The sequence below is a fragment of the Pseudoalteromonas sp. Ld20 genome (genome assembly GCF_045064175.1).
GTDB classification, from domain to species: Bacteria; Pseudomonadota; Gammaproteobacteria; order Enterobacterales; family Alteromonadaceae; genus Pseudoalteromonas; species Pseudoalteromonas neustonica.
Genome location: NZ_JBISHB010000026.1, coordinates 288,358 through 403,700 on the forward strand (window position 1 = coordinate 288,358; position 115,343 = coordinate 403,700).

General features: G+C 39.4%; 83 protein-coding genes and 1 pseudogene (2 of these 84 only partly in view). 34 read left to right on the forward strand and 50 right to left on the reverse strand.

What is annotated here, in order from left to right; all coding sequences use genetic code 11:
• The 4 genes in view from ACJJVX_RS03430 to ACJJVX_RS03445 are tightly spaced (at most 39 nt apart) and all read right to left on the reverse strand, a layout consistent with a single transcriptional unit that may run on beyond the window.
• A protein-coding gene (locus ACJJVX_RS03430; RefSeq protein WP_405630145.1) for an NAD(P)H-dependent oxidoreductase crosses the window boundary here: on the reverse strand, positions 1 to 453 show its 5' portion. The gene continues 114 nt to the left of window position 1, outside the view; the window shows 453 of its 567 coding nt (coding positions 1-453); it begins with the start codon at positions 451 to 453; its stop codon lies beyond the left edge, outside the window.
• 39 nt (positions 454 to 492) lie between these two features.
• On the reverse strand, positions 493 to 855 hold the full coding sequence (locus ACJJVX_RS03435) for a MerR family DNA-binding transcriptional regulator (RefSeq protein ID WP_054452502.1): 363 nt from the start codon (positions 853 to 855) through the stop codon (positions 493 to 495).
• A 3-nt stretch (positions 856 to 858) separates the two neighbouring features.
• Positions 859 to 1,611 (reverse strand): polysaccharide deacetylase family protein, encoded by a 753-nt coding sequence (locus ACJJVX_RS03440; RefSeq protein ID WP_405630147.1) that lies wholly within the window; start codon positions 1,609 to 1,611, stop codon positions 859 to 861.
• 23 nt (positions 1,612 to 1,634) lie between these two features.
• Positions 1,635 to 2,015, reverse strand: a complete 381-nt coding sequence (locus ACJJVX_RS03445; RefSeq protein ID WP_054203974.1) for a VOC family protein — start codon at positions 2,013 to 2,015, stop codon at positions 1,635 to 1,637.
• A gap of 179 nt (positions 2,016 to 2,194) precedes the next feature.
• Here ACJJVX_RS03445 and ACJJVX_RS03450 point away from each other — a divergent pair, with 179 nt between their 5' ends.
• From ACJJVX_RS03450 to ACJJVX_RS03460, 3 genes are all read left to right on the forward strand, one after another.
• Complete coding sequence (locus ACJJVX_RS03450) at positions 2,195 to 2,884, forward strand: 4'-phosphopantetheinyl transferase (RefSeq protein ID WP_054203973.1); 690 nt, start codon at positions 2,195 to 2,197, stop codon at positions 2,882 to 2,884.
• A 232-nt stretch (positions 2,885 to 3,116) separates the two neighbouring features.
• Positions 3,117 to 5,183, forward strand: coding sequence for a TonB-dependent receptor (locus tag ACJJVX_RS03455; RefSeq protein ID WP_405630150.1), 2,067 nt, complete (start codon positions 3,117 to 3,119; stop codon positions 5,181 to 5,183).
• 327 nt (positions 5,184 to 5,510) lie between these two features.
• Positions 5,511 to 5,963, forward strand: a complete 453-nt coding sequence (locus ACJJVX_RS03460) for a hypothetical protein (RefSeq protein ID WP_054203971.1) — start codon at positions 5,511 to 5,513, stop codon at positions 5,961 to 5,963.
• A 15-nt stretch (positions 5,964 to 5,978) separates the two neighbouring features.
• Here the strand turns inward: ACJJVX_RS03460 and ACJJVX_RS03465 are convergent, their stop codons facing one another.
• From ACJJVX_RS03465 to ACJJVX_RS03495, 7 genes are all read right to left on the reverse strand, one after another.
• Complete coding sequence (locus ACJJVX_RS03465; protein WP_405630152.1) at positions 5,979 to 6,884, reverse strand: hemin ABC transporter substrate-binding protein; 906 nt, start codon at positions 6,882 to 6,884, stop codon at positions 5,979 to 5,981.
• Between the two features lie 128 nt (positions 6,885 to 7,012).
• Entirely contained in the window at positions 7,013 to 8,218 is a 1,206-nt protein-coding gene (gene dapE, locus ACJJVX_RS03470) for a succinyl-diaminopimelate desuccinylase (protein ID WP_054203969.1), read from the reverse strand.
• 196 nt (positions 8,219 to 8,414) lie between these two features.
• On the reverse strand, positions 8,415 to 10,127 hold the full coding sequence (locus ACJJVX_RS03475) for a (2,3-dihydroxybenzoyl)adenylate synthase (protein WP_054203968.1): 1,713 nt from the start codon (positions 10,125 to 10,127) through the stop codon (positions 8,415 to 8,417).
• Positions 10,124 to 12,160 carry a condensation domain-containing protein gene (locus tag ACJJVX_RS03480; RefSeq protein WP_405630155.1) on the reverse strand — a complete coding sequence of 679 codons (2,037 nt, stop codon included), beginning with the start codon at positions 12,158 to 12,160 and terminating at the stop codon, positions 10,124 to 10,126. Before ACJJVX_RS03480 ends, ACJJVX_RS03475 begins: the two co-directional genes overlap by 4 nt.
• 38 nt (positions 12,161 to 12,198) lie before the next feature.
• Positions 12,199 to 13,869 (reverse strand): amino acid adenylation domain-containing protein, encoded by a 1,671-nt coding sequence (locus ACJJVX_RS03485; RefSeq protein WP_405630156.1) that lies wholly within the window; start codon positions 13,867 to 13,869, stop codon positions 12,199 to 12,201.
• Position 13,870: 1 nt separating this feature from the next.
• The gene (locus tag ACJJVX_RS03490) at positions 13,871 to 14,083 is read right to left on the reverse strand and encodes an MbtH family NRPS accessory protein (protein ID WP_054203965.1); all 213 of its coding nucleotides are present in this window, start codon (positions 14,081 to 14,083) and stop codon (positions 13,871 to 13,873) included.
• Complete coding sequence (locus ACJJVX_RS03495) at positions 14,076 to 20,279, reverse strand: amino acid adenylation domain-containing protein (protein ID WP_405630159.1); 6,204 nt, start codon at positions 20,277 to 20,279, stop codon at positions 14,076 to 14,078. Before ACJJVX_RS03495 ends, ACJJVX_RS03490 begins: the two co-directional genes overlap by 8 nt.
• Positions 20,280 to 20,409: 130 nt before the next feature.
• Here ACJJVX_RS03495 and ACJJVX_RS03500 point away from each other — a divergent pair, with 130 nt between their 5' ends.
• The 3 genes from ACJJVX_RS03500 (at position 20,410) to ACJJVX_RS03510 (ending at position 25,524) form a co-directional block, all read left to right on the forward strand.
• Positions 20,410 to 21,747 carry a salicylate synthase gene (locus ACJJVX_RS03500; RefSeq protein WP_405630162.1) on the forward strand — a complete coding sequence of 446 codons (1,338 nt, stop codon included), beginning with the start codon at positions 20,410 to 20,412 and terminating at the stop codon, positions 21,745 to 21,747.
• Positions 21,748 to 21,877: 130 nt separating this feature from the next.
• The gene (locus tag ACJJVX_RS03505; RefSeq protein WP_054203962.1) at positions 21,878 to 23,194 is read left to right on the forward strand and encodes a lysine N(6)-hydroxylase/L-ornithine N(5)-oxygenase family protein; all 1,317 of its coding nucleotides are present in this window, start codon (positions 21,878 to 21,880) and stop codon (positions 23,192 to 23,194) included.
• A 191-nt stretch (positions 23,195 to 23,385) separates the two neighbouring features.
• The gene (locus ACJJVX_RS03510) at positions 23,386 to 25,524 is read left to right on the forward strand and encodes a TonB-dependent siderophore receptor (RefSeq protein ID WP_405630166.1); all 2,139 of its coding nucleotides are present in this window, start codon (positions 23,386 to 23,388) and stop codon (positions 25,522 to 25,524) included.
• 52 nt (positions 25,525 to 25,576) lie between these two features.
• Here the strand turns inward: ACJJVX_RS03510 and ACJJVX_RS03515 are convergent, their stop codons facing one another.
• Entirely contained in the window at positions 25,577 to 27,673 is a 2,097-nt protein-coding gene (locus tag ACJJVX_RS03515; protein WP_405630167.1) for a TonB-dependent siderophore receptor, read from the reverse strand.
• Between the two features lie 831 nt (positions 27,674 to 28,504).
• On the opposite strand from ACJJVX_RS03515, the gene ACJJVX_RS03520 reads away from it, so the two are divergent.
• The gene (locus tag ACJJVX_RS03520) at positions 28,505 to 29,014 is read left to right on the forward strand and encodes an RNA polymerase sigma factor (RefSeq protein WP_054203960.1); all 510 of its coding nucleotides are present in this window, start codon (positions 28,505 to 28,507) and stop codon (positions 29,012 to 29,014) included.
• Between the two features lie 75 nt (positions 29,015 to 29,089).
• Here the strand turns inward: ACJJVX_RS03520 and ACJJVX_RS03525 are convergent, their stop codons facing one another.
• From ACJJVX_RS03525 to ACJJVX_RS03535, 3 genes are all read right to left on the reverse strand, one after another.
• Positions 29,090 to 30,286 (reverse strand): MFS transporter, encoded by a 1,197-nt coding sequence (locus tag ACJJVX_RS03525; protein ID WP_405630171.1) that lies wholly within the window; start codon positions 30,284 to 30,286, stop codon positions 29,090 to 29,092.
• 382 nt (positions 30,287 to 30,668) lie between these two features.
• Positions 30,669 to 30,992: an ATP-binding cassette domain-containing protein gene (locus tag ACJJVX_RS03530; protein WP_405630173.1), complete on the reverse strand. Its 324-nt coding sequence runs from the start codon at positions 30,990 to 30,992 to the stop codon at positions 30,669 to 30,671.
• Positions 30,993 to 31,078: 86 nt separating this feature from the next.
• On the reverse strand, positions 31,079 to 31,984 hold the full coding sequence (locus ACJJVX_RS03535; RefSeq protein WP_054452525.1) for a helix-turn-helix transcriptional regulator: 906 nt from the start codon (positions 31,982 to 31,984) through the stop codon (positions 31,079 to 31,081).
• 271 nt (positions 31,985 to 32,255) lie between these two features.
• Here ACJJVX_RS03535 and ACJJVX_RS03540 point away from each other — a divergent pair, with 271 nt between their 5' ends.
• Positions 32,256 to 34,280: a S9 family peptidase gene (locus ACJJVX_RS03540; RefSeq protein ID WP_405630176.1), complete on the forward strand. Its 2,025-nt coding sequence runs from the start codon at positions 32,256 to 32,258 to the stop codon at positions 34,278 to 34,280.
• An 880-nt stretch (positions 34,281 to 35,160) separates the two neighbouring features.
• On the opposite strand, the gene ACJJVX_RS03545 is transcribed toward ACJJVX_RS03540, so the two are convergent.
• Positions 35,161 to 36,762: an isocitrate lyase gene (locus tag ACJJVX_RS03545; protein ID WP_405630178.1), complete on the reverse strand. Its 1,602-nt coding sequence runs from the start codon at positions 36,760 to 36,762 to the stop codon at positions 35,161 to 35,163.
• Positions 36,763 to 37,000: 238 nt separating this feature from the next.
• Here ACJJVX_RS03545 and ACJJVX_RS03550 point away from each other — a divergent pair, with 238 nt between their 5' ends.
• The gene (locus ACJJVX_RS03550) at positions 37,001 to 39,184 is read left to right on the forward strand and encodes a malate synthase G (protein ID WP_405630180.1); all 2,184 of its coding nucleotides are present in this window, start codon (positions 37,001 to 37,003) and stop codon (positions 39,182 to 39,184) included.
• A gap of 726 nt (positions 39,185 to 39,910) precedes the next feature.
• On the opposite strand, the gene ACJJVX_RS03555 is transcribed toward ACJJVX_RS03550, so the two are convergent.
• The 4 genes from ACJJVX_RS03555 to ACJJVX_RS03570 all read right to left on the reverse strand — a co-directional run bounded on the left by ACJJVX_RS03555 (position 39,911) and on the right by ACJJVX_RS03570 (position 44,569).
• Positions 39,911 to 40,636, reverse strand: coding sequence for a YebC/PmpR family DNA-binding transcriptional regulator (locus ACJJVX_RS03555; protein WP_054203953.1), 726 nt, complete (start codon positions 40,634 to 40,636; stop codon positions 39,911 to 39,913).
• A gap of 162 nt (positions 40,637 to 40,798) precedes the next feature.
• The gene (locus ACJJVX_RS03560) at positions 40,799 to 41,443 is read right to left on the reverse strand and encodes an HAD family hydrolase (protein WP_054203952.1); all 645 of its coding nucleotides are present in this window, start codon (positions 41,441 to 41,443) and stop codon (positions 40,799 to 40,801) included.
• A 166-nt stretch (positions 41,444 to 41,609) separates the two neighbouring features.
• On the reverse strand, positions 41,610 to 42,128 hold the full coding sequence (locus tag ACJJVX_RS03565) for a DUF6702 family protein (protein ID WP_054203951.1): 519 nt from the start codon (positions 42,126 to 42,128) through the stop codon (positions 41,610 to 41,612).
• Positions 42,128 to 44,569, reverse strand: coding sequence for a M1 family metallopeptidase (locus ACJJVX_RS03570; RefSeq protein WP_054452533.1), 2,442 nt, complete (start codon positions 44,567 to 44,569; stop codon positions 42,128 to 42,130). The genes ACJJVX_RS03565 and ACJJVX_RS03570 overlap by 1 nt, the downstream gene beginning before the upstream one ends.
• 246 nt (positions 44,570 to 44,815) lie before the next feature.
• Between ACJJVX_RS03570 and ACJJVX_RS03575 the strand changes: the two genes are divergently transcribed.
• The 6 genes from ACJJVX_RS03575 (at position 44,816) to ACJJVX_RS03600 (ending at position 51,907) form a co-directional block, all read left to right on the forward strand.
• Positions 44,816 to 44,947: a hypothetical protein gene (locus ACJJVX_RS03575; protein ID WP_405630184.1), complete on the forward strand. Its 132-nt coding sequence runs from the start codon at positions 44,816 to 44,818 to the stop codon at positions 44,945 to 44,947.
• 236 nt (positions 44,948 to 45,183) lie between these two features.
• Positions 45,184 to 45,423 carry a hypothetical protein gene (locus tag ACJJVX_RS03580; protein WP_054203949.1) on the forward strand — a complete coding sequence of 80 codons (240 nt, stop codon included), beginning with the start codon at positions 45,184 to 45,186 and terminating at the stop codon, positions 45,421 to 45,423.
• A 76-nt stretch (positions 45,424 to 45,499) separates the two neighbouring features.
• Positions 45,500 to 46,744 (forward strand): exonuclease SbcCD subunit D C-terminal domain-containing protein, encoded by a 1,245-nt coding sequence (locus tag ACJJVX_RS03585; RefSeq protein WP_170172903.1) that lies wholly within the window; start codon positions 45,500 to 45,502, stop codon positions 46,742 to 46,744.
• Positions 46,741 to 50,394, forward strand: coding sequence for an AAA family ATPase (locus ACJJVX_RS03590; protein ID WP_405630188.1), 3,654 nt, complete (start codon positions 46,741 to 46,743; stop codon positions 50,392 to 50,394). The genes ACJJVX_RS03585 and ACJJVX_RS03590 overlap by 4 nt, the downstream gene beginning before the upstream one ends.
• 12 nt (positions 50,395 to 50,406) lie before the next feature.
• Positions 50,407 to 51,072, forward strand: a complete 666-nt coding sequence (locus ACJJVX_RS03595; protein WP_054203946.1) for a class I SAM-dependent methyltransferase — start codon at positions 50,407 to 50,409, stop codon at positions 51,070 to 51,072.
• A gap of 202 nt (positions 51,073 to 51,274) precedes the next feature.
• Positions 51,275 to 51,907, forward strand: a complete 633-nt coding sequence (locus ACJJVX_RS03600) for a hypothetical protein (RefSeq protein ID WP_405630190.1) — start codon at positions 51,275 to 51,277, stop codon at positions 51,905 to 51,907.
• 85 nt (positions 51,908 to 51,992) lie between these two features.
• Here the strand turns inward: ACJJVX_RS03600 and ACJJVX_RS03605 are convergent, their stop codons facing one another.
• Complete coding sequence (locus ACJJVX_RS03605) at positions 51,993 to 52,622, reverse strand: hypothetical protein (RefSeq protein WP_405630192.1); 630 nt, start codon at positions 52,620 to 52,622, stop codon at positions 51,993 to 51,995.
• A gap of 180 nt (positions 52,623 to 52,802) precedes the next feature.
• On the opposite strand from ACJJVX_RS03605, the gene ACJJVX_RS03610 reads away from it, so the two are divergent.
• Positions 52,803 to 52,955 (forward strand): hypothetical protein, encoded by a 153-nt coding sequence (locus ACJJVX_RS03610; RefSeq protein WP_167349693.1) that lies wholly within the window; start codon positions 52,803 to 52,805, stop codon positions 52,953 to 52,955.
• Positions 52,956 to 53,086: 131 nt separating this feature from the next.
• On the opposite strand, the gene ACJJVX_RS03615 is transcribed toward ACJJVX_RS03610, so the two are convergent.
• Both ACJJVX_RS03615 and dgt read right to left on the reverse strand, forming a co-directional pair.
• A complete protein-coding gene (locus tag ACJJVX_RS03615; protein ID WP_405630195.1) occupies positions 53,087 to 54,499 on the reverse strand; it encodes a hypothetical protein in 1,413 nt (470 codons plus the stop codon).
• A gap of 77 nt (positions 54,500 to 54,576) precedes the next feature.
• Positions 54,577 to 56,040 carry a dGTPase gene (dgt, locus tag ACJJVX_RS03620; RefSeq protein WP_405630197.1) on the reverse strand — a complete coding sequence of 488 codons (1,464 nt, stop codon included), beginning with the start codon at positions 56,038 to 56,040 and terminating at the stop codon, positions 54,577 to 54,579.
• Between the two features lie 130 nt (positions 56,041 to 56,170).
• On the opposite strand from dgt, the gene ACJJVX_RS03625 reads away from it, so the two are divergent.
• Complete coding sequence (locus tag ACJJVX_RS03625) at positions 56,171 to 57,370, forward strand: ectonucleotide pyrophosphatase/phosphodiesterase (protein ID WP_054452563.1); 1,200 nt, start codon at positions 56,171 to 56,173, stop codon at positions 57,368 to 57,370.
• Between the two features lie 364 nt (positions 57,371 to 57,734).
• The gene (locus tag ACJJVX_RS03630; protein WP_054203940.1) at positions 57,735 to 59,264 is read left to right on the forward strand and encodes a glycoside hydrolase family 19 protein; all 1,530 of its coding nucleotides are present in this window, start codon (positions 57,735 to 57,737) and stop codon (positions 59,262 to 59,264) included.
• A gap of 75 nt (positions 59,265 to 59,339) precedes the next feature.
• On the opposite strand, the gene ACJJVX_RS03635 is transcribed toward ACJJVX_RS03630, so the two are convergent.
• From ACJJVX_RS03635 to ACJJVX_RS03665, 7 genes are all read right to left on the reverse strand, one after another.
• Positions 59,340 to 59,714, reverse strand: a complete 375-nt coding sequence (locus tag ACJJVX_RS03635; protein WP_405630201.1) for a DoxX-like family protein — start codon at positions 59,712 to 59,714, stop codon at positions 59,340 to 59,342.
• A 328-nt stretch (positions 59,715 to 60,042) separates the two neighbouring features.
• The gene (locus ACJJVX_RS03640; protein WP_405630203.1) at positions 60,043 to 61,410 is read right to left on the reverse strand and encodes a DUF3526 domain-containing protein; all 1,368 of its coding nucleotides are present in this window, start codon (positions 61,408 to 61,410) and stop codon (positions 60,043 to 60,045) included.
• A complete protein-coding gene (locus ACJJVX_RS03645; protein ID WP_054203937.1) occupies positions 61,403 to 62,842 on the reverse strand; it encodes a DUF3526 domain-containing protein in 1,440 nt (479 codons plus the stop codon). Before ACJJVX_RS03645 ends, ACJJVX_RS03640 begins: the two co-directional genes overlap by 8 nt.
• An 11-nt stretch (positions 62,843 to 62,853) precedes the next feature.
• Entirely contained in the window at positions 62,854 to 64,854 is a 2,001-nt protein-coding gene (locus ACJJVX_RS03650; protein ID WP_405630206.1) for a TonB-dependent receptor, read from the reverse strand.
• Positions 64,855 to 64,871: 17 nt separating this feature from the next.
• A complete protein-coding gene (locus ACJJVX_RS03655; protein WP_054203935.1) occupies positions 64,872 to 65,633 on the reverse strand; it encodes an ABC transporter ATP-binding protein in 762 nt (253 codons plus the stop codon).
• A gap of 167 nt (positions 65,634 to 65,800) precedes the next feature.
• The gene (locus ACJJVX_RS03660) at positions 65,801 to 66,700 is read right to left on the reverse strand and encodes a spermidine synthase (RefSeq protein WP_054203934.1); all 900 of its coding nucleotides are present in this window, start codon (positions 66,698 to 66,700) and stop codon (positions 65,801 to 65,803) included.
• Positions 66,693 to 67,313, reverse strand: coding sequence for a fused MFS/spermidine synthase (locus ACJJVX_RS03665; RefSeq protein ID WP_054452572.1), 621 nt, complete (start codon positions 67,311 to 67,313; stop codon positions 66,693 to 66,695). Before ACJJVX_RS03665 ends, ACJJVX_RS03660 begins: the two co-directional genes overlap by 8 nt.
• Before the next feature lie 202 nt (positions 67,314 to 67,515).
• On the opposite strand from ACJJVX_RS03665, the gene ACJJVX_RS03670 reads away from it, so the two are divergent.
• Together ACJJVX_RS03670 and ACJJVX_RS03675 are read left to right on the forward strand one after the other, a co-directional pair.
• Entirely contained in the window at positions 67,516 to 69,219 is a 1,704-nt protein-coding gene (locus ACJJVX_RS03670; protein ID WP_405630209.1) for a DUF3592 domain-containing protein, read from the forward strand.
• 196 nt (positions 69,220 to 69,415) lie between these two features.
• Complete coding sequence (locus ACJJVX_RS03675; protein WP_170172890.1) at positions 69,416 to 70,204, forward strand: SH3 domain-containing protein; 789 nt, start codon at positions 69,416 to 69,418, stop codon at positions 70,202 to 70,204.
• A gap of 17 nt (positions 70,205 to 70,221) precedes the next feature.
• Here ACJJVX_RS03675 and ACJJVX_RS03680 read toward each other — a convergent pair whose 3' ends face one another.
• The 4 genes from ACJJVX_RS03680 to ACJJVX_RS03695 all read right to left on the reverse strand — a co-directional run bounded on the left by ACJJVX_RS03680 (position 70,222) and on the right by ACJJVX_RS03695 (position 74,717).
• The gene (locus ACJJVX_RS03680) at positions 70,222 to 70,863 is read right to left on the reverse strand and encodes a glutathione S-transferase family protein (RefSeq protein WP_405630212.1); all 642 of its coding nucleotides are present in this window, start codon (positions 70,861 to 70,863) and stop codon (positions 70,222 to 70,224) included.
• A gap of 80 nt (positions 70,864 to 70,943) precedes the next feature.
• The gene (locus ACJJVX_RS03685) at positions 70,944 to 71,582 is read right to left on the reverse strand and encodes a glutathione S-transferase family protein (protein WP_169327763.1); all 639 of its coding nucleotides are present in this window, start codon (positions 71,580 to 71,582) and stop codon (positions 70,944 to 70,946) included.
• 262 nt (positions 71,583 to 71,844) lie between these two features.
• Entirely contained in the window at positions 71,845 to 72,906 is a 1,062-nt protein-coding gene (locus tag ACJJVX_RS03690; RefSeq protein WP_405630215.1) for a hypothetical protein, read from the reverse strand.
• A gap of 299 nt (positions 72,907 to 73,205) precedes the next feature.
• Positions 73,206 to 74,717 (reverse strand): DUF3360 family protein, encoded by a 1,512-nt coding sequence (locus ACJJVX_RS03695; RefSeq protein ID WP_064435562.1) that lies wholly within the window; start codon positions 74,715 to 74,717, stop codon positions 73,206 to 73,208.
• Between the two features lie 471 nt (positions 74,718 to 75,188).
• On the opposite strand from ACJJVX_RS03695, the gene ACJJVX_RS03700 reads away from it, so the two are divergent.
• Positions 75,189 to 76,058: an MYG1 family protein gene (locus ACJJVX_RS03700; RefSeq protein WP_054203926.1), complete on the forward strand. Its 870-nt coding sequence runs from the start codon at positions 75,189 to 75,191 to the stop codon at positions 76,056 to 76,058.
• 109 nt (positions 76,059 to 76,167) lie between these two features.
• On the opposite strand, the gene ACJJVX_RS03705 is transcribed toward ACJJVX_RS03700, so the two are convergent.
• The gene (locus ACJJVX_RS03705; protein WP_405630217.1) at positions 76,168 to 78,246 is read right to left on the reverse strand and encodes an EAL domain-containing protein; all 2,079 of its coding nucleotides are present in this window, start codon (positions 78,244 to 78,246) and stop codon (positions 76,168 to 76,170) included.
• A gap of 773 nt (positions 78,247 to 79,019) precedes the next feature.
• Here ACJJVX_RS03705 and katG point away from each other — a divergent pair.
• Positions 79,020 to 81,197 carry a catalase/peroxidase HPI gene (gene katG / locus ACJJVX_RS03710; RefSeq protein WP_405630220.1) on the forward strand — a complete coding sequence of 726 codons (2,178 nt, stop codon included), beginning with the start codon at positions 79,020 to 79,022 and terminating at the stop codon, positions 81,195 to 81,197.
• Positions 81,198 to 81,401: 204 nt separating this feature from the next.
• On the opposite strand, the gene ACJJVX_RS03715 is transcribed toward katG, so the two are convergent.
• A complete protein-coding gene (locus ACJJVX_RS03715) occupies positions 81,402 to 82,076 on the reverse strand; it encodes an FMN-dependent NADH-azoreductase (RefSeq protein ID WP_054452594.1) in 675 nt (224 codons plus the stop codon).
• 130 nt (positions 82,077 to 82,206) lie between these two features.
• Here ACJJVX_RS03715 and ACJJVX_RS03720 point away from each other — a divergent pair, with 130 nt between their 5' ends.
• From ACJJVX_RS03720 to ACJJVX_RS03740, 5 genes are all read left to right on the forward strand, one after another.
• On the forward strand, positions 82,207 to 83,058 hold the full coding sequence (locus ACJJVX_RS03720) for a LysR family transcriptional regulator (protein WP_405630222.1): 852 nt from the start codon (positions 82,207 to 82,209) through the stop codon (positions 83,056 to 83,058).
• A 208-nt stretch (positions 83,059 to 83,266) separates the two neighbouring features.
• On the forward strand, positions 83,267 to 83,554 hold the full coding sequence (locus tag ACJJVX_RS03725) for a helix-turn-helix domain-containing protein (RefSeq protein ID WP_405630225.1): 288 nt from the start codon (positions 83,267 to 83,269) through the stop codon (positions 83,552 to 83,554).
• A complete protein-coding gene (locus tag ACJJVX_RS03730; protein ID WP_405630227.1) occupies positions 83,547 to 83,702 on the forward strand; it encodes a HipA N-terminal domain-containing protein in 156 nt (51 codons plus the stop codon). The genes ACJJVX_RS03725 and ACJJVX_RS03730 overlap by 8 nt, the downstream gene beginning before the upstream one ends.
• Positions 83,703 to 83,728: 26 nt before the next feature.
• On the forward strand, positions 83,729 to 84,814 hold the full coding sequence (locus ACJJVX_RS03735; RefSeq protein WP_405630230.1) for a HipA domain-containing protein: 1,086 nt from the start codon (positions 83,729 to 83,731) through the stop codon (positions 84,812 to 84,814).
• Positions 84,815 to 84,857: 43 nt separating this feature from the next.
• The gene (locus ACJJVX_RS03740; protein WP_405630232.1) at positions 84,858 to 85,577 is read left to right on the forward strand and encodes a hypothetical protein; all 720 of its coding nucleotides are present in this window, start codon (positions 84,858 to 84,860) and stop codon (positions 85,575 to 85,577) included.
• 130 nt (positions 85,578 to 85,707) lie between these two features.
• On the opposite strand, the gene ACJJVX_RS03745 is transcribed toward ACJJVX_RS03740, so the two are convergent.
• The 3 genes from ACJJVX_RS03745 to ACJJVX_RS03755 form a co-directional block, all read right to left on the reverse strand.
• Positions 85,708 to 88,065, reverse strand: coding sequence for a S9 family peptidase (locus tag ACJJVX_RS03745; protein WP_405630235.1), 2,358 nt, complete (start codon positions 88,063 to 88,065; stop codon positions 85,708 to 85,710).
• 181 nt (positions 88,066 to 88,246) lie between these two features.
• A complete protein-coding gene (gene tmpT, locus ACJJVX_RS03750; RefSeq protein ID WP_054203917.1) occupies positions 88,247 to 88,891 on the reverse strand; it encodes a thiopurine S-methyltransferase in 645 nt (214 codons plus the stop codon).
• A gap of 9 nt (positions 88,892 to 88,900) precedes the next feature.
• The gene (locus ACJJVX_RS03755) at positions 88,901 to 89,392 is read right to left on the reverse strand and encodes a DUF2938 domain-containing protein (RefSeq protein ID WP_405630237.1); all 492 of its coding nucleotides are present in this window, start codon (positions 89,390 to 89,392) and stop codon (positions 88,901 to 88,903) included.
• A 100-nt stretch (positions 89,393 to 89,492) separates the two neighbouring features.
• On the opposite strand from ACJJVX_RS03755, the gene ACJJVX_RS03760 reads away from it, so the two are divergent.
• A complete protein-coding gene (locus ACJJVX_RS03760; protein ID WP_405630239.1) occupies positions 89,493 to 90,383 on the forward strand; it encodes a LysR family transcriptional regulator in 891 nt (296 codons plus the stop codon).
• Here ACJJVX_RS03760 and ACJJVX_RS03765 read toward each other — a convergent pair.
• Genes ACJJVX_RS03765 through rmuC form a run of 3 tightly spaced genes read right to left on the reverse strand, consistent with a single transcriptional unit; the run spans position 90,380 to position 93,360 of the window.
• The gene (locus ACJJVX_RS03765; protein WP_405630242.1) at positions 90,380 to 90,958 is read right to left on the reverse strand and encodes a DJ-1/PfpI family protein; all 579 of its coding nucleotides are present in this window, start codon (positions 90,956 to 90,958) and stop codon (positions 90,380 to 90,382) included. The genes ACJJVX_RS03760 and ACJJVX_RS03765 overlap by 4 nt on opposite strands.
• Before the next feature lie 12 nt (positions 90,959 to 90,970).
• A complete protein-coding gene (locus ACJJVX_RS03770) occupies positions 90,971 to 91,885 on the reverse strand; it encodes a hypothetical protein (protein WP_235575684.1) in 915 nt (304 codons plus the stop codon).
• 8 nt (positions 91,886 to 91,893) lie between these two features.
• Positions 91,894 to 93,360, reverse strand: a complete 1,467-nt coding sequence (gene rmuC / locus ACJJVX_RS03775) for a DNA recombination protein RmuC (RefSeq protein WP_405630243.1) — start codon at positions 93,358 to 93,360, stop codon at positions 91,894 to 91,896.
• A 270-nt stretch (positions 93,361 to 93,630) separates the two neighbouring features.
• Between rmuC and ACJJVX_RS03780 the strand changes: the two genes are divergently transcribed.
• Positions 93,631 to 94,188: a hypothetical protein gene (locus ACJJVX_RS03780; RefSeq protein ID WP_170172876.1), complete on the forward strand. Its 558-nt coding sequence runs from the start codon at positions 93,631 to 93,633 to the stop codon at positions 94,186 to 94,188.
• Here the strand turns inward: ACJJVX_RS03780 and ACJJVX_RS03785 are convergent.
• The 5 genes from ACJJVX_RS03785 to ACJJVX_RS03805 all read right to left on the reverse strand — a co-directional run bounded on the left by ACJJVX_RS03785 (position 94,185) and on the right by ACJJVX_RS03805 (position 104,757).
• Positions 94,185 to 96,782 carry a protein kinase domain-containing protein gene (locus ACJJVX_RS03785; RefSeq protein ID WP_405630246.1) on the reverse strand — a complete coding sequence of 866 codons (2,598 nt, stop codon included), beginning with the start codon at positions 96,780 to 96,782 and terminating at the stop codon, positions 94,185 to 94,187. The genes ACJJVX_RS03780 and ACJJVX_RS03785 overlap by 4 nt on opposite strands.
• Positions 96,766 to 97,749 (reverse strand): FHA domain-containing protein, encoded by a 984-nt coding sequence (locus ACJJVX_RS03790; protein WP_054203910.1) that lies wholly within the window; start codon positions 97,747 to 97,749, stop codon positions 96,766 to 96,768. The genes ACJJVX_RS03785 and ACJJVX_RS03790 overlap by 17 nt, the downstream gene beginning before the upstream one ends.
• A gap of 1,226 nt (positions 97,750 to 98,975) precedes the next feature.
• Complete coding sequence (locus ACJJVX_RS03795; protein ID WP_405630249.1) at positions 98,976 to 102,125, reverse strand: SNF2-related protein; 3,150 nt, start codon at positions 102,123 to 102,125, stop codon at positions 98,976 to 98,978.
• Between the two features lie 416 nt (positions 102,126 to 102,541).
• A complete protein-coding gene (locus ACJJVX_RS03800) occupies positions 102,542 to 103,504 on the reverse strand; it encodes a transcriptional regulator (RefSeq protein ID WP_405630250.1) in 963 nt (320 codons plus the stop codon).
• 14 nt (positions 103,505 to 103,518) lie between these two features.
• Positions 103,519 to 104,757 carry an AAA family ATPase gene (locus ACJJVX_RS03805; protein ID WP_054203907.1) on the reverse strand — a complete coding sequence of 413 codons (1,239 nt, stop codon included), beginning with the start codon at positions 104,755 to 104,757 and terminating at the stop codon, positions 103,519 to 103,521.
• A 774-nt stretch (positions 104,758 to 105,531) separates the two neighbouring features.
• Between ACJJVX_RS03805 and ACJJVX_RS03810 the strand changes: the two genes are divergently transcribed.
• Positions 105,532 to 106,746 (forward strand): hypothetical protein, encoded by a 1,215-nt coding sequence (locus ACJJVX_RS03810; RefSeq protein ID WP_054203906.1) that lies wholly within the window; start codon positions 105,532 to 105,534, stop codon positions 106,744 to 106,746.
• Between the two features lie 63 nt (positions 106,747 to 106,809).
• On the opposite strand, the gene ACJJVX_RS03815 is transcribed toward ACJJVX_RS03810, so the two are convergent.
• On the reverse strand, positions 106,810 to 107,685 hold the full coding sequence (locus ACJJVX_RS03815) for a DNA replication terminus site-binding protein (protein WP_405630251.1): 876 nt from the start codon (positions 107,683 to 107,685) through the stop codon (positions 106,810 to 106,812).
• 381 nt (positions 107,686 to 108,066) lie between these two features.
• Here ACJJVX_RS03815 and tnpA point away from each other — a divergent pair.
• Together tnpA and ACJJVX_RS03825 are read left to right on the forward strand one after the other, a co-directional pair.
• Positions 108,067 to 108,366: pseudogene (tnpA, locus tag ACJJVX_RS03820) on the forward strand (IS200/IS605 family transposase); the annotation flags it as partial.
• A gap of 998 nt (positions 108,367 to 109,364) precedes the next feature.
• Positions 109,365 to 110,714, forward strand: coding sequence for a class II 3-deoxy-7-phosphoheptulonate synthase (locus ACJJVX_RS03825; protein WP_054203904.1), 1,350 nt, complete (start codon positions 109,365 to 109,367; stop codon positions 110,712 to 110,714).
• A gap of 87 nt (positions 110,715 to 110,801) precedes the next feature.
• On the opposite strand, the gene ACJJVX_RS03830 is transcribed toward ACJJVX_RS03825, so the two are convergent.
• Complete coding sequence (locus tag ACJJVX_RS03830; RefSeq protein WP_405630253.1) at positions 110,802 to 111,611, reverse strand: pyruvate, water dikinase regulatory protein; 810 nt, start codon at positions 111,609 to 111,611, stop codon at positions 110,802 to 110,804.
• Positions 111,612 to 111,764: 153 nt separating this feature from the next.
• On the opposite strand from ACJJVX_RS03830, the gene ppsA reads away from it, so the two are divergent.
• Entirely contained in the window at positions 111,765 to 114,140 is a 2,376-nt protein-coding gene (ppsA, locus tag ACJJVX_RS03835; protein ID WP_405630255.1) for a phosphoenolpyruvate synthase, read from the forward strand.
• A gap of 67 nt (positions 114,141 to 114,207) precedes the next feature.
• Here the strand turns inward: ppsA and ACJJVX_RS03840 are convergent, their stop codons facing one another.
• On the reverse strand, positions 114,208 to 114,417 hold the full coding sequence (locus ACJJVX_RS03840) for a hypothetical protein (protein WP_342884632.1): 210 nt from the start codon (positions 114,415 to 114,417) through the stop codon (positions 114,208 to 114,210).
• A gap of 150 nt (positions 114,418 to 114,567) precedes the next feature.
• Here ACJJVX_RS03840 and ACJJVX_RS03845 point away from each other — a divergent pair, with 150 nt between their 5' ends.
• On the forward strand, positions 114,568 to 115,343 hold the beginning of the coding sequence (locus ACJJVX_RS03845; protein WP_405630256.1) for an FAD-binding and (Fe-S)-binding domain-containing protein. It continues 2,296 nt past the right edge of the window; only the first 776 of its 3,072 coding nucleotides appear in the window; its start codon is at positions 114,568 to 114,570; its stop codon lies off the right edge, out of view.

Consider the following 115,343-nt stretch of genomic DNA (forward strand, 5'->3'; position numbering starts at 1 on the left):
TAAAATAGTGTGTTTTAGCTGCTTAGTCACTGGATCACCTTGGACGAAACGATAATACCAAGCGGGAGTGTCAAGGGTTAACACAACTTCAGCTGTGCGGCCTTTTAATAGTTTATCGGGAATGGTTTTATTAGGCTGATATTTAAATGCAAAACCAGGTAGGAAAGTACGGTCAATCAACCCTTTAAATTTTGCAGGTAAACCGCCCCACCAAACAGGGATAAACAATACAATATGCTCAGCCCATTGTAACTTTGCTTGAAATTCGACTAAATCAGGCTCTAATGGCTGTTCGCTGTCATAACCATTGCTTAAGTCAGGGTTAAATTGCATAGTACTGAGAGACAGGTATTGTACTTCACTATGACTTGCCGCTACATATGCTTTTGCCAATGCATCACAAAAACTGCTACTTTTTGGATTTGCATCAATCACTAATATATTTCTTTTCATACTAACTACTCCTTTAAAAGCAGCAGCATACACCCTCCCCTAAAGGGCAGAGTCAAGCTTATCTAAGCATATTTTTATGTCTTGATGATAATAATCTAGCAATTTTTTTTGTTGCTCAAGTGCAGCTATATCATCCAATACTTGCTGCTTTTTTGCTTCGAGTAATTCCACAACAGCTGGCCAATCTAAGTCATGACGAGTGACTTTTAAACTTTTTAGTTGCGCTAAACTTAAACCCAATAACTGCGCGCGCTTAATAAGGGTGACAAACTCGACATCAGCGTTATCATAAATACGGTAGCTGCCTTGGCGTGTTATATCTGTTAGCAGTCCAATGTTTTCATAGTGCCTAATCGCTTTGACCGAAACACCTGAGCGCTTTGCCATTTCACCTATAAACACAGCTTATTCCTTCGCCTGCTTTTGCATAATATTAATGTATGAGTCAACGTCATACTTATTTGTATTAGCTGCTAAATAATCCAGTAACTGTGCATGCGCATCAACCGATACACTTAAATGATCCCCACCAACACCATGAAAAATAATGTTTATAAGTTGCACTTGGCTTGAGACATTGCGTACATAATCAATGAGCTGTTGCCCTGTAACATTCGATGGAGCCCATAAAACTGAGCGGCCATTATCATCAACCCCTTTAATTGCGATAAAATGCGCCTTAAGCGGCCCTATAAAGTCTTCACCTGCTGCTTGTGTATCAAAGCAAGGCGGTGTGAATGTACGCTGCGTTTTACCATCTATTGCATGTAAAAATACATTCGCGCTAAGCACCTCACGTATTGCACGTGCACGGGTGTAGCGATCTAAATCATGTTCATCACTGACCCATTCACGGTAAGGTTTTGAGCCACTGCATGGATGATATAGGCTATGATTACCTAGCTCATGGCCTTGTTTGGCAACAGCTTTCCACTCATTCATGCGTAATTGCATCGTTTGCGCATCGGGCAAGATATAAAACGACGCCTTAAAACCAAGCTTATTAAGCGCAGGTATTGCGTTATCAAGTTGGCTCGCTAAGGCATCATCATACGATAAGCTCACCGCAATCTTATCATCCTTGTTAGAACCGTGTGTTTGCGCGCCAGCAGGCATAGCAAAAACTAATGCTAACCACAGCGCTGCTGATCTTCTCATCTTCAATCCTTGAGTATAAAAATTTAAGCTGTTTGAATAAAACAAAATACATTGAGTTTATTGCCGTCTAAATCACGGAAATAGCCCGCATAAAATCCAGGCATTTCACGCGGACCAGGTGCGCCTTCATCTGTTGCACCTAATGCAATTGCTTTGGCATAAAATGCGTCAACCTGATCTGGGTTCTCTACAGCTAACGCGATCATCGTACCATTGCCCACTGTTGCAGACTGTCCATCATAAGGTTTTGTTATTGAAAAACCAGCCTTATCTGCACCACTGCTCCACGCGACAAAATTATCGGTCTCTAAAAAACGTGTCGCTCCTAATAAAGCGAGTAACTCATCATAAAACACCACCGCTTTGGCAAAATTATTCGTGCCAAACATTGTATAACCAATCATATATATTCCTTTTTCTTTACGATTAAAAATGCATCTCCAAGTTAACGTTAAGAGTGATGCTCGTCTACTGCTAATATGCTAAAAGGTAACAATTAAGTCGTGGCGTTTACTGTATTTATTATATTTTTAACGTATTATCAAGGTGTTAATTTTACTCTAAGAAGAAGTGTAAATCACTCATGGAATTTTCCCTTTATACTCAGCTTCCCCCCCAACTTCCCTACAACGCTTTTTGCTATGAGTTTGATAATAATTTTCTTGTTGAAAATGACTTTTTTCGTTATCAGATTTTTTCACCGCCACAACTACAAAAAGCAGTAGCAAAACGAAAGGCTGAATATTTGGCAGGCCGTTTTTGTGCAAAACAGGTACTTAGTTCACTCAATATTCACCCTTGCGATATTCTTTCAGGTAATGATCGCGCGCCAATATGGCCAGATAATATTATTGGCAGCATTACTCACACGCAAGGAATCGCCATGGCGATGGCATGCCACCGTGCGGATATTGCTGGAATAGGCATTGATATAGAGCAATTGATGAGTGACAAACAAGAACAAGAACTACAAAAGCAAATTTTGCATCCAGAGGAATACTCACAGTTTAAGCAACTGGCTGAGCAAATATCGCACCCACTAACGATTGTTTTTTCAGCTAAAGAAAGTATTTTTAAAGCGTTATATCCAAGCGTAAAGCAGTTTTTTGGTTTTGAAGCCGCCAAGCTTATTGCTTTTAATGAGCAACAGCTACAATTTAAAATAACGAAAACACTCTCAGAGCAAGTGCCTCAAGGCACTTGCGTAACCGTATTTTATCAATGTAATAATACTGTTGTACTCACGGAGTGCGAATTTAAAACGCCCTTGTGAACTCAGCCATCCAGCACTTTTTCTACCTCAACAATTAAAGCTATATAGTGAATATAGTTACACTATTAATACGCACTTAGTGCAAATGCGTATTTAACTTGCCTTTTCAAGTTCAAGCTAGCCAATTTATCACCAACAACCAGCAGAATAAAATGTAACAGTATAGTTGTTGCACAAAACAAGTAACAAAAGTACAATTGATAATAATTACCATTACGACTACGGAGAGAAAGTGAAAATTAAGGACGTTTTAATCCCTGTTGCAGCATTAGTATCAACTACAGCATTAGCAAATACTGAAGAAACTAAGACTGCAAATCAAATGACTGTCATAGAAGTTACCGGTGAATTGTTATCAAGAAGCTTGCTACAAAGTGGCAATAGTGTTGTTGTTTTTGATGCCAAAACACTCGAAAACCGCCCTGAGCTTAGAACCGTAAGAGATGTTTTAAGTGAAATCCCTAATATTACTATGGTCACAGGCACTGGCAAAGCCCCCACAGTTCGAGGGATTGATGGTACTGGCGCCGCTGAAAATGCCAACGCATTTTTTGCTGGCAGCAGAGCACGACTAAACTGGCAAATTGACGGTAGATCAGCTACTTATAACGAAATAGTATTTGGCGATTTAGGTATTTGGGATCTCAATCAGATTGAGGTACTTAGAGGGCCACAAAGTACGCTCGCTGGACGTAATGCTATCGCAGGTACAATCCGCGTTGAAACGCAAGATCCAACGTTCGAACAACAGTTTACAATTCGCGCCGAAGGAGGAAATTTAGACCAAAGACGCCTATCAGCCACTTATAATCAGCCGCTTACAGAGCAATTTTCTTTGCGTATTGCAGCTGACCAATTTGAACGTCGCTCTTCTGTTGATTATGACCCCTATGTTGGCGTTGAAGACCCTGCAGACATGGAAGGTCGTGCTATCAGAGGCAAGTTACTCTATGAAGGCGATGACGAATATAATACACGTATTGTAATCACACTAAACGACAACAAGTACAGTGGCCCAAATGGTGAAATTATTGATTACCCGTTTGGTGAAAGACGCTCTAATTTTCCACAACAGCCTGTGCATGTTACACATACAAAAAGCTTAGGCATTGAATACAGCGCTTCAATAAATGAGCAACTAGAGCTGGAAGTAACGGCATCAGCAACAGACTTTAATTTTGAGCGTAAATCAACACCTGACGGCTCTAAAGCTAATGTTGATACTAAGGAGTTTGTGGTAGAGCCGCGCTTACGTTATCAAGGTGATAATGGCGCACAATGGGTTATTGGTAGTCGTTACTATAGCTCTAAACAAGATGATTGGATTCAGTTTATTGTAAAACAGAGTTTTACTGATGATTCCAATAATTTTGCAATCTACTCAGAGGGCGCATTTCCATTTAGTGAAAACTTTGAGCTAACCGCGGGTTTACGCTACGAAAAAGAAAACCGTAAACGTGAAGGTGGCGATCCAGATAGGGCAATAGCGAAAATTGAATCAGATAATGATTACAGCGCCCTCTTACCAAAGCTTGGCTTTAGTTATCAAGTCAACGATGGACATACAATTGGTTTGCAATTATCTCGTGGCTATAACGCAGGAGGTGGAGGTATTTCTTTTGGTGCACCTATTGTGAACTATGAATACGACGAAGAATACGTAAACTCATTGGAATTATATGGTCGTCAACAATGGGCTGACAATAGCGTTAGTACATCGCAAAATTTATTTTACTCGCAATATAAAGATATGCAATTGCCCTTTGATTTAACACCCGAAAATACGCGTGATGAAGCTTATGTGGTAAGAAACGCAGACGAAGTTACCACTGTTGGTTTTGAATTTAGCGCAGATTGGCGTATTGATGAGCAATTTAACCTCTACGGTAGCTTCGCACTATTAGACTCCGAAATCACTGATTATCCAGGCTCAGGCTTAGAAGGTAACTCATTGTTTATGGTTCCTTCTGCTTCGATGAAGTTTGGCGGTACATGGCAGTCAAATAACTGGATTGTTAATATGAGCGGTCAGTACACTGATGGTTGGTATACCAATATTTCAAACGATGAAGGCAGTAAAACAGGCGCATTTGCCACCTTCAATACCAGCTTAAGTTACTCAATATCAGAGCAAGCTAAATTGTACCTTACAGTACGTAATATTTTTGATGAAGATGCGCCTGTTGCGCTATACCCAGGTACAGCACCTGCTGACAGTAATGAGCCAGACAGCCATTTTGATAAAGCAGTTTTAACTCAACCAAGAACCATTAGCGCAGGTTTACAGTATACATTTTGATCTAGCACGGCAGGCTCGCTTGCTGTATACCCAAACCATCTCAAGATGGGTGTTTCAGTTGGAATTAAAAGCGATTTAGGCAAGGCATTGATTGCAAGTAATAGTGGTTCTATTATTAAAATCAATAACCAAATATAAATCGCTTTTAAACCAACCCTTTGGGCGTTTCACAGGCACTTACTCTCAGCGTTGTTATTTCTTAAAAGGGACTGCCATTGTTGCAAGTAACGCCTTGATATTAAGCCTCTGTGAAACGCTGAATTCTGCATCTTGAGGTGGCTTGGGTATATAAACCCTTTATAAAACAATAACGAGGATTCATACAATATGGCAATTCTAAAGCACGATAATAGCCTCTGGCCATTAGCCGTCACCGTTGCGCAAGGTGAATGCACACTCGAGATGCATTTAAACTCTTTGCAAGCATGGGATGATTGGTTTAATAAAGCTGAACCCTTCGTAGTTATTCGTGTTTACAACGATGAGGCATCTTTACAGCACCCAAAAGGAGCAGGCCCAGCTACGCAAAAATGGTTAAAAGAGGGAGCAGCAGAGCAAATGCAGCAGCATGTTCAAGCAATGCTTATTGTGGTTCCCGAGCAACAATTTGAACGAATGCAAAAAATGAGTGTACAAAAAGCCTTTGGTATACCCGGTGCAGTCGTTGCATCACTTGATGATGCCCATGCTTGGCTAATGAAAACATCAAACCACAATAAGACACTTGAGAAAACAAGGTTTATGCAAATAGAGAGGCTTGTTCACACATTGATTCTTTAACCTGATGAACTCAGGTTATTTAGCGCTATTAGCTGCTGATTTTAAAAATCTATATTGATATCCATCAGGTAATTGCGCTTGAGGATAAAAAGCATGTGCTAATTCAACGAGAGCTTGCGGCGTTCGAGGGCCCATACTTAGCAAATAAGCAACATCAAAATTATGCACGCGTTTATTTTTAACTGCATTGGAAAACTTAAACGCGTTTAAAAGCTCTGAATTTGATTGCTGATCATGCACACCAATACTCATGGTAATAATCACATCGGGGTTTAAGACTAACGCAGCTTCACTAGATATTGTCTGCCAGTTAGTTACGCTAGACGCCATCACATTCTTACCGCCAGCAATACTAACGAGCTCATTTACCGTAGTATCAGCTCCTGCGACCATTAGTTGATTACTGCGAATAACCAAGACTTTAGGTTTAGTCGTTGCTTGTTCTAAAATATGCGTTAAGGCATCACGATCTACTTTTAGCGCTTGCGCTAACTCCGCTCCTTTGCTCTGGACTTGCAACAGGCTGGCTATTTGTTCTATTTTATTTTCAATACGCCAAAAGCTATCATTTTCATGCAAAATAACCAAATTAGCAGCGGTACGTTTTAATTGCTCTACTACTTTTTTAGGGCCTATATCGGCTTCCGCAAGGATAATATCAGGGTTTAATGACAATATCCCTTCAACACTTATTTTACGCACATAGCCAATTTGAGGTTGTGTAGTGGCGACAGCAGGAAAAATACTACTGCTATCAACCCCAACAATGCGCTGTTGTTCACCAAGCGCATAAATAACCTCCGTTATTGAACCCCCTGCAACCACAATTTTTTGTGGGTTAAAAGGTTTCGGGCTTGCATGGACGTAGCTATTAGCAAGTAAAGTAACAAACAAAATAAGGAAAAACACAAAGGGTTTCATTATCATCAAATCCAATTTGAAAACAAAAATAATAACAGTTTCTATTTTCAACTTATAGTTTTTGATTATAATTTTTTAAAGCACCATCAGGTTTGATATATATTTGGAAGCACAAAGTTCATGCTAGATCATTGCTTACAAAGCAACTTTTTAAATAACGCAAAATAAATATTCGTTAAGTTGCTAAGCTCACTAAGATGAATACGTTCATTTTCTTGATGGATGGTCCCATTAGTTAAACCTAACTCAATTACTTGCGGACAAATGTCGCTGAAAAACCGGCCATCGGAAGTTCCCCCTGACGTTGAAGTTTTCGCAAATAATCCTGTGCATCGATTAATTACTGTTTGGCATTCTTTTATTAGCGAAAGTTTATTTTTACTAATCTCTGCAGAGTAATAAGGGTTGCAAGCATGCGATGTCGTTAGTAAGAAATCGTTAGTCGTTCGCGTTACAATATGAGTAACTAAATGAATTAGATCATCCTCACTGTAAGCCGTGGTATAACGAATATTTAAATTAATTATTACACTATCAGGAATGACATTATCGCTGTACAGGCCTGAATCTATATGAGTAACTTGCATTGTTGTACCTAGCTGATTACTATCTCTATTATCCCAATCAAATTTCATTAAATCTTTTACAATGCTACAGGCATGATGGATAGCATTAATACCTTGAGTCGGATAAGCAACATGCGCACTTTTACCATTAATTTGAATGGCAAAACTCAACGCCCCTCTGCGTCCAATCTTTAGCATGTCACCGCACTGCTTTATTGATGTCGGTTCTCCAACAATACAATAATCCAAGTCCTGCTTTACATCTTTAAAGTGTTTTACAATTTCACATGAGCCGAATAAGGCATCGCCCTCTTCATCGCTGGTTATTAAAAACCATAGTCGCCCAACAAAGCTCCCTTCGAGTACTAGCATCTCAGCTGCAACTAAGGCTGCGGCAATACCGCCTTTCATATCTGCGATGCCTCGACCGATCAGGTAATCATTTTTAATTTCACCTGCAAAAGGTGGTGCTTGCCATTTATTAAGATTACCTACGGGCACAACATCCGTGTGCCCACAAAAACCTAAATTGGGTCCGTCACCATTAGATATAACAGCAATTAGGTTACTCACCCCATGACTTTCAAATGTATCGATTTTTGCACCCAGCATTGATAACTTTTTTGCAATCCATGCTTGGCAACCTGCGTCATCCGGTGTTACCGATTCAAATTGCAGTAATTCACGTGCATACTCAATGACTCGACTTTGGTATTCGCTCTTTAACTCAGCCGTTAAAGTAAATTGTTCATCGATGATAAGGCTCACCTCATAATTAAATAAAGGGTATTGAGGGAGTTTGTTGCAAAAAAAAGTTAAACAACAAACTCCCAGTAATAACTAATACTTTAAACGCACTATCAATCCACTGTTAGCCAACAATCAATATCATTACCTTGCCCATATTCAGCAGCCAGACATTGCGGTGCATCCTCTGATGATAATTGCGTATTATTAGTTTGATTCATACTGTTTGTATTTCTTGGCGTTGCTTATTAAGCTCAAGGTGAATTTGTGCAGATAGTTTTTTACGCGCAATTTTACCTATAACAGTTAATGGAATATATTCAACGTACGTCACTGTATCTGGCAGCATATAGCGTGCAACCCCCTGCGCTGCTAAGTATTGCCTTATGTCTTTGAGTGTTAATTTTGGCAAGTTTTGGTCTTGTGAAACAATAACTGCGCATGTTCGCTCCCCGAGTTGTTCGCAAGGTAGTCCCACAACAGCAACATCTTTTATGCCATGATGACAGGCTAAATGAGCTTCTAATGTTTCAACCGAAATTGTCTCTCCACCACGACGAAGAACCTCTTGGATTCGACCTTCAACAATAAGATGACCACTGCTTAGCCGCCTGACCTGATCCCCAGTACGATAATAACCATCTGTAGTAAATGATTTTTGATTGGCCGACTCCTCTTTATAGTAACCACGAATTGTATATGGGCCTCTAGTCAACAGCTCGCCACACTTTCCTTGCGCAACATCCAACCCTTGCTCATCCACCACCCTAACCTCATCCAAGTCAGATAATGGCCGCCCTTGAGTCTTGAACTTTAAAACGTTGGGATCTGAATCTCGAGTAAAATTAAGAAGTCCCTCAGCCATACCAAACACCTGTTGTAAATTACAATTAAGTTCATTACCGATTCTGCGTGCTGTCGCTTCATCAAGTTTAGCACCGCCAACTTGTAATAAATTAAGGCACGCCGCTGGAGGTGTTACTAATGCTGCATAATTAAGCCAAGTTTTCACTAAAGTCGGCACTAACGCCGTCATCGTAACTCCTGCGTTTTCAATATATTCAAATGCAATTTCAGGACTCGGCACTGGACACATAACTACACCAGCTCCCACCTCAATTGCGCCTAAAATACCCGGGCAGGCTAATGGAAAATTATGCGCTGCTGGTAATGCAACAAGATAGCGGTCTTGTGAACTCAACTCACAAAGCTTAGCACTGGCTTTTATATTATAGAGGTAATCTCTATGTGTTCTTGGAATTAACTTCGGTATTCCTGTTGTACCGCCTGAGCATAACAATAAAGCCATTTCAGCAGGATCCGCTGCGAGACCAGGAAACTCAAGTGCTGTAATTTGAGCTTCAGTTGCCTTAGTAAACCCTAATAAAGATAATATCGACGGATGCGGCTTTAAGTCTAGGCCATCCACAACAACATGTTTAAGTGTTGGAACTGTATTAAGTAGCTCATTAGCAAATACATGACAATCGAAACTAGTCGATTGTGCACTAACAAACCAAGCACGTGCTTGTGTTAATTTCACAAAATGCAAAATTTCACGTTGTCCATGTCCAGGTAACGCCATGACAGGAATAACGCCTAGCTGGAGTAAAGCGAAAAAGGTTAATACGAATGCATTATTATTACCCATTTGCATCACTACTTTATCTCCTCGCCCAAGACCAATACTGTGGCAATGCTCTACTATATTATTCACGACAGCGCTTATTTCTTGGCCTGTCATCTGTTGCCATTCACCAGATTGAAGGTCGGGGCCGCTGAGCAAAATAACATCAGCATATTGCTTAAGTTTTGCAGTTAACCAATTTGCAAAGTTTTCATTTCCCCACACCCCCTGCTCTTTGTACTTTCTGCTTATTTCTTCTGGCCAAGCATATAATCCGGCTTCGGTAGGCACAAACTCAGTCATAGTGATCCCTCCATTTCCAATTCAGCACTGAGTGCGTCATCATCTAAATCTAAGATTTCACAATACACTTGAGCAATTTGTAATACTTCTTCAACATCGGTCGAGTCAGTAATTGAAGCGGCAATGCCTGCAATAGAAGGTGAACTAAATAAGCTTTTCATGTCTATCGAATTGGATCCGAAGATTTCCCTAATTTGCGCGATTAACGAACTTGCTAAAACAGAATCCCCACCCGCAGCAAATAAGTTTTGATGAATATTACTACCATCCCCTCCGATCACTTCATGCCAAATAGAAGCTACCACACGAACTACTGGCATACTTAACGAGGTTTCATCATGTTTCACATTTTTAGTAATTACTGGCTCTTGGAGCTCAGCAACTGCTCTATTTTTGGGTAACGTATCACCAATATAGGTATTCCAATAATCCGGCTCAGTGACGAGGTTTACCACGGTATTACTGAAAAAATTAAACATTGCATCGAGCACACCATCAACAAAAGCATCCTCTCGACAATCCCAGTTAATTAAAATACCACCATCAAGTTCAGTTACTTGCGCATCAAGTAATACCTGTGGCCCTTGAGAAATAATCCAAATAGGATCCCCAAATACTCGGCGCACATTTGCATCAAATAACTCACCTAAATTTAATGCGCTTGTAAATACAACAGGCGCTGTTACTTGCTGCCCACGAGCACGCCCTAAATCTCTTAAAACATGAACTCCACCGTAGTCTGCGCGCGCTGCTCCCTCGTGCATACTAGATTGAACATCACGCGCTCGTGTTACAAAAGTTGCAGTCGGGCCAGTATCAACATCGAGGAGTATTGAACTACTAAAGTCGCCTACCACCTCTTTAATATTAGGGCCTGCGAGTGGACGTTGAAATAAAGGAACATTAAGAATAAAACGTGGATCTTTGCTCCATCCAGCCAGGGTTTCTGCCAGCACGGTTGCTAACACCACTGATGGGGTTAATCCATACTGACGACATTGCGCATATAATTGTGCTTTACGCTGCGGATCAATATTAAAATGGCGTCGTGTTGTAATAGGATGCTGCGATGAAGCTGCTTTTAAAGGTAGTAATGGGCCATTGGGTAAAGAAGCTAGCTGTGTTTGCCACCACATTCCCGAGCTTTCTTTTATTGACTCCCAATTATGCTCAATGGCCATTCGGCAATCTTTATAACTTATTGCTAAATCAGCAAGTTCTACATCAGGGTCATCGTATAACAGTGCAAGATCACGCAGTAGCGTGCGATAACTAACGGCGTCTGCGGCTATCATATCAATGTCTAAATGCAGGCGACTGTTACCATTTTCTAATAAGCTTAAAGCAACCGCAAATACTTCTCCTGACTCAATATCTAACATTTGTGATGAATAGGTCGAGCGATACTGCTCCAGTAACTGCTGCGCAACATCTGTAGGTTTATCCCGCAAATCATTAAAGATGACATGCACTGTATTATTACTTGGATTATGTATTTGCTGTCCGCTGGAACACACTTGTAAACGCAACGAGCTATGACGTTGAACAAGTTTCTCTATTGCTAGCGTCAAACGGGCTAAATCTAATGGCTGTGACTTATCATTGATTGCTGACAACTCAAATTCACAATACAGATGCGCTGATACACCGCCAAGCGGTTGATTAACATCACGTCCTAACCAATAAGCGTACTGCATAGGCGCAAGTGAAAAAGGCGCATGAGGAAGTTTCCCGATTTTTATTTTTGGGATCCCAAATATAGTGTCTTGTGTATTATCAGCAAGGCTGGTAGCCGATACCCTAAGATACTCAACCCATGCCCCCACAAATGGTTTTTTAGCTAAACCTGCAAAGTTAATATCATAACCAGCCGCTCGCCAAGTTGACACTAAGTTCATTAATGTGATCGAATCAAGCCCTGCTTCAATTAGGTTACATTCTGCTGATACAGCTTCAGGCTGTAAATTTAACGTATTACTAACGACAGCAAGTACATCTTCTAATAGCGAGGCTGAATTACTATTTTTATTCATTTGGGTAGTTTCCATTCTTAATGTTTGTCTTTACCAAATCATGTCGCTGACTTGGCGAGGATGTCTTGTTGCTTCAAACGCAGCAGCTCTAGCCGCTGTTGATGCAAAGAAGAAGTGCTTTTTTGATTTGCTTGCCACTGCATAAGTAACGCTTTTTCATCCAGTTTTCCGTTTACTGTTAGCGGGAATTTTTTAACAAATAGAAAGTCTGAAGGTAAATAGTGAACAGGGAGATGCTGAGATAGATAGTTTCTCAATGTTGCTATTGGTTGTGCGGTAAATGATTCCTCTGTCGCGATTAAAATAGCAATTAAGCCATCTGATAAACCACTGTCGAGGCATGGTTTTGCTATCACGGCTGCTCTTTGTATCTTTGCATGAGATTCTAAAGCAACTTCTATTTCACTCGGCTCAATACGAAACCCCCTTACTTTCAATTGCCTGTCTGCGCGACCAAAATAAAAGAGTTGACCATCAAGTTGCTTCGCTAAGTCACCCGAACGATACATCCGCTTCCCAGTGTGAAAAGGACTGGCAACAAATCGCATTGCGGTTAGATCAGGACGATTGATGTAACCGAATGCCACTTGATCTCCTGCTACATAAATTTCACCAATTTCACCATCAGCCACTTTTTCTAGATTTTCATCAAGTAAAAGCACCTCCAAACTAGCTAGCCCTTCACCTATTGGACTATTTTCAGTGCCACAAAGTGAATCACTTAGTGTTAGCCATGTTACGTGCACCGTTGTCTCTGTGATCCCGTACATGTTTATCAATTGCAATGTTTCGCAAGGGTAAAGCTGCCACCATTTTTTTACTTTATCCAAATTAAGTGCTTCACCACCAAAGACCACTTTGCGCAAGCATAGTGGTTGCTCACTCATTTTTAGAGCCTTACTTTCTGCGTCAATTAAGGCATAAAATGCTGAAGGCGTTTGATTAAGAATAGTGACCTTTTCTGCTCTCAAATATTGCACTAAGGCGTCTGGTGACCAAATTACACTTTTTGGAATAATCGTTAGCTTGGCTCCTGTGGTCAAGGCTCCCCACACTTCCCACACTGAAAAATCAAAAGCCAGTGAATGAAACAAAGCCCAAACATCAGTATGTGTTGCATCTAATAAAGGCATTGCCGCATTAATTAAAGCCAGAACTTGCTGATGCCCTACAACAACTCCTTTAGGGTTTCCCGTCGACCCTGAAGTAAAAATAATATAAGCGAAAGCACCTGCGGCTCTGTAAATAGGTTTCTCGTGCTCATCTGGAACAAAGTTAAATTGGTCCTCGACAAACAACAAATGACTCATAGCTTTAGTAAGTGAATCGTTCCCCCAAAGCGTCATGCTCAACTCTCGCTGAGTAACAATTACACTAGGCTGACTACAAGCAATTATCCAATCGATCCTTTCTTTGGGGTAGTCGGGATCAATCGGCACATAGCACGCTCCAAGTTGCAATATTGCTAACACGTGAATGATTTGCTCACAGTTTCTAGGCAATATTAAAGCCACGCAGTTTCCTGTACGAACACCACTTGCATAAAGTCGATGTGATGCCAAGTCAGCTTTTTGTTTAAGCACTTTATATGTCAAGGAGCTATGTTCATCACTAACTGCGATGCGATTAGGGTGCATAACGGCTTGTTCAGCAAAGGATTGATACAGGCATGCTGTCCCTGCTGGCATCCCCTTATTAATCTGCTCCATATTAATTCCCATCCATCTCTATGAGTGATTTAGGACGTAAATCTGTCCAATTAGCATTTAGCCAACTCAAACAAGTATCACGTGTTTGAGGGCCAAAAACCTGATCCCAACCAGAGGGAATAGTTAATACTTCAGGCCATAACGAATACTGTTTTTCATGATTGATAAGGACTACAAATGCCATTGATTCATCATCGAAAATATTTTCACTCATGATTTAACTCCAAAGAGACTGTTGATGGGGGGTTTAATTCGCTGTTATTAAGTTGCGCAGAATTTTCGGCTTCATGACTTAATTTGTCACAACTATCGACAAGTGCTTGCAAATAGAACTCAAAATCAGTTAATAGCTGAGCGCTACGTTTTTTGCCCACTGCATGCGGGTCAAAGCTCAAACGGATCTTGGTTGTTGCACCAGGGTAGATAAATAAAGCAGCGGTTTGGCCAACCGAATCTTGCCACTTAACATCCTTCAACCCTGCCAATGCAACTGGTAATGTAAGTCCTTGAGATGAATTAACTTGTTTAATTGGCTCTGCGGTTTGTGTATCCGCATCAAGGGCATTTTCAATAACTAATAAAGTATCAAAAAATTCACCAAAACGATGAGTCGCCTCCAAATTATCCAACCTAACCGGAGCTAACGCTTGCCATTCAAATTGTTCAGTTTGCAACTGCTGCAACAAGTTAATTGGACTACTCAAAGGATCAGTCTTAATCCGTATTGGTACTAACTGAGTAACCAATCCAACAAGTGTTTCAATACCTGCTAACGACGCTGCACGACCAGAATCAAATAAACCAAATACAACATCGTCCTGATTAAGTGCATTACCCACTGTTTTAGCCCATGCCAATTGAAATAGCATGGCCGTAGATACATTAATCTTTGCAGCTAATGCTTTAACGTCTGCATTTACAGCAGCACAAAGCACACTAGATAATTCTTGTGAAGGAAATCGTTGTTGTCTTGTCGGGCATAATAATGAAGGGGCTTTTAAGCCATTTAGCGCTTTATTCCAATATTGACAAGCTATTGTAGGATCTTGTTTTTGTAACCAATCAAGATATTGACCCCAATGTAAATTTGGATAAGCTAAAGTGGCTTCAGCACTCATTCCTCCAAGCCACTCTTGCAAAATTCGAGGGGCTGACCAACCATCTAGCAGTAAGTGATGACAATGAATCAAAATTAGCCATTGAGTATCACTTATACGTATAGATAAAAATCGCATGAGTGGCGGAGCATCAAATTCAAAGCGATATTGGTACCATGCTGTGCGATGCTGCGCTAACAATGCTTCATATTGATCACTTGGTTCACCACGTAAATCTAAAGTTTCCCATACAGGATCGAGTATATCGGCAGTGAAAGTAGAAAATGTTTTCACAAAAAAGCCTGATCTTAGCGCGTCATGACGACGCAGGAGATCCGCGGCCCCAGCTTTTAAAGCACTTTCAGATATGCCTGGGGTGTGTTGATTAGAAAGAGTTATTTCCATTTGTGTTGTCCATGGATCTTCTAGTCCATGACAGTGGCGAAGCATTTCAACTTGTAGTGGCGTAGCTGGTTTAATTGTCAAATTATTACTATCAATAAGACCTTGCGCTTGTAGCCGTTGTTGTTCTTCAATAAAACAGTCGTGTAGTTGATGAAAAAGCTTATTTAACTCAGCTTTAAATCGTAGTAGATCACTATGGTGCAATTCGCTACTAGGTGCTATCGCATTAAAGTGAAGAGTTTTTATCCCTTTTTGTTGACAGTAGTAGGCTGTTAAATCTAAAGAATTTAGTAACGGCCAGTGATCGGAGCAAGCTTCAGTGAGCTGCTCAAGAAGCGGAGTTACTGACCATAAATCTGAATTGGAGGATAAATTTAAATCACCAAGAAAATTAAAACCGACTAACCATCCATTTACACCTTGTTGAGCAGGCGCGACACCTCTTGATGATACAAAAGGAGAGTCTTGCTGAATAATTTGACCACACCATTTGCGCAACACTGTTTCTATCAACTGGCTCGACATTTCATCCGATTTAGTCTTTAAAACATCACTATTGAGAGCCACATAAACTTCACGGGCAAACCAGCCAATAGTCCTGCTTAAATCTTGTGTTGGTTCCTGTACTTCTCGACCATGCCGCTCTAGTACCAAGGTAGGACAGCGATTATCTAGCGCTGGTTTTAATTTTGATGTAATAGCAGCTAAGCAACTTATAGCAGGTAATAGACTAGCCAGTGGAAGCGCTAACCTACGAGCGACAGTTAATGCAGGACATGTTTTATTATACGGTTCCAAGCTCCAAGTTAATGTGTGAGCGCTTGCTAACGTTCCAAAATTAGTTAAATTTGGCGCAGGTATATACTGCTGGCTTAATTTATTTATGTGATTGGACCAACTACGCCATGATGTTGGTACGGGAGGTAATTCAAGTTTTTCATTACTCACTTGCTGATTTCGGACAATCGCAAGGTCTTCAGCCAAAATATGCCATGATGAGGCATCTATGACTAAATGGTTTATGGCAAACCAAGCCCTTTGGTTATTATTTTCATTTTCTTTAACTAACAATACGGCAACCATAACACCGTTTTTAGGACTTAAATTACTACATAGTTGTTTTGCCAACTCTGCTGCTGATAATGCACCTGATTTTTCTAAAGTGGGTAAATCAGCATTTTCAGAATACACTCTATACTTATCATCACACTGTTGATAAGTTTGCTCACAATAAATAGTTTGGGTATTTTCAATCGGAACATTTAGGGATAACCCCCCCGTATCCGATTGCACCAATTGAGCTCGCAACAACCCATGGCGATTAAGTAAAGCATACACAAGCTCTTTTAGTTCACCAGCCGTCATACTTTCAGGCACTACTACACTTGCTAGTTGTGCAAATCGATCAAGCGGCGTCGCTGCATTAAGGTAGCGCTGCATTAATAAAGTTGAAGTAAGCTGGCCTTTATCATTACTATCGTGGCTAACCGCTTTACTATTTTGACTGTCTCCTAGGGGATCAACTTCGTGTAATTCTTTAACCAAATTCGCAATGCATTTTGCATTAAATACTTGACGAGGAGTTAGGTGGATCCCTTCTCGACGAGCGCGGCTGACTAATTTTACAACTGAAATACTATCGCCACCCACTGCAAAAAATCCATCGTCAATGCCTATTGTCTCAATCCCTAAAACGTCACACACTAAACTACATAGCTTTTTTTCCAGTTCATTGCGAGGGGCTCTTTTGGCAATAACACCTAAATCATCAGGTATCGACAGCGCTTTACGATTAATTTTTCCATTAGGTAATTTAGGTAGTTTTTTATTAATTACAAAATACTTGGGGACTAAGTGAGGAGGTAGAGCTTGCTCACATATATAGCGAAAGCGAGCTATTAAGTTTAAATTAGCCTCTTGATTGTCGCTGAGTTGCTCCATTTCATTTTCAATATAACAAATTAACTCCATCGCACTTTGAGTAACCGCTCTGGCAATTACAGCGCAAGGACATTTAATTAACAGCTCAATGGTTGACTCAACTTCGAGCGGCTCAACACGAAAACCTCTAATTTTTACTTGCTCGTCTATACGGCCAATGTATTCAATATTTCCTTGAGTTGTCCATTTTACTCTATCACCACTTAGATAAAGCCTTTCACCTTGTGCAGCAAAAGGATTAGCAATAAACTTGCTTGCTGTTAAATCACTACGATCAAGGTATCCTCTTGCTAATCCAGCACCAGCAATTGCAAGCTCACCAGGCACCCCTAAAGGCGCTAATTGCAAGCAACTATCTAAAACATATACTTGCCCTCCTGCAACCGGCCCACCTATTACCGGCTTTTCAGCTGCATTGGTTTTAGCAATCATTGCATCCACTGTTGCCTCTGTCGGGCCATATAAATTAAAGCCCAACGTACTAGGAAGGCTCTTTATACGTTGCCAAAGCTCTTGTTTTACCGATTCACCACCAAAACCCAATATTGCAGGTATGTGAGGTTCAATAAATTGCCCATTTGTATCTGTAAGTCCTGACTGTAACCACGGTAATACTTCATCTAGCATACTGGGCGTTAACTCGATAAAATCCATTTTTTTAAGCATTATCTCTTTGGCAAGAGTGACCGCGTCTTGCATCGTATTTGCATCAAATAAATAGACTTTATGGCCTTCAAACATCCACAGTGTAGGTTGCCATGAGGCATCAAAAGCCAAAGACCAAGCATGGCCAACTTTTAGCTGATTATGTTCTACAAGCGCAGAAGCTTCGCTATAGAGATCGTGTTTATGACTAGCAATAAGGTTAACCAGAGATGCATGTTTTACAACAACACCTTTTGGCTGCCCTGTTGAGCCTGATGTAAACGTAATACAGGCTGGATGAGATGGGCGCAATGGCCTGCATCTCTCTTCATTTGTAAGATTAAGATCACTATTTTTTAAACTTAATGCCTTATTCTCAATAACTAACAGACTGATTGTTTTAGTTTGTAATTCAGTCGCTTTAGCTGATTCAAATAAATGTGTATCACCGTTATTAATTACTATATTTGGCGCAGCCAATGTAAGTACTCGGTTAATGTAATCCTCTGGATAATTTGGAGCTATAGGTACAATAGCGGCACCCGCCTTGAGTGTACCAAGCATCACAACGAACCATTCCAACTGGCGAGGCATTATTATGGCAACCCGATCTTCTGGCCCAATCCCTTGCGATACTAGCCACCTTGCGACTCTATTTGCTCTTGCATTGAGCGTTAAAAAACTGAGGTCATGCAGCACGTTTTGTTTTTGCAAAACACTTTTTATCGTTTCACTGCCAACTAACTCAACGGCAGTTCGATTTGGATATTTACTCACGGTACTCTCAAACCAAGCAACGAGCGTTGTTACTGGGCTTACAAAAGCATCGCGTTGACCCCATTTTATTAATTGATTTTCATCGGGTAATACAGTGGTAATGTTAGCTAGTGCAACATCTGGTTCTTGAACACAATGTTTAAGTAACTGTAGCAGCCGTTTTAAATGATTTGGTATGGTTTTTGGTCGATATAATGAAGCACGCCAAGTGGCTTGAAACTGAAGGCAGTTATCTTTTAATAATGCGTCAAAAGAGAGATCTGTTTGCGTTGTACCATTAAAATACTTTTCCCAATGTACATCTAAGTCATCGATTACGGGTGGAGCCATCCCATGGCTTAAGAAAGTCACCATAGTGTCTAATAATGGGTTTTGCGATTCCCCTCGTTTTATTTGTAATTTTTCAAGTAATAATTCAAAGGGTAAATCTGCATGTGAAAAAGCAGCACGACATTGTGTCGCACAATCACGGATCAGTTCACGAAAACAAAGTTTATTATCAACCTTAATCCGTAGTGGAATAACATTACCAAAATTACCTATCAGGTCACTCAGCTCAGGTAAATTACGATGCGAGGCCACTGTCCCTATCGTCACTTCTGATGCCCTAGAAAGCCGAGTCATTAATAAAGCAACCACCGCAATAATAGCTTCAAAAGTTGTAACTCGCTCTTCTCGTGCTAACGTAAGTAGCGTTTGTGTTGTTGCTTGATCAAGATTATCACTGTGCCAGCCACCATTTTCATTTTGCCTCACTCCCCGAGGGAAATCAGTTGGAAAATCAATAGGCTCAGGTAGCGGTGTAAGCTGTTTTTGCCAGAACGTAACCTGCTCTTTGCTTTGTTCGGAATCTTGTTGCCATTTTTCACGATGCCATTGAGCAAAATCTAAATACTGGATGGGTAACGGAGCGCGTTGTTTAGGTTGGCCGCTCTTAATTAGCGTATAGTATGTTGATAATTCGTTAGAAAAAATACCAAATGACGCCCCGTCCCAGACAATATGTTGCCCTACCATAACTAAAGTGTGATGACTGTCGGTCATTTTTACGAGAGCAAGTCGAAGTGTACTCTTAGTTGCAAGATCGAAAGGTTCTGTACTTGCATGTTGTGCTATTTCTTTAAGACGTACTTCTCGCGTCTGCTGATCTAAATCTTGTAAATCATATTCACACCACTGCAAAGGAAACTCATCAAGCACTTTTTGTCGAGCACCAACAATAGGGTCTGCATAATAGGAAGTTCGAAAAATACTGTGCCTCTTCACTAATTCAAAACAACTTTGCTGTAAAACACGCGCATCTAAACAACCCTTAAATTGCCACAAGACACAAACATTGTAAGCAGACGAAAGTGGGTCTAGTTGATTAAGTAACCACATCCTTTCTTGCGCATTAGAAAGCACATAACTGGTCTCATTTTTTGCTTTTGAAACTGTAAGACTTTGATTCAATGTCGATAAAGAGCCCGCATTATTATTCGGCATGATTATTTTTCGAGTTGCCGCCAATTTTCTCGCAAGCTTTAGCCTAAGTGCATTATCCATAAAACAGACCCTAAAATATAAACAATAATAATTTGCATTATTATTTACTGTAGTTATTATTGCAACACATTGATTGAAAATTAATCCCGTGTGTATGCAAAATGTATTTTGAAAAGGAGCATAAGATATTATGAAAACTAATTTTTCCAATGAAGGCACAACCCAAAGCGATGAGCAAAATTTAATCTTCGCACGAGCAGCCGCTCTAGCCGACAGTGGTATATTTAAAGAGTATTTAATTTACGAAGATAACGGTGAATGTTGGTTTGCAGGGGGTATTGTTCGTTCTATAACAGTATTTGCAACTCACATTGAATCTAATACCTCTGCAGGAAAGACTCAGCGCCAAGTTAACAGTGAAAACCTCTGCCAAGTCCTACAGCAAGAATTAAATACTTGGGATGGTGAATGGCAAGCATGCGGATGGTCTAGTTTTGAATTCGCATATGCCCTCAAATCACCAGAGCTATTAACCGAAGAAGAAAAAGCAGGCCAAGAAGCGTTATTATTTATTTGTGAGCCAAAAATAACGGTATCCCTAGGGAAAAAACCAACACTCATTAAATCTAAATCCAGTGAACTTGAGCAGCAAGTACGCTTAATACTAGAAAATGCAGTTGTACGAGCACACGTTCCTTACAAAAATGTCGAAATACCAGACAATATTAATTATAAAAATGCAGTTAAAAAGTCTGTCTCCAATATCCAAAATGGTTTACTAGAAAAAGTCATACTCTCGCGTAAGGTTCCCCTACATTTTTCGCCCGACTACACTGCTACATGGCTTCAGGGGCGTTCTATGAATACACCTGCTCGTTCATTTACAATGAATTTAGCTGGTTGGAAAATCACCGGGTTTAGTCCTGAAATTGTACTTTCAGTTAATGAAAACCGTAAAGTTACAACAGAGCCGTTAGCGGGCACTCGACGATTAGAAGGTAATCCAGACACAGATCAAAAAATATTTGATGAGTTACTAAGAGATCCAAAAGAAACCCACGAACACGCAATATCTGTGAGACTTTCAGTTGACGAAATGACTGAAGTTTGTGAACCAGAATCTGTACATGTACCACAGTTCATGGTTCAAAAAAAGCGAGGTTCTGTACAACATTTAGCTTCGAGAGTCTGTGGCACTCTAAAAACAGAATATAACGCTTGGCATGCATTCGAAAGCCTATTCCCTGCTGTTACAGCGTCTGGTATTCAAAAGCTGGCTGCTTTTTCAGAAATACGACGACACGAAGGCAGTAGCAGAGGGCTTTATGCAGGCGCAATTTTAAAACTAGATCACACAGGCGTTATTGACGCAGCATTAGTTTTACGCAGTGTGATGAGTAAAGGCGATCAGCACTGGTTACAGGCTGGAGCCGGAATTGTACTTGATTCAACACCAGAAAGAGAACTCACCGAAACCAGTGAAAAACTAGCAAGCATTTCACCTTGGGTTGTTGAAAAAACAAGCTAAATTAACGTAATTCATTAAATAAGGATACTTAATGAATCCTTATTCAGCTAATACCCACTGCTACACATTTTTATAAACAAAAGTAAATTTATGTAGCTGCTAAAAGTTGTTTTAAACGAGGAGTTCAAGCATGGCACAGCCACTAATACCTACATACGATATCATTGGTGTCGGATTTGGCCCATCAAATATAGCTTTGGCGATTGCCTTAGAGGAAATTAACAATAATTCCACCACACTAAATGCCTTATTTATTGATAAACAGCCAGAATATCAATGGCATGGTGATACTATTACGAGTCAAAGTGGGCTACAAGTCTCATTTTTGAAAGATCTTGTCACATTGAGAAATCCAACCAGCCCTTACTCATTCTTAAATTATTTACATTCTCATAATCGTTTAGTGGACTTTATAAATTTAAGTACTTTCTACCCAAGCAGGTTAGAATTTAATGACTATCTGCGCTGGGTTGCGGGTCATTTTTCAGCCCAATGTCAATACGGCGAAAAGGTCACCTCTATTGAGCCGGTTATGGATAATCAAAAAGTAAAATTGCTCAAAGTGATAACAACAGACATAGGTGGTACAAGTAAAGCTCGTTTTACTAAATCACTTGTTATGGGGACTGGAGGAACCCCTTTAATACCGAAGGTTTTCCAACCACTAAAACAAACCCCACTTGTATTTCATCATACTCACTACCTATCAAAAATGACTAAACTTATTCCAGTAAAAACAAAAGACTTACGCATTGCTATAATTGGTGGCGGGCAAAGTGCTGCGGAAGCTTTTATTGATATTGATGATAATTATCCAAACGCAAAAGTTGATTTAATTATGCGTGGCAATTCGATGAAGCCAGCAGACTCAAGCCCCTATGTGAATGAAATTTTTAACCCATCATCAACAGATTCTATATTCAGTAAAACACTACAAGAAAGAGAAGAACTATTAAAAGAATATAAATACGCTAATTATTCAGCTGTTGATTCAGCGATGATTGAGCAAATATATAATATTTTTTATCAACAAAAAGTAGCTATGGTGGAGCAACATAAGTATTGCCCTAATAATGAAGTAACTCAAGCATCTGAAAAAAGTGGACAAATAACACTATCTATACTTGATAAAAAATCAAATAAGCATGCCACGAATAATTACGATTTAGTGATTTTAGCTACAGGATATGAACGACCTAAAATGGCACCTATGTTAGAACCCATTAAAGACTATTTAGGAAACATTGATATTGACAGAAATTATCAAGTTAAAGCGGATGATCGTTTTCTTCCTTCGTTATTTTTACAAGGGCGCTCAGAATCAACACATGGCTTAAGCGACACATTGCTATCAGTACTTTCTATGAGATCAGCAGAAATTGCATTCTCATTGCAAGCCGAGTTGCGAGAAAAGGTTCAACAAGTTGCCACAACTGCTTTAGCTTGATCTCCAAAATGCACATTACCCTAATAGCGTTGTTATTTAAGTAATGTGCATCCATTACAATCGAGCTTATTTTTCAATGAGCTATAACCTTGAACAGATGGCACTGCTTAATACTAAGGAACTAAAACATAGCTCACCTTGCTCAATTTCAACCATCACCACACACCAATCATTATCATAACGGAGTTTTAATGTTAACCCTTTCACCGATTTCAAAAGCCATTGCAACTACTTTATTATTCAGCAATTATGCCCTCGCTGAACAAGCAGCGTCTGAAATCCCCCACAATAATACTCAACCTATTGAAGTGATTGATGTAGTTGGCTCTTACACGACTAAATCAATGGACTACTCAACGGGGTTAGACCTTTCAATACGTGAAATACCACAATCAATCAGTGTTATCACGCGTCAGCAAATTGACGACAAAGGTATTACTGAAATAGCACAAGCATTGCGCCAAACTACGGGGATTTCTATGAATCAGGCTGAAACAGACCGCGTATTCCCTTCTGCACGCGGTTTTTCGATTGATAATATACAATTTGATGGTTCACCAGTTCGCGGAGCTAATGGCGGGGTTGAAGGAGACTTTTTATCTGATATGGCGATATATCAGCGAGTTGAAATTATACGTGGCGCCGCTGGTTTATTAATGGGTGCTGGTAACCCATCAGCAGCTATAAACCTAATTCGCAAAAAGCCAATGACTGAACAACATGCGAAAGTAACTGTAAAAACAGGGAGTTGGGGATTAACTAGAACTGATGCAGATGCGTCAACTCCACTTGGGTTTGACGATAAGCTAAGTGGTCGTGTAGTTGCTGCATACGAAGACAGTGACTCTTACATTAGCTCATTAGAACGTGATAAAACTGTGCTATACGGCATTGTGCAAGCTGACTTTACTGCATATACCAGGCTAAACATTGGTATTGATTATCAAAAGCATCATGTCAATGGGGTAAGTTTTGGTGAAACTGTTCCTATGTACTACAGCGACGGCACACGTACAGACTTACCAAGATCAAGTAATACAGGAACTGATTGGACCTATCGCAACAGAGATCGCACAGTGACTTTCGCATCTTTAAAACATCAGTTTGCAAATAGCTGGGAGCTTAATATTTACGGCAGTTATATGGATGGTCAATATGACGATGAACGCGTGTATGTGGTCGGCTATTTAGAGCCAGAGACACACTTAGGCTTAACACCATACCCAAGCGCAACGGCGGGTGAATGGCAGCAAGATAGTTTTGATATCCGTACAAGTGGACCTTTTGAGTTATTTGGCCGTGACCACCAAGTTGTTGTGGGTTATAACAGCAGTTTTGAAAAAAACTCACGCAGTCGTAGAGCAACATTAAATACAACGCCCGATTGGTCATTTGATGATTGGCAACATTTACCTTACCCAGTGTTTGCAGATCAAGCAGACCAGTTTTGGGGCTGGGAAACCAAACAAAGCGGCGCATACATTAGCGGCCAGTTTAGCTTAATAGATCCTTTATCTATCATCGTAGGCTTACGCACTAGCACTTGGGAGCATAGCATATGGGGAAACACGATCGTTGATGTTAATGCGTCTGGCAGTGGTATTTTAACGCCTTACCTTGGCCTAGTTTACGATATAAATAGCCAGTTCTCAGGGTATGCTAGCTTAACCGAAATTTATAATTTTCAAACTCAAATAGACCGCACTGGTAACTTACTCGAACCACTTGAAGGCGCGAACTACGAAGCAGGAGTAAAAGCTGAACTTTTTGATAGCAGTCTTAATTTTTCCAGCGCTATTTTTCTTGTCGCGCAAAGCAACCTCGCGACTCCAGATATTAAAGTTATCGTCGACGGTGTACCAGAACAGCGCTACAAAGCAGAGCAAGGTGTTACCACTAAAGGCTTTGAAATTGAACTTTCCGGTGAGTTAATACCTAATTTAGAGGTATATGCTGGGTACACATACCGTAAAGCCCGTAATGCTGATGATGAAGACGTTGTTCGTATTGCACCTGAAAATATGCTCAGGTTAAGTTCTTCCTACGACTTAGAGCAAACAATTAGTGGATTAACTGTCGGCGGTGGTTTACGTTGGCAGAGTGAAATATTCACTAATCGCCCAACAGGACCAAATGGCGAAACACCAGAACAAAAAGCTTACGCCGTTGCTGACTTATTCATGCGTTATAAAATAACAGCGGACGTATCGGCTTCAATAAATATAGATAACTTATTTGATAAACGTTACTTTGAAAGTGTCGGTGTATACTCTTTTGGCGCCTACGGACAACCTCGCAGTTACAGTGCGCAAATAACTTATCAGTTTTGATGTAATACCCTATTACCTAAAAAGCTCAGTTATATAACTGAGCTTATATTTTTTAAAACCGATAATTTAACTGTACTGAGTAATTACGAGGCGTGCCCGGTCTACTACTAAACCATGCCACTTTACCTTCATACTCTTTATCAAACGCATTATTAATATTCGCTTTGACATTTAAGTTATCCGTCACGTCATAGCTCGCCACTAAACCAATGACAGTATAAGCACTTAACTGTGGGTACTCAAAGCCTTTACCTGGGGCAAGAATAAAGCCATGCCTCTCACCCGTCCAATTAATAAAGCCACCGACCGTTAGCCCTGCTAGCGAGCCATCAAACTCATAGTCAGTATTAAACTTAGCCACTTTATCAGGCACAATTTTAGAAATACGGCCTTCATTGTTATCTGCTAGGCTCAGATTGCTATACGCGATTGATGCACGCCATTGGTCATTGATATAGCCACTGATTTCAATTTCATAGCCTTTGGACTCAACACCATCAACCGTTTTATAGATACGGGCTGCCGCTGCACTTGTATCATTAATAGCGTAATTTTCTTGGTTAATCTTAAACAAAGCGAGATCAATATTTAAATTGCCATCGAGCGATGAATAACGTGCCCCTATCTCTTTATTTTTACCGACTGTTGGATCGAGTAAGTTCCCGTTTTTGTCGAATACCATTTGGAGTTCAAAAATGTCGGTGTAACTACTATAAACAGAAACCGCTTCTGTAACATCATAAGTTGCGCCAATGTATAGGCTAGTATCGCTGTTGTTGACCCAATCACTCAATACATGGCCAGCGCCAGCGCGTGAATCAATGTCTTTATAGTTTGCACCTAATAAAATATTAATAGGTTCAGCCACATTTAAATTAGCAGCAATACGGTAGTTCTTAGACTCTTGCTCTGAATTAGTGATTGAAGGTTCAGAAAATACAGGCATTGGAATACTTACGCTACTGCTAGGGTCATTCGCATTAATATCAGGAGAGTTTTTTGGAAATGCACGCTTTTCAAGTTCTGAAAAGCTGGCATCTGCAACACTAAACGTGACATTGTGTTCACGTGCTAACAACGTAAAGTTACCTGTTAGATTAAGTTCAGCACGCTCACTTTCATTCTCGCGATCAGAGTGGTTTATGAAAGAACGATATAACCCAGACTCAACATCTGGTAATGAATCGCCACTAAAAAATATCCCATCTGACTCAACATCTGAGCGATGGTAACGACCCTGAATGGACCAATCATCATTCAAAGTATATTGTAGCTCAACCATTACGTTATCTTGATTGACATCTTCATACACCCAGCTCGGGGTATCATTGTGACTGGCATCACCATTAAATGCAGAGCCATCGCTATAGCTAAATGGTAAACCACTTGAAAACTCGTCTAATTCATCTTCTTGTTGCGACCAGAATAGTGAAGCCGAAAGGTCATCAGTTAGCTCAGCGCTGATTGTCCCATAAATCACTTTACGTGCACTATTAACACGGTCTTGAAAAGAATCTGCGGTTTCATAAACCGCAACCGCACGTGCTTTTACTGAACCATCATTGGTCAGCGCACCTGTCACATCACCTTCTACTCGACGCTTCCCCCAAGAACCTAGCTCAGCATTTACGTAACCTGAAAAGCTCTCTTGTGCACGTTTTTGGATAAGATTAACAGTCCCAGATGGCTGCCCGACTTCTTGTAGCATACCCGTTGAGCCTCGGATCACTTCAACCGTCTCAAACATACTGGCATCAAGCAATGAACTTTGAAAGGTACGACCCGCCGATACCATACCGTCAACTAAATAACGGTTCATAGCAAAACCTCTTGAATACGCAAAACGATCACGTCCAGAAGGTGAAGGATCAGTATGAATTGCCGCACTGTGCTCAAGCGCATCACCCACAGAGTTTAAGTCATACAATGCGATATACTCAGCATCAATTAAAGAAATAGCTTGTGGTGTATCACCAATGGCAAGTGGTAATCCCGTTGCACCAATATTACGGTAGTGTTTGCCCAACACTTCTATTTTTTCAAGTTCCTTCGCATCGATTTTGGTTACATCATCCGCGTATGCAAACCCCGTTGTCCCAACCAAAATACCTAAACCTACCGCCTGTGCAACTTTAGAAAACTGCTTCATTTATTCCTCTCAATATTTATAAAATAATAATTAACACTGCGACAGGACGAATGTAGGCTATAAAAATTTAGTAAAAATATCGTAAAACACTTATTATTGAAGGCATTATACGCATTGCACCAAAAAATATGTTCAGGTTTTGTTCTTCCTATAACTTAGAGCAAGCAGTCAGTGGATTAACTATCGGTGGTGGTTTACGCTGGAGAAAGCTCAGTTATATAACTGAGCTTATATTTTTTAGAAACTATAAGTTAACTGTAACGAATAGTTACGTGGTTCGCCTGTACGTACCGTTGAGAAAGCAATTTTTGACTCATATTCTTTGTCCAGTAAGGAACAAAAATTTAAGTAAAAACTAGGGCGTATTGACCTTTCGTGATTGATTTTGCAGCTGTATGTTTGGTATTTAGGCAAGGCAGCGCCTATGCAGTGTGGTTGTTCCTCATAAATGGGCGATAACGCAGTATAAATGCCAAACATGCGCTGCCCAAAGGGTTCTTCCTAGGGGCGATTGACTCTTTGTTGCTCGGTTTTTACTTAGCCCGCTAGGTTACAAACCTCGCGCCGCGATTAAATCGCCCCTAGATTGAACTAATTTCAATCCACAAAGGTCAACACGCCCTAATAACCTTATTTATCTTCGCTATTACTTAGCCTCTTCGTAGTTGCTAATTAATAACAGTAAAAAGCACGAGTCTTAAACCTTCAGCCAGAATCACAAATGCGTAATAAACAACCATTGACAGTTATAGCCATCTAAATGCATAATGCGCATGAAAATAAATCTCATTAACATCTGAGACCCTAAAATAAAACCAAAAGGAATTGGCAGTGTCGGTATCTGCAGTAAAGTGGTCAGATATTATTTATCAGAATAAGACCAAACTATTAGCATTTTTAAACTCCATTCTACACTGCCCTTATTTAGCTGAAGATGCCTTGCAAGATACCTTTATTCGCTTAGCGGCCATGAGCCAACAACAAAACCATGATGTAAAAAACCCCACAAGTTTTAGCTATCAAGTAGCCAGAAATATTGCTATTGATATGCTCAGAAAAAATAAACGCGATGCGTTAATTGATATGGATGGCATAGTATTAGATGGATTACATGACAGCAGCTCTGATATAGAAGCACATTTTTCACAGCAGCAGTTATCTGAATCCATTAACAAAACAATGAACAAATTATCAACTCGCCATAAAAATATAATCAGCTTTTATCGCCATGGTCGTTTGAAACAAAAAGAGATAGCCTCTGTGTATAAAATCTCACCTACGCTTGTTAACTTTATGATTAAAGAAGTGATCCATTCTTGCAAGGTTGAACTGACTCATTAAGGTGGGAGTGGTTACCCTTACCTGAAACAGCTTTACGCGGCGCAAGCAAGGGCTATACATTTCGAGGAAAGATAACTATTTTAGTGGTCGCCAGCATATCGCTAACAATAACATCACTGCAATTAGCCCATAAGGCAAGCCAATATCGATACTATAAACACCAGTACCAACAATAGGCCCGACTACAACACCCAATCCTTGCGCTGCTGAGATTGTACCAGCAGCTGCGCCTTGTTCATGGGCTTCAACTGAATTAGCAGCCAATGCAGAAACAGATGGAAAAACCCATCCCATGCCAAAACCCGCCACGCCATAGCTAAACCAAAGCACAAGTGGTGTCGAGGCAAAGATCGTACAGCTAAATCCGGCTGCGGCAATGATCCCCCCACATTTAATTAATCGTCGCGGCTGCCAGTCAAGCTTTCGTAATATTATTTGTGCAACTATCAATGTTACACCAACAATAGCCAGTGCAACCCCTGCTGTGCGCGCCGTATTTGCAGGCTCTAGCAATAATCGATCGAGGGCAAAAAAACCAACCGTGATCTGCGCAACCGCAACACTAAATGTAGCAACAAAGGCCACTATTACTGGCCAGCGTAAGCGCATATCGTTTAATTTTAGTGAGTTACCGTCCGGCTTTACGTGATGTTCTCGCTTTGGCAATACACGCCAAATTACAATCAATGCAATGGCGGGTAAAACAGCCGTGATGTATAAAGGAATACTTAAACTATAAGGGCCAATGAGACCTACAAAACTTGGGCCTATAACCATACCTGCGGCACTTGAGGCCCCGATCCCAGCCATCGCTGCTGCTCGCTGTTTAGGTGATATATGATCTGCCACTAATGCAGCACTTGTTGCGGGCACCGCAGCATAGAATACCCCTGCTATACCCCGCCCTATCACAATGCCGACAAATGCGAGTCCCTGCACCATTGCCGTTTGCATAGCAAAATCAATAAACAATGCCAATAACGCATAGCTAATAACAAAGCCAGCAAGCCCAAAAAGCATCACTGGCCGACGGCCGTTACGGTCGCTTAGTTTCCCCCAAAACCGAGCCATAACAACCCAAGCAACACCGGCCACAGTCATTGCAGTACCAAGCTGCCATGCTTCAAGCCCGATAACGCGTGCAATAGGTGCAGCCAAAGCTGCAAATGCCATCAGCGCCATAGTACACACAAAGGTTTCGAACATAAGCGGTTTCAGGCTAAATGGAGCATCCGTTTGTGGCACGGTTTCATTATTTACTAGGTTACTCATTCTCTGTCCTTATGATTGAGGGTATTGCACAGTTTTTATGCCGCTCCCCACCTTCAGGGCATATCGCTTTAAAGTGGTTATCGTCTATTCCTCTGGTGAAATTTTCGGCATGAAGCTGTAAGGATTTTTTATTTTTACCGACAAATACATGCTAAATTCTTAATAAAAGGTTGTTGAACAAAATACTTATGAATAAAACGATAAAAACAAATAATGCTCAACGTTTCCCAAAACACTACCACGAATAAAAACTATTCTCAACAAAGCCAATGCTATCATTATATATAATGAAAATATTACTTGGTGGCTACATTCAAGATTGAATTGTAAAACCCTTGTTTTACAAAGATGACTGTAAAGCCCCTTTACGCAGTTACATAGCCTATGCATTCCAGAGCTGTGTATAGTATCCACCACGTGATAACAAGCAATGATGACCCCCCGACTCCACTACTTTTCCATCTTTAAGTACAATAATTTTATCAGCGTTTACAGTGCTTGAAAGTCGATGGGCTACTGTGATCACGGTCCGGTTTTGTAAAAGATTACTCATTGCTTGGACGATGTCTGTTTGGGTGATGGGATCTAACGAAGCTGTGGCTTCATCTAATAACACAATAGGCGCATCTTTTAAGAGCGCTCTGGCAATTGCAATGCGCTGTCTTTGACCACCCGATGATAATAAGCCACTATCACAACGAACCATTGGTTTAACGGTTGGTACTAATTTCTAAACTATATGCAAAGGTGGCGTTAACTTATTGTTCGCCACTTTTATTTTTAGTAACACGCTTAATTACTCACAAAGGTGGGCGCTAAATTAAGCCGAGCTTCTTTTGGCAGCACGTCAAACTGTTTTCTAAAGGCTACACTAAAATGACTAATATTGCTGTAACCCAATGAAATTGCCGTTTCGGTAACATTATGGTCTTTGAGTAGACTCATAGCTTTGTTCATTCTTGCTTCTTGGAAGCAGCCGTATACTGTGTTATCAAACAATGCTTTAAAACCTTGCTTAAGCTTACATTGATTTAAACCTACCTCTTTAGCCACGTTTGAAATCGTCGGAGGGTTACTCAGATCAGAGAGCAAAAAATCTCTTGCAGCAATAAGTTGCTTCTTTTCTCGAAATGAAACTTGGTTGCCGCTATCAACTGATTTTAGTGCGCTCAGGTGCCAATATAGATAATCTAGCGTCGCAGAATGTAATAACAAAGGACTTGCTTGTGGCTCTTTAATAAGTTGGTGAATACGGTTTGCACATGCATTAACTTTACCATTCGATCCACTTTGTTTTACAAAGAATGAGTGACGATTACTCAACTCTATGCAACAGAGTTCTTCACCAGCAAGCTCAGTAAGTAGTTCTGGCTTTATCATGATATCTAAATTGCAAAAATCATGGCTGTGATATGAACAAAATTTTTCACCTGCTGAAAAGCCAATATTGAAGTCTCCGCAGCTACATTGCAAAAAATGATTGCCTACAGTAGCTTCGAATTTTCCCGCAAGAATGCTGTTTAAATGAATATGTTGCGCATCACTAGGAAACACATGTTTAGTATCAGCAGGACCCATATCATCTGCTGTAGATAAGCTTACTGATAAGCCGGGTAACAACTGGACAAAGTTATGTGCACTTACAATTTGTTGCGATTTATTCGTCATATCTATTTCAATGTCACTGCACAAAGTCATTTTAAACCTTATCAATCCTAACTGGGCTGGCTGCACTCATTGCAAAGAGCTTTGAGAATGCATTTTTAAAACTATATCACAACACCCTGCAGTTGATAATAATTTTCATTTGCAAATAAAGTTAAATTAACTCCTTTATTAATTCATCAAAAAATCGACTTAACTAAAAACATCTAGGGGCTTTAACTCTGCTTTTCATCGCAATCAGCTGTATTTTTAACCTTTGTTACTTTATAACAGTAATAATGCTGTTTAATAACAAGGAATAAAAATGAAATTACTCTCCCCTCTTGCACTGCTGGCTGCGATGAGCTTTTGCGGCATCGCGGCTCAAGCTGACAATACCTTACAACTTGAAAACGTATTCGATCTTGAATACGCCAATCAACTTGAAATGACGCACGACGCTAAAACCGTGTATTTTGTGCGTAATCGTATGGATATAAAGTCAGATCGTAAAGTCAGTAATATTTGGTCTGTCGATAGTAATTCAAAACAATTGCAACCGCTTACTTCTGGCGTGCATATGGATTATTCGCCGGTGTTATCTCCAGATGAAGCGCGGTTAGCATTTATTTCAACGCGTGATGGTAGCAGTCAGATTTATGTGAAATGGTTAAAAACAGGCGCTGTTGCAAAAATAAGTAATTTAACCAAAAGCCCTGGCAGTTTACATTGGGCGCCCGATGGTAAAAAACTTGTATTCAGCCAGTTTGTATCAAGTAAAGTATCATCTCCTGTAAATCTTCCTGGAAAACCTGAGGGAGCTGATTGGGCAAAACCTGCGATGTTTATCGACGATGTTTATTATCGTGCCGATGGCGGTGGCTACACTAAACCGGGCTTTAATCACTTTTTTGCTATTGATGCCAATGGCGGTAATGCACAGCAGTTAACCTCTGGCGACTTCAATCATGGTGGCTCGATAAGCTTTACAGATGATGGTAAAAGTCTATATTTTTCAGCAAATCGTCACAATGAATATAAACTCAAACCAACTAACTCAGAAGTTTATAAGCTCAACTTAACCAACCTAGAAATAACCCAAATAACCGACAGAGTCGGCCCTGATAACCAACCTCTCGTTTCGCCTAATGGCCGTTACCTTGCCTATACTGGGTATGATGATAAACGCACTAATTATGAAAACACTCAGCTGTATATTCGTGATTTAAAATCAGGTGATACCAGCAGTCTAACGGCAGATTTTGACAGAAGTGTTGGGGAAATTAAATGGGCAGATAACTCAAAAGGTGTGTACTTTAGTTACGCCAATGAGGGACAAACCGTGCTCGCTTATCAACCACGAAACGGTAAGCGTAAAATAGTGACTGAAAATATTGGTAGTGTGTCATTTGGTCGTCCATATTCTGGCGGCGATTTTGATATTAGTGATGATGGCGAAGTGGCAATTACTCTTGCCGATACACAGCGCCCGTCTGATGTCGCAATAATTAAACGAGGGAAAACTCAACGTTTAACAAAGCTAAATGACGATGCCCTTGGCAATAAAAAGCTGGCAAAGGTAGAAGAAATTTGGCTTAAATCAAACCACGATAGTTTACCTATTCAAGGTTGGATTGCCTATCCACCGGGTTTTGATAGCAGTAAAAAATACCCGCTTATTCTAGAAATTCACGGCGGACCCGTAGCTAACTATGGCCCTCACTTTAGTGCTGAAGTTCAGCTTTTTGCTGCCAAAGGGAGTGTCGTTTTATACATGAACCCACGTGGTAGTGATTCATACGGAAAAGAGTTTGCACAAACCATCCATCATAATTACCCAAGTAATGACTTTGATGACTTAATGACAGGCGTAGATGCATTAATTGCTAAAGGTTTTATTGATGAATCTAAACTGTTTGTAACTGGTGGTTCAGGTGGCGGTGTATTAACTGCATGGATTGTTGGCCATACTGACCGCTTTGCTGCGGCTGTAGTTGCAAAGCCGGTGATCAACTGGATCAGTTTTGTACTCACTGCTGACTTCTACCCGTTTTTTGCCGATTACTGGTTCCCAGGTAAACCATGGGATCATATTGAACATTACATGAAGCGTTCGCCCATCACTTATGTTGGTAATGTTAAAACTCCAACGATGCTACTAACGGGTGAAGCTGACTACCGCACACCGATTTCAGAGACAGAGCAATTCTATCAGGCACTTAAGCTGCAAGGCGTTGATACCGCAATGGTGCGCATTCCTGATGCCTCACATGGAATTACAAAACGCCCATCAAACTTGATGGCTAAAGTGGCCTATATTCAATGGTGGTTTGATAAGCACAGTAAATAAAAAGCTTCTAAAGACTAGGGCGTGTTGACCTTTCGTGATTGATTTTGCAGCAGTATGTTTGGTATTTAGGCAAGGCAGAGCCTATGTAGTGTGGTTGTTCCCCATAAATAGGCGATAACGCAGTATAAATGCCAAACATGCGCTGCCCAAAGGGTTCTTCCTAGGGGCGATTGACTCTTTGTTGCTCGGTTTTTACTTAGCCCGCTAGGTTACAAACCTCGCGCCGCGATTAAATCGCCCCTAGGTTGAACAAATTTCAATCCACAAAGGTCAACGCGCCCTAGGTTTTAGGGAAAACCTAGCGCCATCATTTAGTAATTACAATTTATCTTTTACTAACTCGCACTCATTACTTTTTGTAAACCCCCTTTACAAAAAGTGAGTGCTCATTTACATATCATCAAGTTTATACAAATATCGGACTTTGTGTATAAATCGAGTTAGTAAAATTTCGGTTTATGACATTTTTTGGTCGTTGAGTTGGTAAAAAATCGGTTTGAGTCACTGTTTATGGCGTTTAAGTTGGTAAAAAAGTGGTTTGTAATCAGTTAGAGTTAGTAAAAAATCGGTTTATATCTTTATTTTTATGCTCAAAAGCGCAGCTAAACATCGCATTTTGTACCTGTGATACTAAAAAACAGCCATATTTTCCTCTTAAATATGCCATCAGCACTCAGCTGATAAAAATCTGATCCATAATCATTATAAAAATAGCAGCTAGTTAAATACTGATCTGTGCTTGGTTAAATACTGATCTGTACTTAGTTACATACTGAACTGTGCTTAGTTAAATACTAAGCGGTGTATAAAGCGCATTAAAAAAGGGCCTAAGGCCCTTTGCAACATTGTTGGATTGGATTTTTATTGGTTATTAAACCTATTAGAATTGATTCATAGTGTTTGCTTCGCCACCGGCTTTAAGCGCATTCTCACCTGAAAAGTATTCTTTATGTGTATCACCCATGTTAGAGCCCGCTAAGTCCTGATGTTTAACGGACGCTTGTTCACGGCGAATTTCTTGGCGTTGAACATCACGTACATAAGCCAGCATACCTAAATCACCAAAATAACCTTCAGATAGAATATCAGTGCTTAGTGCCGCTGTATGGTATGTTGGCAATGTGATTAGGTGATGGAAAATACCTGCTTCACGTGCGCCATCACGTTGGAAGTTCTGTACTAACACATCAGCAGCGACTGCAAGTTCAGTGGCATCCATCTCTGGCGCCATCAGTGCTTTATTATCATCAATATTTGGGTACGCTGATAGGTCACGACCTGCTTCCTGCCATTCTTGGTACACTTGCTCACGGAACTTAAGTGTCCAGTTGAATGATGGTGAATTGTTATAAACTAATTTAGCATCTGGCACTTGCTCCTTAACACGGTTAACAAGTTCAGCAATCTGTTTTACATGCGGTTTTTCAGTTTCAATCCACAGTAAATCAGCGCCTGACTGTAAGCTGGTAATACAATCAAGTACAACACGGTCTTTTTCTGTGCCTTCACGGAACTGGAATAAACCATTATCAAGACGAGTTGGTTTGCACAACTGACCGTTCAGTTTCATGGCGGTATCACCTTCTTTTAAGTCTTCTACACCATTAATTGGCGTTGTTTCTAAAAAGGCATTGTATTGACTCGCCAAATCACCTGGGATTTGTGATACCGGTACTTTTTGGGTAAGGCTTGCACCCAATGAGTCTGTGCGCGCTACGATAATGCCGTTATCAATTCCTAGTTCTAAAAACGCATAACGAACGGCGTTAATTTTTGCTAAAAAGTCTTCGTGCGGCACGGTTACTTTACCTGCTTGATGGCCACATTGTTTAGCATCTGATACTTGGTTTTCAATTTGAATCGCACAAGCGCCTGCTTCAATCATTTTTTTAGCGAGTAAGTAGGTCGCTTCTTCATTACCAAAACCAGCATCAATATCAGCAATAATTGGCACTACGTGGCTTTCAAAATTATCGATTTTATCAAGTACCGTTTGTACATCGCCGCCTGTTGCTTTGGCGTTATCAAGATCTTTAAATAAATGGTCAAGTTCGCGGGCATCAGCTTGCTTTAAGAACGTATAAATCTCTTCGATTAGGGCCGGTACTGAGGTTTTTTCATGCATACTTTGATCAGGCAGTGGACCAAACTCAGAGCGAAGAGCTGCAACCATCCAACCACTTAAGTATACATAACTGCGCTTAGTGGTTTTTTGGTGACGCTTAATTGCCATCATCATTTGTTGGGCAGTAAAACCGTGCCAGCAACCTAGTGATTGTGTGTATTGGCTAGTATCAGCATCATAAGCGGCCATGTCTTCACGCATAATGTCGGCAGTGAATTGTGCAATTTCTAACCCTGTACGAAAGCGATTTTGTAAACGCATACGACTTGCGTATTCAGGGTTAATTGCTTGCCACGTTTTACCTTGTGCTTGGCAAAGTGTTGCTAATGTATCTGTTTCACGTTGATAAGTAGTCATAATAAAAATCCTTTGAACGGGTTAAAACTAAAGTTTATATATGTGAGAGAGGCCCAAGAGCTCATGCTCCGTAGCGCTTACATAAACATTAGGCCGATTTATAAAATTTAGTAAATTTATAGTTATTATGCTGGCTATACATTTTATGAATGGCCAAAAAGCATCCATGGCAATGTTTTTACGTTATGGTTAGCACATAAGAAATTTATGCATCGCGACCGTTTAAAGGATAGCAATTATGACAACCTCCTCTCACAACCAGTTTGGGTTAACTGTAAATAACCAATTAGCCGACTTTATTAATAATCAACTATTACCTGGTACAGGTATTACTGAACAACTTTTTTGGCAAGGGTTTACTGACATTATTAATGACCTTAGCCCTATCAATCGTGCATTATTAGTTAAGCGTGAAGACTTACAACATCAAATTGATTGCTATCATTTAACCAATAAACACTGGGATGCTGCGCAATATCAACAATTTTTGACTGACATTGGCTATTTAGTTCCTGAACCTAATGATTTTTGTATTGAGACTGAAAATGCCGAGCCTGAGATAGCCCTTACCGCAGGCCCTCAGCTCGTTGTGCCAGTAAGCAACGCACGCTTTGCACTTAATGCAGCAAACGCGCGTTGGGGCTCGTTATACGATGCGCTCTATGGCACTGATGTACTAAGTGAAGAAGATGGCGCAGAGAAAGGCAATACCTATAATTCGGTGCGCGGCTTTAAAGTAATGGCCTACGCGAGACAGTTTTTAGACAAAGCCTTACCGCTTGAGAATGGATCTCATATTGAAAGCACTAACTATTCAGTAGTAAACGGCCAACTCATTATCACCTTACGAGATAGCTCTCAAACAGGCCTAAAACAGCCAGAACAACTCACAGGCTTTCAAGGTGAAGCACAAAACCCTAGCGCCATTTTACTAATAAACCATGGTTTACATATAGAGCTGCAAATAGATCATCAACACACTATTGGTCAAGCTGATAAGGCGGGTTTAAAAGACGTTGTACTAGAGGCGGCACTCACCACTATTATGGATTGTGAAGACTCAGTTGCCGCAGTAGATGGTGAAGATAAAGTGCAAGTTTATCAAAACTGGCTCGGCTTAATGAAAGGCACACTGATTGAATCATTTACAAAAGAGGGAAAAACCATTGAGCGTACCCTTGCCACAGATCGTCATTATAATGGTGTAAATGGCAAACCTCTGAGCCTAAAAGGCCGTAGCATGATGTTTGTGCGTAATGTGGGCCATTTGATGACAAACCCAGCAATACAAGATAGCCAAGGCAATGATGTATTTGAAGGTATAATGGATGCAATGATCACGGTAACCGCCGCACTGCATGACTTAAACGGGAATAGCCCTGTAAAAAACTCCACCGCAGCCAGTATTAATATCGTCAAACCCAAAATGCATGGCCCTGAAGAAGTTGCATTTACTAATACTTTATTTAGCCGAATCGAACAGGTTCTACAACTACCAACAAACACTATTAAGATGGGTATAATGGATGAAGAACGCCGTACCTCAGTCAACTTAAAAGCCTGTATAGAAGCTGCAAAACAACGCGTGGTATTTATCAATACCGGATTTTTAGATCGCACAGGTGATGAAATCCATACCTCAATGCAAGCTGGCGTCGTCCTACCAAAAGCAGCCATTAAGCAACAACCTTGGATCAGCGCTTATGAAGACAGAAATGTCGATATTGGCTTACAAACAGGATTAAGTGGCCGCGCTCAAATAGGTAAAGGGATGTGGCCAATGCCTGATAAAATGGCACTGATGATGGAGCAAAAAATTGCTCATCCACAATCAGGTGCCAATACAGCATGGGTGCCCTCCCCTACGGCAGCCACCTTACATGCTATGCATTATCATGATGTGGATGTATTTACCTGTCAAAAATCGATTTCGCAACGCCAACAGGCAAGCTTAAGCCAATTACTAACTCCTCCTTTGATGGTAGATGCAAACACGCTAAGCAAAGAAGATATTCAAGCTGAACTCGATAACAACGCGCAAGGAATATTAGGCTACGTAGTACGTTGGATTGACCAAGGTGTCGGTTGCTCTAAAGTACCTGATATTAACCACATAGGCTTAATGGAAGACCGTGCTACATTACGTATTTCGAGTCAGCATATGGCTAACTGGCTACAGCATGGGGTATGTACGCAAGCACAAATTGAGAATACGATGGCAAAAATGGCAAAAGTCGTTGATGGGCAAAATGAAGGTGATCCGGCTTATATCAATATGGCGGACTCAACCCAAAGCCTAGCAAACAGTATTGCCTATCAAGCAGCCCTAGCCCTTATATTAGAAGGCGTTAAACAACCCAGTGGCTATACTGAACCATTGTTACATTCCTTTCGTATAAAATACAAAGCAATGCAACAATAACTCCCCTTCGAGTTTATACCCAAACCACCTCAAGATGCGAGTTTCAGTTGGAATTTAAAGCGATTTAGGCAAGGCATTGATTGCAAGTAATAGTGGTTCTATTGTTAAAATCAATAACGCAGTATAAATCGCTTTAAAACCAACCCGTTGGGCGTTTCACAGGCACTTACTCTCATCGTTGTTACTTCTTAAAAGGGACTGCCATTGTTGCAAAGTAACGCCTTGATATTAAGCCCCTGTAAAACGCTGAATTCTGCATCTTGAGGTGGCTTGGGTATATTTGTGTCATATAGCCAACCTTCGGGTTGGCTTTTTTTTGCTTATTCATAACTACAATGAATGGCTAACATTCAGCAATGATTACCAACCAACAAAAAGCGCATTAAAAGTACGGCGCTTTATAAATCATCGCGATACTTCAATGAGTAAGCTCGTACTGGCAGTATGATATGAAATACCTTGAGCGCGGTGTTTCCGTTCCCATAGGTACAGGTTTATAAAATTCTTTAAGTGATTTGTCCACCACTGAGAATACACAGTTCACAGAGAGGAAATTAATGACTTTTTACTTAAGCTTTCTCGGTGTAGCGCGCAGTGCACCCTGCCCTCGCTGGTAAAATAGACTTGTCGTGTATAAATGACTACAGGAGCGCGGTGGATATTACTTTTAAGAGAGTATATTGCCACCGCGAATCTCATTGTCGCGAGATAAACTCGCTGCTACCTTTAACTAACAACCGTAGCGTTGTGATAAATGTTTTGTACGTCGTCGCAATCTTCAAGCATGGTAATAAACTTATCAAAATTAGCAATGTCATCTACATCTGTAATATCTATGTGTACTTGTGGTACAAACGTAATTTCGTCAACTTCGAAATTAATGCCTTCAAATGCTTCCTCAAGAGCTGTTTTTGCCTTAAAATATTCTGTATGCGGGGCAAAAACAGATACTTTACCGTCTTCCACTTCTACATCGGTTACATCAACATCAGCCATCATCAGCGCTTCAAGTACGACCTCATCGTCATCACCACTAAAACCTAATACAGCAAAGTGGTCAAACATATGGGCAACACAGCCTGGAGTGCCTATTTTTGAATCGGTTTTAGTAAACGGTAAGCGCACATCTTTAATGGTGCGATTAGGGTTATCTGTTAAGCAGTCAACAATTACCATGCAGTTACCAGGGCCATAACCTTCATAACGGGCTGTTGAATAATCTTCCCCTGCTCCGCCCGCTGCTTTTTCAATTGCTTTTTCGATTACATGTGCAGGAACTTGGTCACGTTTCGCACGCTCAATTAAACGCTTAAGCGATTGGTTTACTTCTGGGTCAGGCTCACCGTTTTTTGCAGCAACGTAAATTTCTTTACCGTATTTAGAATTAACTTTGGTTTTAGCATTGGCTGTTTTAGCCATTGAACTTTTGCGGACTTCAAATGCTCTGCCCATCTTACGCCTCTATTGTAAACTCGATATATTGAAAACATTTTAACAATTCACGCTGTGTTGGGCTAGTAGTTAAATGAGTGTCAAATAACAATTATAATGTTTCATTTCACATGGCTAATATTTAAAAACATTAAACAACACTCTATTTAACATAATAATAAATTATTGAACGCTGGAGTGTAAAAAAAGTAACTCTTGTTGATCTTCTCTCAACTGATTTATTAACTTAGGCAGTTCACTAAAGTGACGAAGAATGTAATCTGCTTGATTGGCATATAAAGGCATTTCATCAGGTGCGTATAAGCACGCTCTCATATTTGCATTATGTGCAGCTTGAATATCATAAAGATAGTCTCCAACATACAAGAGATTTTTCTGGTCTATATTCCACAGCGTGGCAATTGCATTTAACGCACTCGGATCGGGTTTCGGAGGGGCATCACTTCGCGTAAGTACCGTTTGTATTGGCAGCGGATTATTTTTTAATTTAATCGCCACAGCGCGGTCATAATTGCGTGTCACAATTGCCATTGGTATAGCAAGCTCTTTAAGCTGTGTTATAGCTTTCGCAACACCGGGTAGTAAATAGGCATGCTGGGCATCCATAAGCTCATGCTGGTGAACAATGTTCATTGCTTCTTCGCGCATATATGGTGACGGTAAAGTGGCTATATAACTGAGTAAGTCAACCTCCTCAGGGCAGCCTATTTGAGCTCTAATTAATGTAAAATCAAGATCAGATGACACTAAAGTCCCATCTAAATCAAAAATAACCCCTTCAACAGAATGATGATGATATGTGTTCATACATTTCCTTGTATCTGATGTTCAGCGTTGTGTTCGCATCTTAGTAACTTACTTTAAGATAGTGTACGTGCTCAAATATGAAAAGGAACAAATCTAAATAATTTAGGATAAAAAAACGCGCACAGAAGAAATGTGCGCGTTGGTTGGGGGAACAGTCACTAATTAATTAGTCAGAATCTTTCTCTTTCTTTGGAAGTGGCTCAAAGCGCGCTTCTAGCCACGTGTCGTCTTGGGTAAAATGCAAGGTCTTGACCTTACCTTTACCTTCAACATTTACCATATTTACTTGTGCAGGCCATAACTCTCTCAAAGCCCCATGGCTCATGCGTATTCCTTCAATCCCTTGCGGAATAGGTGCTTCTTGATAAACCCAAAAGAATTTACCATCAATTTGTGCACCTACTTTACGTAACTTTAAAGGAACGCCTGCTAAGGTTTTCAAAGCAACATGCGATTCAATATATTCAGCAAAGCGTTGTTGATCTTTTTTGTTACTAATAATGTCTGCATTGCCCGCAAATAAATGCTCTACTGCATGTTCGGTATCATGTAAATAAAAACGATGCATTAATTCAATATTATTAGTGCGTTTATTGAATAAAACAGTTGTTACAGACGCTTTTAATTGATGTGCAAAACTGGGCGCTGCAATTAAAAAACATAAGGCAACAAGCAAGAATCGCATTATTGTTGCTCCTCATTAGCGTCTTTCGGCTCATCTTTTTTTAGCTCAGTTTTAATATCCTGCATGATATCGCGGCTAACTTTGGCTTTACTTTTATCACGCTTATACACTTCGATTCGTGATGGAATAATGCGACGAGGGTAATTGTTGTTCTCAACATCAACGTCCGCAGTTTCCCAGCGAGGGTCAACCGTTACAGATACCAAAGGCTTGTTTTTATCGGTAATAATAAGCTTTTGTACGTGCTTGTGATTACGACGCCAAATTTCCGCCGGGATTGCACGCTCTTCTTTGCTACCATCTTCATACGTTAACTCAAGTAAGATCGGCATAACTAAGCCACCTAAGTTTGAAAATTCAAGTACATAATAGTTTTTATCTTCTGCAACAGCGCGATCTAGAACTTTGCGTTCCCACGGCTTCAAGCCTTTTAAAAATTTGTTGTACGAGTTACGCTCTTTGTTGGTCACTGTAAAACGATCGTTTTCATCATAAAAATCGGTCACATCTGTGTTTTCATCAACCCACAATTTTTTACCTTCCGCTTTATTTCGTTCAATAAATAGTGGTGTAGGCTTAGCCGCTTCAATATCACGCAAGCGATTAAAATCGATATCTGGGTTCTTCGTGTCTAAACGCAGCTGATATACTTTATCTAACGAAATATCAACATGATCAGTCGTAAAGAACCAACCACGCCAAAACCAATCTAAATCAACACCTGACGCTTCTTCCATAGTCCGGAAAAAATCAGCTGGGGTAGGGCGCTTATACTTCCAGCGCTGGGCATATTCTTTAAAGGCAAAATCAAATAACTCGCGGCCTAAAATCACTTCGCGCAGAATGTTCAGTGCAGCAGCAGGTTTGGTATAAGCGTTAGGGCCTAAACGTAATACACTATCTGACTGAGTCATTACAGGAACTTGGTTTTCAGATTTCATATACGCGACGATATCACGCGGTTCAACACCCCATGGAATTGTTGGATCCCACTCACGACCTGCAACACCATCTAAAAAGCTGTTTAACCCTTCATCCATCCACGTCCATTGACGCTCATCTGAGTTAACAATCATTGGGAAATAAATATGACCCACTTCATGGATAACCACGCCGATTAAAAAGCGCTTTTCGGCTTGAGAATAAGTACGCGTACCATCATCTTGTAACTTTGTACGCGGGCCATTAAACGTGATCATTGGGTATTCCATACCGCCAACAGGGCCATTGACTGACTGCGCTACAGGATATGGATAATCAAATGAATAACGGGAGTACACATCCATCGTATGGATCACTGATTCTGTTGAATATTTTTTCCATAAATCGCCCCCTTCTTTAGGGAAGAATGACATCGCCATTACTAATGGCTGCTCTTTGCCTCCTTGTTGGTAACCTTTGGCATCCCACATAAATTTACGCGAAGAAGCCCATGCAAAATCACGCACGTTTTCAGCTTTAAAGTGCCATGTTTTGGTTTTGTCTGAGCCTTCTTTTTCGTTCTCTAGTGCTTCTTCTTCAGTGACGATAAAAACTGGCCGTTTTGCTTTTTCAGCTTCTTTTAAACGGTTACGTTGAGTGCGGGTTAACACACTGCTGGCGTTATCAAGCTTACCCGTTGCCGAGACGATGTGATCAGCAGGAACAGTGATCTCAACATCATAATCACCAAACTCTAAGGTAAACTCACCACTGCCTAAGAAAGCTTTATTAGTCCATGCTTCATAATCAGTGTAAGCAGCTAAACGCGGAAACCACTGCGCAAGTAAAAATATATCATTGCCATCTTTTTCAAAGTGCTCGTAACCAGAGCGTGCACCTACGGCATCTTCTTCCACAATGTTGAAAGCAAAGTTCATACTAAATTCAACATCTTTACCCGGCTTAAGTGGCTCATTTAAGTCAATACGCATAAGGGTATCAACAACCGTTACTTTTAGTGCTTTACCGTTATCGTCTTTTACATCAGCAACGGTAAAACCTAATTCGTTATCACCCATAAATTGTTGACGACGCAATTGGCCTAAGCTCAACTTTGCTGGTTTTTGATCTGGGCGACCTTGTAATTTATTTGTATTAAAAGTTGATGTGCGCTCTGCAATTGAATCGCTTTTAAAAATATTTTGATCCAGTTGTAACCATAAATACTTTAAAGTGTGTGGTGAGTTATTTTTATATTCAATCGTTTGGCTAGCCGTTAAACGGCGCTTTTTTTCATCTAACTTTACATCAATATCGTAGTTAACTTCTTGTTGCCAATAATTTTCAGCAGGAGCACCGGCTGCATTGCGATATACATTTGGCGTAGGCAATGCCTCATCAAGTTGGCGAAACTTATCAACAAACGAACCCTTAGTTTGCTCAACTGACGACGCCATTACAGTACTTGAAAGTGCCAGAGGTACTAAGAGTGCACCCAAGGTCATCACTGCTTTTTTCATAATTGTTCCTGTTAATTTTGTGTAATGTTACTGTGTCAAAATTGCATACACTATTCAATCTATTAGCGATAAACCCACGCATTTATAGGGTAAAAAATAATGTATTCCTAAATCTCTTACTTTTACAATAATATTGGTATCGTAAAGGGGGTTTACAGTCATAGATTCATGCAAATGTTTTACTGTTAGTACAGAAGCAAACTTGAAATCAGAGCAACTTGAACACGTTTTTGTAAAAGGGAAAGTATGAGATTTTACATCGTAACAAATGATCGTATTGCTACAATTCCAGCGCAAAACGCTCAACTGAATAAATACAAAAAACAGGCTTTAAATTCATCGATATTGCCGATGAATACGATGAAAATGATGCATTAAATCGTATACCTAAATATAAGAAAGTAGATACAATGTGGCTTGTTTTATGCAGTATTTTAGTGCTTTTAAGCCTAATTTCGGCTATTTATACGTTAATTACAAAATAGTGAAGTTTTTAGTTGATCTTTATAGTCATTTGTATTTAAAATCGCCCACTTTTTTGATTTGAGGGGTAAAAGAGCACAGCTTTTTCCTTCAAAAGTGTTTCGAAATAATGCAGAAAATGCGGTGGTCATATGGATTTTTATATCCTAAAAAAACAACAAGAACTAATTGCAATACCAGCCGACGAACAAAGCTGTAAACAATACTTAGACTCTGGGTATTTTTATATTGATAAAGTAGCGGCCTGCAACGAAACAAATGCATTAAAAGTGTTGCAGTCAAAACAAACTAAAGCACTCAAGGTGCCATTAATTATGGCTTTATTTGCTTTACCTCTTGTTCTTTTTGCTTGGTACAGCCTAAGTAATTAAAGATTAAGCTTTTCACCCTTGCATCTTAATATAGCTTGGGTATATTGACGCTCTTAACCGTTTTTAAGAGCGTGACATGAAAGTTTTACATACCTCAGATTGGCATTTAGGCCAGCATTTCTATGAACACAGCCGTAGCCAAGAACATCAACAATTTTTTAATTGGCTGATTGATACGCTCGCTAACGAAAACGTCGATTTATTACTCGTTTCAGGTGATATTTATCACACAGCAACGCCTGCAGCGAGTGCTGAGAATCAGCTTTATCAATTTGTAAAAGACGTAAAAAAACGCTGCCCTAATTTACATATTGTTATTATTGCTGGAAATCATGACTCAGCAAACAGAATTATGACCGCACAGCCGTTACTTGCCCAATTTGATACCCATGTAGTAGGGCGCTTTGATGTGAATAACCCAGATGGGGTGGTCATTCGTTTGAACACTGATTTTATCAACACCCATATCGTTGCTATGCCCTTTTTACGCGCAAGTGATGTTAGCCTCCTCAGCAACAATGAAAACGGCCACGATTACGCTCAAGGCATTGCTAAGGCCTATCAGCTTAGCACTGAATGCGCATTACAAGATAAACCCGCTATCACACCTTTAATCGTGATGGGGCACTTACATGCCAAAGGCGGGGATATCTCCAGCGACTCAGAACGCAATTTAGTCATTGGCGGTGAAGACGCTGTCACTGCACAGGTATTTAGTACCAATGCAGACTACGTCGCACTTGGGCATCTACATAAAGCACAGAAAGTGGCTAAATCAGATTTTATTCGTTACAGTGGCACACCAATGCCTATGTCGTTCTCAGAGCGTCACTATCAACATCAAGTCTGTCTTATTGAATTTAAAACCAGCGAAAAAGGGACTATCGAAACCACTGTAAACCCCCTTTACATTCCACGTACAAATGACGTTATTTTACTGCCCGAAGGTGATTGCGTGCCCCTTGCGCAATTATGTGAGCAAATAACCGAGCTGGACTTAAGTAATCATGCTCATGCCCCCTATTTACGAGTGAAACTCAGCGCAGGTGACACCGATACCACCTTTAGAGAGCAAATTGAGAATGCTCTAGAGAATAAAGATATACACTTTTGTGGCATAGAGCGTGTTCGTCAAACAAATAAAGAGCACAACACACCGGTATTTGAAGACTTAACGCAAGTAGAAATGCTCAACCCGCACACACTATTAGAACAAGCCTTTGCAGCAAATAAAGATTTAGCGGGTGAAGAAGTATCAAACGAACTTAAAAGTCTACTAACTAATGTAATTGCTGAGCTTGAGGAGCAAGAACAACAATGAAAATCCTCGCGGTACGAATTAATAATTTAGCATCAATCGTCGATGCACAAATAGACTTTGAAAGCGCGCCTTTGAAAGACGCGGGCTTATTCGCAATCACAGGGGATACCGGCGCAGGTAAAAGTACAATTTTAGATGCTATTTGTTTATCTTTATATGCTAAAACCGCACGTTTAGGTGGCGACCATGGTAATAAAGTCGAGTTTCAAGGTGACAATATTAGACTCAATGACGCCCGTAATTTATTGCGCCGTGGAGCAGGGCAGGGCTTTGTAGAAGTTGACTTTATAGGCCAAGATAAACAACGTTACCGTGCTCGATATGAAATAGCCAGAGCAAGAGGCAAAGCAAACGGTAATTTAAAAAGCGCAGAACACACGCTATTTAGCCTGCCAGATGAGTCTTTACTTGTCAGTAATAAAAGCGCTACCAGTAAAGAAATTGAGCGCATTATAGGTTTAAGTTTTGAGCAGTTTTCGCGTGCGGTATTATTGGCACAACATGAGTTTGCCGCTTTTTTAAAAGCCAGCGCAGATGAACGCGCACAGCTCTTAGAGTGCCTAACGGGTACCGATAAATTTAGTTTAATTGGTAAACGTATTTATGAGCGCCATAAAGAGCAACTCAGTAAATTAGAAATACTAAAAGCAAGCGTAGCTAGTTATACACTATTAACAGATGAAGAATTGGCAACAAAAACAACCGTTCTTGCTGATTTGAAAAAACAAATTGAATTAGCGAAACAAGACTTAGCCAACACCGAACAAGGGCTTAATTGGCATAAACAAGCCAATACATTAGATAAAGCCCTACAGGCTGCATTACAAAACCAACAACAAGCAAACAACGCGCTTGAACTTATTGCTCAAAAAAGTGAGCAAGCAAAACAGGCACAAAGTACACTTGAAATTAAAGATAATCGCCGTCGTTTTAAAGATTTAACAGTTCAAAATACAGAGCTAACAGCTAAAATCAGTGATTTAAAAAAAATTGACCACGCAGCATTAATCACGGATCTTGCTAGTACATTAGAAACACACAGCGATACGCTAAAAACGGCGAAACAACAAAAGCAAAGTGCTGAACCTGTTATAGCTAAAGCACGCGAGCTCGACAACAACATTGCGATACAAGCACAAGCAATTACAACCATCACTCAGCAAACCGAAAAAGAACAAAAACAACTAACTCACTTACAACAGCAACATAAAAAAAACCACACAGATCATAATGAGGCTGTAAAACTCACAGAAAAACACCAGCAATGGCTAGAGCAGCACAACCAACTCAAGCAATTAGCCAGTGATTGGAATTACTATAAACACAGTTTTAATCAGTTTTTAAGTGCTAAGCAGCAATTAAGTATAACAACAGAGCAAAGCCAAAAATTAAAAAACGAGCAAATAGAGCAAACCGAGTTACTCGCCAAACATAATGAAAAAGTTACGTTTAATGAGCAAGCGCTTATACACGAGCAACAAAAACTAAATCAATTAAATACGCAACAAAATGAATTTAATATTGAGCATTACGACGCCCAACTTAAAGCGATTGATTATTTAAAAGAGCAGCGTGAACGTTATAAACAATTTAACCTTGAGCTTAAGCAAAGTACGCAGCAACAAAGTTCGACTGCAGCAAAGCTTGCCCAAAGCCAACAAACACAAACATCGCTTAAACAAAAACTAATTCAATGCGAGCAAGCGCTTAAACACAGTGAATACGCACTGAATCAAGCACGCCTACGTGCCAGCGAAAATGTTGAGCATTTACGCACGCAACTAGCACCCAATGAGCCATGTGTAGTCTGTGGTGCAACCGAACATCCATTTGCCAATAACCAAAACCAGCAATTTGATAATTTAATAACTGATTTTGAAAACAACTTTAACAACGTTAAGCAACACTATGATCATGCTTTAACTGAGCTTCACCAACATCAAACACAGCATGCCGTCTTAGTTGCCGAGCATACTCAGCATAGTCAAGCGATACACACTGCACAAAACAAGCAACTTGAAATTAAAAACACCATGCAAGCGGCCCGCAGTGAGTTGAATGAGCTTACCCCTGAGCAACTTAATACCACATACACACAACTTAGTGAGCAAAAAGCACACTATTTTGAAACTCAAAAAACACAGCGCAGCTTACAAGAGATAGTAAATCAGCTGCAAAGTACATTAAAAACAGAGCAACAAACTCAACAAGTTTTACACACTAAGCATGTTGATTTAACCAACCAACAAAACCAACTTAGCAACAAGTTGGACGAACTAAATACACAAATTAATGAGCTGAGCACAGCGCTTAATTCGCAGTTTGAAAAGGCCGAGTTTTGGCAGCAATTGCAAAATAACACATTAAATCTAACTGACTTAAATCAGCAAGTAGAGCAATTTCAGCACGCCCAAGAACAGCTAGAGCAAAGTCAAAAACGCCGTGATGCTGCGGATCAACAAATACAACAATTAACCCCACTTATAACCGATGCTGAGCTAATACTAAAAACACTCAATGACGACTCAAGCACAGCTCAGCAACTGCAAAGCACAACGCAAAGCGAACGTTTAGCGCTATTTAATGGGGAACACATTAGTGCAGACGACTATCTGGCAAAACTAACAGCTCAACAAGAACAATGCCAAACACAGCTTAATGAGAGTCAAAAAGCCCACGATAACGCAATTAAAAAGCGTGACGAACACGCTATAAGCCTTAAGAACGATGAACAACGCCTACTTGAAAATACTCAAGATCAAGTTTCACTTAGTGATCGTTATAATGAATGGTTTGCTGAATTTAAAACCCTGTACGTTGATGCTAGCCATGCACAGGTCGAAATTTTACTAACTCTAAGCGGTGAGGATATTAAAGCGCAATTAACACAACACGCGCAATTAACCCACGCTTTAGTTGATGCCAACGCCGCATTAAAGCAGCAGCAAAATGCACATGCGCAGCATCAAAATAACGATAAACCAAAGCATGATCATAGCGAGCTTGTTGAGCAATTAAATAGTATAAACGAGCAATTAACAGCGCTACACAAGTCACAACTTGAAACCAATACGGCGCTTGAACAACACAATCAAAATAGTCATCTACTGCAGAGCAAACAAGCTGAATTGATCACATTACAAGCGCAGGCACAGCAGTGGCATTTACTAAACAAAGTACTCGGTGATGCAACAGGTAAAACCATGCGTAATTTAGCGCAAACACAAACACTAAAAATACTGCTTCATTATGCAAATAGCCACTTACGCACTTTGAACAAGCGCTATGAGCTCACTGCAATTGATCAAACTTTAGATATCGCTATTGTTGATAAAGATATGGCAGATGAAAAACGTTCGGTAAATACTTTATCAGGCGGGGAGTCATTTTTAGTTTCCTTGGCATTAGCGCTTGGCCTTGCATCGCTGTCATCAAACAAAGTTAGCATTAACTCTTTGTTTATTGATGAAGGCTTTGGTACGTTAGACAGTGAGACTCTTAGTATTGCCATGGATGCACTCGATTCATTACAAGCACAAGGTCGCAAGGTGGGAGTTATTTCTCATGTAACACAAATGACTGAACGAGTTGCCACACAAGTACACGTCGCTAAAAAGCCTGGTGGTTATTCAACTATTTCGATTATTTAAAGGATTGATACTATGCCAACATTTACCAATGACGAAGCAACTGAGTATGACTCACGCATAACCCGACTCGTCCCAGGTTATGATTTACTCCATAGCACCACCGCGGCACAGCTAAAAGCAACGCTGGGCGATCACGCGCATATTTTAATCGTAGGTTCTGGCACAGGCAAAGAAATCGCACAGCTTGCTACACTTAACCCAACATGGCGTTTTACCGCGCAAGATATCTCAATTGATATGCTTAACATTGGCCAACAGCGCTTCGCAGATATGGGCATTAGTGAACGCGTGACAATTCATGTAGGGGATGTGGCAACGTTAACAGACCCTGTAGATGCAGCGATATGTTTGTTAGTACTGCACTTTTTAGCTGACAATGGCGATAAGAAAACCATGCTAAAAGCAATTTCTAAACTGCTAAAACCACAAGGGCAACTATATCTAGGTGACCTAATGCGCCCAGAGACGACCTTTGAACGTGATGCTCAGTTTATATTATGTCAACAGTTGGGCTTAACTGAAGTGGGTATCGAGCGAATGAAACATAATTTTGAGCATGAGTTTTTTGCTCTAGATAGAATGCGTTTAGCCGATCTACTTAATGAGTCTGGTTTCAACACTGCAAAGCTATACTTTAAAGCGTTAAGCTTTAGCGGTCATGTTATACAAAAACGCTAATAATGGCACTGGGTTAGTCCATGTTTAATAATGTCGGCTAACCCCTGTTATCATATAGGTTACAGTTAACGCATTGTTCAGCAGGAAATAAGAGATTGATTTTTAAGTGTAATTTATTGTTATTAATCTTTGTACCCAATAAACTTGCAACCTAGAAAAATACTGTTACGCTATATATTCATCTTTTACAGGACGTAAACCAATGAATAAATGGATTTTTTTAATCATCCTAGGTTTTAGTAGCCAAGTAAATGCAACAACGCATACTGAATGTAAACTACTAAAAAAAGAACGTACATCCATATATCAGCAGCTAAACCAAAGTGCGTTACTCGTTAACGTCCAGCAATTAAAAAAACGTCACGCGATCCTTACAGCCAGTTTGTCCCAGCATTGTAATAAAACGACACCAAGTAACGCACGCATGACTTTGCCTTTAGTAGATAGCGTTAATACGTATGAAAAAAAACAAACAACCTTACAAGAAGCATTTCATTTATTACCCTCTAGCTGCGATTCTGCCACACTTATAAGGAATGCCCATTGGTGTGATACACAAAAAAAACCTCTATCGACAGCAAAAGTAAGCACAATGATAAAGCAGATTGAAATAGAATCAGATGACCACATTTTTAATATTTCACACTCATTTGAAAGCGCAACAATAACGACTATTTCACCATCTAAAGTTAAGCAACTAAGCCAAAATAACTTATTTCATAACGCAATTATTGTTGTCGCCGGGCTGTTTTTTCTAAGTGTGGCCATATTACTAGGATTGTGTTGGCGACAAACACGTTCAAATAACAATACCTACTTTATATTTAGACCTTAACAGATAATTCTGTAGCGGCAGATAGTTGCCGCACTCATGCTTAATAAAGATTAACCGCTTTGCAAGCAACCTTACTGATACCCTCCTACTGTCCAATACTAAGTAACTTTGCCCACGGACTCGACCTATCCTCTAAGTTTTTTCCCAATTCATCTGGAGCAATGCCTCCTAATAAAGCATTTTTTTGATCTTCCAACTGCGCTGTAAACCCTTTAATTGCATCAATAAAATCTTCTTTATCTGTTGCTAATAATGACTGAGATTCTTTTATATCATTTTCAGCCAGGCTTAGCATTTCTTGGCGAAGCCCCAGTTCTTTATAGGCTAAAAAATCAATCCCTAAGGAATTAAACAAAGCAGCTTCGCGCATTTCATCTCGTTCAATCACCACTTTTATAGGGACTTCCATTATTTCTTGAATCGACAGCTTATAAAAATCTTGCTCGTAAGTCCGTGTATCGGGGTTTTTCTGTAACTGAGCACGAACTTCATATTTAATATCTTGATAAAGCGCCTTGGCTTGTTCAGATACGTTCTCATGGTTATTGGCAACATTAACAGCCATGTCGATTGTAACTGGCTTAGGTGCTTGTGCGTGCTGTAGTTTTTGAGAAAACTCTGTGTGCTTATTGATGCTACTTGTATGAGAGTAATCCGCTGTTGGGTTAATAGTTGCATACCCAGCTATCGCCTTGATCATTGAAATTGAAGACATAATAAATCCTTGTTGTGTGTTCCCCCTCTGATACAGCAATTTCAATACCAGTTTTAAAAAAAGGCTAATATCTTAAACGACCAATCTATTTTAATTCCTACCCAAAGGTGCTAATTCTGCAGTTTACGTATAAAGTGATATTTAGCATTAAATAGATCCGCGTTAATAAAGGGTATTTATATGGAAAACTTAGGTTTTATTTTCGGAATTATAGGGATGTCGATGGGCCTTGCTGGCTTTATATTTAGCATTGTAGCAATGTCAAAAATAGATAAACTTGAAAGTAAACTCAAGCAACTTGATGTCTTGAATCAAGATTTTAAGTTGGACTAGCGCGGGTATTCATGATGTTTAATAAAGATAAACAGGCCTTAATAGTTACAATTAAGGCCTGAATCTAACCAGCATAATGCAGAGAAAATGCTTAATACTTCCTCCGTTGCATTTTTACAAGTAATTAAAAATTAGTCATCCGTTTTTAATTGCTTAGCGCGCTCCTCTGCGGCAATTAATTCAGGTGACTTTGGTACAATTTTTTTAGGCTCAATTGTTGGCTTTTCATTTGAATCAGGTGCCCAAGTAGGATCTAAAGATAAGTTGGCAAATGGGTTCGCTTTTTTAGCTTGTGGATCAGCCGATGTTGAAGCCTTTGTTTCAACTGCTTTTTGTTGCTCTGCTACTAATTCATTGTTTAATGCGGTAAGTGCTTGCGCAACTTCATCATTTTCAGCCATATTTTCGGTCTCAGCATTTAATGCAGTAACAGCTTCAACGGATACCAATGGCTCATTTTTAATCGGCTCAACAACGGTTGTCGCAACAGGCACCTCATGTGAGCTTGAAACTTCAGGGTGAATGTTTTGCGGCTGGGTAGGCTGGGTATCTTCAGGACGCTCACTAGGCGTGTCACTTGGCTTCGCCTCATCGGACTCAATAGGCTCTTTAGTTGGTTCACTCTTTATAGGTTTAGTCCCAGGTAAAGGCGCATTAGGATCAAATATGCGAATTTCTGGCTCTTCAAAATCATGTTCATTTTTAAAAATACGTTGGGTTAGATCAATACGGTTAACTGTAGGTTTTTCTACCGGTTCATTAGGCGTAATTGCAGGCTCACAGTTACTGACTTCTTGTGTGTCTGTAACAGGCTCGACTGATATTGGTTTAATAGTAGATTGAGGCGCTTTTACTGGTGTAGTTAATTCAGGCGCTGGCGTTATTGGCTCAACCGCCGCTTTATTTTTTTCTCGTATACGAAAAACGATAAATGCAGCTAATAACAATACACCTAAAAGCAACATCGTAGGAATTAATAATGATGCTGATTCTGTTTGTTGACTTTCAACAACGGGGGGGACATATTTCACAACAGCTTGTGTCGGTTCAGTTTGAACGGTTAGCGGTTCAACTGTTTCTGCATTGTTTGTTTCTGCATTGTTTGTCTCTTCACTTATGTCAATAATTGCGGGGGTGCTATCTTTTACTTGTTCTAATGTATCATTGCTATTTACTGACTCCGCTTGTGCACTATTAGCTGCACCCGCTTGAGTGTCAAGGGGGTTTACAGTAACTGTTTGTGTTACTTCTTCTGTTAAAACTTCTATTGGTTCAACAGTCGCTGAAGTATCAGCATGAAAAGTCGGTTCATCTATTACAATCGACTTTGCCGATTCTTGTTTTTCAACTTGGATAGGCGGCGCTTTGCTGCAATTTTTTTTGTAGTCTCTGGCAGCATTGCGGTAACTTTGGCTACTTGTATTATCTTTATGTTGCTGCATTTGCTGCTTATACAAAATACATAAAGCTTCACTGTATTTAGCAAAACTATTAAAACTACAAGTGAGTAAAAAAAATAAGCTAAGTCGTATAAATAAGGTCATCATTAATCTATTAAAGCAAAATAACACAATGACCCCAGTTTAATAGCACTGAAGAAATTAATCTAGCCACGTATTGCTTATTCTATCACCATCAACGCGCGATACTCATCGTAAGCAAATTGATCAGTCATACCACTAATATAGTCTTGGATAAGCCTACACCTGTAATAAAACTCGTAAGCCAATACATGATCAGGCTCTGCTTGCATTGCGTCAATGGCTTGTGAATAGCTGTTCAAATGCTTTTTAGATAGCTTTTTAAGTAATCTAGTTTCAATTAAAAAGCGTTGGTCGCCTTTAGTAACCCGTTTAAAATCGTCATGGCTTAATTGTAATAACGGCTTATAACAATCAAGTAAGCCATTAATAATGCGATAACCTTGTAACTCAAGTTTTTCAACTTCTTTATGAGAAAAAACATGTTCTAAAGCAACCTGTTTTAGCGTTTTAGTTACCGCATGTAAATGACTTCTATCTTCTAATAGTGCTTGATTGAAATCGCCATGAAATACCGCTTCAATATTGTTTATAAAGCGCTTAGCTGCATAATTTACAAGTGGATGTAACAATGAAACGCGTAAATATATAAAAAACTCACTATTAAAATTATAGGGTTGTTGCGCCGCCTTCTCTAACGCATAATTTGCTGCTTTTTCAACCATCAGCTGATGTTCACCATCATTAATAGCAAAGTTTATTAGCGCTTTTTTATAATGCAGCTTGAGTTTTTCGCATAATAACTCAACGCTTATAATGTCTTTCTCAACGGCATCTTCAATATCTGCCAGACAATATGAAATATCATCTGCCGCTTCCATTATGTAACTCGCTGGGTGGCGACACTGTGGGTCTATTTCAAGTTCCTTTTGCAATGATTCTACAAAGTTTTTTTCGCTAAAGTAAAAACCCACTTTTTTCATTAAATAATTTTTGCTCTGAGGAATATCTGCTTTTTGCATTGTGGCGGGACGAGTGTATTTTAATATTCCTGCCGTTTGGCTGTACGTTAAGTTTAGACCAAGCAGTGAATGAACAATACGAATACCTTGTGCATTGCCTTCAAAATTACATACATCTTGCGCTAAGTGCTTAAATATAACACCAATACCTGTGTGCGGATCTGCACAGCGCTGTGGTATCAATGCAGTGAGGTTCTTGTCAAACCAATGATTAATTGCTGCTTCACCAAAATGTCCAAATGGAGGGTTACCAATATCGTGCATCAGGCAAGCCATTTCGACCAAACTTTCCAAGGGGCGCTCTAAATCTATTAAACCAAACTCACGCTGCTGCTGATCGCTTAAGTAATTAAAAATACGCTGCACGATAAAGCGGCCAACTTGTTGTACTTCAAGCGAGTGGGTAAGTCGAGAGCGCACCGCAGCATTGCGCTCTAATGGAAAAACCTGCGTTTTTTGCTGCAACCGACGAATAGCAGCGCTGTTAATGATACGGCCACGGTCGCTTTCAAGCGCAGTTTGTAAATTAGGTGTGGAGCGAACTTCTCGAGCGGGGGTTATTTTTTTAGTAAAATCGATCATAGTAGTTCCTTCTTAAAGTCTTTTTAAATTAACAGCTTTATCCAACAATTCTAAATTAATACGTTATATTTATAAAAAAATATCGTTAAACTCAGCAATTATAAATTTTTTATTACCGAACGGAAAAATTATGAAGTGGCTCATCCATCTCTTGCTATTAACTTTTTTAGCTTTTAGCTCCTTAACTATAAGTGCTAAAACCGACAATACTGTCGTACTTATCTCCCTTGATGGCTTTCGCTGGGATTATATTGAAAAACACAGCGCACCCAATCTAGCAAAAATGGCGGGATCTGGTGTACGTGCGAAAAAAATGCGCCCTGTGTACCCAACTAAAACATTTCCAAATCACTTGTCGATCATAACCGGTTTACTTCCGATTAATCATGGTATTGTTGATAATCGTTTTTGCGATAGTGACCGTAATGACTGCTACAGCATGGGCAAAGGATTAAAAGATAGCACATGGCTCAAAGGCATCCCTCTTTGGAATTTAGCCTCTATGCAAGGGCTAAAATCTGCCACCTATTTTTGGCCAGAGTCGGATGCGCGCTTTAACGGTATGACCCCTGATTACTTCTACCATTATTCAAAACATAGCGATTACCAACAACGTATTGATCAAGTGATTCAGTGGCTAGAGCTACCTAAAGCACAGCGCCCACGCCTTATTGTTAGTTATTTTTCATTGGTCGATAGCATGGGTCACGAATATGGCCCTGATGCAACACAAACCCGAGATGCTGTTCATCAGTTAGATGAGTTAATGGGTCAGCTACAGTCACGTATTGCACAGCTGTCGCTTAATATTAATTTAGTGATTGTTTCTGATCATGGTATGAGTGCGGTTGAACCACAGCAAAGTATTGCCCTAAGCAGCCTACCTAAAGATGAAAACTTTATGGTTAAAAATACTGGCCCACGCGTGCTCTTCTATGCAAATAAAGACAGTAAAGCCGATATTCCAGCTTATAAAGAACGTTTAATGAATGCCGCAAAGGGCCGCTATATTGTGCTAACCGATGCACAGCGTAAGGGATATCATTATCAAAATAATGGCCGTACTGGCGATATTATTTTGCAAACTACCGCTCCACGAGTATTTTCAAATAAAGGTAAAGTAGATTACCTTGGCACCCATGGCTATGCCTACACTGATGATATGGCTGCAACTTTTATTGCTAATGGCCCAGCATTTAAACAAGGCTTATTATTAGATGAAGTCAATAATCTTGATATTTACCCGCTGATAGCCAAAGTCCTCGGAATTAAAATACTCAATAAAATCGATAGTGATGGGACAACCTTGTGGCCTGCGTTAGTAGAGTAAGCCGCTTATTGTTACGTTAAAGCTCTGATAGCGATTTAATCGCGAGAGCTTAGCCCAATGAGAATTGAGTCAAGCCCTCGCGTCCTTAGAAAACCCTTTAGACAGGACATGTTTTATCTTTGTGCTCCCATTGTCGTCTGTTTATGAAATAACCCTGTCTGATTTTCTTAGTTTGCTGCCACCACCATATTTGAATAATACTTGCTGATAACATTACACGGTGGTTAATTCCTACGTTATAAACTCTTTATAATCCGACAATAAAATAAATTGTAAACTAGGTTAATTGATTGTTACCAGATATTGTGCCTATAATAGCACATAGCTAGGTGATGTATCGTTTAACCCCATTAAGGATTGACCAATGAATATTAAAAAATCTATAACATTGGCTGTGATGACAGCGCTGTCTACTATACCGTGGCAGAGCACCGCAAACGATGTATGGCAACAGTCAATTTCATATACCGCTGGCAGTGAAGTATGCTTTGCAAGCACGCTATACAAAGCACGTTGGTGGGCCAATCCAGGTGAAGAACCAGGCTCATCACAATGGGGGGCATGGGTTGCGAAAGCTGACTCAACTGTATGCGATAATACTGTTTCCCCGCCTGTTGAGCCACCGGTCGATCCCGTAGACCCACCAGTTGAACCAATTGATCCTCCAGTAGAGCCCATAGATCCACCGATTCAGCCACCGGCAGAACCGCCAGTGACACCGCCATCAGGTGACCCATACGAAACAGGCGTTACAAAAAATCCCGCTGGCGGTTATTTTATTAACCCTGCATTAGTGGCAAACACCGAGCTTGAAAAAACATCTTCGCCATTATTTAGCAAAGTAAAAAATACGATTCGTAAGCTTGATAATGCAAGTGTTGAATCTGTAACCCCACTAAGAGCAGCTAACCCTCGCAATGTTAAGCGCTTAGAAGCGATATTAGATCAAGCCAGTTTTGAGTTTTTATTTGCTCAACGTGCACCTGAATATACCTATCGTAAGTTTTTACAAGCGGTGGCAAAGTTTCCTGCTTTTTGTGATGATTATGATTCAGAGCAACAAGCCGAGGCAGTGTGCCGTAAAGCACTGGCAACTATGTTTGCTCATTTTACCCAAGAAACAGGTGGCCACGATCCGCATTCGGCCATTCCACAATGGCGCCAAGGCTTATACTTTATACGTGAAGCTGGCTGTAGCGAAACCAGCGCAGGTTGTGGTTATAACAACTCATGCGGACCCTCAACATGGCAAGGACAAACATGGCCATGTGGTACTGACGAGCAAGGGTTATATTTAAAATATTTTGGCCGTGGTGCAAAACAATTATCGTACAATTATAATTATGGCCCATTTTCAGACGCGATGTTTGGCGACGTAAATGTACTACTTAATAACCCTGAGTTAGTAGCTGATACGTGGCTTAATTTAGCCTCTGCCGTATTTTTCTTTGTGTATCCCCAGCCACCAAAACCAGACATGATGTCGGTTGTTGACGGCTCATGGGTACCAAATGAAGCAGATATCGCTCGCGGTATTAGCCCAGGTTTTGGTGCTACAATTAATATTATTAATGGCGGTATTGAATGTGGCCACGGCTACGACAAACCACAAGCACTTAACCGTATTGCATATTACGAGCAATTTGCAGCGTACTTAAATGTACCTATTGATAATAATGAAGTGCTCAATTGCAGCAACCAAGACAGCTTTACAAATGATGGCTCAGGTGCGCTTAACATTCATTGGAGCGAGGATTGGAGCTGGAAACAATACCGACCAGATGGTAAAAGCTTTGAATGCAAATTAGTGCCTTATCAAACACCTTATTTTGCCCTAAGTGAAGGTGCTTACAAACGCTGTGTAGAAGAGAAATTTAACGCAACAGTAGAATAACGCAAGATTAAATAACAGCCTTGGCGCATAAGGAGCCGGCTAAGGCTGTTATTACTTGAGCTCAATTTAGGTTACTTATAAACGCTGTTTTGATTTACTCTCCAACAAAATAAAACTTAACCCGATTAATGGTATATTCGTTGTTACTGGGTTAAACGCGCCAACAAGTAATTGTGGCTGTAAAACAATAACAAAAAATAACAACCCAATTAATCCTACAATATTGAGCCAGACGACTGTTCGGTTTTTATAAAACAAAATAAAAATTAAGCCAAATACCAGCTCACCAACACCCGCTGCTTTTGTTATTAAATAAGAAATTTCATCCGAAAAACCAAGACTTGCTGTCATCATTTTTTCAATCGGATCAATGTGTAACAATTTTGGAAATAGTCCATGATAGAGCCAGCTAAACCCTATAATAAATCGGGCAATTTGTGTTAATAACATCTAATAACTCCATATGCTTTTAGTCAGATAATCCCTATTACATTAAATGAGTGTACTGTTATACCCAAGCCACCTCAAGATGCAGTTTCAGTTGGCGTTAAAAGGGACGGACAAAGTAACGCCATGGTATTAAGCTCCTTTGAAACGCTGAATTCTACTATGAAATAACTCAAACATTGAGCGATGATTATTCATAGCCATCAATTTTTATATCTAAGCGGGATGTTAACTGCAGTTGCGGTATGAGAAGAAGGAATTTTTATAGAGTTAAATTATTTAATATAAAGAGTAAATAGCGCAGTACCAACACTGCGCTATTTAAATCATGCTATATAACCGTTAAACGTTTAAAACGTGTATTTGCAACCAATAGGCAAAATGCACCTAACGCAAGTAACAACATCACGCCGTGGTGTACGCCTTGCAACTGAGCCGGCTGTATTTGCTGTGAAGGTTTAAATAATGGAAAACGTTCAATATCTTCGGACGTGATCGCTGTATCATTAAATAAATAAGGGTATATAAATTCTCTAATTTGTTGATGGTAAGCGCTCACCTGCAACAAGTAAGCTCGTTGACCCTGTGCATCACTGCCAGCTAATTGATCAAGCGCTTGTTGATACAACAAATTAGGCGAAAGCCAGCTCACTAACGCTAAGTTACTCGAGCGCGCTTGTTGTTGAGTTAAATGATCTTGCCAATGCTGCTCAACTGCAAGGTCGCTAAGTTGTTGCATCGCATAATACCACTTCCAATGAAAGCGTCCGCTAAACTGTGTTTTTTCGCTGTACTGCGGGTATTGCTCAACAAAGCGTTGCAATGAGTCTTGCATATCTTGATCCCAACCATCATTTAAAATTAAACGTTGCTCTATGCTGGCTTTTAGTGCGGGCTGCTCATTAAATTGTTGGTTAAGCACAAGATGAATAACACCAGGAATTAACACAGCAAACCCTAGCCACACGCTAATAAATGCCAAACTATTAAACAAGCCGTTCATATTAAAACTAATGATCAAAGTGGCTACTAAAAACCAAAAAGCACAATAGACAAGGCTAAGTCCTAAGGCTTGTATAAATAGTCCATCAAACGGTAATGAAAGTAGCATTGCTGCAACTAAAAACAGTAAAACAATGATCCCTGCGACTAAATAAAAACGCAGTAACAAAGCGCGGATAATGCTTTTCACAGCCGCATTACCTGCAAAGGCACTAAGCAATCTAAAACGCCCCGATTGACGCTCATCGCTGAGTAAATTAACGCACAATACACCAATCAAAATTGGCAGCATGTAGGCTAATACGAACCCTAAATCAAAACCGCCAGCACGGTATTTCTCAGGGTTGATCACCTCTTTGTTATAAATTTGCCCCTGTAACGCCAAAGCATTGACTTTCATCGCCGCGAGGCTATTTTGACTTTGCCCTACAAACAAAGCAGCCCAAGGTGAAAGCTGCCATTGAGTAGGTGCTTTTGCGTAATAAGCAAGAGAGCCAATTTCAGGTAGCGACTCACGTGCTTTTATATGCTCTCGCTCTTTATCAAACACCACTTGCGCTATGATTTGATCTTTACGCACCTGTTTGTAACCTTGTGCGCCTAAATAAATCGCTAGTAAAGCACTGACAAAAAAGACCAATAAACTTATTTGATTTGCACGCGGTGATAGTAAACGCTTTAATTCAAACTTAAGCATGGATAAATGCCCTCCGTTGCACACTCGGTGTTACAAGCACACCGAGTAATAAAGTAATGACCGCTACAAAAGCCAGTATTGCCGTTAAGCTATTGCTTAATGACCAACTTAAACTTGCTGGCTGATAGTGAAACTCAGGGAAATCTTGCCATAAAGATGCAGATACGCGCTGCTCACGGTCATTATGATGGTCAATCTCTTGTGTGTGTATTGTATTTAAACGTTGAATACGTTCAAAACGATGTTGCTCAGCTTGCTGCTCAAATGAAAAGAAATGTCGGCTATCGGCACCACTTATCGCCATTGATAAATCGCGTACGGCTAAGTAAGGATTAAGCCAATAAAAGTAACCAATAAACTCACGCTGTGCTGCAAATTGATCAAGCTGTGTTTGGTAGTGACGTTGATAAATTTCAGCACTAATTCGCTCACCTTCTTGCATTATTAAGCCACCATAATTAACAGGGAGTTGCTCAATGGTATCAACGCCATATTGAGTTAATATTCGCTGTTTAAACTCATTAAAGTGGGGGTCGTTAGGATTATGGCTATCGCCAACTTTACGAATGTCTGTTTGCACTTTTAACGCCAGCATATTACGGCTTTTATGCGGGTGTAATTGTTGGGCAATATCAGCAAGTGTTCTCGGCGCTAATACTAATAGCACAAACCACACGGTAATTAACGCTGTTAAGCTGTGTTTTGGCATACGGGTTAAGCTAGAAACGAGTAAAATGACACAAACCCAAAATAAGCAGTACCCTAAATACAGTAAAAACAACAAGCCAATACGAAGCAGCACTTCAGCACTTAGCACTGCATCAGCCAGCGCACTTATCATTATCGAGGCAATAAATACCGGCAGTAAAAACCCAATACTAAGCAGTAAATAAGCAAATCCCTTACCAAGGAGTAAATGATTAAATTTAACGCCAATGGCCAACAATTGCTTTAAAGTCCCTTTTTGCTGGTCGCCGCTAATGCATGAGAAACCTAATGCTATTAACAGTAACGGCCAAACAAACAGTAATAAATTAGCAACCGAAAGTTCAGAAAAACGCAGCAAGCTTGCCTGGCTATCATTGGCAAAGTTAGCGCTATTTTGTTTATGTGCTTCTAAAAAAACACTGTTACCCACCCAATTATTCACACCAATGTCAAAATAGCTCAACGCGCTGGGCGGGCGAAATGCAAAGTGACCAAAGTGCGCTACTCGGTGCGGGTGGCGATCGGGTTGAGCTAACCATTGCTGCTCTACCATATGTTGTGAGCTAATTTGTAAACTGCTACTTTGTTGGTATTGCTGCCAACTTGTTACCAACGCCACCGCGAGCAGTACTTGCATGAGTGCAAATAACAACCACAATGTGCGATTTTTTACTTTTTGTTTTAGCTCGTGCTTGCACACTTGCCAACTAATAAAATGAGACATAGTAATTCCTTTTAAAATCGATACGACACGCTAAAGTTAATCGCACGCCCATCGGTAGGAGAGTGAATTGTTTCATCACCCACTAAGTAAACATAATCTGAGTAGCTATCAAATAGGTTATTGATCCGCAGCCCAGCATTTCCCCAGCCCAAATCATAATCAAAGGCTAAATCAACTAGTTTATAATCACCGTATTGCTTATCTTGGATAACATTACTGACATAGTAATCACCTTGAAAATGACCAAACAACGACACTTTAAGTTTGTTAACCGGACGGTAGATGATCCCTGCCGTTGCAGTAAACTCAGGCACGCCTAATAACCAATTACCTTTTTGAGCAATTTTTGCTTCACCGGGTTCGACCAATTTTGCTTCTTGACGGGTATACGATGCAAAGCCAGACCACTGCGTATTGATATCAGCGCTCAATGCGAGATCCCAGCCTTTACGTTTGGTTTCGCCGATGTTTTCAAACCCACCTGAACCATCCGTTTTTGGCGTTAACTCGTCTTTGGCGTCTTGCTGCCAAACTGATAAGCGCGTATTTAACCAATCAAATAACTGCCATTTTGCACCCGTTTCAAATCCATAGTTTTTAGAGAAATCAAACCCTGAGCTTTGCTCATTTATATAGGCTTTGCTGCCTGTAGGTGCTTGGAAACTCACACCATAATTAGCAAACAGATTTAGTCTATCGGTCATCTCGTAAAGCACATTAAACTTAGGCTGAAGGGTAATACCCTCATCATTTATGGTTTTGTATTGCTCGCTTATGCCATCGAACAAATCACCACTGAAGCCATCAAAGCGTAAGCCACCACTAATGAGTAAACGCTCACCTCTGTACTGTAACTGAGTAAAACCGCCATAATTGTTATAGTCAAAATCCCAATTTCTAAATTGCTTTTGGCGTACTTTCTTTACCGTTACAAAACGTTCATTACTGTTATCTTGCGCTTGATAATCAAGCCCCATACTGAGTAACCAAATAGGGCTAAACGTTGCACTTAATGTAGCTACTGCTCCGTATTGACGATCTTTTTCTAGGCGTTCTTGCTGAGCTGAAGATGCTGTGTACTGTAAATAACGATGACGATCAAATTGTTGTATGTAGCTTTTAACACTCAACTGCCATACAGGGTCAAACGCATGATCTAAATGCATACTTAAATGACGTGTTTGTTTATCGCCACTGTCGTTTTGTGCGTAATCGGCAGATTGAGTGGAGTCACGATGCGCTTCTTGCTCAGTTAGGTAACCCGGGGCATCAGCTTCATAGTCAAAGTAACGTGCAATAACACCAAGCTCTGTATTATTGCTTGGTTGGTAGAACCACTTTCCTGAAAAAGTATGTTTCTCAAGAGCACTATGATCTCGATAGCCTTTAGTATCACGCACGCCTATAAAATAATGCTGAGAAAAACCATTATTTACATCACCAAAATACCCTTGTGCTTCATAGGTATCAAAACTACCAGCCAAAAATTCAACTTCCTTTGCGTCATCACGACGGCTGGTCATATTAATATTACCTGCTAAGTTATGCAGGCCATAACGCGCATCTTGGTTGCCTTTAACCACTTCGATAGACTCCACTTCCATCGGAAATAAAGCATCCATTTCGCCTAAACCAACATGTAAGTTGCTCGGTATGCCATCAATTAACAGTTTGGTATGTGGCATCGACCCTTCACCATTAAAGCCACGCATGGCGACGTCTGTTGATACGACACCTTGATTAAAGCGCGAGAAATACACACCAGGTATTTTAGTGAATAAATCCACTGTGATATTTACATGCTCATTTTGTAATTGATCACGATTAACTACATCAACAGAGCCCACTAACTGAACATCTTTAGCGCCATTACTTTGACCATGAACCTCGATCACATCACCAATAAATAATGTTGAATCTTTATTTTGCTCATCATCAGCAAAGGCAATCGTTGAGAAGCTCAAGCAGCTTAATAAAGCAATATTAATTGGCGAAATACGGGTACTACACATGATTGTTATCCTATTTTTTATACGAGTTCAGGTTCTGACGATTTAATATTTTTTGACTGTGCTTGCTGTGGTAATTCATCACCGCTAATAATGTGGTGGTAGTTAGCTTCAAGGTCATCGAGCGAAAGATTTTTATTATCAAGTAAAGTGCGTAGTTGACCCTGTTTCATAATGCCTATTTGTGTTGCGAGACAATGAGCGCAATACAAATCATGGGTAACCATTAAAATTGCGGCGCCGCGCTGAGCAAGTAAATCAATAATTTTAATAAATTCACGCGTGGCACTTGGATCAAGCCCTGATGTCGGCTCATCAAGCAGTAGTACTTTGGCTTTACGTAAAATAGCAAATGCAATACCCACCTTTTGGCGCATACCTTTTGAGTAGCTGCTTAGAGGGTTTTTCCATGCACTTTGTTGCAAACCTGTTTGGGTAAGCGCCGCTGCAATTTCTTCATTTGTGGTCGATTGCTTTGTAAGTGAGGCGAGGTAGTGCAGATTTTCTATTGCATCAAACTCTTCGAATAAATTTACTTGCTCTGGTAAATAAACTAATTTTTGCTTACTTTTTTCAGGCTCTAATTGCACATCAATACTATCGATTGTCATGCGCCCGGAGTCAGGTTCAATAAAGTTTAACAGTAAATTTAAAGTGGTACTTTTACCTGCACCGTTTGCACCTAATAAACACGTAACTTGCCCTGCAGGTACAGATAAACATAAATCATTTAGTGCGTGGTTATCGCCGAACGATTTACTTAAATGGCTAATTTCAATCATTACATAATCCCTATTGCATTATTTTGATATAACATAACTTTTGTTATGTTATATCAAAATCACATTTTCAACAATAAGAGTTATTCTCAAATTAGATTTAAGCAAAAGAGGCTCGCTAAGCTAAGGTCATTACCTCAGCATAAAGAGCCTCTTAACCCAAATTATGGTTAGAAATTAAGTAAATTGGCGGGTGAATATTGATCCGTGAGTACTTTTGTATCACTTGGCCAGTCTTGGTTGTTTTTAGTTGAGCGCATGCCTTTGCTCACAGCATCAATATCTATACTATATGGGGCTAATAACGGCGCTAATTTTTTTACTCGCTCAGTAAGGTGTTCTTTAGTCGGGGCTTTGTTAAACCCGGCTAAAATGATCCGATTACTCTTTTTAGCCGTCGTTACATTAATAAAATCACCAAATACCGCATGATATGTAGCTGATTCATGTTCATATAATTTGCTTGATGAAAAGGTATTAGCCGCAACAATTCCTCCCTCAGCTAAAACACTTTTTATCTCTTCAAAAAACTCTTTTGTGAGTAAATGCTCAGGAATGTAGTCGCCATTAAAGGCATCAAGAATGATCCAATCAAACGTTTGTTTTTTAAGTGCCGCACGTTTTATAAAAATACGGCCATCTTGCACCTTTGAAGTTACTTTTTCGCTTTCTTTAAAATCAAAATAATCCCGCGCAACTTTTATCACTGCAGGGTCAATTTCAACATTTTTTATTGTCGCTTGCGGGTAAAGCTCATGAATTACATTTGATAATGTACCGCCGCCGAGGCCGATAATTAACACATTTTTTGGGTTATCGATCATCAATAAGCTGGCAAACGTTAATTTCGTATAGTTAAACACCAACTTTTTCGGTTTGCTTTTATACATACAACTTTGGCTACTTTGACGTGTTTTTTCGTCAAATTTTAAGCAACGTAAATCACCTGTTTCTTCCACTAAAATATTACGATAAAGCGAGCGCTCACTGTGAATAACCTTTGCAATGCTCGCATTTGAAAATAATGTTACACCAACAAGTAGCAAACAACGAACCGTTAGCTTACGCATAGACAGGCTCCTTTATTGTTAGCTTATCAAGTGCAATAGCGAATAACCCAAGGCAACCAATAAATGAAGCAAATCCAATGATAATGGCATTAACGTCAAATGCTAACACCATATAAAATGAAGTAATAATTGTGCCCAACGCACTGCCTAATGTGCTAACAAAGTACAAACCGCCAGCCACTTGACCACTGTGCTCACTGTCGGTGACCAATAAGCGAACGGAGTAGGGCGAGATCATACCTAAAATAATCGTGGGAATAAAAAACAGCGCTGTTGATGCTAACAACGAGCCATAGCGGCTATCTTCAACGTGCGTAAAAATAAACGCCATAATTGGTTGAGCAAACAATGCGATAGGAAGTACGGCAATACTGGCGAGTAAAAAGATTAAGCCGTATTTTGTTAAAGAGGGTCGTTTAATCGATAACTTACCACCAAGCAAATAGCCAAACGATAAGCTCAGCATAAATACTGTAATAATACTGCCCCAAATATGCACACTACTACCAAAAAAAGGCGCTAAAATTCGTCCCCCTAGAAGCTCAATTCCCATGATACTAAAGCCGCTACTAAAGGCTAAAAAATAGATAAGTCCATTGGTTTTATTTAACATTCATTTTAGTTCTTGTTGTTTAATGTTTAAACCATCTTAACGTGATGAAGAGCCATAGGCTAGACTTAGCCGATTAATTTATGAGCTGTAAACCCCATTTACAGCTCATAAATAAAAAGCCCATATACTTTAATTTGTAGGGTATGATTTAACTAGGTCGTATTTTACGAGCAAATACGTATTAAAAATAATAAGGACATTTATGAAAAGAAGTGGTGCGTTATTTGGTGGTGTGTTTTTTTTAGCTGGGTTTGCTGTTTTTTATTTTACGGTGTTATCGCCTGTAATTGACGCAGCTAAAATGCAATTTTGGCATGTGGCACAAGCACAATTAATCAGTGCTGATGTGTCCAGCTTTGAATCACGTGATAATGAAGGCCATTACACCACATTGTATAAGCTTGATATGCAATATAAATATCAAGTCGATGGACAAGAGTACATTGGTTATCGGCCTCAGGTTAACAACCAGAGTAACAGTGACAGTAGCCGCGCATATTCACTCCTTGGTCAAGCCCGAACTGAGCAAAACTCACCTGGCGGGTTAATGATTTGGTATAACCCAAATGACGTTAGTGAATCCGTATATGATCGCTCTTTAAGTGTTAAGTTCCTGCTGCTTATGTCACTTTTTAGCGGTATATTTATGGCTGTAGGCATAGGTGTTTTTATTTATACCGGCTCTCAATCAGCACAGCCGCTAACAAACGTCGATGAAAAAAAACCATGGACGACCCGAACACAATGGGCGTCACCTGTTATTTATTCTGGTGCTAAAAAAAGTGTTAAATATGCTTGGTACTTTGCGCTTTTAGGCTGCTTATTTAGCGGGGCATTTTCTGTAGGCTTATATGGCGGCAATACATTCACTACGGTGCTTGCTGCATTGTTCTTAGTTTTACCTTTGTGGTTAATTATTCGGGCAAGAAAAATTCAAAAACAATGGTTACATTTTAAAGAAGTGCCATTGACCATTAATCCTTACCCAGGTGTGATTGGCGGTAAAGTGAAAGGCAGCTTAACTATTCCCGGTCAAACAAGTACAGCCACGACGTTTACAGCAACATTAAAATGCACCGAACATTTAACCAAACGCAGTGGCACTGAAAGCAAATCGAGTCGCTGTATCGTTTTTTCAGTAGAAAAAGACCTTACACCTAGAACAAGCGCTAAAGGCGCAGGCCTTGATTTTAGTTTTGATGTACCCCCAGGACAGCCTCAATCAAGCACGCCAAGTAAGCGCTACCATGAGTGGGCATTGGTTATTCAAGGCGAGATTGATGGACATAGTTTTGACCGTGAATATATCATCCCCGTATTTATGACAGCGCAAAGTGTATCGGTGGAGCAAGAATTAAAAAATCAGCCATTAACGCCAACCGAACAATCAGCAATGCATGCGCGCTTAACGATTGATGAAGATACCACGACACAAGCACTGACCCTGCAAACGCCAGGCGCTAAAGAGTGCTTGTTTATTATAGCCCTAGGGGCGATATTTTTTATTGTTGGGGTGTTAATTGCAACTTTAAATGGCTCTTTTTTTGGTATTGTATTCTCCGCGATGAGCTGCCTATTTTTAGCTTTAGGCATTTGGGGCTACGGGCGAAACTGCAAAATTAAAGTCAGCAGAAATAGCTTGCAACTGGATGTTTACTTCTTCTCTAAGCATGTACAGGCATTATCATTTACAGCGTCTGAGATAAAAGATATTGACGCTTTTGTATCATCAAAAGTCCAAACCAGCGGCAAACAATCCAGTGAGAAGTTTTCACTGCACTTGATAACACACTCAAACAAAACGATTAACCTAGGCGGAGATTTCAAAACAATAAAAAATGCCTTACACCTGAAACAAAAAATAGAACGCATTTTAGGCTGTCGCTTTGCTAAAAATAGCGACTAGTACCAATAAATCAGCATGGCTTTTAATTAAACGAATATAAACCTCCCTCCAGATAGCTTAATTGGCTGATCTGGCGGGAGTAAATGGGTAAACTACCTCCCCATTTAAGCAATACCCACAACATACTATGACAAAAATTACGCTACTGACTTTTACTTATATATTGCTCCACTCTTTTAACGCTCACAGTAACCAAATGTACAATCTTGATGGTTTAACTGAAATACAGTCCGCATCAGGTTATTTACCAGCCATTGTGCAGCAGAACGTAAATGTAAGAACATCCCCAAACAGAAGTAGCAATAAACTGGGTTTGTTAGCAGGTGGAACGACTGTGCAGGCTGAGTTTTCATTAGATTCTGATTGGGCTAAAGTTTACTTTGATAACCAAAATGCATATATACATAAGTCAGCACTGATAAAGCAACAATACAAAGCTGATATACACTACTCAATTAAAAGTAATGAAAGCGCTGTATTCTCGATGTCAGGATGGCATTACCCACACTTACCTGGCAGTTACTTCCTAAATTATCAAAGTAACAAATTTGGACACGCGAGCTTTGGACCATTAGCGGGCAGTGGTATCTCAGAGATTGATACCAAATTATTTAAAATCAAACACCCTGATACTAACGCCTACTTAATAACAACACATATATCTGGGAGTCGAAGCTACTATACTTCTTATTTAGCAATTGTGAATAAGCTCAAGCTGACTGTTTTTCAACTTCCAACCCACACCACAACTGATCAAATAAACTATAGCATTGAAGACGGGCGTCTAGCATTTACTGGTAAGTCATTTCATTCTTGCTGTGATTACGATGCTTTAACAGCCAACATAAATCTCGAGACCTTAAGTTATACCGCAACCCAGCAAACTTACACATTAAATGACAACGGTGAAACAAAGGCTCCTGCACCTGAAAATATACCACTGACCATTAATGAAATTAAATTAGCAAAATCAACAGGTTTATAATGTAATTCAAACGGGCGCTAATAATCTTCGCGCCCTTTTAGCTCACTAAAATCGCTCATGACCCATTTTTTATAACCTGCTCTGGTTTTTAAATGCATGTGCCATTTTTCAACATGTGGCGGTAAAGTGAACGTTAATCCCTGTGATATTAAACGGTAAATTATCGCGCCAACACAAATATCAGCAAGAGTAATTTTTGGTCCTGCCAAATAAGTAGATTGTCTAAGCTGTTGCTCAACAAGTGCTAAACAGTTATTACACGCCAGTAAATCTTGATTTACTTTATCCATACAACGTTTACTCGCAGGGGTGCGATAATACCCCCAAAAAGTGCCCATAAAAGCTGGCTGAAACGTCACTTGTGACCAGTCCAACCAGCGCTCATACAAAGAGCGCTCAAAAGGGGAGAGAGAATACCAATCATCAGCCCCATAACTAGCTGCTAAGTAGCGCAGTATAGTGTGCGACTCCCAAATGATATTACCGCCATCAATTAACACCGGGACTTTTTGCATTGGATTTAATACTACAAACTCAGTGCTATCAAGACCCCCAAAACGCCCGCCCACTTCAATGTGTTCATAATCCAAAGCAAGCTCATCAAGAAACCATAAAACTTTTTGCACATTAAAAGAGGTTGTTCTACCATAAATTTTCATCAAACATCCTTTTGTTTTTAAATAACCTAAATATTGGCTAAGAGGTTTAGCTGCATATTAATTTATTATCCAAATTCAGGTTAAACATAATCAGCAAGGCTTAAGCCTTCTTTTTTACAGACCTTAATTATTGCATCTCGTTTAGCTAAGCGGCGTAAATAAAGGCCAAGGTGCTTAAAAGCAAGCGGTGGCTGTTTAAATTCATCCGCCCATATGGCGAGCATAAATAAATAAAAGTCACACACTGTAAGTTGCTCGCCAACCAAAAATTTTTTATCTGCCAGCTCTGTATCCAAGAGCCCAAGCATGGCCGTTATTCGGCTTTCTTGAGTAGCAGTAATATTTGCAATTGCATCAACGTTATTAGTATGGTTTTGCGGATAAAAATGCACCATAAGTTCAGCTTGCAGGGTGTTTGTTAGATACATGATCCATTGTAAAAATAGCGCGCGTTCTGGTTCACCAACTTGAGGGATTAATTTATTCTTTGGATTTGATTCAGCTAAATGAATACAGATTGCAGCGCTTTCAAATAGCACGCTTCCATCATCAACTAAAGTAGGTATTCGCCCAGCAGGGTTTAAGGCTAAATAGTTTTTTGCTTTGTGCGCATTGGTTTTTCGATCAACCAGCACGAGTTCAAAATCGGCGTTGAGTTCTTCAAGTACAAAGTGAGGGGCCATACTGGCGTTCAGCGGGTAGTAAAAGAGTTTATACATGAAAAATGGCATCCATTCGCTGTTATTTTTAGGCAGCTAATTTTACCTTAAAAATGTACAAAAAGGCTATTTAAACAGCTAATTGTGTTTAGCCAAAATACCATCATGATGTAACTCAGTTACCGCTAAAAATATTAAACCAAAAACGCAGCAACGTCGTGTCTCAAGTAATTTTGGTAGCCATATATTTTATATGGCTACAGCCTAAAAATGAATGTTAGACCTCTCATTTTGAACACCTACAACGAGCCATATACCAACACTAACTTTTATCATCGTAGATATAATCGCATGGGCGATACCACGTTAATCGCTCCGATGCGAGCGCCGAAATAATGCCATTAACAAAGCTTTGACCGCCGCCAATGGGGTTATATATACCTATGACCCTTGGTGTAATATGCATTTTATCATCATAGAGCAACGCTTTTATTGAACCAAGAGACAAAATGGAGTTTTGCACTGTTGTTCTATTTAATTCACTTGGCAACGGTAAATTAGCCGAAACTAGCTCTCCTGTAGCCCCGAGCGTTTGCACCACTAAAGTACCCGTTAAGTTGCCACTTTGTGCCTCAGCCGCTATTGCCGGCAATCCAGATAAATTAACTTTTCCATTTAATACATTAATAGTGGCTGTTAACCTTAGCCCTACACCTACATAAACGGGTAGGTTAACGACTTCATAGCCTTCCATTAATAGTTTTTCAGCTTGATCAATCCGCTGTTTTACGACTTTTTGATTTAGCTCAGATGATTTATTTTCCACAAACTGAATCGGCGGTTTATTAAAGAGGCTAACTGTTGGGTTTGGCTCTACACTGTATTTTGAAATAACCCGCATAGGAATATCTTCAAATAATTTTACCTGCTTATATGTTTCATATTTTGGCAGGGTGTATTTACCACCCCACCATTTAGTTTCAGGGATTTGACCTGATATTTCACGCTTAACTAAAAAACTGCCTTTTACTGTATCAGTATTCGCATAATCTATAATAACTTGGTATGACTTACCCTCAAACCCAACTGTTGATGGGCCAAAGCTCAGCCCACCATTAGCTGTAAATTCTGCTACAGCGAGGCGTACGGTTTGATCAGGAAATGCATGCCTTAAATCACGTAATACAGGTTGCCTAATTGATTTAAATAATTTTTCTTCTTCGCTAGGTGAGCAACTTGCCCCTAGTAACGTTTGCACAGGGAGAGGGTCAAAAGGAATATAACTATAGGATGTTTGCGTTTCAGCCAACGTTGCAGGTGTGTTAGTGGTCAAATTACAACCAGTGATAATTAGCGAGCTTAAGATTAGTGTAGCTGTTTTCATGGGCAGTCTCCGTTGCCAAGTAAAACCTAACTAACAGCTCAATAGCTAGGGCGGGGTTACAAAATAAAAAATAGATGAAGATTAAAAAATAAACAGTAAGAAATTTCCTAAATTTGCTATGAAATAACTCACACTATGGCTGCTTAGTAGGCTGCTGTATGCACATGAATAACCCTAAACTTAGGTTTTTAAAATGAATTTACAGGTGGGGTTATAAAAAGGGAATTATCATAACTACGAATAAGAAAGCGGTAAGCGCACATTCATGCACTTACCGCTGTAAATTTAACCAAGTAACGCTACTGCCTAAAACTAGGCATTAAAGCAGGGATCCCCGGTAATAAGCCAACCAATGCCATTACACCCGTTAATACTACAAACATAATTAATGGGATGATCCAACGACTCATAGGCGTTAATTCAGAGCTTCTTTCCTTACAGCCTATCAAACCTAAGTTATCCAGTAGCATGGTCAATGACCAACCAAACGCAGGGTTGACCAAGGTTGATGCAAATACCACTATAGCGGCTGATTGTGTTGTTTTGCCAACACGGGTCATTTCCATGCCCGCTTCAAGTAATGGTATAAAAACTCCCACTATGAGTGCAATACACAGTACCGGTTGCCAAATAGCAAGGTCCATTGGATAACCCCATAACCCTGCAACAATACAAAACAGAGCGGTTAAAATAGCCCCCGCTGGTATTGGGCGCTTTGCAATAGCCGCAGGGACAATGTATGTGCCCCACGACGAGGTAAAATTAGAGCCCCCTAAAAGTGAGCCAAATGTTTGCCTTACCGAGGCGCTAAGCATGGTATCGTCAATGTTCATTTGAACTTTTTCAGTACGTTGCGGATAGCTAATTTTTTGAAACACTTGATGCCCTAAAAAATCAGGAGACCACATAGCAACAGCAAGAATTGCAAATGGCAATACCACTATAAAGCTTTCAAGTGTAGGTAAACCGAGCATCCAACCAGTATTTTCACCCCACCAATACATAGGGTTCATGTTAGGTAAGCCCGGTGCTGTTTTAAATTCAAACGGTGCGCCTAATGCAAATGCCGTTAACCCACCTAATAGGCAACTAAGCGGGACTGCTAACCAGCGCTTTTTAAAGTGCTCTAATAACGCGTACAGTAAAATAGTTGCCAAAATAACGATGAAAGCAATATGGGTCATTTGAATTTCTTCCGCCCAAGCAAACAATTTTTTTACTTGTGAAATAGTGCCAATAAAACCTAAATAAAGTAATAACCCGCCACATACGCCTTTACTGGTGAGTCGAGCAAGTAAGCTCCCTCCTTTACTAAAAGCAAGGATCAACCCAAACGCACCAATGAGTAAGCCAAATGCCATAGGGTGTCCTCCCGCCGCAACGACGATTGGAATTAATGGAATTAGCGGCCCGTGTGTTCCCGCTAAATTGGCTGTAGGTAAAATAAAACCGGAAAACAAAATAATAAAGAAAGAAACAATCAGTAGCTCATAGCGTACGTTTTCTAAAATAAATGCGTCACTTAACCCGAGTTGACCAGCAAACGTAGCTGCAATGGCACCAACCATAACAACTTTACCTATTGTGCCTGCCATTGCTGGAATAGTGTCTTCAAATTCGAAGCGGTAATCTCTAAAAGGTAAATTAGGACGCCAGCGTTTTGGCTGCATAATTTGCAGTTCATGTTCGAGATATTCATCTCGGCTTTCAAATTCAGAACTAGGTTTGTGAAGATTTTCATAGCTATCGGTAACTGCTTTTTCACCCGGTCTCTTTTTCGCTTGAGCCTCATCGTGTGGCGTTGTGTTCATGGCTTCTCCTGCAACATAGTTGCTTACTCAAAATAAAAATACAGCTTTGTTTAAAGCAAATAAATATTGAGGTAGCAGAGTAAATCAGGCAGCAGATAATTGCGATTAGGCAAAAGGTCTTGCATGGTGAGCTTTTTGTTATTGAAAACATTTAATTTGAGGTTTTAAAATCTAAATGAAATTTAAAAATATTGTTTTAAATCAATTTACTATTATTAAACAAATGAATTAACACTTAAGTGTAAGTGATTATTTTACAAGCTAAAAACGTGTAATATCTTAGGTATACGCCTTTAGTCTAATAAAATCGCGAATTGCCCAGCTCAAATACAGTAAACGGTTTTGTTAACTGCCCTGATATAGTATCCTCACGGTGGTTTTACTTAAGTGCCCACTGGCTCTACGTAGCCAAAAATAGTTAAGTGTAAATAACGACACCTTCTTCTCCCTTTCAAAAATGACACAATACAAATGAATGAAATAACGATAGCAACTCACAACGGTAATTTTCATGCAGATGATGTTTTCAGCATTGCCGCACTCAAAAGCATTTACCCTTCTTTTAAACTCATACGTACCCGCGATTTAGAGCTTATAAATAAGGCTGATATTGTGATTGATGTAGGGGGTGAACATAACCCTGATACTGGCCGCTTTGATCATCACCAACGTGGTGGGGCAGGCGAACGTGAGAACGGCATTCCTTATTCTTCATTTGGTTTAATTTGGCAAAAATATGGCTTAACACTGTGCAATGGCGATCAAGACGTTGCAAATTCTGTTGATTCTAGTCTAGTGTCAACAATCGATGCCATTGATTGTGGTCACGTTGAAGGTGTATCAAAAGGGATTAGCCTAAGCCAAACCATCTCCATGTTTAATCCTACGTGGCAAGAAGAAAGCGACTTTGATAGCTGTTTTAATGAAGCTGTTGAGTTTGCATCTCGTATTTTAACGCGATTCATTGCAGCAGCAAGCGGCGGCATTAACGCCAAAGCCATTGTTGCTCAAGCAGTCAAAAATGCAGAAGATCCTAGAGTAATCGTATTAGAGAAATACACGCCATGGAAAAAAACAGTCCATGCATTATCTGACGACGCTTTATATATGGTTTACCCTTCGCATTCTGGGCAATGGATAATTCAAACAGTGCCTGCTGAGCTTGGTTCGTTTGAAGACAGAAAACCGTTGCCAAAAGCGTGGGCAGGTTTATCAGACAAAGAGTTTCAAGATGCAACGGGCCTCGATGACGCTATGTTTTGTCACAATGGGTTATTTATTGCCGGTGCAAAATCGTTTAGCAGCGCAATGAAAATGGCCGCGATTGCCCTTGCTGAATAACGAAGCTGCAGCTTAAATTATAAACGTAACAACGTTACTTGTTACGTTTTGTTTAAACTAATTTATACCACTTATCAATTTTAACAATTAGCTTTTAACAATAGGCTGATTATTTATGTGCTGCGGATAATTCCAGCAACTGCTTTGCAGGCAGTGGTTTACTAAAATAATAACCTTGCACAAAATCACAATTTAAATCATTCAACAATAAAAGCTGCTCTTTAGTTTCAACACCTTCAGCAACAACTTTAAGCCCTAAACTGTGCGACATCGCAATAGTTGCTTTAACTAAGTCACAGTCAGGCTTATTTTCAGTTATGCAATTAATAAAGCTGCGATCAATTTTTAGTACGTCAAATGGGTATTGCCTTAAATAGCTTAACGACGAATAACCTGTACCAAAATCATCCATTGATAATTTTATTCCTAACGCATTAATTTCAACTATCGCGTCGTGAATAAAAGATTGCCCCGTCATCAGCACTCCTTCCGTTATTTCAAGCTCTAAACTATCGGTATCAATCTGTTTATCTTTGAGTATATTTTTTATAAAATTAAGTAACTCAGTATCGCGAAATTGACGAGGCGATAAATTAACAGCCATAGTGTACTTTTTGTGTTCAGTATTTTGCCACTGATGTAAAAACCAAAGCGCCTGTTTAATAACAAAGCGTCCGATTGGTACAATAAGACCCGAATTCTCAGCAATAGGAATAAACTCTTCAGGTGTTACGTTACCTAAAACAGGGTTGTTCCAGCGAAGCAGTGCCTCAGCGCCAATGATATGCCCCTTTTTTACATCAACTTGAGGTTGGTAGTATAATTCAAATTCATTTCGCTCTAATGCACCGCGCATTTGCCCTTCAATTTCAAACCGCCGCTGCATAATAATATTCATTTCTTTCGTAAAAAATGAATAGGTGTTTCGCCCAAGCGCTTTAGCTTGGTACATGGCAGTATCGGCACAGCGTAATAAATCAGACGCGCAATTCCCATTTTTAGGGTATATAGCAATGCCAATGCTCAAAGTAAGAACGAGCTCTCTGCCATCCACTTCAAAAGGTTTTCTAAAGGTTTTAAGTAAGTTTTCAGCAATGACAAGTGCATTATGATGTTCAGTTAAACCACGCAGCAATACAATAAATTCATCACCGCCAAGGCGACCTACAGTATCTTCCTTTCGTAAAACTTGCTGTAAGCGCTTAGCCGATTCGATTAAAAGCTTGTCACCAACCTCATGCCCTAATGAGTCGTTCACTTTTTTAAAATCATCTAAATCCAAAAAAAACACCGCGGCCTTTTCGTTACTTCTTTGCGCTTCAATAAGTATTTGAGATAAACGATCGAGCGCTAAAAAGCGATTTGGTAATGAAGTTAAACTATCAAAATAGGCCTGATGTCGAATAACCTCAGCAGATTTGTATTGCTCTGTAATATCACGAATAATCAGCATTACTTGATGATATTCGGATAATAGACCAATTCTCGCTTCAAAATAAACAACACCGTGGGGCATAGTCAGCGCATACTCAAAACTTACCATTGTTTTTTGTTGCAATGCTTTTGCAATATGGGATTGAAACTTACTCGCAACTTCCTCAGGTAACACATCAGCCATATTATTACCGATAAACTGCTCAGGTGATGCATAAAGATGTTCGTCATCACTGGCGTGATAATCAATAATAGTTCCGCATTCTTCCATCAAAAAGAATAAATCGGGTATAGCACCAAATATTGTTTCAAGCATATGGTCTTTAAATATTGCCTGAGCTTGAGCCTGCTTAACATCGCTTAAGTCAATATCAATGCAATACATTTGTTTAATATTATGCTGATTAGTGAACATTACATGGCTGGAGAAAACGATGATATCCTTCCCACTTTTATCACGTAATATAGCCTCTGACGCTGGAATTTCTATACCATGCTTTACCCAGTCACTGTGCGCCGCAATCACTCCCTCACGCATAGGCTCAGGTATAATCAAATCTTCAAGTTTTTTCCCTTTAGCCTCCTCTTCGGTATAACCATAAAGAAGTTCACTACCTTGGTTCCAGTAAATAACTCGTCGTCCTTGATCATACCCCTGAACAGAAATAACATTCACAGCATCAAATAGTTGGTGTAACGGATCATTGATAGCATACTGATGAGTTAACATATTAACGACTGTTTTAGAATTCATGCTAAGGCGTAAACCAATAATTATTTTATTTAATAATAGGATGAAATGATTGAATTAGCATATTTAAAATTAATAATTTCAACCTAGGGCGCGTTGACCTTTGTGGATTGAAATTTATTCAATCTAGGGGCGATTTAATCGCGGCGCGAGGTTTGTAACCGAGTGGGCTAAGTAAGAATCGAGCAAAGAGTTAATCGCCTCTAGGAAGAACCTTTTAGGCAGCACATGTTTGGTATTTATACTGCTGCAAAATCAATTACGAAAGGTTAGCACGCCCTAGCAACAAAAAATTTTCAATCGACTTATGCCTTAACCACACCCAGTATTAAAACTGAGATTTAAGGGTCAACTAAATTCATACCACAATTATGTTGATCACTTATGACACAAACAAAATGTAATCCCCCTTTACAGTTTGGCTCTGATTTCTGCAAAGTAGAATAGGGGTTAAACTTAACCCCTTACGATAGACGCTAATTTTGACATTCAAAGAGATTGGCATTGTTATAAAGGAACATATTGATATTAAGCTTCTATGAAGCGTTAAATCCAATATTTTTTGGTAACTTAGGTATATGTACTACAACCTAATAGGTTTTCTACGAGTGGAATCTAAATAATCGATGGTTGCAATCGTTTTAAAGCACTGATCGGGATCTAGTTTTTAATCGTTAATACCCTATCATTGATTTAAGCAAGTATGTTGCAATCAACTAAACTGTAACTGTAGCAAGTAATAGTTTGAGTTTTATTTATCAATAAAGGAGCTAGAAATGAGCAATTCAGGTGCTGGGAAATGCCCCGTCATGCACGGTAGCAACACACAAACGTCTAATTCCAATACTGATTGGTGGCCCAATACATTAAATTTAGACATTCTCCATCAACACGACACTAAAACAAATCCCTATGGAAATGAATTTAATTACGCCGAAGAATTCAAAAAGTTAGATCTTGAAGCCGTTAAAACCGATTTAAAAAACCTAATGACACAAAGCCAAGATTGGTGGCCTGCCGATTGGGGGCATTACGGTGGTTTGATGATCCGTATGGCATGGCACTCAGCTGGTTCATACCGTTTAGCTGATGGCCGTGGCGGTGGTGGCACAGCTAACCAACGCTTTGCGCCTTTAAACTCTTGGCCTGATAACGCCAACCTTGATAAAGCCCGCCGTTTACTTTGGCCTATAAAGAAAAAATACGGCAACAAATTATCGTGGGCTGATTTAATCATTCTAGCCGGTAATATGGCATATGAATCAATGGGTTTAAAAACTTTTGGCTTTGCCGGTGGCCGTGCAGATATCTGGCACCCAGAAAAAGACGTATATTGGGGCGCTGAAAAAGAGTGGCTTGCACCAAGTGATGAACGTTACGACAATGTCGAAAAACCTAGCACCATGGATAATCCATTAGCGGCCGTCCAAATGGGCTTAATTTATGTCAATCCTGAGGGCGTAAACGGCCAACCTGATCCGCTTAAAACCGCTGAGCAAGTGCGCGAAACCTTTGCTCGAATGGCAATGGATGATGAAGAAACCGCAGCACTTACTGTAGGTGGTCATACGGTAGGTAAAACGCATGGTAATGGCAGCGAAGAAAACCTTGGCCCAGAACCAGAAGCAGCCGACGTCTTTGAGCAAGGACTTGGTTGGAATAACCATAAAACACGTGGCATAGGCCGCGATACCATGACTTCAGGCATCGAAGGCGCGTGGACCACACACCCAACTAAGTGGGATAATGGCTACTGTTACTTACTTCTAAATTACGAGTGGGAGCTTACCAAAAGTCCTGCGGGTGCAAACCAGTGGGAACCTGTAAACATTAAAGAAGAAGATAGACCTGTTGATGTTGAAGACCCGTCAATTCGTTTGAACCCAATCATGACCGACGCCGATATGGCAATGAAGATGGACCCTGCGTATCGTAAAATTATCGAACGCTTTAATGATGATTTTGAGTATTTTAGCGATGTATTTGCACGTGCTTGGTTTAAGCTTACCCATCGCGACTTAGGCCCAAAATCACGCTACCTTGGTGCTGATGTGCCAAGCGAAGATCTGATCTGGCAAGACCCAATCCCAAGTGTCGATTACACCTTATGTGATACTGAAATCAGCGATCTAAAAGTTAAGCTGTTACATAGTGGCATCAGTGCCAGTGACTTGATCAGCACCGCATGGGATAGCGCACGTACTTATCGAGGCTCTGATCATCGCGGCGGAGCCAATGGCGCACGCATTCGCTTAAGCCCACAAAAAGAGTGGCTAGGTAACGAGCCTGAACGCTTGGCCAACGTATTAAGTACACTTAAAAAAGTACAAGCGGGTTTAAGCAAACCAGTTAGTTTAGCGGACTTAATTGTGCTCGGTGGTACAGCCGCGGTGGAACAAGCTGCAAAAGCAGCTGGGGTAAATGTAACCGTACCGTTTTCGCCAGGACGTGGTGATGCAACTGACGAAATGACCGATGCAGAGTCATTCGATGTGCTTGAGCCAATTCACGATGGTTTTAGAAACTGGCAAAAAAAAGACTACACCGTATCAGCTGAAGAGTTGCTGTTAGAGCGCAGCCAACTCATGGGTTTAACCGCACCAGAAGTCACGGTATTAATTGGCGGTATGCGTGTATTGGGCACTAACCACGGTGGCAGTCACCATGGTGTGTTCACTGATAACGTGGGCACATTGAGTAATGACTTTTTTGTAAACTTAACCGATATGAATAATCGCTGGGAACCTGCCAGCAAAAGCACCTATAACATTGTTGAGCGCAGCTCTGGCAATACAAAGTGGACCGCCACTCGTGTTGATTTAGTGTTTGGCTCAAACTCCATCCTACGAGCGCTTGCGGAGTTTTATGCTCAAGACGATAACAAACAACGTTTTGTAAAAGACTTCGTTAATGCATGGGTAAAAGTAATGAACGCAGACCGCTTTGATATTTAATCAAAACATCGATTATTAATTAAAGCACAAAAACCAAGAGCGCGAGGGTATTAACCCTCGCGCTTTTTTATATCAGAAACCTTAAATCTGAATTTGTAAAACAATATAAACTGTAAACCCCTATTACGGTTTGGCTAAAAATACCACAGTAAAGCGTGTATTATTTAGTCTGTTAAATTGTTCAAAGGTTTATGCATATTACAATTACTCAGCAGCCATATTGGAAAGTTGTTGTGCAAGCTCAGTTGCTTGGCTATAGGCATTGCTTAACGATTGTTGATGACGAGCATCAGCAAACTCCTGATACTCTGACGCTATCTCATGAATCGTTGTAACACCTAAATATTTGCTTAAACTACGTAAATGCGGCACTAAGTGGCTCATGTGCTCACGAATACCGCCTTGCTCAAAACCAAATTCACCAGTTGATGTGATCACAATCAATGTTTTTCCGCCCAGCAAAGGCTGTAGCGGGAAGTCACCACGGGCCAGATCAAAATCAAAGGTTTTGTTGATCCGAATAACTTGATCAAACCACGCTTTTAGTTGCGCTGGCATGCCATAGTTGTACATAGGCGACGAAATCACAATAATATCAGCCTTACTCACTTCAGCAATAAATTGGTCTGACTCTAAAAGTATGTGCTTTTGCTGTGCTGACTTTTTGTGCTCTGGTGTAAATACTGCGCCAATCCACTCTTGGGTAATAAAAGAGGGTGGGTTCACACCTACATCACGATAAATATACTCACCTATATCTTGTTGCTCTCTAAAGGTATGAATAAAACGCCTAGCAATATTTTTAGAGATTGAATCGTGATCTGGGTTATCGTTTTTGGCAGCTCTTACGCTTGCATCAATGTGTAATAGGGTAGTCATAGTGTTTATCCTCATAGTGAACATGGGGTAATCATCTAACTTAAAGCGCTATTTCACAAACGAGTTAACCTCACCTATAAATGAGTTATAATCACCTATAGTTATTCCACTTTTTCGCAGGTATCACTTTATGCAAGTCTCACTACAAGCACTTAAAGCCTTTGAAGCTGCGGCACGTTTAGGCAGCTTTAAAGCCGCAGCGAATGAGCTATCACTCACGCCAACCGCAATTTCGCACCATATTAATAATCTTGAAAGCCGTTTAAACGTCGATTTATTTTACCGCCAAGTCAGAAAAATCACCCTCACACCGACTGGTGAATATTTAAGTGCCGCAACGAGCGACGGCTTTAACCGCATAGACCAAGCATTAGCAACGGTGCAAGCCACAGGCACAACCGTTAAAATTACCACCACCTCGTCACTGGCCGCACTGCGCTTAATACCTGCATTACAGGAGCTATCGGTCAGCCAGCCTAATCTTGAGGTGGATATATCAACCAGTGAAGCCGTTGATAAACAATTGCACACCTTGCCCATTCGCTTTGGTCAGCAGAGCAATATAAACGCTGATGACATTATAAAAACCGAGCAATTTAACGTATTCGGCTCATACAAAGCCGCGGATAGCCCATGGCAAAACGGCCCCGTTACGCTCTATACCACAAAATGGAAAAACAACGCGCTGAGTGAGCCACCACTTAAACAATGGCTTACTCAAAACAACTTAGATCCTGCGTTATTTATTATTAAAACCTTTGACCAAGAACTATTTGGCATCCAAGAAGCCATGGCAGGCTCAGGACTGGTGTTTTGCTCAACCACGCTGGTACAACGATTACTAAATACCGAGCTACTTAAAAGCTTTGATACCCACGCAGTTGAATCAGAGTTTTGCTACTACATACCAAATAAACAGCGCTTTTCAACTAGAGATACACGCCTAGTTTTAGAGTGGGTAGAAGGGCTGTTGGGTAGATAAAGAGGTGTTAGTTTATAGAGAGCTAAATCCACAGTTTATTGTGAATTTAGTTGGTTACGAGTTAGTTTTGATTATAATTCACAAAATACTGTGAATTTTAGCTTTAGTTAGTTACTTCCCGCCTTAATTCACAAAATATTGTGAATTATTAGCTTTTCTGTACTTTTTTAACTATTATTCACAAAACACTGTGAATTTTGGATTGGTAATGGAAGTCACGATAAAGTCAGCAAAACAACTAGGTAAATTGGCAAGTATTGTGAGGAAAAGCCAAAAGCTTGATCAAAGAACAGCAGGGGACTTCTCCGGCATTAGCATTAATACAGTGAGTGACTTTGAAAATGGCACAGGCTCGTTATCAATTGGCCGCGCGTTCGATTTAATGGAAGCTTTAGGTTTAGAAGTAAAAATAGACGTAGTTATACCTCAACACGATGAAAAGGCTAAAAGTAAATTAATAACGCAAATCCAGAACATGGTGGCTAATCATGAATAATAGGTCACTCAATGTGTATGCTGGAAAACAGATCATGGGCCAATTACAAGATAGTAACGGGTTTTGGTCTTTTAAATATAATCAAGCTTGGCTTAACTCAGCTAATAAATTTGCGATAACTCCCAGTATTCCACTACAAGGCCTGTGATTCTTGATTCAGGTACTACGAGGCCCGTGCAGCAGTTTTTTGATAATTTACTGCCAGAAGAAAATGCTCGCGAATTATTAGCGAAAGAAGTTAAAGTTGATCATGAAGATTCATTTGCTCTACTTACTGCATCCGGTATTGAGTCTGCCGGTGCTTTAACTCTCTTACCAGAGCATGTTGATTTTCCAAACCCTAGTGCAATACCGTTACCTTTTGCTGAACTATCAAGTCGAATTAAAAACTTACCCAGAGCACTATTAAATAGCCGCCAAGGTAGCCGCATGTCACTTGCTGGCGCGCAGTATAAAATGCTGGTTATTAAGCTCGGGAATGAGTTATTTGAAGGCAATGAAGGCACACCTTCAACTCATATACTCAAGCCCGATCATTCTGAGCCAGACCAATATTGGCAAACGACATGCAATGAGTGGTTTATGATGAAACTAGCGAGACGACTAGGATTAGACATACCCAATGTAGAACTCATTTATACTCCAGAACCAGCCTATTTAGTTGAACGCTTTGACCGCACAGGAAGTTACCCTGATCAAGAGCGTAAACATATTATAGATAGTTGTCAGTTATTAAGTTATAGCAGGCACTCCAAATATTCTGCATCAACGGTTGAAACATACCAAAAAATACTTAATAACGTACGACCTAAAGCTGCAACGGCCATTAAGTTATATCAATGGGTGATTTATAATTTATTGGTTGGTAATGGGGATGCGCATTTAAAAAATATCAGCTTTTACTACGAAAACGGATCTGCGCAAATAACACCGTTTTATGATTTATTAAGCACCATTATTTATGTTCCTGAGGGTGCAAAGCCTCTAGAAGAGGCACTAACAGTTTCTATCAATGATAAAAAACGTTTCTGTGATGTCAACAAAGCTGATGTTATCGCTTTTGCAAAAGAACTGGGTATTCCAAGCTCTGCAGCAGTAAAGCAGCTAAGTTATTTTTTAGGAAATATAGAGAGTGAATTTAGTAACTTATACCAAGAAGTTGAAAATATGCCGCCTGCTAATGTGCGCGCAGCGGAATTAAGAACGTTAAGGCAAGTGCAGTTTTTAGTGGTAAAGGAAATGATTGGGCAATTGAGTTAGCACCCTAAGCAATTAAAACTTAAACACATTAGGAGTATATATCTTGAAAGGAAATATAAAGAAAAACTCTATTGGCAAAATTATAGAGAAAGTAACTCTTGGCTTGATATTTTTCATAGTTATATTTGCAGTAGTTAGCTATTTTTTAATTTTACATTATGAAAAAACACTAATTTTTGATTTTACAGCTAAAGGATTTCTCTACTTTACAACAATATTTTCATTTCCAATTAAATGTATTTCAGTAGTTATTGCATTATTTACACTCTGGAGCATTGCACATAACTTAAATCGAACTCGAATAGCGTTTACTTTTAATCAACTGAGCAGTGAGCTAGGTAAATGTGAAGAAGAAATAAAGAACATATTAACAACTAGCTTTGCGATTGAGGAGATTATAAACATAATAGACTCAAATTTATATCATCCAAAGAAGAGAGAAATTCGCGAACATTTTTCAAAAGTACTTCATCCATCCTTAAAACTAGAGGAAGTTATTTCCCAGCTAATAAAATTCGAAATAAAAGAAGCTGATAAAATTTTTCATATTTATACACAAAAACTTAGTTTGAGATTACAAAGATATGCGATTGCTTTGTTAGAAATTAATAACTTAAGTGATGAGCAATATTTTGTTAGGTACTATGCATCAAAATATATAACCACGATGAAAGAACTCTACCATTTTGGTGCTGAAATCGATATAGAGCTCATTCATTTGACTGTCCAGTTATCAAGCATGGAGCAAGAGCTGATGAGATAAGGGGGGGCTTTTATCAATCCATGGAAAAATGAAACTCCACTGCTTTGTAAACCCCCATTACATTTTGATTAAAAAAGCCACACGTCATTTGTTAGTGTGTGGCTTATAGTCTCTAAACTAACTAATCAAGTTACTGATTCAATAAGTTCTTTTCAAAAAAATCGGCCATCATGGTGTGATAGTGCAGGGCGGTGCCTTTGCCTTCACGTAGGCTGTGTGAGCGGTTTGGGTATGAGAAAAACTCAAACTGTTTGTTGTGCTTAACGAGTTCATCAATTAAGCGCTCTGAACCTTGGTAATGCACGTTGTCATCGCCGGTGCCGTGAATCAGCAATAGCTTACCAGTTAGGTTTTTAGCAAACGTGATAGGCGAGGTGTTATCGTAGCTCTCTGGGTCGGTATTTGGGTTACCCGCATAACGCTCTTGGTAAATAGTGTCGTATAAACGTATATCTGGCACTGGCGCTGAGGCAATACCCACTTTGAACTTATCACCATGGCGGAACAATAAATTAAGCGTTGAGCTACCGCCACCTGAGTGACCCCACACGCCAACACGATCGGTGTCTATTACATCCCAACGTTTAGCCATGGCATCAAGTGCATCCACTTGATCTTGCACGGTAATAGAGCCGATTTTTTTATAAATCGATTTACGCCAATCGCGGCCTTTTGGAGCACGAGTACCTCGGTTATCAACCGATGCGACAATAAAGCCTTTTTGGGTTAACAGTGATTTGTACAAATAGCTATTGCCTTCATAGCGGTCTTGCACTGTTGAGCCCCACGGTTCACCGTATACGTAAAAAACAATCGGGTACTTTTTACTTTTATCCATGTTCTCTGGGAACATAATGTAGCCGTCAAGCTCAGTGCCGTCTTGCGCATTCACTTTAAAAAACTCATGGCTTGGTAAGCTTTGCTCAGCCAGTTTTTCTTTTAGTTCTTTATTTTCAACTAAGGTTTTTACATTACTGTGGTCTGCCACTTTAATGATTTCTTTTGTTGGCGGTGTGCCAAATTTAGAATACGTGTGCATCGCCCATGAGGCATCTTTAGACATGTAATAGCTGTTTGAGCCTTCAAACTCAGCAGGGGTTACACGCACAGGTTTGCTACTGCCATCAAGTGGCGTGCTATATAAATAGCGCTGACCTGGATCGTTTGGTGAAGCAATAAAATACATGACGTTTTTGTCTTCATTGATCGTGAGCATATCAACAATATCGTAATCGCCAGGCGTTAGGTCAATAATGGTTTTGCCATCGCGCGATACACGGTAAAGATGACGCCAGCCGTCACGTTCGCTGTGCCAAATAAAGAATTTGCCGTCTTTTGACCAATTGGCTTTATAAAACCATTCGATAAACGCATCGTCTTTGTCTTCTAAAATTTTAGTCAGTTGCTGCTTTTGCCAATCAAATAACCACACCTTGTTATGGCTTTGTGGACGATTTAAATCTTGGATCATTAACTCATCCCCAGTGCCTGCCCAGCTGATGCGCGGAATGTAGCGATCGCGATTATCACCTTCAAGTTTGGCCCAGCGGGTTTGTTTGTCGCTAAGGCTTACCACGCCCACGCGCACGGCTGAATTAGTTTCACCCGCTTTAGGATACGGAAACGTTTTGAGAGTAGGGTAGAGCTCATCGGTGTTGTTGATCATAGTGAAAAATTTAACACCGCTGGTATCAAGCTGCCAATAAGCGATTGATTTGTTATCGGGGCTCCAACGAAAGCCATCAGCAATGGTGAACTCTTCTTCGTAAACCCAATCAAAGTTGCCGTTAACAATGGTGGCGCTGCCATCGATTGTGAGCGCAGTTACATCGTTACTGCCAACCGCTTGCATATAAATGTTGTTATCGCGCACGTAAGCCACTTTTGAGCTATCTGGCGAAAATTTAGCAAACATGAGCTTAGTAGGCTCAACGTCTGCGCCACCTAATTGCTGTAATTGGTTAGTCTCAAGGTTGAGTAACCAAAAGTCTCCGCGGCTGCGTGAGCGCCAAACTTGCTCGCTATTGGTAAATACCATGAGCCATTTACCATCTTTTGACCACTGGTAGCTTTCTATTGCCAACGGCTCTTCAGCGCCTTCTGGGTGTAGCTTTTCAAACTCAACTAATACCTTACGGTCAGTACCATCGGCATTGTAGAACACAATGTCGTTACCTTTTATGCCATTGTCTTTGTCATCATCAGCTTTTTCGTCATCCGCTTTAGTATTATCAGCGTCGTCTTTTTTATCTTTTTCGCTCTCACGCGCTTCAAGCACTGTGTAGCCAGTGCCATCGTCTAACCATTTAAAGTAAGTGCTACGCTGCGCTTTAAAATATTTATCTTTATAGATTTGTTCAAAGCTCAGAGGGTTACTTATTTGGCTTGTAGCGGCTTGTGTGCTGCCACTTTCGGTCATTGAGCAGCCAGATAACGATAACCCAGCGAGTACCGACAGTACTATAGCGGTGGATTTGAATAATTTCATGTAAGTTCCTAAAGTGGAGTATTTGCTTATTGTCGTTATTTTTAAGGGTTGTCTAACACATTTATCCGATACAAAAATAATGTTAAACAACTTTTACTTTAGCAAATTTTGTACTTAATATCAGAACACTTATCGCAAGCATTCACGCATTGAACTCAATTATTGCATGCAATATGCAATGCTAGCAATTTTTTCTGCTTAATAGCCAAACGACTGCATTGGCAGGCTTAACACCTTTAACGCCATTGGTAATGGCATCACACGTTATTAACTTTAGCGAATAGATGCGATGATAATGATCAAACACTTCCTGAGCGCTAACGCTGTATGGTGTGCCATCATGCTTAGATTGGTCATACACACAACAAATAAGCAATTGCGGGGCACTCTTTGTAATATTAGTGATATGTGCAGTGTATTTTTTACGTAATTTGAAAGGCAAAGCAACCAAGGCACCGCGATCATATATAGCATCGACTGATCCAAGTAATTCAGTTGTTAAAGCAAAAATATCGCCGACCCAAATAGTCACATTACCCGCGCAATACTGCGTCAGTTGACCATACTGAGTTAGGGTGGGTGCTAAACCTAAATCGATAAATAACGCCTTAATCGCACTTACACTAAGCTCAACACCCACAACATGCATTCCTTTATTAAGCAGCCAAGCAATATCCTTTGTTTTACCACACAAAGGCACAAAAATACGGCTATCAATAGATGGGACTAAGTTAGTAAAATAACGATCTAAGTAAGGATTTACATTGTTTTCATGAAAACCAATATCGTCATCTTTCCATCGCTTTAACCAATAATTAGCTGACATAACGATCCTCTAAAATAGTAGTAAAACAATTGAACTGATATAAATCCCCACACCAAACACGCAGTGCGATACACAACTTTTGACTCTGGCTAAAGCAGGTTTAGGAGTTTTACTAGCAGCAATCCCCAAGCCTAGCGCCGGTTGCATAATAAAAAGCGGCATACACACGGTCGCTAAACCGAATAACAACGCAGGTACTAAGCTTGGTGATGCCAGCCAGCTGGATGATACAAGCAGTAAGAAGACTAAGCTAAAAACGATGCCTATTACATAGTGAATAAACCAGCCAATAACACATTCGTATTTTTGAGTGGGTGCCTGAGCAATCGCAGCATGATTAAATTGGCCTTTTCGCATTAAACTTACCCAACGGCCTACCATGCAAAAATTTAAAGCACTAATGCCAAACACCTTGGCAAGTAATAGCGCCCATACGTCGAGCACAGCTGTAGCACCTACACCAATTGCTATAACAGTAACCCAATCAATACCTTCAAACATAAAAATACTCTTTACTAAGAAAATTTAGTAATCATGATATACACTTACACAAACGTTAAATACAAAGCTTTAATCAAACTTAAATTGCAAAAGTGGAATCATGTTAGATGATATAGTGTTATTTGTGCATATAGTGCAGCAAGGTGGGTTATCGCAAGCTGGGCAGTATTTATCGCTGCCTGGTGCGACGGTCACCCGGCGTTTACAACGTCTTGAGTCTCGCCTTGGGCAAAAGTTACTACACCGTTCTGCGCGCCAATGTACGCTGACACAGCAAGGGCAGGTGTACTATCAAAGTTATGCAAATTTAGTTGAGCAATTTGAACAAACCAGTCATCAACTTAATCAACAAAAAGAACAACTAAGCGGTAAACTCAAAGTGCTTGCGCCGCTTAATATTTGCCATGGTTTTTTACGACCCATGTGGTTGTCGTTCACTAAAGCGTACCCTGATATTCAATTAGAGCTTGTTTTGGGTAACCAGCTTGAAGACATCATAAAAAACCAAGCCGATTTAGCCCTAAGAATAGGCCCACAGGAAGATTCACTGCTACAACAAAAAAAGCTCGGACAAGCAGATTCTATTTTGGTGGCGACTCCTAACTATTTAACTAGCACCGCTGAACTTAAAGAGCCAAATGATCTTAAACAGCACCGCTTAATTGGCACTACGCTTAGAAATAAATGGCCGCTGACCAATACCAAAACTCGCGCCAGTTACACGCATATGTGCCGCTTTAATAGCATTTATAACGATACAAGTTTTGTGAAATATCAAATATGCGATCATCAAGGGATAGGATTACTACCGCGATTTGAAATTATAAATGAGCTTAAAACAGGCGAGTTAGTAAGGGTTTTACCTGAATGGCAAAGTCTACCAAGGGAGATTTTTGCTATTTGGCCAAGCGGGCGTTTACTTAGTAAAAAATCGGTTTGTTTACGTGATTACATGCATATATTTATACAACAGCAACTACCAGAGGGCTAAGTGTTTGTGTGCCACTGATATTCCATTTGCTTCGCCGTAAGCTCAGCATGTTCTGGGCTTATTAACTCTGCAACTAGCGCTAAACACATATCAATTCCCGCAGAAATTCCGCCTGAGGTGGTAAATTTACCTTGCGATACCCAGCGTTTATTGGTGATCACATTTAGGCTTGGGAACATAGCAGCAAGATCAGCTTGATCTTCCCAATGTGTGGTAACCGTTAAGCCATCAAGTAAATCAGTTTTGGCTAATAAAAAAGCACCAGTGCAAACCGAGGCTACTTTAGCAGCAGCGTCAGCGGCTTCTCGTATCCAGTTAATTACGGCCCTTTTTTCAAGTTCATAGGTATGTACACCACCAACAACTATTAGCAAGTCTATCGCCGGATGATTATCAAAACTGTAATGGGGGTTTACACTAAAGCCTGCACGCGCAAGTACTGGTTTGTTTTGCTCGGCCACAAAAAATACCTGCCAATCATTATCAGCTAAGCGTTTTGCCGTGCTAAACACTTCAAATGGGCCTGAAAAATCCAGCACTTCTGCATCATTGTAAATATATATACCAATGTTCATCACTTGTTTTCCTTATGCTTTAGTATCATTTACGTCAAAAATTAGTTTTAACCACCTTAAATTTTTAGTCGTTAGATGTGCTTGTTCATGCAGTGATTCATCATCGTATACATCTTTATAAACATGACAAATTGCAACATCGGTAAGCTCACGCCACGTTTCATCTCCTAACTCAGGTATAGAACATTCACCTAAGTTAAAGCTGGTTAAAGGGTCATGCTCTGCTTCGGTTGTTCTAAGTGTGAGCTCCAACTCTTGCAAAATAGGGTTTATTACTTGCAGTGTATTAGCAGCCTCAAATTCTTGAATGATATTGTTTTGAGCTGTTTTGATTTCTTTTTCAAGTTGATATTGGGAAAATTTATCCGCAGAAGCACGCAAACCATATTTGTTCAATAGGCCTGTGACGCTTGGCAACACTGCTTTAGCTGCTATACCTGCCCCTAATAAAGGATTTGCTATGGCAGCAAGGCCACCGACTAATAGCATACCGTAAGTAAGCTTTTGATCTAACGCGTCTATATCATTTGCTAGTGACTGCAAGGTATTCGTTTGCCCAGTCGCTTGTGCTCGCATTATCTCATCAGTGCTGTTTAGCATGTAGAGCCTAAGTCCGGCTTCAGCGTGTTCGTTTGGGAAATGAAACACTCGTCGTTTAGGCAAGTTATTCACTTCGGGGACACCTTTAGGCAGGCAGCGCATGGTGTGTAGAGCAAATTTATACTCTGATAATTCGAAAGGGATTACAAAATAATGTTTTTCGTCAAACGATAGCGGGCTTACTTTTCCACAGTGCTCTAACGACATGAAAATAGGGAGTCCATTGACCTTTTCTTTTGCTAAAACATAGCCTTTACTAAACTCATCGGTGAGTTTATCTGATGCTAATTTTAGCGTAGCAATTCCTTTGTTTAAAAACTGTTTCATTCTCTTTATTAATCCAATTCTAGTTGGGCTCGTTCAACACTTTCAGCGGGTAAGTCTTTTTGCACTGAGACACCAAGCTCTTTAAACTCAGAGGCTTGTTTAATTAAGTTACCTTTACCACGATATAGCTGAGAAAATGCTTTGTCGTAGCTTTCTTTGGCTTTATCTAATTGTTTACCAACACCTTCCATACTGGTTAAAAAACCATTGAGCTTATTATAAAAACGCTCAGCACGATTAGCTAACTCTTTAGAGTATTTGGTTTGCTCTTCAAAGCGCCATAACTGTTTAACTATATTTAAACTTGTGAGTAGGGTAGTGGGAGTCGCAACTAGAATGTTTTTTTCAATTGCTTGTTGGTAGATATCACTTTGGTATTTAAGTGCTTCAACAAAAGCAGACTCTATTGGCACAAACATCACCACAACCTCTGGTGAATTAATTCCTGGGAGACGATCATATGATTTACTCGCCAATTCATTAATACGCGCTTTAACAGCCTCTACATGCTCTTTAATCGCTTGTTGCGCTTGAAGTTCGTTATCTGCATTTACATAGCGGGTGTAAGCATTGAGTGACGTTTTAGCATCTATAACCAAATGGCGACCTTGCGGTAAATATACCACTACATCGGGACGAAGGCGGCCATCGTCAGTATTAAACGACACCTCGCGTTTGTAATCAGTTCCAGCGCGCAGGCCTGCGCTATCTAACACGTTTTCAAGCATAAGTTCTCCCCAATTACCTTGGGTTTTCTTTTGCCCTTGGAGTGCGTTACTGAGCCTATCTGCTTGATCTGTTATTGCTTGGCTTTTGGCTTGTAAATGCAGCAGCTCTATTTTAAGTGCCTCGCGCTGTTTTACATCTTCAACGTGAATAGACTCTAACTTATCTCTAAAGCCTTTTAACTCGCCTTGCACTGGTTTTAATAGTTGTTCAATGCTCTCTTGGTTTAAAGCTTTAAACTTTTGCGATTTTTCTTCAAGGATTTGATTCGCTAAATTTTCAAACTCTTTTTTTAGCTGCTCTTTACTTTGTTTGATGTGTTCAAGCTGCTCTTCAAAGTGTGTTTGCTTTTGTTCAAGTACAGTGCGCATTGTACTAAGCTCTATGCCGCGGGCATTGTGTTCGCCACGCAGGGCTGTTAGTTCGCTTTCCGCTTTACGCCAATAATGGTTGTACTGTTGGCTTTGTTTTTCTTGCTCGGTAAAACGTGTTTTAAAATGTTGGGTTTCATCACGTTGCTCTTGATGGCTTCGCTCGAGCAAATCGTGTTCATCTAATAAGGCGCTGTATTGTTGTTGCTTTTCACTAAGTTGATTTTGTATTAGTAGCAGTTGCTGTTGGTGCTCACTCATTTGCTGCGATAAGCGTTTACCTTTATTTGAGTAAACGAGACCTAGAAGTACGGCACCAGTGGTAAAACCGACCCCAACACTCACCCAATCGATGCTTGTAAGTAGCTGTATATACATAAATAAACTTCATTAGCCTAAAGACACTTAATCATAACGAAGATCAAACAAGCAAGATAGCCATATTTGGCTCTAAGATACAGGTAAACATAGATGATTTAATTCAAACGAATAACCAAAAACACGTTTGTATTACGCGCTTCCCCCATTAAAAATATTACACGCTATTACAAATAAACGTAATAGCTTTTATTAGTAAAAAGTATCACCTACAATAAAACTCGTACCAAATAAGTACCGACTACACCAACTGTAACAAGGAAAGATAAAATGACGATTGCTCAACACCCTGATATTCAAGTTCCATGTAATGAAGACAATTTTTCGCAAACAGCCCACTTTACGCTGCTTCCGCATACAAGTGAAAGTTGGCTTACCTTCCATGTAAACACAGAAAGTAGCACACTTTTAACTGAAACCTTAAGTATCGAGTTTCAAAACCCAAAAGGCACAACCCCAGCCGGGCTTGCAGTAAAACAATTTGCTGAGCTTGTTGTAACACTTGATCAATCTGTTGCTGATGAATGGGTGTTTTATGGTAATGGTGTTGAATACTGTGGTGCTGGCAGTAACTGCCAGTATAACATTTCAACCTCAATAGATGCTTCAGGCAAGGTGCTTACTTTAAAAGTAACAGATGTTGGAGCGACCTATGCGTTTGCAGGGGTCGATACAGGTAACTTGGATAAAGTAATCGAAGTAACGCAAGGTGAAGATACAGCTTACTTACCTATTAGCTTTAGATATGTTGCAAAACATAATTCAGGTCAAATTTATATGTCGCAAGATCCTAAGATTGTTGTACGTAGACCTGGTAATACACTTTAATTTAAAGTAAAGCCACAACTAAAAGAAGAGTCATATTGCTGCATTAATGTAATAAACTCTTCTTTTTTGCACCAAGGTTTAAACCAAGGCAACTTAAACCACATCGGGTGGTAACCAATTGTTAATGACTTCTCTATATACATTATCGCTGATTGGTATTCACCAATAACACTGTAAACAAGTGCCGCAGTAAACACATACTCATAGTGCTCTGACGAGATACTAATTGCTTTATTTAGTGCCTGTAATGCAAGTTTAGCCTCACCTAATTGGCTATGCGCTTGCGCCACCTCTAAATAACCATCAAGAGTTTGTTTATCTTGCGTCAATTCAATGACTTTTAGATAATTAGCTGGGTATGACTCAATCAGGCCAAGCGACTTTTGTGTATCCGCTAAATTAAGCCTAAAGCTAACATGCTCGGGGTTTATATCAACAGCTTGCTGGGCAACTATTAATGCTTGTTCAAACTCACCTTGCAATGAATAAGCAATACTTAAGTTACTCAAATCTGTACTATCAGCCTTAATATTTATAGCCTGTTTATATTGCTTTATAGCAATTACTAAATCACCTTCGGTAAGTGCTATATCAGCCAATAATTGATTAGCCATATAATTTTGTGGGCTAACACTTATCACCTCATTAAGTAGCCGCTTTGCCTTTTCAATATCACCTTGCCACCACATAACCAACGCAAGGTTTTGCTTTATTAGCGGGTTAGAACGTATTTTTAATGCTAATTCAAAAGCTTGTTGTGCTTCAGGCAACTGATCTCGCTTTAAGTAGAGAGTACCTTGTAACTCATAAAGAGTTAAGGTGCTAGCGCCTACTTGTTCAGCTTTGGCCAAATACTGTGTAGCCGCAGACCAATCTTGTCTAGCAACCGCTATCAACATGGCATTTTTAGCAAATGCAGGGGTATTTTGATATGCCAACGGCGAGTTAAAAAGCAACTTACTGGCAGTATTTAAATACTCATCCTGTTGAGACTGCTGGTATAAACTCAGTGCAACCTCACGTAATAACTCATAGTTAGCGTATAACTGCGGGGTTTGTTCAATCGCGCTACTAATTTGCATGAATAGCTGTTCACTGTAATCGCCTACATGCTGCACTTTTTGATACAACTCGATATGTTCAATTTGTACTTTGTCGCTCAACTGCGACATTACAACATATTTATTATCAAAATCAGGGTAAAGTGCAGTTAATTGCTGACTGCTTGAATGGTGCATTTGACTATAATTATCAATAATAATAGGCCATTGCTTACGTGCTTTGACCGTCCAATTAGGTGCTTCTAAACGAACTAACGTTAAATAACATTGTGGCTGCATACAATTGAGTTCAGCTCTTACAGCTTCTTGCATACCTGTTGCAATACTTAACTGTTTTAACCTCTGTGTTAAAGTTTGTTGGTTGTTACTATCTTCAATAACTTTTATTTCATCTTCTGAGATAAGGTGTAAGTGTTTACTATTAATAATACCTTGTCTAACTGCATCATCTATCGTAGCTTTTACCATATTTATATCAGCTTCGAAAAGCGGAGGCACTTTTATTTCAGGGGCTAAAAATACAACATAATGTTCTTCTGGTTTATGTACTTCAAACTTATACATTAAGCCTGTGGTTATGGCTGCAATCCCCATCACTGCACCTAAAATCACCCACTTTTTAGGTGATTTTGTTTTTACGACTAATTGATCAAGTGGAATTGTCTCTTGCGCTAAAATTTCTTGCTGTTTAATAGCAATAATAATGTCTTGTAACCTGCGTTCGACGCTTTGAGCATTTACGGGACGACGTGATTTTTTTCGCTGTAGTAATTGATTGAGTAAATCACATAATTCATTGGGTAGTGCGGGAATTATCTCGTGTGCATTGCTGGCTTTTCCATTTGCAATATTATTAGCTAATGCTTGCGCGGCCCCTTCACCAAAGGGATGACGGCCACTAATAAACATATATGCTAGTATACCAAATGAAAATAAATCGCTTTTAAAATCAACAGGCTCTTTTCTTATCTGTTCAGGTGACATCGCACTTGCACTGCCAAAACTCAGCCCCTGAACAGACTCACCAGTATCAGTATTATGTAAAGCGGCAATACCAAAATCTGTAATTTTTAATACGTTTTTCTCAGTATCAATTATGATATTTGCGGGCTTTAAATCGCAATGAATTACTTGCTGACTATGTGCATGAGACAAGCCTGCACATAGCTGTAAAAGTATGTTCAGTTTATCCAACAAACAACAAATATGCTGTTGCTGGAACTGTTGTAAGGTTTTGCCTTTCAAATACTCCATAACAATGCATAGTTGGTCTTCAAACATCAGTACATCATGTATTTGCACAATATGTGGATGATTAAGACGAGCTAATAATTGTGCTTCATTAAGAACGTTGATATCTGCCGCCGATTGTGTGGAATTAACTTTAATAAGTTTAATTGCCACATAGCGCTTCAAACGGGTATCTTCAGCAAGATAGACAGAGCCCATTCCGCCTTGATTAAGTAATTTTATTAATTTGTAATTAACGATTGTTGTATTAAATTTTTCCACGCTGTTATGCGGTTGCGACATTCGAGGTTCTCTCTAACTCATGCCCTTTGTATATTTCAAAGGTTTTACCTGCAAAGCGAACTCTGCGTAATTGTCGCTCAATAATATTTTCAGCATCATGAACATGCGTTAAAACTTCAGAAAACTGTTTGCGGGCACGATGAATCTGAATATTTAAATATCGCATATCAACCCCTAAGTCTTTAACTAACCGATCTGTTTCTACCCAGCCTTGGTTAGCGGGTGTAACACCACGCTGTGCGTCTTCAGCACGATATCGCGCTAAATTAAGTGTTAGATAGTGATGACAGCGAGCATGTAAATCAATTTCTTTGTTATTGTACTTTATTGTAAGTTCAGAGATTTCTTCATCAAGGCTCAGGTTAAAATGAAACTCCAAATCATTAATATACAACTGTGGCACACTGCTCATTTGTGTTACATCGTCTATATGACTAGATAGAAACATCCAACGAGAATCGCCAAGGGTAATTATATGATTATCTTGCAACACTTCAGGGTCATCTTGTGTGGCGTCATCTAATGATTCTAAGTGCCACTGACCACTGCTGTTTTCAAAAACAACAACATGATCAGGATTGTGCTCAGGTACTAGATGATAATGACTAAGCGAAATGACGTCTGTTGTTTTTTTATTATACTCATCAAGTCGAATTAATTGATCTGCAGGTGCTGCTAGGTTTTTTACAACATACGTTGTTTCTGAGTTACCTGAAAAATATATTTTGTCGCCAATGCAAAGTAACTTGGGCTCATCTTTTACAAGGCGTTTATTGTTTAGCCACGTTCCATTTAGGCTTAAATCTCTAATAAACCATTTACCGTTTACCCATTCAATAATAGTATGGATTTTAGATACACTCGGATCACTTACCAAAGTATCGACTGAGTATTGATAACGACCAAAGGTATGATGTGCGTATAAAAAACAATAATCGTTTGTACGTTTATCAATTAAATGAGCCATAATTGCACCTTGTTCTATCGTTGAATACAGAAGCCAAATGTATCAGTAAAAATTCCTTACATTTTAAAGCTAAACGCAAGAGATTTACATTACTGAGTATATTGATAATTAGTGAAGATTACACTTCGAAAAGTAAATAATATGTACTTTTTTAAGGTAATTGTGCCCAATATCATAAAAAACAAAACAATCCTAAGTATATGAACTCATTTCTTATCTAATACACACCAGTAGGGTGGCTATTTTCAACTAAATAGATTAGTTATTTTTTATAAATTAAATCAATAGGTTCGTAAACCTCTTAATCAAAATTAGGTTAATGGATATGGATAAAATTAAAACAAAAAAAACCAGCTTAAAAAGCTGGTTCAATCATTACTAAATTTAGTAACCAATAGGGGGGAAATCAACATGATACTTGGATAAACTGCAATTCATCAACAAGCACAGTAGTAGACGTCGCCTTACTTATTAAGTTCAAAAATAATTAAAATTTAATTTAGTCTCTAAGCTACGGGCATAAAAAAAGCCAGCTCAAAGCGGGCTGGCTCAATCATTACTAAATTTAGTAACCAAATAGGGAAATCAACATGTTGCTTGTGCAAACTGCAATTTAACAACAAGCACAATAGTAGACGCCGCCTTACTGATTAAGTTCAAAATAATTAAAATTTAATTTAGTCTCTAAGCTACGGGCATAAAAAAAGCCAGCTCAAAATGGGCTGGCTCAATCATTACTAAATTTAGTAACCAAATAGGGAAATCAACATGTTGCTTGGATAAACTGCAATTCATCAACAAGCACAATAGTAGACGCCGCCTTACTGATTAAGTTCAAAAATAATTAAAATTTAATTTAGTCTCAAAGCGACAGCCATAAAAAAAGCCAGCTCAAAATGGGCTGGCTCAATCATTACTAAATTTAGTAACCAAATAGGGAAATCAACATGATGCTTGTGCAAACTGCAATTTAACAACAAGCACAATAGTAGACGCCGCCTTACTTATTAAGTTCAAAAATAATTAAAATTTAATTTAGTCTCTAAGCTACGGGCATAAAAAAAGCCAGCTCAAAATGGGCCGGCTCAATCATTACTAAATTTAGTAATCAAATAGGGAAATCAACATGATGCTTGTGCAAACTGCAATTCATCAACAAGCACAATAGTAGACGCCGCTTTACAGGTTAAGTTCAATAAAAGATCCTCTATTTTGAGTATCTTTTTTTAATTTTTGATCAAAGACAACATTTGTTCTTCATCTAACTTAGTAAAACTCATTGATTTATCAGTAAATAATGCATCAACAAGGGCTTGCTTCTCTTGTTGCATTTTAAACACTTTTTGCTCAATTGAATTCGCCATAATTAATTTATAAACAAAAACGGGGTTTGTTTGACCGATCCTATAAGCGCGATCTGTTGCTTGCTTTTCAACGGCAGGGTTCCACCATGGATCAAAGTGGATCACTGTATCAGCCTGAGTTAAATTAAGACCAGTTCCACCCGCTTTAAGACTAATTAGAAATACAGAGGTGTTACCACTGGTAAATTCATCTATTACTTTATCGCGATGCCGTGTTTGCCCTGTAAGTAAGCTAAAGCTAATTGATTGTTCATTAAGTTGTGTGGCAATAATGTCTAAGGCGCTAGTAAATTGGCTAAAGATAATCACTTTACGTCCTTCGCTAAGCATCATAGGTAGGTGATTACTGATCCAATCTAACTTCGCGCTGCGTGCAGTAGTATGCTCATCAATTAATTGCGGATGACAACAAATTTGCCTTAACTTTAATAACGCATCTAAAAATGCAAGCTTGCTTTTTTGCATACCTTGCGCGGCAAATAAATCGATCATCTTTTCTTCAAGTGCTTCAGTGATCCCTTGATAAATTGCTTTTTGCTGTGATTCAAACTCAAATTCTTTTATCAACTCAGTCTTTAAAGGTAGCTCTTGTGCCACTTCAGCTTTAGTACGGCGCAAAATAAATGGCATTATTAATGACTTTAATTCGCGGGCACGCTCACTATCACCATCACGTTCGATCGGGGTTTGAAAATGTTGTTTAAAATGGCTTTGCGAACCCAGTAATGATGGCATAGCAAAATCGAGTAACGATTTAAGTTCAAAGAGATTATTTTCGATCGGTGTCCCACTTAAGCAAAGTTTAAAGTCGGCATTTAAACGTTTAACCAATCGCGATACCTGTGCGCTGTCATTTTTAATATATTGCGCTTCATCAAGTATAATGTTTTCAAAATATAATGGTGAATAATAGGCTATATCACGTTTTAGTAGCGGGTAGGTTGTTAAAATACACTCTGCTTGCGCTAAATGTGATAATTGTTCGACTCGTGCAGAACCAAATATTGTTGTCACTTTTATGTCACTGGCAAACTTAGTGATCTCGTTTTGCCAATTACTAACTAAGCTTGTTGGACAAACAATCAATGTTGGTCCAGCTTGTGGGTTTTGTTTAGCATTGGCTAAAAAAGCAATGACCTGAAGCGTTTTACCCAGGCCCATATCATCGGCAAGAATACCACCGAGTTGATGGCGTTTTAGAAAATGTAACCAATCAACGCCTTGTTGCTGATATTCGCGAAGTTGAACCCCCGAGTTTAAGCCCTGCAATTTATACTTAACGTCTTTTTTTTGTATTGTTAGCTCTGCTAAATAACGTTCTAAACTATCGTCAACTAAATTAACATTAATACACTCCAAAGCCATTAATTCAGGTAAAAACGACAGGGGTATAAGTAACTCATCTCGTGTTTTTATAAATTCAAACCGCTGCTTAAACTCAGTTAATAAATTGAAGACCGATTTCTCAATTACCCCGAATTGTTTACCCTCAGTGTAATAATAAAATTGTTCACTTTGACGGTTTAATGACTGATACTCAGGGTTATCGTTAGCTAAAATATGGGCAGCTTTTAAATTTGAGATCAATATTTTACTAACAACTTGATGTCCTTTTCCTCGTTTAATATCGAGACAAGGCGTTGTTAAACTTTTTTTGATCACTAATTTTTTATCGCTAATTTTCCAGCCTCGCTGGCGAAGCATTGGAATTACTTCAAATTTAAACCAATGGTTATGAGTAATGGACTGTTTACTAAAGATAAATGTATTTTGTAAAGCCCCTTTACATGATTCAAATCCAAGGTTAATTAATTCATTTAGTACTGTATTCTCAAGCGCTTTATTAAGTAATTTAACCGGCGCGGAATTAGGCTGATAAAGCTGACCTTGATAATTAAATTGCAAACTAAATTGTAACTGCTTTTTATCATTACTTACGTCTATCACCGCGTATGCATCAGCAATGCGTTTCAATTTCTTTTTTTCTACAGGCTGATAATGGGGAATAACACCATCACCAAAATTGGCTACTAATTGCTTATAAACACGTTCGAAATTGGTGGTATGAATTGCTGGTATAGATTGAATATGTGCAACTTCTTCACCACTGAGAGGTGTACGTAAACGACCTATTTTTAATGACTCTGTTTCAATGTAAGTGGGTGGGGTTGTTTTTAATAGCAGCCAAGGTGATTTATCGCATAAATCAATATTTAAATGCGTAAGATCTTTTTTATGTGTCCAACTAAAGCTGAGTTCTTTAGCGCTATCCGCTTTGATTGAACTACGGGAGCGTCCAAAAAACAAACGCTGCGTTGCTATTAGTTGTTGTAGTGCAGTAAAACCCCATTGGCCTTTGAGCTCAAGATGACCTAAGGCGTTTTGTGAACGTATCCAACTGAATAATCGAAAATCACTTTCAAGCAGGTCTATAGGTGTAACAAAGCTATTAAGCTGTTGCTCAGTTAAATTACGGCCTAATGTATAATTATGCTCTTTTGAATAGGCTGCAATCTTTGGTGTAAGAATAACGCGAGTATCTTCAACATCAAGTACGAATAACAAAACATTTTTTACTGTCGTAACTTCTGTTTGCTTTAACGTTTTAAGCTCATCAAACCAATCATTTATTATGTAATCTTGGCCGTATTCACCTGAATGCTCAATTTTAAGTTTAAGTAAAACCGCAGCTAAATGACGACAACTTGTTTTTGCATTACATGAACAATGACGTTCAACTGAAAACCCAGTTGGTAATTTTTTGATCTCAATATGCTGATTAAAGGTATTCCCTTCATTACCGAGCATAGACGCATCAATAACAGAAAAATCGCTATTATATTCAAGGCAATTAATTTGACCATTCGCTAAATATTCTTTTGCTCTACTTAGTACATTAGGTTTAAACAACTGTTTTATAAACCGTTCAGATAGAGGAAATTGAGTAGCTTGTTCTTGTTTTATTTCTTCAAAAATAGCTAACAGGTCATTCTTTGATAAATTAGCAGACATAGTGCTCGAAGCATTAAAAATAAAGAATAATTTTACCAGTATATGATTTATATGTACTGAGCTAAAGCATTAAAACAACAAATTATACTTGTTGGAGCTGGTGAGTTGGTAAAAAATAGCTTTGTGCATAAAAAACAATCATCGGGGGTGGCGACAAAACAATTAACAAACAACTAAGGCACAAGTTATAAACAACTTAATAACAATGGAGGGGCTTTACAGATCAGATTTTTACTAAGCAATGGGTGATAAGCAAAGAAGGGAGAAAAACCCACCATTAAGTTAGTAAAATAATGATCTTTAATAGGTATTTAGCTTGATTTGGTGTAATTCGGATCGTTATTTAACTAACTTAGAGGTAGTCGAGATCACTATTTTACTAACAAAAGCGTGATCTCAGATCATTATTTTATCAACTAGTTAAAAGCATTTAAAAGCTTTGTTAACTGTTCTAAGCGTCTGTCAGTCATCACTTTATTATCAATCTTAATCGATAAATCACCACTTTTAACATTACGCTGAACACTAACATAGTCGCTTTCAAGTAAAGCTTCACGACGATGGGTGTTTACAGGCTCGGCAGTTAAAGATTTGGTAATCGCCATTGCGCGCTTATCGTCACCAATAATCTCATTGATACTTTGATCATTAGCGAGTAATTCAACTTGTTGATTAAATGTTGTTTCATTGCGTTCTTTTGCAGCTATTAATTTTTTTGCGACTTCTCGGCCAACATGATTAGCCGTTGGATACAACGCTAGAACGCTAGCAGGTAGCTTCTCGTAAGCTTTAATGGCATCAGCAATGGCTGTGTGAGAAACCCCTTCAATTGCCGCTATTTCACGATAGGAGCCCTTTTTACCATCATTAATTAATTCATCTTTTGTTTGTTGATACGCTTGGCCAAGCTCCCACAAACTTGGTGCGATGTATTGATCCGATGAAACAGCTAAAATTTTGGCATCAAGATCTGTAAAATCACTTGAACTAAGTACCATGTAATCAGCATTTCCTAATATACATGCCATACGACGACGTGAGCCTGCCAGTACAAGTGTTTCATCACCTTTATCCCAGCATAGGGCTGGATGTTGGTTACGCCCGTCGTCAGTGATTGCAGGAAGAATATCAGCTACTGATTTTTCATTTAAAAGTGATTGTACTCGTCGGTTTTTGCCATACACTTTAGTCATGAGTTCTATGTCATTATGCGGGATCATTTTACACACCAATGTGATCTGACGATTTGGATCGCTTGGAGCTGGCATTTTTATCACATCACCGGCATTGGCCTGTTCAAGTAGCTCATCAAGGCTGCTATTGCCGATAGACGTAGCAAAAGGATCTAAGCTGGTGTCATTTTTACGTTTTTTAGCCATTATTATTAACTACCTTACTTAGCTTTATTAAGTTGAGATTGCGTTGACTTCCAATTAGAACGAATCAACATTTCAAGTTCATCAACTACATCTTTGATATTTTCTTGTGCTCTGATCAATGATTCTCGACTAGCAAGGCTATCTGATGTTTTTTGATCAAAAATAGTATTAAATGATGATGAACTGGCTGTAATTGCTGAGCTGTGGTTTATTGGATAGCTCATGACTTGACGCCCAAATGCACTACGAACATCTTTCACTATGTCACGCTGAGAATGATTACCTTTAACGTAATTAGTCACTAAAAACTGCATGAAATCCCAACCTTCATGGCCTAAAGAAGCCACTGTATGGTAAATCTCACCAAGTCGTTTTAGGTATTTATTATTTGCATCAAAATCAACGGCTTCAGGGTGCACAGGTATTAACATTGCTGTAGATGCCATTAAAGCATTATAAAACATAAAGTTAAGTGAAGGTGCTGTATCAATTAATATAATATCAAACTGATCTTTTACAGGGTTAATCACTTTTTCAAGTAATTTATGATAATGACGTGTTTTATCGTAGCTTGAACTATCTTTCAATAACGTTGCCGTCTCATGTTCAAAATAAAAGTCGTCCATACCAGAAGGTAAAATACGAATATTTGGAATGTGCGTTGGTAAAAATGAATTTGATACAAGTTGTTCCCATGTTTCATTTTCATCAAGTTCAATGCAATTACGCATTAAGTCGCCGACTGTTATAGGTTCTGGTTCGCTCGGTGGGAAAAAACTAGAAGAAGAACCTTGAGGATCTAAGTCAATAATACCAATACGATAACGTTTAATATTTGTAGTTGCCAATGCTGCTGCAATATTTACCATGCTAGTTGTTTTACCACAGCCACCTTTGAGTGAATTGATGACAATAACTTGTAATTTATCATCAATATTGCGGTGATCTGGTTGAATATCCATGATATCAGCCATTGAGAAAATATTTACCAGAGTGTAAGCATAATGACCGTTAGCACCACGTTTAATATTTAAATCATCGAAGTCGCCATTATCGTGACGTCTTTTTAAGGTTCGGTTGTTGCACCCTAATAAATCTGCCGCTGCTTTTTGGGTATATGTTCTAAGTTCTTTTTCTTCAGATTTTAGATGAGCGCGATAATGTTGAATACGTCCTTCTAATGACTTTTCTGCGACTTCAGCAGTTGCTTTTAAAAGACCATATGTTGCTAACGCATTACTATGAATTGACATGCTTTATTCCTCAAAGTTAGGTGATAAGTATAATGTCCATTCAATTAACTGTAAACAACTATTTATGGAGACATTACTTTTATTTAGAAGACATTCAAAACTTAATATTCAAACTTTAATATTGCTTAGTATAAATAAAGAAGGTTAAAGGTGGTTAGTATATAAGGTAATAAAGGTTAAGGGTCTTAAAAAGCCACTTAACTAATTGATTTTAATAAACAATAGTAAATAAGTTAGATCACGTTTATACTTGGTTAAGATCAGATCTTTTACTACTGATGGATCACTATTTTACTAAGCACAAATATAACAATAAAGTTACACACAAGTTAAACACATTGTTGTTCACAATAAGCAGTGTTTAGATCATTATTTTACTAAGTTAATTAATAAGTTATACACTAACGAGTGGTTAAATGAGTGGGTTTGATTAGTATAGATCTGATCTGTACTAGGTAGAGATCAGATCTATTCCAACTCATAGTTGTATTATCCACAGGCATGCTTTCTAAATGGACGATATGTCGTGTGTTTTTTAATAAAAACTAAAATGAAATGGACAAATTTGCTATTGAGTTAGTAAAAATTAGATTTGTAACTGCCTAGTTAGTAAAAAAGTGATCTGTAAATCATGATTACAACCTTGACTTAGTATAAAAGTGATCTGATGATATATTTTAAACTTGGATCAGTTTTATACTAACTTAAACATTTAACTTTTACAGTTTAATGTGTTGTTATTAGATGTCGCAACAAAATTTGGAAATAAGAACAATGAGCCGAAAGGTCAACATCTCGGTAGATAACTTACCCGATACATTACGGGGACAGATCCACGGGGTGGAAAGTGCAATCGATAACGAGAGTCTCGCTTTATTCACCGATAATAAAGATGTCCGTGTTTCAATCGAAAATGCTGCACATGGATTACGAGCATACTCAAACACATTTAATCATTATGATTTATGGGGACGTTTTGTTCGCTCTGGTCATAAAAAGCTCCCTTTAGAAGAAGCACCAAAAAAAACGATCATTACACGTAAAATATCAGAAAAAGTAGATGGTATTTTGTATGACGGTGAAATAAAAATAACACCAGCTGTTGTCAGTAGCCGTAAAGATGGTGAAGATATTGAATATTTAGTTTGGCCATCCGATCGTGAAGAAAAGGTTGAGCGCGCACTCATTCGTTTGGCCTCAAAAGGTAAAATCGTTAAAATAAATTTTAAGTCCGGTATTCAATATGCCGTTGTTTTTTCGATGAACGAGTTGGCTCAAGAACTTAAAGCTGTTGGGCAATCTATGCCTTATCCACAAATTAAAGAAGCTTTAGAAGCACTGCAAGGATCTAAGTTATCATTTAAGTATTCTGCGACGGATACAAAAAATACAGATATTGATGACTCTTTTTATGAGTCAAATATGAACTTTCTTTCATCGTTGCATTTTAGTGGTAAAAAAGGGCAGGGGGGCAATGTAAAATGTGTTGCATGCCTGAATGCGTTTGTTCATAACATGATCGATAACCTTGAATATAAAGGTTATTATTTCAACAGCGCGCAAGAGCTGAAGCGTGGTCTGTCTCGTTGGATGATGTTACGTTTGTATCACCTTTGGCGTTATGCTGCACCAGGAAAAACTTACCACTTTAGATTACTATCGATCATGGAAAAATATGGCTCTATTTATTCCACAGATAATATTACTGAAAATAAGTTGAAAGCGCTGCGTCGTGATATGACAACGACGATGAAAGACTTAATTGAGAAAGGCGCTATTTCAGAATACAGTATTACGAATGTAAAAGATGATAAAACGGGAAATATTATTGATTATACATATGAAATGCACCCGTCAGATCAATTTTGTGATGAAATACTTACTTTGAATAAACATAATAAGCGGATTGAAATTCAAGGCGGTAAGCGTGTAGTTGAAAATGTAGTTCACCTTGATGAAGATACTATTGAGGCGATAGTCCAAGATTAACCGCTTAGTTTAGTTTAGTGTAGTTATTAAAAAGGCCGCTATTTAGTGGCCTTTTTAACATAATCAACTTTCTATTTGTTCCATATATAACCTATCAACAAGAAAATCATATTCTTTTTTTCTTGGGTGTCCATCTGGTTTTAGATAATCAGATAAAATACCCAGCTTTACATCCGGTTCAGGGTTAATCAAAATAAAGGGTAAGGCAGCACTGACATGATAACGATCTTGAGCTGTGTATCTAACATTAACTTGAGGGCTTACACGGGTTGGTCGTCTAATTCTGAGTTTATCTTTATCTCCCAAGCTTGCTACACGTAATTTTTCTTGAGCAACAAGTGATTGCCAACTTTGTTGGTCTATCATTCGAGGGTTAGAATAACCGGCTGATTTTTCCAGCATTTCGAGTGCCATTTTTTTTGTTAAAGTTTTTGTTGCGTGTTTATGCATCCAAGTAAAACGTACTGAGTAAGGTGAATTCACTTCAAAATGAATTTTACGGTAGGCCGCAAGCGTGATTAAATTTGGAATAGCATTATGAACAGCTTCAAAGCGCGCATCATTATTATCAATGGCTAAAATACACTCTTTAAATGCAGCTTTAGCTTTGTTTAATTGTTGAATTCGAGCAATAAGGTGTTGTTGATCCGCATTATTAATTACTAATAAGCCAGGGTGTCGCTTTAAAACTCGGCTACTAAGACCTGATTTTTTATATATATCACCAAACGAATTTAAAATTGATTTATGTGCAGCATCCCCCGTGATTTTAGTAATATTAATAGAGTTAGGTACAATTTTTTCATCATTACAGCCTACGTCAGGTAATTGATAAAAATCGGCTTTTGAATAACCACATTCTTTTAAATCATCAATAAAAAGATTAGTTAAATCATTTAGTAAATCAAACTGACTTCTAATTTGTACTTTAGATACCATAAGAACACATCATACAAAGATTAAGATCAATATTTTACCATATAGAGAAGCAGGTTCGAAATATTAAAAACAGCCTTTCTTCTGATAACTAAATATTCAATCATACTCAGAGCTAAGTTGCTACTATTAAAATAGTTATAAGTATGATGTGTTCTTTGTTTCACTTGATTTATTTCCCTCCCATTGTTTCATAGGTATATGAAACAATGGGGATGTAACAGAACGTAGCGAAAATCACGGAGGCTTGTCCAAATCTGTACTATTGAACACATGGAACTTCAAAGAAATACGCATTACGTTTTAGGATCTAGTGAATATCTAAGTATCTACAGAAAGTGTTCTAATAGCCTTATAGAGCAAGGATAAAAGCAATTATTCAAAAGATTTGGCAATGATATAATTGAGTTAGAAATACCAGAAGAACATATTCATATGGAAGTTCGAAGTGAACCGAAAATGTCACAGAGTAAAATAGTAAAGAGTATTTCGGCGAGATAACTTTTGCGACTTTATCCAGATGTAAAAAGGCGATACTTTTGGGCTGGCAAGCTTTGGACTCAGAGTTATTTTGTTGAAACGATAGGAAATGCAAACGAAGATACGATCAGAGCGAATGTACAAAATCATCAAACCAAATTAGACAATAAAGAAAAACACGGGGCTCAGTTAGGGCTCCTTTAAACTCGGTCGCTTGCAGCCTATGTTAATAACAAAAAAAGTTGCTTTAGTGCTAATCATTTAAAAATATGACGCAGAGCATATATATCGTATTTATAAAGATATTCTGGTTTAAGTGTACAAAAGGTAATGCATAACCATATTAATGGGCTTCATACATAGGAAAGGCTTTCTAGCTATCCTGTATAGTAAATAATGATACGCGCAGAGCGAACTTGGAGCGGTTAAGTTTAGGGTTGGGTATATTTCGATACGGCAAAATAAGTAGGTGTTTTTGCAGTAGATATGTTTTCACCTTCTATTAGCGAAGTTTATTATATCTTTAAGACCAGTTACCTAGCACACAGTTACAGGGCCTTGCTGGTAACACCTACTGAATGAACTACTATAAACTAAGGCCAATGAACTAGGCAGCTCTTTAAACTGGTCAATTGAAATAGGAGGGTATTTAATTTATAAACTTACAGCTATTTTCTTCAGCTTCACAGTCATACCAAAATATTAAAATGTAATAGACAGCTAGCCTTGGTAAAGCAATTCAGTTTTATATTAATTCGTGGTAATTCGATATCACTAAAGCGATATGACCGAGTTATTAGATGAAATAAAATCCAGATATTAAAACCCAAAGTAATTCTTCATAGCACGCATTATTAATTCTATCCACTGTTAGCCCTAAATTACTAAATAGACACTGTAATGTTAAGGTTACAATGCACTTAAATTTAAGTATGATGTGTTCTTTTATTGGTGTTTAACTAATTATGTTCAAGTACATATATATTCCATCTCTTTAATTAACTATTTATTCATATTAATTAATAGCTTAATAGGTTTTTACAATAACTTAGTATCAGTAATTGTGCTTTTGAGCACCTCTGATTATCAATAATATTTATCTCATAACTAAATAATTGATAATTAGCGAATATAGTCCTTGAACAGCGCCACTGCATACGTTAATTTCACCTATCAGGTAAACGTAGGAATGAGGAAATAATATGCAGTCGTGGAACCCAAATAGCTGGAGAGAGCTCCCAATACTTCAGCAACCACAGTATCCAGATCAAGAAGCACTAAAGACTGTCGAAGGACAATTGAAAAGCGCACCCCCATTAGTATTCGCTGAAGAAACTCGTAGCTTGTTTAAACAACTTGAAGACGTATGTGAAGGTCGTGCCTTCTTGCTCCAAGGTGGTGATTGTGCAGAATCATTTAGTGACTTTAATGCCGCAAATATTCGAGACACATTTAAAACAATTTTACAGATGGCTGTAGTGTTAACTTATGGTGGAAAATGCCCTGTAGTTAAAATAGCCCGTATGGCAGGCCAATACGCAAAACCACGTTCAGCAGATTTAGAAACAATCGATGGTGTCTCATTACCATCTTACCGTGGTGATATAGTAAATAATTTTGATTTTACCGAAGAAGCGCGAATCCCAGACCCACAACGCTTAATGACCGCTTATCACCACAGTGCAGCAACACTTAATTTATTACGCGCGTTTGCCCAAGGCGGACTTGCTGATTTACATCAAGTAAATCGCTGGAACATGGGCTTTGTAGCCGCGAACCCGCTGAAAGAAAAATACCAACAACTTGCTGATAAAATTCAAGATGCACTTGAATTTATGGAAGTATGTGGCATAAATTCCACAATCGCACCTTGCTTAAAAGAGACTGATTTATATACGTCTCATGAAGCATTATTACTAGGTTATGAAGAAGCGCTTACTCGTCGAGATCACCTCTCTGGTGACTGGTATGATTGCTCAGCACACTTCGTTTGGATTGGTGAACGTACACGCCAATTAGATCATGCACACATTGAGTTTTTTAAAGGTATCAAAAACCCAATAGGCGTTAAAGTTGGTCCAGGAATGGACCCAGACGATCTAATCCGTTTAATTGATGCACTTAACCCAGATAACATACCAGGTCGTTTAACATTGATCACACGTATGGGTGCAGATGTTCTGCCTGAAAAGTTACCTGCATTAGTCCGTCGCGTTCAACAAGAAGGCCGCAAAGTAATTTGGAGCTCTGATCCAATGCACGGCAATACAGAAAAAGCCACATCAGGTTATAAAACACGTAGTTTTGATAATATACTTCGTGAAATTAGTCAGTTCTTTGCTGTTCACAAAGCGGAAGGTTCATACGCTGGGGGTGTTCATTTAGAGATGACAGGCCAGCATGTAACTGAATGTACCGGTGGCGCTTATGGATTGTCTGATGATGACCTTGCACAGCGTTATCGCACACAGTGTGACCCACGCTTAAATGCTGATCAAGTATTAGAACTTGGTTTCTTAGTTGCTGACTTATTAAAAGACGCACGTAAGTAAGCTAAGAAAATAAAAGCCGCAAGTGCGGCTTTTTTAATGTCCGATATTATTTAGTTCACCAATCCAAGCATCTCAATAAAAACTAAGTTAGTACTTACGACGCTCAAGATTAGTATCAGATATGATTTTTGCAGATATTTCTTCGACAGAATGGTTAGTCGAATTCAAATATGCAATTTTATGTTTTTTATACAACATTTCTACTTCACGCACTTCAATTCTACATTGCTTTAACGACGCGTATTTTGAATTAGCCATTCGACGTTGGCGGATATCAGCTAATCTCACTGGATCAATTGTCAGACCAAACAGTTTTTGCTTATATGCTACTAAGCAAGCGGGTAGCTTACCAGTTTCAAGGTCTTCCTCTGTAATAGGGTAGTTTGCAGCTTTAATACCATATTGTAATGCTAAGTATAAACTCGTCGGTGTTTTACCACTGCGGCTAACTCCCACTAAAATAATATCCGCTTCTGCGTAATTATTTATATTTGCGCCATCATCATTAGTCAACGCATAGTTCACAGCATCAATTCTAAAATCATAACTTTTTTCATGCATTGAATGAGTACGGTGAATTTTTGGAACTGGTGCAACCTTTAACTCTTGTTCAATTTTATCACTAAATGTGGTTAAAAAATCGTACGTAATTGCTGAGGAAGAACGAATTATCTCGCTCAAATTATGATTTACAAAAGTGAAAAATACGAGCGGCTTTTCACCTTCTCTTTGCGCAGTTGCATTAATTAACGCTTTTACTTCGTTTGCTTTTTCTTCAGTTTCAACAAAAGGAATAGTTTTATGATTAAATTCAACGGGAAATAATGACAAAGTAGCATGGCCAAAAACCTCAGAAGTAATCGCTGTACCGTCAGAAATATAAAATGCAGTTCTCATATTAACCTTTTTCTTACGTTTAATAGTTAAAATAGGCACCCCACGGTTTACGTAAGGTCTGTTGCCAGTGTAGAATGAAGGCGACCTTTTTAGAAGGTTTTCTTTCTTAACTCTCACAGTTATTACTACAATTTGTTTTTTGGAGAAAGATCCGTGCAAGAATACGTTCTCTGGTATCAAGAGCTTGGTATGCAAGATGTTCCTCGTGTTGGCGGCAAAAATGCCTCACTCGGTGAAATGATTTCAAACCTAGCAAACGCTGGTGTACAAGTCCCAGGTGGTTTTGCTACAACCGCCGACGCATTTAATGAGTTTCTTGAGCAATCAGGACTAAATGCAAAGATCCACGACATTTTAGACACACTGGACGTGGAAGATGTAAATACACTCGTAAAAGTCGGTGCTGATATTCGTCAGTGGATTATCGACACACCATTTCAACCTAATTTAGACAAAGCTATCCGCGAAGCATACAGCCAACTACACGGCGATGCAGCAGACGATGTTTCATTTGCAGTTCGTTCATCAGCTACAGCTGAAGACATGCCAGATGCATCATTCGCAGGCCAACAAGAAACCTTCCTCAATGTGCGTGGCATAGACTCTGTAATGGTCGCCATCAAACATGTATTCGCATCGCTTTTCAATGACCGTGCGATTTCATACCGTGTACACCAAGGTTATGATCATCGTGGCGTAGCATTATCTGCGGGTATTCAACGTATGGTACGCTCTGATAAATCATCATCAGGCGTAATGTTCAGTATCGATACGGAATCAGGTTTCGAAGATGTTGTATTTATTACATCTAGTTATGGTCTAGGCGAAATGGTTGTACAGGGTGCAGTAAATCCTGATGAATTTTATGTTCATAAACCAACTCTTGCTAAAGGCAAACCATCCGTTGTGCGCCGTAACATCGGTTCAAAAGCGATTCAAATGATTTACTCTGCTGATCAAGCACATGGTAAACAAGTTGAAATCGTTGACGTAGATGCATCCCTTTCAAACCAATTTTCAATTACCGATGCTGAAGTTCAAGAGCTTGCAAAACAAGCCGTGATCATCGAAAAGCATTACGGCCGCGCGATGGATATCGAGTGGGCTAAAGACGGTAATGACGGCAAGCTTTACATCGTTCAAGCACGCCCTGAAACAGTACGTTCAAACGAAGACACGAATATAATGGAACGCTTTCAACTAAATGGCAGCAGTAATGTTGTTGTTGAAGGACGTGCCATCGGTCATAAAATTGGCTCTGGTGTCGTGCGTGTTCTTGATTCAATTAAAGAAATGGACCAAGTACAAGTAGGTGACATCTTAGTTACTGACATGACAGACCCTGATTGGGAACCTATCATGAAACGCGCTGCTGCGATTGTAACTAATCGTGGTGGTCGTACATGCCATGCGGCAATCATCGCCCGTGAATTAGGTATTCCAGCAGTGGTTGGGTGTGGTAATGCCACAGACCTAATTAAAGCAGGCCAAGAAGTAACAGTATCATGTGCTGAAGGCGACACCGGCTTTATTTACGAAGGTATTTTGGATTTCGAAATCCTCACTTCACGCGTTGATAAAATGCCTGAACTACCAATGAAAATCATGATGAACGTCGGTAACCCTGATCGCGCATTTGATTTTGCACGCTTACCACACTCAGGTGTTGGTCTTGCCCGCGTTGAATTTATTATCAACCGCATGATTGGTGTTCATCCTAAAGCATTGCTTAATTTTGATGCACAAACCGATGCATTAAAAGCTGAAATCACCGACATGATTGCAGGTTATGAATCACCGGTTGAATTCTATATCTCTAAATTAGTTGAAGGTATTTCTACCTTAGGCTGTGCATTTGCACCAGAGCGCGTTATTGTTCGTATGTCTGATTTTAAATCAAACGAATATGCTAACTTAGTTGGCGGACAACAATACGAGCCAGAAGAAGAAAATCCGATGATCGGTTTCCGCGGCGCAGCACGCTATATCTCGGAAGATTTCCGTGATTGTTTTGCACTTGAGTGTGAAGCAATAAAACGTGTGCGTAACGACATGGATATGGCCAACATTGAAATCATGATCCCATTCGTACGCACCCTTGAAGAAGGTAAACGCGTTATCGAATTACTTGAAGAGCATGGCCTTAAACGTGGCGAAAATGGCTTAAAAGTAATCATGATGTGTGAACTTCCATCAAATGCACTGCTTGCAGATGAGTTCCTAGAACACTTTGATGGCTTTTCAATTGGTTCAAACGATTTAACCCAGCTAACGCTTGGCTTAGATCGTGACTCTGGTTTAATTGCACATTTATTTGATGAACGTGACCCTGCAATCAAAAAACTACTTTCAATGGCAATTAAAACGGCTAAAGCAAAAGGAAAGTATGTAGGTATTTGTGGTCAAGGTCCTTCTGATCATGAAGACTTTGCAGCTTGGTTAGTAGAGCAGGGCATCGATTCTGTTTCACTAAACCCAGATACAGTACTTGAAACGTGGTTATACCTTGCTAAAAAATTAGCAAAATAACTCGTTTAGCATAATAAAAAATGCCAGCAACATTGCTGGCATTTTTTTATCAGGACGTTAATAGCTTTTATCGCGCTAATTTTTTATCTAAAAAAGCACATGATTTAGTGAGTGCTTTTTGACAGAGTGCCAAGTAATGGCGTGCTTTTGGATAATAAAACGAAAAACACATAAACCCAACAATAAAAAAGATTAAAGATGGCCCAGGTACTACAGCAAAAAATAACCCAAGCAATATAAATAAACTGCCAACTAAAAGTAAAATACATTTTTTCATTTAAATTCCCTCGCAACTAAGCTTCTAATATCGAGTATAAGTAATCACAGCACTTTTACGATCAAAAGAGTGTTACAAACTGTAAAATCTTCAATTTCTATTGCTCTTGAGCATGATATAATCGAACAAATGCCTTAATTTATCACCGTCATGATAGCAACTATTAGCCAACAAGATGCCGCGACCAATTTAGTCGCAAGTTACCTAAAAACTATAACAAAACAAGGGTTTACTGGCGACACTGATGCAAGCTATGCCACCCGTATAACTGCATCAACCGATAACAGTATTTACCAACAGTTACCGCAAGGTGTTATTTTTCCTAAAACTGAAAAAGACATCCAAATTGCTTTGCAAACGGCTGCTCAAGACCCATATCTATCACTCACTTTTGGTCCTCGTGGCGGTGGAACAGGTACTAATGGTCAATCGTTAACTCCTGGCATCGTGGTTGATTTATCGCGTTATATGCGTGAAATCCTCGAAATTAACCCAGAAGAAGGCTGGGTTAGAGTGCAAACAGGTGTAATAAAAGATCAACTTAATGACTTTCTACGCCCTTATGGATTTTTCTTCGCACCCGATTTATCAACCAGTAACCGAGCAACAATTGGCGGAATGGTTAATACTGATGCTTCAGGGCAAGGTTCACTCGTTTATGGTAAAACCAGCGATCATGTTTTAGGACTTACAACCTATTTAGTTGACGGCACACAAATGTCTACCAATCCAATAGACATTAATAAAGCTAAATTAATTGCAGAGCAAGACACCACAATAGGTAAATTATACGCAACGGTAATCGATATTTGCTTGTCTGAGCGTGACGCTATTTTAGCCAAATTCCCTCGCTTAAATCGATTTTTAACCGGGTATGACTTAGAGCATGTGCTAAGTGATGACTTACAAACATTTGATATGAGCCG

What these genes read in the sequence shown, in the direction of transcription:
- ACJJVX_RS03780 (WP_170172876.1), top strand. Translation starts at nt 93,631, where the DNA reads ATGACGATTGCTCAACACCCTGATATTCAAGTTCCATGTAATGAAGAC.
- ACJJVX_RS03645 (WP_054203937.1), bottom strand. Translation starts at nt 62,842, where the DNA reads ATGTCTCATTTTATTAGTTGGCAAGTGTGCAAGCACGAGCTAAAACAA.
- ACJJVX_RS03640 (WP_405630203.1), bottom strand. Translation starts at nt 61,410, where the DNA reads ATGCTTAAGTTTGAATTAAAGCGTTTACTATCACCGCGTGCAAATCAA.
- ACJJVX_RS03795 (WP_405630249.1), bottom strand. Translation starts at nt 102,125, where the DNA reads ATGTCTGCTAATTTATCAAAGAATGACCTGTTAGCTATTTTTGAAGAA.
- ACJJVX_RS03830 (WP_405630253.1), bottom strand. Translation starts at nt 111,611, where the DNA reads ATGAGAACTGCATTTTATATTTCTGACGGTACAGCGATTACTTCTGAG.
- ACJJVX_RS03805 (WP_054203907.1), bottom strand. Translation starts at nt 104,757, where the DNA reads ATGTCAATTCATAGTAATGCGTTAGCAACATATGGTCTTTTAAAAGCA.
- ACJJVX_RS03550 (WP_405630180.1), top strand. Translation starts at nt 37,001, where the DNA reads ATGACAACCTCCTCTCACAACCAGTTTGGGTTAACTGTAAATAACCAA.
- ACJJVX_RS03540 (WP_405630176.1), top strand. Translation starts at nt 32,256, where the DNA reads ATGAAATTACTCTCCCCTCTTGCACTGCTGGCTGCGATGAGCTTTTGC.
- ACJJVX_RS03585 (WP_170172903.1), top strand. Translation starts at nt 45,500, where the DNA reads ATGAAAGTTTTACATACCTCAGATTGGCATTTAGGCCAGCATTTCTAT.
- rmuC (WP_405630243.1), bottom strand. Translation starts at nt 93,360, where the DNA reads ATGTATATACAGCTACTTACAAGCATCGATTGGGTGAGTGTTGGGGTC.
- ACJJVX_RS03615 (WP_405630195.1), bottom strand. Translation starts at nt 54,499, where the DNA reads ATGACCTTATTTATACGACTTAGCTTATTTTTTTTACTCACTTGTAGT.
- ACJJVX_RS03590 (WP_405630188.1), top strand. Translation starts at nt 46,741, where the DNA reads ATGAAAATCCTCGCGGTACGAATTAATAATTTAGCATCAATCGTCGAT.
- ACJJVX_RS03485 (WP_405630156.1), bottom strand. Translation starts at nt 13,869, where the DNA reads ATGGAGCAGATTAATAAGGGGATGCCAGCAGGGACAGCATGCCTGTAT.
- ACJJVX_RS03465 (WP_405630152.1), bottom strand. Translation starts at nt 6,884, where the DNA reads ATGAAACCCTTTGTGTTTTTCCTTATTTTGTTTGTTACTTTACTTGCT.
- ACJJVX_RS03700 (WP_054203926.1), top strand. Translation starts at nt 75,189, where the DNA reads ATGAATGAAATAACGATAGCAACTCACAACGGTAATTTTCATGCAGAT.
- ACJJVX_RS03650 (WP_405630206.1), bottom strand. Translation starts at nt 64,854, where the DNA reads ATGTGTAGTACCCGTATTTCGCCAATTAATATTGCTTTATTAAGCTGC.
- katG (WP_405630220.1), top strand. Translation starts at nt 79,020, where the DNA reads ATGAGCAATTCAGGTGCTGGGAAATGCCCCGTCATGCACGGTAGCAAC.
- ACJJVX_RS03675 (WP_170172890.1), top strand. Translation starts at nt 69,416, where the DNA reads ATGTACAATCTTGATGGTTTAACTGAAATACAGTCCGCATCAGGTTAT.
- ACJJVX_RS03760 (WP_405630239.1), top strand. Translation starts at nt 89,493, where the DNA reads ATGTTAGATGATATAGTGTTATTTGTGCATATAGTGCAGCAAGGTGGG.
- ACJJVX_RS03695 (WP_064435562.1), bottom strand. Translation starts at nt 74,717, where the DNA reads ATGAACACAACGCCACACGATGAGGCTCAAGCGAAAAAGAGACCGGGT.
- ACJJVX_RS03720 (WP_405630222.1), top strand. Translation starts at nt 82,207, where the DNA reads ATGCAAGTCTCACTACAAGCACTTAAAGCCTTTGAAGCTGCGGCACGT.
- ACJJVX_RS03495 (WP_405630159.1), bottom strand. Translation starts at nt 20,279, where the DNA reads ATGGATAATGCACTTAGGCTAAAGCTTGCGAGAAAATTGGCGGCAACT.
- ACJJVX_RS03785 (WP_405630246.1), bottom strand. Translation starts at nt 96,782, where the DNA reads ATGTCGCAACCGCATAACAGCGTGGAAAAATTTAATACAACAATCGTT.
- ACJJVX_RS03575 (WP_405630184.1), top strand. Translation starts at nt 44,816, where the DNA reads ATGAGATTTTACATCGTAACAAATGATCGTATTGCTACAATTCCAGCG.
- ACJJVX_RS03755 (WP_405630237.1), bottom strand. Translation starts at nt 89,392, where the DNA reads ATGTTTGAAGGTATTGATTGGGTTACTGTTATAGCAATTGGTGTAGGT.
- ACJJVX_RS03745 (WP_405630235.1), bottom strand. Translation starts at nt 88,065, where the DNA reads ATGAAATTATTCAAATCCACCGCTATAGTACTGTCGGTACTCGCTGGG.
- ACJJVX_RS03490 (WP_054203965.1), bottom strand. Translation starts at nt 14,083, where the DNA reads ATGAGTGAAAATATTTTCGATGATGAATCAATGGCATTTGTAGTCCTT.
- ACJJVX_RS03450 (WP_054203973.1), top strand. Translation starts at nt 2,195, where the DNA reads ATGGAATTTTCCCTTTATACTCAGCTTCCCCCCCAACTTCCCTACAAC.
- ACJJVX_RS03445 (WP_054203974.1), bottom strand. Translation starts at nt 2,015, where the DNA reads ATGATTGGTTATACAATGTTTGGCACGAATAATTTTGCCAAAGCGGTG.
- ACJJVX_RS03655 (WP_054203935.1), bottom strand. Translation starts at nt 65,633, where the DNA reads ATGATTGAAATTAGCCATTTAAGTAAATCGTTCGGCGATAACCACGCA.
- ACJJVX_RS03440 (WP_405630147.1), bottom strand. Translation starts at nt 1,611, where the DNA reads ATGAGAAGATCAGCAGCGCTGTGGTTAGCATTAGTTTTTGCTATGCCT.
- ACJJVX_RS03725 (WP_405630225.1), top strand. Translation starts at nt 83,267, where the DNA reads ATGGAAGTCACGATAAAGTCAGCAAAACAACTAGGTAAATTGGCAAGT.
- ACJJVX_RS03610 (WP_167349693.1), top strand. Translation starts at nt 52,803, where the DNA reads ATGGAAAACTTAGGTTTTATTTTCGGAATTATAGGGATGTCGATGGGC.
- ACJJVX_RS03515 (WP_405630167.1), bottom strand. Translation starts at nt 27,673, where the DNA reads ATGAAGCAGTTTTCTAAAGTTGCACAGGCGGTAGGTTTAGGTATTTTG.
- ACJJVX_RS03545 (WP_405630178.1), bottom strand. Translation starts at nt 36,762, where the DNA reads ATGACTACTTATCAACGTGAAACAGATACATTAGCAACACTTTGCCAA.
- ACJJVX_RS03570 (WP_054452533.1), bottom strand. Translation starts at nt 44,569, where the DNA reads ATGAAAAAAGCAGTGATGACCTTGGGTGCACTCTTAGTACCTCTGGCA.
- ACJJVX_RS03630 (WP_054203940.1), top strand. Translation starts at nt 57,735, where the DNA reads ATGAATATTAAAAAATCTATAACATTGGCTGTGATGACAGCGCTGTCT.
- ACJJVX_RS03715 (WP_054452594.1), bottom strand. Translation starts at nt 82,076, where the DNA reads ATGACTACCCTATTACACATTGATGCAAGCGTAAGAGCTGCCAAAAAC.
- ACJJVX_RS03560 (WP_054203952.1), bottom strand. Translation starts at nt 41,443, where the DNA reads ATGAACACATATCATCATCATTCTGTTGAAGGGGTTATTTTTGATTTA.
- ACJJVX_RS03685 (WP_169327763.1), bottom strand. Translation starts at nt 71,582, where the DNA reads ATGTATAAACTCTTTTACTACCCGCTGAACGCCAGTATGGCCCCTCAC.
- ACJJVX_RS03660 (WP_054203934.1), bottom strand. Translation starts at nt 66,700, where the DNA reads ATGCGTAAGCTAACGGTTCGTTGTTTGCTACTTGTTGGTGTAACATTA.
- tmpT (WP_054203917.1), bottom strand. Translation starts at nt 88,891, where the DNA reads ATGTCAGCTAATTATTGGTTAAAGCGATGGAAAGATGACGATATTGGT.
- ACJJVX_RS03840 (WP_342884632.1), bottom strand. Translation starts at nt 114,417, where the DNA reads ATGAAAAAATGTATTTTACTTTTAGTTGGCAGTTTATTTATATTGCTT.
- ACJJVX_RS03500 (WP_405630162.1), top strand. Translation starts at nt 20,410, where the DNA reads ATGAAAACTAATTTTTCCAATGAAGGCACAACCCAAAGCGATGAGCAA.
- dgt (WP_405630197.1), bottom strand. Translation starts at nt 56,040, where the DNA reads ATGATCGATTTTACTAAAAAAATAACCCCCGCTCGAGAAGTTCGCTCC.
- ACJJVX_RS03565 (WP_054203951.1), bottom strand. Translation starts at nt 42,128, where the DNA reads ATGCGATTCTTGCTTGTTGCCTTATGTTTTTTAATTGCAGCGCCCAGT.
- ACJJVX_RS03600 (WP_405630190.1), top strand. Translation starts at nt 51,275, where the DNA reads ATGAATAAATGGATTTTTTTAATCATCCTAGGTTTTAGTAGCCAAGTA.
- ACJJVX_RS03525 (WP_405630171.1), bottom strand. Translation starts at nt 30,286, where the DNA reads ATGAGTAACCTAGTAAATAATGAAACCGTGCCACAAACGGATGCTCCA.
- ACJJVX_RS03770 (WP_235575684.1), bottom strand. Translation starts at nt 91,885, where the DNA reads ATGAAACAGTTTTTAAACAAAGGAATTGCTACGCTAAAATTAGCATCA.
- ACJJVX_RS03625 (WP_054452563.1), top strand. Translation starts at nt 56,171, where the DNA reads ATGAAGTGGCTCATCCATCTCTTGCTATTAACTTTTTTAGCTTTTAGC.
- ACJJVX_RS03480 (WP_405630155.1), bottom strand. Translation starts at nt 12,160, where the DNA reads ATGAATAAAAATAGTAATTCAGCCTCGCTATTAGAAGATGTACTTGCT.
- ACJJVX_RS03705 (WP_405630217.1), bottom strand. Translation starts at nt 78,246, where the DNA reads ATGAATTCTAAAACAGTCGTTAATATGTTAACTCATCAGTATGCTATC.
- ACJJVX_RS03580 (WP_054203949.1), top strand. Translation starts at nt 45,184, where the DNA reads ATGGATTTTTATATCCTAAAAAAACAACAAGAACTAATTGCAATACCA.
- ACJJVX_RS03670 (WP_405630209.1), top strand. Translation starts at nt 67,516, where the DNA reads ATGAAAAGAAGTGGTGCGTTATTTGGTGGTGTGTTTTTTTTAGCTGGG.
- ACJJVX_RS03595 (WP_054203946.1), top strand. Translation starts at nt 50,407, where the DNA reads ATGCCAACATTTACCAATGACGAAGCAACTGAGTATGACTCACGCATA.
- ACJJVX_RS03555 (WP_054203953.1), bottom strand. Translation starts at nt 40,636, where the DNA reads ATGGGCAGAGCATTTGAAGTCCGCAAAAGTTCAATGGCTAAAACAGCC.
- ACJJVX_RS03460 (WP_054203971.1), top strand. Translation starts at nt 5,511, where the DNA reads ATGGCAATTCTAAAGCACGATAATAGCCTCTGGCCATTAGCCGTCACC.
- ACJJVX_RS03535 (WP_054452525.1), bottom strand. Translation starts at nt 31,984, where the DNA reads ATGACTTTGTGCAGTGACATTGAAATAGATATGACGAATAAATCGCAA.
- ACJJVX_RS03510 (WP_405630166.1), top strand. Translation starts at nt 23,386, where the DNA reads ATGTTAACCCTTTCACCGATTTCAAAAGCCATTGCAACTACTTTATTA.
- ACJJVX_RS03475 (WP_054203968.1), bottom strand. Translation starts at nt 10,127, where the DNA reads ATGACTGAGTTTGTGCCTACCGAAGCCGGATTATATGCTTGGCCAGAA.
- ACJJVX_RS03505 (WP_054203962.1), top strand. Translation starts at nt 21,878, where the DNA reads ATGGCACAGCCACTAATACCTACATACGATATCATTGGTGTCGGATTT.
- ACJJVX_RS03815 (WP_405630251.1), bottom strand. Translation starts at nt 107,685, where the DNA reads ATGGTATCTAAAGTACAAATTAGAAGTCAGTTTGATTTACTAAATGAT.
- ACJJVX_RS03790 (WP_054203910.1), bottom strand. Translation starts at nt 97,749, where the DNA reads ATGGCTCATTTAATTGATAAACGTACAAACGATTATTGTTTTTTATAC.
- ACJJVX_RS03680 (WP_405630212.1), bottom strand. Translation starts at nt 70,863, where the DNA reads ATGAAAATTTATGGTAGAACAACCTCTTTTAATGTGCAAAAAGTTTTA.
- ACJJVX_RS03530 (WP_405630173.1), bottom strand. Translation starts at nt 30,992, where the DNA reads ATGGTTCGTTGTGATAGTGGCTTATTATCATCGGGTGGTCAAAGACAG.
- ACJJVX_RS03635 (WP_405630201.1), bottom strand. Translation starts at nt 59,714, where the DNA reads ATGTTATTAACACAAATTGCCCGATTTATTATAGGGTTTAGCTGGCTC.
- ACJJVX_RS03800 (WP_405630250.1), bottom strand. Translation starts at nt 103,504, where the DNA reads ATGGCTAAAAAACGTAAAAATGACACCAGCTTAGATCCTTTTGCTACG.
- ACJJVX_RS03605 (WP_405630192.1), bottom strand. Translation starts at nt 52,622, where the DNA reads ATGTCTTCAATTTCAATGATCAAGGCGATAGCTGGGTATGCAACTATT.
- ACJJVX_RS03825 (WP_054203904.1), top strand. Translation starts at nt 109,365, where the DNA reads ATGCAGTCGTGGAACCCAAATAGCTGGAGAGAGCTCCCAATACTTCAG.
- ACJJVX_RS03690 (WP_405630215.1), bottom strand. Translation starts at nt 72,906, where the DNA reads ATGAAAACAGCTACACTAATCTTAAGCTCGCTAATTATCACTGGTTGT.
- ACJJVX_RS03665 (WP_054452572.1), bottom strand. Translation starts at nt 67,313, where the DNA reads ATGTTAAATAAAACCAATGGACTTATCTATTTTTTAGCCTTTAGTAGC.
- ACJJVX_RS03765 (WP_405630242.1), bottom strand. Translation starts at nt 90,958, where the DNA reads ATGAACATTGGTATATATATTTACAATGATGCAGAAGTGCTGGATTTT.
- ACJJVX_RS03810 (WP_054203906.1), top strand. Translation starts at nt 105,532, where the DNA reads ATGAGCCGAAAGGTCAACATCTCGGTAGATAACTTACCCGATACATTA.
- ACJJVX_RS03730 (WP_405630227.1), top strand. Translation starts at nt 83,547, where the DNA reads ATGAATAATAGGTCACTCAATGTGTATGCTGGAAAACAGATCATGGGC.